Here is a 101,074-nt window from a genome sequence, read left to right as displayed (position 1 = left end):
GCGGGGGTCCGAACTAGGGGAGGTGGGGGGGTGGGGGCTCTGGGCGGGGAGGGGGGGGGGGCGGGGGAAAGGGTTCCCCCCCCCCCCCCCCCCCCCCCCCCCCCCACCCACCGGCGGCTGCGCGCTACTCCGCCTTGATGGCGGCCAGCATGTTCATCCTGGCCGCGCGGCGGGCCGGCCACAGCGCCGCCAGGACACCGATCAGCGCCGCCACCGCGAGGAACAGACCCATCCGTCCCCAGGGCAGCTCCATCTCGTATCCCTCTATCGTCTTGCCGATCAGCTGACCGCCGGCCCAGCCGAAGAAGACGCCCAGGCCGACCCCGAGCACCCCGCCGAAGAGCGAGATCACCAGCGACTCCAGCCGCACCATCCGCTTGATGCCGAGGCGGTCCAGTCCGATGGCCCGCAGCATCCCGATCTCCTGCGCGCGTTCGAAGACCGACATCGCCAGGGTGTTGATGACACCGAGCACCGCGACGATTACGGCCATGGCGAGCAGCCCGTACAGCACGTTCAGCATCATGGTGATCTGGCCGGCGATCTCGTCGGAGACCTGCTGCCGGTCGGCGACGGAGATCGCCGGGTTCTTGCCGAGCGCGGTGACCAGCGCCTCCTTGGTGGCGGCGGAGGCGTCGTCCCGGGTCTTCACCAGCACCCGGGTGTCGGTGGCCTGCTTCTGGTGCGCGTCGACGGTGGCGTGGTCCACCACCACGCCCATGAGGATGTCGCTGGGCTCGTAGACACCCGAGACGGTGAGGGCGCTCTTGGTTCCGTCGTTGAAGGTCACCGGGATACGGGAGCCCGGGTGCAGTTTGCCCCGCTCGGCGGTCCGCTCGTCGACCACCACCCGGTCGCCCTGGAGCCGGCCCAACGAGCCCTGGGTGAAGTCGAGTCGGGTGAGCCGGTCGAACGTGCCGCCGTCGACGGAGGTCAGCATCGTGGGGTCGGCGCCGCCCGTGACGGACTGGCGCAAGGGGCTGACGGCGGTGACCTCGTCCAGGGCACCGAGCTTCTTCGCCACCTCGGGGGAGAGCGGCTGGTTGCCCGCCATGGAGACCACGTAGTCGGCCTTGAGGGAGGCGACGGCCTGCTTCTCGATGCCGGTCTGCACACTGGTCGCGACCACCGTCAGACCGGTGATCAGGGTCAGCCCGATCATCAGCGCGGAGGCGGTGGCGGCCGTACGGCGCGGATTGCGGACCGCGTTGAGCCGGGCGAGGGTGCCGGCGACCCCGAAGGACCGCAGGACGGGTGCGGCCAGCGCGATCAGCGGGCGGGACAGCAGCGGGGTCAGGATGAACACGCCGGTCATCGCCGCCGCCGCACTCAGGCTCATCACCTTGGCGCCGGCGTCGTCGTCGGAGAGGTGGGTGGCGGCCAGCACTCCGGCCGTTCCGGCGCCCGCGACCAGTGCGCCGAGGGTGTTGCGCACCACCAGCGACTTGGTGGTGGGGGCGGCGTGCACGCTGTTCATCGCGGCGACCGGCGGGACCTTCGCGGCGCGCCGGCCCGGCAGCCAGGCGGCCAGGACGGTGATGAGGACTCCGACGAGCAGGGAGGCCACCACGGCCGAGAAGGGGACCACCAGGGGGCCGTCGGGCGTGGTGGCGCTCATGCTGCTCGTCAGGGAGCGCAGTCCGGCGCCGATGCCGATGCCGGCGACCAGGCCGACCACGGAGGCGATCACGCCCACCACGAACGCCTCCAGCAGCACCGAGCGGGTGACCTGACGGCGGCTGGCGCCGACCGCGCGCAGCAGCGCCAGTTCCCGGGTGCGCTGGGCGACCAGCATGGTGAAGGTGTTGGCGATGAGGAAGATGCCGACGAAGAGTGAGATGCCGGCGAAGACCAGCAGGGCCCGCTCCATGTCTTCGCTTTTGCTCTTGATCATCTCGGCCAGGTCGGCGGAGAGCTGCTTGCCGGTGCTGGCCTCGGCCTGACCCTTGGGCAGCACGGACTCGACCGCGGCCTTCAGGGCCGTCTGGGAGGTGCCCGGGTCGGCCTTGAGCTGGATCTCGTGGAAGCTGCCGGGGGCGCCCAGCAGCTTCTGGGCGGTCGGGGTGTCGAACAGGGCGAGGCTGCTGCCGGGCGGGACCCGGTGGGCGTCGGCGGTGAAGATGCCGGTCAGCCGCTGCTCGTGGACCGGGCCGTTGGTGGATATCCGTACGGTGTCGCCGACCTGGTAGCCGGCCTTGTCCGCGGTGGGGGCGTCCAACGCGAACTCGTGCGGGCCGTGCGGGGGTGCGCCGTTGCGCATCGGGTAGCGGGGGTCCTTGCCGCCGGTACCGGGGGCGTAGTTGCCGCCCTCGCTGTGGGAGGCGTCGCCGATCAGCTCGCCCTTCTTGTCAGCGATGGCGGTGAAGCCGTGGACGACGCCGGTGGCGGAGGCGGCGCCGGGCACCCGGGCCGCCTTGTCGAGAAGCTTCTGGTCGAGGAGGGGCGGTGCGCCGGTGGCCTCGTCGTACTGCGGCTGGATGGCCACGTCGACGTCGCGGAAGCTCTGCTGCATCGCGCCCTGGGACGCCTGGGAGATGGTCGAGGTGAAGACCAGGGTGCCGGCGACGAAGGCCACGCCGAGCATCACGGCGAGCACGGTCATCAGCAGCCGGGCCTTGTGCGCAAGCACGTTGCGCACGGCGGTTTTGAACATGAGGGGGTCCTGGAGGTGAGGTCCGGTGGTACGGGTGGCGGCTGCCGCTGATCAGGTCGTGCGGGCCCGGGCGTCGGGGCCGGGGGTCCGGGGGGCCGCCCCGGAAAGGTTGCGCATCCGCTCCAGCACGGTGTCGGAGGTCGGGCGGGCCATGTCGTCGACGATCCGGCCGTCGGCGAGGAAGACCACGCGGTCCGCGTAGGAGGCGGCGACCGGGTCATGGGTCACCATCACCACGGTCTGGCCCAGTTCGCGTACGGAGTTGCGCAGAAAGCCGAGGACCTCGGCGCCGGAGCGCGAGTCGAGGTTGCCGGTGGGCTCGTCGGCGAAGATGATCTCGGGCCGGGAGGCGAGCGCGCGGGCGACCGCGACGCGCTGCTGCTGGCCGCCGGAGAGCTGGCTGGGGCGGTGCTTGAGGCGGTCGCTGAGGCCGACGGTCGCCACGACGCGGTCCAGCCAGGCACGGTCCGGCTTACGGCCCGCGATGTCCATGGGCAGGGTGATGTTCTCCAGGGCGGTCAGGGTCGGCAGCAGGTTGAACGCCTGGAAGACGAAGCCGATCTTGTCGCGCCGGAGCTGGGTGAGCTTCTTGTCCTTGAGCCCGGTCAGTTCGGTGTCGCCGATCCGGGCGGAGCCGCCGGAGATCGAGTCCAGCCCGGCCATGCAGTGCATCAGCGTCGACTTGCCGGACCCCGAGGGGCCCATGATCGCGGTGAACTCGGCCGGTCGGAAGTCGACGGAGACCGCGTCCAGGGCGACCACCTGGGTCTCGCCCTGTCCGTAGACCTTGGTGAGGTCCGTGGCGCGGGCGGCCGCCGTCGTGGAGCCGGGGGCGGTGGCGACGCCGGAGTGGTGGGTGGTCACGGGGGGTGCTCCTGTCGTACGAGGGGCCATCAGGTCCGCGACGGCCCCGGGGACTCGGGTGGCGGACGGAATGCGGACGTTCTCCATCGTGGGCCCGGGGGCGGGGCGGGGGCGTCAACCCCTGTGGTCGCTTTCGACCACCCCCGGGACGTATGGGGGGTTCGCCCGTCATCCCTGCGGAGGAGGCGACTCCAGATGCTGTTGCCTTGCTCACGGCCGCGGGAGGGGCGGCCGGGCGGGGGTGACGGTCACGCCGTCGAGGCATCGAGTTTCCGTCAATTCGGGCATGAAAATGCGCCGGGGGGCTTCCCATCGAAGGTGGGCTTCAGGCATGTGCCGAAGGCCTGTACCGGTCGCTGATGCTCACTCAGTTGCCAATAAAATAAGACAACCTCGGGAAGAGCGGCCGATCTGCGTCGTGCACTGCGGGCTACGCTCGTGCTGCCCTCTTTGAGGTGGCATGGGGGATCCCAGCCCGGATGGTGGAATGCAGACACGGCGAGCTTAAACCTCGCTGGCCTACGGCCGTGCCGGTTCAAGTCCGGCTCCGGGCACTCCGCGCGCAGCGGAGCTTAACTGAATTTTCAACGAGAAGGGGCCGCCGGGGAAAGCCGGCGGCCCCTTCTCGCATTGTGAGTTGTCGGCTCAGCGCTCCACGAGCGCGAACAAGCTCTCCCAGCGGCCGACAATCTCCTCCGTGGAGAACCGCTGGATGTTCTCCCGGGCGGCTTCGCCCATCGTGTCCCGGAGCTCCTTGTCGGACATCAGGGCGTCGAGATGCCGGGCGAATTCGGTGATATTGCCCGGCGGGGCGAGGAAACCGTCCACGCCGTCCGTGATGATCTCGTGGACGCCGGGCGCCACATCGAACGCCACACACGGCACGGCCGTCGCCATCGCCTCCATGGGCGCCAGCGGGAAGCCCTCACCCCGCGAACTGAGCGCGAAGACCGCGCTCTCCCGCAGCGCACCGGGCACATCGCCGGTCCGCCCCATCCACTCGACGGTGGCGGCGATCCCCAGCTCCGCGGCCTGCTTGCGCAGCGCCTCCTCTTCCTCCCCGGAGCCGTAGACCCGCAGCGTCCAGTCGGGATGCTGCGGGGCGACCTTGGCCCAGGCCTCCAACAGGAGGTCCACGCCCTTCTCTTCGTGCAGCCGGCCGATGCTGACCACGCACTTGGCGGAGCGGTCCGAGGGCACCTCGGGGAAGAAGGGCAGCGGGTTCGGCATGAAGCCGACGTTGTCCATCCGCTGCCGGATCCAGCGGTCCGCGTCCTCCCGGGTGAGCGTCAGCATTCGGTCGACATCCTGGTAAAACCGCTTGACCCGGGCGAAGCGGGAGGACTTGCGGCAGGTGTCGAAGGACTCATGGCTCATTCCGAACACCGTCAGCTCCGCGGTGTCGGCCAGCGCGACCCATTCCATGGCCCACACCTGAGTGACGATCACCACCCCGCCCGGCTTCGCCGCCCGGAACAGCGCGCTCAACTTGGCCGCCTGCTCCCGCATTCCGGCTTCCCGGGCCGCCCGGCGGCGCTGCTCGACGAGGTTGAGCTTGTCCTTGAGGCCGCGTACCGGGGTCACCGAGGGCGGGTGCTCGGCGTACAGCGTGGTGGTTCGGAACGGCACGTCGGGGGCCAGCTCCTGGACCCGGCCCTCGGGGGCCGGCACCACGCCGACCAGGTGCACCCGGTGGCCGCGCTCGCTGAACAGCCGCGCCATCTGGTGCGACCAACTGGTGATGCCCCCCAGCTCGTTGACGCTGTTGGACACGAAGAAGATGTCCCGCGGCTCGGCTGCGTTCGACTTGGTCATCAACGGCTCCACTGCGCAAAAAACTGATCGACGATGCTCCGGGCGGCGTCGCCCCGGTCGTATTCGCCGAACTTGGCGACGAATTCCCTGCGGCTCTTCGCGTATTCCAGTGCCTGCGACTCGAACGACTTGATCGTCTCGTGGAAATCGTCCTCGGTGCGGACCACCGGACCCGGCGCGTGCTCCAGCAGATCGAAGTAGGTGCCGCGGCCCTCGTGCACATACTCGTCGTAGTCGTAGGTGAAGAACACCAGGGGACGGTCGAGCAGCGCATAGTCGAACATCACTGACGAATAGTCGGTGATCAGCCCGTCGGCCAGCTCCAGCAGGGGCGTCACATCGTGGCGCGCCGATACGTCGATGACCCGGCCCTGCACGGTCGGTGGCAGGACCACATGATTGAGGTAGTGCGAACGCACCAGGAGGACATAGCGGTCGCCGAACTGATCGGCGAAACGCTCCACGTCGAAGGGCAATTCGAAGCGCCCGTGCCGGCCGCCCGCCTTGCGGAACGTCGGCGCGTAAAGGAGTACGGTCCGGTCCTCGGGAATGCCCAACTCCGCGGCCAGCGGCCCGCGTTCGCGCACCCCGCGCTCGGCCTCCCGCTGCCGGGCGTGCACCAGTGCGTCATTGCGCGGGTATCCCACCCGCAGCAGCGTCTTCTCCTGGAGCCGGAAAGCCTTGGCCAGGGTGCGTACATCGTGCTCGGAGCGGACCAGGAAACGGTCGAAGCGGTCCAGCGAACGCTGCTGCTCCTCCTGCTGCCGGCGGGTCTGTGCCTTCAGCGCCGGCTGGTCGAAGCCCATGTTCTTCAGCGCCGAGCCGTGCCAGGTCTGGAGGTAGGTGGTCTCCGGGCGCTTGGTGAGCTTGAGCGGATAGCTCTGGTTGTCCACCCAGAACTCGGCCTGCGCCAGCGCCTTGAGGTAGGGCAGCGACCAGCGCCGTACGAGCGTGACGCCCTTGGGGAAGTCCTTCGGGGACCCGGCGTACGACCAGATCGCCTCGAACTCCAGGCCCTGCCGGCGCATCTCCTCGTAGAGGGCGCGCGGGCTGTCGCTGTACTGCTTGCCGAGGTGGCTCTCGAAGACCACCGTGCGCTTCTTGACCGGCAGCCGGCAGAACACCTCGTGGTAGGCGCGGAGTTTGTTGTCGCCGGAGGTGACCTTCTGGCGCAGCGCCTTCGCCTTGCGGTAGCCGGTCTTGGCCAGCGTCCCCGGCTTGCCGCGCACCCCGCGGTTGATCAGCTCCTGGACGCGCTCGGCGTTGCGGCCCTCGCTGACCAGGCGGAACGCCAGATGTCCCTTGGCCGAGACATGCGGTTCGAGGTGGTCGGCGACCATCCGCGTCAGCCGCGGCCGCACCGGCAGCGGCTCGGACAGCGCGGTGTCGGCGACGGTGAGCCGGGTCGTGGTGCCCACCCCGTCCACGTCCAGGCGCAGCCGTACGTCCCAGATGGTGTCGACGATGCCGAGCGGGCGCAGCTTCGCGGTGAGGTCCGCGGCGGCCTCCCAGTGGACGGTGTCGCCCTCGTGACGCAGTTCCCGCACCGGGAAGTGGAAGGACTGGAGGCTGCGCCGCCGGGCGCTGAACTCCAGCCGGCCCGTGAGGCGGGCGCCGGGCGGGATGACGCCGAGCGGATTGGTGATCCGGCCGGCCAGCGAGACCGACTTCCCGGACGCGCTGAAGCGGGTGAGCTGGTTGCGCAGGAAGAGCTGGTTGACCGGCTTCTCGTGGTAGCCGATGTCGGTCACGTCCAGGATCTCGCGCCCGAACGCATCGTCGAAGTGGCCGCCGCACCAGTAGATCCGGCCGTCGTGCTCGCTGAGCGGAGAGGAGAGCTTGTCGCGGTTGATGAGGGTGTCGACCGCCGGGATCAGGTGGTCCCAGTCACCCTGCTGGAGCAGGTAGGCGCAGATGGCCTGGATCGGCTGGACGCGCTCGTACGCCTCGGGGGCGATGCTCGCGAGGTATTCCCGGGAGAGCTCGGAGAATTCCTGGCGATAGGCATCGTCGCGGAACGGCAGATCCCGCAGATGCAGCACCAGATCGTGCTTGAGGAATTTCACGTCCTTGGCGAGCTTCAACTCATCCAGTCCGCGTTCCGCCAGCAATGCGTCGATGCGCCGGTGGATCTCCAGCCGGTGTGTGTAGTTGGTCATTTCGTGACGCCGGTTCGTCACCGACTTCACGGCGGCCCGTTCGTATACGTGCCAGAAATAGACCTGATTGGGGATCAGGGTGATGCGGCGCGCCGCCAGATATGCATCGGCGATAAACATCAGGTCCTCGTAGAACATCCCCTTGGGGAATCGGAGATTGTTCTCGATGAGGAAATCGCGGCGATAGCACTTGTTGGTGGAAAGGGTGTCCCAGACGAACAGGTCCGGCAATTCCGTGACGGATTCCAGAGTGCGGGTCGTGGAGTACAGCCAGGCGTACCACTCGTCGCGCTTCTGATTGCGGGTGTCCTTGTGCAGCCGGACGCACAGACCGGAAACAATATCCGAGCCGGATTCCTCGGCGGCCTCCAGCATATTGCGGCACGCATTGATTTCCAGGACGTCGTCGCTGTCCAGGAACATGACGTAGCGGCCCTCGGTGTGCTCGATGCCGACGTTCCGCGGCTCGCCTCCGGCACCGCTGTTCTCCGGCAGCTGGAAGGCTCTGACCCGTCCGGGGTGATCGGCCGCGAGCCGCTGCGCCACTTCGAAAGAACGGTCGGTGCTGCAATCGTCGACGATCACCACCTCGACGTCCCGGAGCGTTTGGTCCAGCACGGACTGAACCGCGGTCGGCAACCGGTCGGCGTCGTTGTAGACGATGACGACTACTGAGACGTCAGGCACAGGCACCTCAACCCTCTTTCGCTGCTGTTTCCCGCCAGAATAGCCCTATCTGTACCCTCGGATTACAACCGATCGCGCCCATAGCGCTACGGACAGTGAGGCGCGGGTGCGTCGAGAAGGGGCACTCCGGGGTCGGATCTTGACCATGCGTCAGCCCTGCGGAACCACCCACCAGGGCAAGCTCCGGCCGGCAGGGAAGACGGCCCCTCCCGGGAATCGGTTGCCTGCCGGGTCCGGTACGTCCGTTGCGATCAGACATTTATCGGATTCCGTTCGGCGGCAGCGGGAAGAAGCCCCGGGCGGAGCAGAAGGAAAAACCCAGTTCGAGCCCGTCGCCAGCGGACGACGGCAACGGGCGGCGACAAGAGGACGAGAGAAGACGACAAGAAGACGGCAAGGTGATGGCCGGAGATCGAATACCCGGAATGCCCGGGACCGGGAGGTGTGACGGTGCGACAGCGGTCCGTCGCGGCGACGCGGCGCGGTCCGCATCCTGCTCCGGGCACGTCTGTGGTCTCCCACACGTCCTCCTCATGGCGGATGTGCCGTCGCGGGTTCAGGGAAAGATCCTGCTCAAGAACTAGCGACGCGCCTTTGCCAAGCCATTACGCTTGCCGTCAAGGCCGCGCAGGGCGGCCATGGAGGAGTGAGATGAGGAGCAGCAACCCGGTCTTCTCGCGACGGGGGTTCAGCCGCGACACCGGCTACGCGGGCTTCAACGCACCGCCGCAGGCCGGGGCCGCCGCGAACCCGTACGCCGGAGCGAACCCCTACGCGCAGGGCGGTAACCCCTACGCGGACCCGACCAACCCGTACGCCCAGGGGCAGCCCGCCACCCAGGCGCCGCCGCAGTACACGCCGCAGACCCGCCCGATGACGATGGACGATGTCGTCGCGCGGACGGGCATGACGCTCGGCACGGTCATCGCGGGCGCCACCGTCGGCTGGCTGTTCCTGACCCAGAGCCTCGGCTTCGCCATCGGGGCCGGTCTGGTCGCGATGGTGCTGGCGCTGGTGCAGTCCTTCAAGCGGAAGCCGTCGCCCGCGCTGATCCTGGGCTACGCGGCGCTGGAGGGCCTGTTCCTCGGCGCGCTGAGCGGCTTCCTCAACGGCCTGCCGAACATGAACGGCGCCCCCATGCAGGCGGTGCTGGGCACCATGGCGGTGTTCGTCGCCATGCTGGTCGCCTACAAGACGCGGATCGTGCGGGTCACCGCCCGCTTCACCCGCTTCGTGATGATCGCGGCGATGGGCTTCATCCTGCTGTCGCTGGTCAACGTGCTGTTCATGGCGTTCGGCGGCGGTGAGGGCCTCGGCTTCCGCAGCGGCGGCCTGGGCATCGTCTTCGGCATCGTCGGCGTGGTCCTCGGCGCGCTCTTCCTGGCGCTGGACTTCAAGCAGGTCGAGGACGGCATCGCCTACGGCGCTCCGCGCGAGGAGTCCTGGCTGGCGGCGTTCGGCCTGACGCTGACCCTGGTGTGGATCTACATGGAGATGCTGCGGCTGATCTCGATCCTCCGGGGCGACTGACGCCCCGCGACGCCGGTGCCCCGTGCGCCGGCGCAAACCGTCGAAGGGCCCGTGGGCGAATCGCCCGCGGGCCCTTCGACGTGCGGAGTGCCGGATGAGGTGAAGGTTCTGAGCCGGACCGGCACGGAGCCCGGCAGCGTGGATCAGAACTTGCGCGCGGCGCGCCTGAGATCGTATTCGTGGACGATTGCCTTGGCGTGGCCGTAGGCGAGGTTGTGCTCGCCGCGGAGCCAGCTGACCTTCTCATCGAAGCGGAAGAGGGCGGGGCCCTCGTCAACGGTACGGAGCCAGTCGGAGATTTCCCGGCCGGTGCAGTGCGGGATACGGGAGAGCATGTTCCGGTGGGTCTCTTCGGAGAAGAGCTGAGACATCGGCGCCTCCGGACGCGGTCGATGCTGGTTCTTCAGGCCACCGTGCCTGAGCGTTCGGGCGTTGGCAACCACCCGGGAGTGGCGCATAGGCTCACGACGTGCTTGACGTGACCCCCTTGCAGACCGCCGTGGACGCCCTCGCCGACCGCCTCCGATCGCTGCCCCAGAGCAGGCTCGACCGGGGCGCCGCGGCCGAAGCGCTCGCACTGGCCCGGCAGTTGGCGACCCGGGCGCAGCTGATCGAGCGGCCGGGGGAGCCGCCGTACGAGCTGCCGGACGCGGGGATGTTCGCGGCGGGTGACCAACTGGCGGTGGCCGGGCACGATCTTGTCGAGGCGCTGCGGGCCGCGGCGGCGCACCCGGCCGACGGGACGGCGAACTCTGACGCGAAAGTGGCCCCCGCCGACGAACTGGCGGAGGCCGTGCGATGCGTGCGGGCGGTGGCGGACCGCTGCTAGGGCCGGTGGTCCAAGACCTCGTCGGCCGGGCCCGCCGGGCGGGGTCAGAGCGAGGCGATGACGCGGTCCGCGAGGATGTAGACGCTCTCCTCGCGGGTCTCGCCCCAGGAGAAGGTCAGCGCGTAAGCGCCGGAGATACCGGAGCCGCCCAGCAGTACGGGGGTGCGCCCCGCGTGCAGGGCGTCGGCCACGCGCTCCGCGGTCTCGCGCTGCCCGGGGGTCAGACAGAGCGTGGTGCCGTCGGCGAAGACATAGACGTCCAGGGTGCCCAGCGGGCCGGGGCGGACGTCCGCGAGCGGGGTGGCGTCCTGCGCCAGTTCCTCCAGGCGCGCCACCGTGCGCTCATGATCACTGATCACCGGGGACGGGGAGAAGTCCGGGTGCGAGGGGTGGCGCCGGCGGGCGGCGGCCAGCTCGGCGGACTCGGTCTCCTCGACCGGCTCCAACTCCGGCGCGTCCAGGGCTTCCAGCGCCTCCATGGACTCCAGGTGATCCATCGCCTCCAGGGCGTCCGGGCCCAGCAGCGGCTCCAGACCGGCCAGATCCGCCTGGCGGGGCAGGAACGGCTGGATGTCGAGCCGGTCGGACTCCGGGCGCTCGGACGGCTCGCGCTGATCCGCGCGGGGGTCCAGCAGTCCCTCGTCGCCGAGGCCGACGAGTCCGCCGAGCAGGGACGGGGCGTCGGCCGCGTCCCGGGCCTCCTGCGCGGCCCAGAAGGCGCGGGCCTCGGCCAGTTCGCGCTCCCGCTCCTCGGCCAGCGCGTCCGCGACGGCGGCACGTATGTCCGCGAGCGGGGTCTCGGCGGCCGGGACGGTACGGGCGGCCGGGATGGCCGCGGTGGCCGGATGCGCCTCTGCGGCGGCCGCGGTGTCCTGACGAGTGGCGAGGAGCTCGGCGCGCAGCTCGGCGATCTGGCGGCGCAGGCCGCGGGCGGTGTGCAGGGCGGCGGCGCCCAGCGCCACGGCGGCGGCCGCGGCCACCAGCACGACGAGGGTGTGGACGCTCATGCCGAAACCTCGCTTCGCTCGGCCCCGCATTCGCGAGGCGCGCCCCCTTCATTGGTTCGCTCGCAGGGCTCGCTCATGCCGAAACCTCGCTTCGCTCGGCCTCGCATTCGCGAGGCGCGCCCCCTTCATTGGTTCGCTCGCAGAGCTCGCTCACGCCGAAACCTCTCTCCGTTCGGTCCCGCATGGGCGAGACGCGCACCTCTTGACCCGCTCGGGGGCGCTCGCTCATGCGTCCTCCCCACTTCGCTCGGCGGCCCTGTTCCCAGGGGCCGCGCACCGGTACTCGGACTTCCCCCGGCCATCGGACCGGGCGACCCCCTTGATGCGCTCGCTCGGGATCACGCCTGGTAGCGGCTCGGTCACCGGCGTACTCCCGTTAGCAGATTGTTCTCCGACTTCCTACATCAGCCTGCCGGTGGTCGGCGACCGCACCTTGTGCCCTATGTCCCGAAATGGAGGGGAGTCAGGGCGTCGTATGCGTCGGCGCACCCCTGCTGACCTGCAAGAACACCGCTCCCCCAGGGCGTTGGTCACAATCCTGGGGGAGATTGGGTCGCGATCTCGTTAACGAGTGGCGCAGGTCACGCCGTGTCGCCGCCCGTGTTCATGCGAGCGCGAAGGGTGTGCGCGGGGCGGAAGTTGGTCCGTTTTCCCGCGCACACCCCGTGAAGCGCTGACGTCGCGGCTCGGATCGGCCGCTCGTGCCCGTGGTCCCGCTCAGCTCAGCCGCTCGATGACCATCGCCATGCCCTGGCCGCCACCCACGCACATCGTCTCCAGGCCGAACTGCTTGTCGTGCCACTGGAGGGAGTTGATCAGGGTGGTGGTGATGCGGGCGCCGGTCATGCCGAAGGGGTGGCCGACGGCGATCGCGCCGCCGTTGACGTTCAGCCGGTCCAGGTCGATGCCCAAGTCCCGGTAGGACGGGATGACCTGGGCGGCGAACGCCTCGTTGATCTCGACCAGGTCGATGTCGGAGACCGAGAGGCCGGCGCGGCGCAGCGCCTGCTTGCTGGCCTCGACCGGGCCGTAGCCCATGATCTCGGGGGAGAGGCCGGAGACGCCGGTGGAGACGATCCGGGCCAGCGGGGTCAGGCCCAGCTCGCGCGCCTTGGTGTCCGACATGATCACCAGCGCCGCGGCGCCGTCGTTCAGCGGGCAGCAGTTGCCGGCGGTCACCAGGCCGTCGGGGCGGAAGACCGGCTTGAGGCCGGAGACGCCCTCGACGGTGACGCCCGCGCGGGGGCCGTCGTCCTTGGAGACGACCGTGCCGTCGGGGAGCGTGACCGGGGTGATCTCCCGCTCCCAGAACCCGTCGTTGATCGCCTTCTCGGCGAGGTTCTGGGACCGGACGCCGAACTCGTCCATGTCCTGGCGGGTGATGCCCTTGAGGCGGGCGAGGTTCTCCGCGGTCTGGCCCATCGCGATGTACGCGTCCGGGACCAGGCCGTCCTCGCGCGGGTCGTGCCAGTCGGCGCCCTCCTGCTCGGCGCGCGCCGCGGTGCGGGCCTCGGCGTCGGCGAAGAGCGGGTTGTGGGTGTCCGGCAGGCCGTCGGAGCTTCCCTTGATGCTGCGCGAGACGGTCTCGACGCCGGCCGAGATGAAGACATCGCCCTCACCGGCCTTGATGGCGTGCAGCGCCATACGGGTCGTCTGGAGCGAGGAGGAGCAGTAGCGGGTGATGGTGCACCCCGGGAGGTGGTCCATCCCCATCTGGACGGCCACGATGCGGCCGAGGTTGTGGCCCTGCTCGCCGCCGGGGAGGCCGCAGCCGAGCATCAGGTCGTCGATGTCCCTGGGGTCCAGCTCGGGGACCTTGGCGAGCGCGGTCTCGATGATCTTCGCGGTCAGGTCGTCCGGCCGCAGATCCTTCAGCGAGCCCTTGAAGGCGCGGCCGATCGGGGAGCGGGCGGCTGAGACGATCACGGCTTCGGGCATCACACGGCTCCAGGTGCGCGGGAAAAGGGCGGACTGTGAGGGAAGTTACCTGCACGTACTGCTGAGGTCACGCGGTCCGTGCTGTGATGCGGGCCTCTTTTCTAAGCGGGCGCTTATGAAAACGGGGCGGGGCCGCCGGGTATTCCCGTACGGCCCCGCCCCGTTCCTCCGCGCCCCGCTCACCGCCGCTTGGACGCCCGCTCCCTCACGGGATGACGGACGACGGCCCGGCCGGCTCCGCCGTGGGCAGCTGACGGCGCCTGCGGTGCTTGAGCAGCGCCCAGGGGGCGCGGGAGGCGGTGACCTCGGTGCCGCCCTCGGAAGCCGCCTCGGCGGCCGCCTGCTCGACCGGCAGCAGGCCCTCGCCACGGGCGGGCTCGGGGCGCTCCTCCTCCGGCCACAGGCCGAGCGAGGCGCACAGCGTCGGCAGCACGGCCATCGCGGCGGTGGCATAGCCCTCGGCCGACGGGTGGTAATTGTCCGGCCCGAACAGCTCCCGCGGCCGCGCCTCGAACTCGGGGCCGAGCAGATCGCCGAGGGAGACCGTACGGCCGCCGCTCTCGATCACGCCGATGGTCTGGGCGGCGGCCAGCTGCCGGGAGAGCCGCCGGGCCACCCAGCGCAGCGGCTGGTAGACCGGCTCGACGCTGCCCAGATCAGGGCAGGTGCCGACGACCACCTCACAGCCCGCCGCGCGCAGCCGGCGCACCGCCTCGGCGAGATGGCGCACGGACTGGGCGGGCGGCATCCGGTGGGTGACGTCATTGGCGCCGATCATGATGACGCAGACGTCCGGGACCTCGGTGCCGGCCGCCAGCATCAGCTCGACCTGGCGCTCCAGGTCGTCGGACTGCGCGCCGGGCAGCGCCACATTGCGGAAGTCGACCGGCAGCTCGGAGAGCGCGGCCAGGCCGGAGGCGAGCAGGGCGCCCGGTGTCTGGGAGGCGCGGTGCACCCCCTGGCCGGCGGCGGTGGAGTCGCCGAGGAAGCCCAGGCGCAGCGGCGGGCGGTCGGTGCGGTGGCCGAAGGCGGCGCCGTAGCGGCCGTCGGCGCAGGGCGGGATGTCGCTGGAGCCGCCGACCGTCCGGCGGGCCAGCCGCACCTCGGTCAGCAGCACTCCGACGGCGGCGACGCCGAGCAGCCCGACCCCGCCGCCGCCGAACGCGGCAGCGGTGGCGATCCGCCGGGCCACTCTCGCCCTGGACATCGTCATCGGCATGGGCCGGGCACCTCCCCGTACAGTGCGGGCGCGCCGCGGCCCGGGGCCGGACGCGCTCTTGAAACGGCAAGAACTCCTACAACAGGGTGTTGCCCGTTCCTGCACGGAACGCAACTCGTCCTTCCTCTAACGGACCCGGGCAATAGGCTGGCCGCACCGGCGCAGGAGAGCGTGCCCCCGACCGCGGAGACCACCGTGCAGTTTTACGATTCGATGATTGAGCTCGTCGGCAACACCCCGCTCGTGCGGCTCAACAACGTCACCCGAGGAATCCAGGCCACCGTCCTGGCGAAGGTCGAGTACTTCAACCCCGGCGGGTCGGTCAAGGACCGGATCGCCGTGCGGATGATCGAGGCCGCCGAGCAGTCGGGTGAGCTGAAGCCCGGCGGCACCATCGTCGAGCCCACCTCCGGCAACACCGGTGTGGGTCTGGCGATCGTCGCCCAGCAGAAGGGCTACAAGTGCATCTTCGTCTGCCCGGACAAGGTGTCCACGGACAAGATCAATGTGCTGCGCGCCTACGGTGCCGAGGTGGTGGTCTGCCCGACCGCCGTGGACCCCGAGCACCCGGACTCGTACTACAACGTCTCGGACCGGCTGGTCCGTGAGACGCCCGGAGCCTGGAAGCCCGACCAGTACAGCAACCCGAACAATCCGCGCTCCCACTACGAGACCACCGGTCCCGAGCTGTGGGCGCAGACCGAGGGGCGGATCACCCACTTCGTGGCGGGTGTCGGCACCGGCGGCACGATCAGCGGCACCGGCCGCTATCTCAAGGACGCCAGCGAGGGCCGGGTCAAGGTCATCGGCGCCGACCCGGAGGGCTCGGTCTACAGCGGCGGCTCCGGGCGCCCGTACCTGATCGAGGGTGTCGGCGAGGACTTCTGGCCGACCGCCTACGACCGCACGGTCGCCGACGAGATCGTCGCGGTCTCGGACAAGGACGCCTTCCAGATGACCCGGCGGCTGGCCAAGGAGGAGGGCCTGCTGGTCGGCGGCTCCTGCGGGATGGCCGTGGTGGGCGCGCTGGAGGTCGCCGCGAAGCTCGGCCCGGACGATGTGGTCGTCGTGCTGCTGCCGGACAGCGGCCGCGGCTACCTTTCCAAGATCTTCAACGATGAGTGGATGGCCGACTACGGCTTCCTGGAGGAGGGCGGCGCCGCCGCCCGCGTCGGTGAGGTGCTCCAGCACAAGGAGGGCGCGCTGCCCTCGCTGGTGCACATGCACCCGGAGGAGACCGTCGGCGAGGCGATCGAGGTGCTGCGCGAGTACGGCGTCTCGCAGATGCCGATCGTGAAGCCGGGCGCCGGGCACCCCGATGTGATGGCCGCCGAGGTCGTCGGCTCGGTCGTCGAGCGCGAGCTGCTGGACGCGCTGTTCACCCAGCGTGCCTCGCTGACCGATCCGCTGGAGAAGCACATGTGCCCGCCGCTGCCGCAGGTCGGCTCGGGCGAGCCGGTCGCCGATCTGATGGCGGTGCTGGAGACGGCGGACGCCGCGATCGTCCTCGTCGAGGGCAAGCCGAAGGGCGTGGTGAGCCGGCAGGACCTGCTGGCCTACCTGGCGCGCGAGGCCGGCAAGTAGCAGGAGGTCCCGGCGGCCGTCCCCCGTGGCGGCCGCCGGGTCCGCCGGCCGCGGCTCGTCGCACCCTCGGGTGGCCCCGGCCGCGGACGGTCCCGGGTACCCGTCACGGCGTCAAGTGGCCGTCAGGAAACGGGCCGCCGCCGCAAAGTGAACGTATGCGTCATGTGCCGGCAGCACGCACTTAACACGCGTCGGGCAGATTGAAGGTGCACGGCGATACGGACCTCCGGAGCGGCTCCCGGACCTCCACTCTCGCCGCCCGGACGCGACGGCCGGCCCTGACCCGGACGCGCGTCCCCTGCGGGGACCGCCGTCGTCCCGCCCCCGGCCCCGGCCGGGGTGCGGCGGTCCCCGCAGCATCTCCCCGGCCCGCTCCCCGGAGCCTCAGTCCCCCGCGCCGTCGCGACGGTCCCTACGCGCCCGCGACGCAGGCCACCGGACCATGCCGTGCACGGCGTTGACGCCGACGATGCCGGCCCAGGTCACCAGCAGGCCCGGCAGTCCGGTGTGCACCGCGGCGACCGTGGACAGCGGGATCGCCAGCACCAGCGAGAAGGCGGCGACCCCGAACCGTTCCCAGAACTCCCGGCCGCGGCCGGCTCCGCGGGGCGGCAGGGTGCCGCGCGCCACCTGGATCTGCTGCTCGGCGAGCTGCCGCCGCACCCGCCGGTCGACGTTCGCGTCCAGCTTCTCCAGGAAGGACTCCAGCAGCTCCGACTCGTACTCCGGGCCCAGCTCCTTGCGCGTCTGGAGGGTCGCGTCGAGTTCTTTCCGCAGATCGGGGTCGTGTGTCGCCATGCTGCGAGATTACGGGCCGCGGGCGGGCGGCACCCTGGGGTTAACCCCCCGATCCGGCGGGGGAGGGCTCCTCCTGGCGCGGGCCGGGCGCCACCGTGCGCGCGGTGTCGCGGCGGGCGGCGAGCCAGTACAGCACGGCCGGTACGGCGAGTCCGACGAGCCAGGAGATGTCAGCGCCGCCGAGCGATGCCACCAGCGGGCCGGTGTAGAAGTGCGTGGCCAGGAATGGGAGTTGGGCGAGCACCCCGAGGACATAGACCGTCAGGGCCGGTCCGTTCCAGGCGCCGTAGCGGCCGGCCGGGTCGCTGAGCGCCGGGATGTCGTAGCGCTCCTTGGAGATCAGGTAGTAGTCGACGAGGTTGATCGCCGACCAGGGCGTGAAGAACGTCAGCAGGAAGAGCAGGAAGTCCTTGAAGGACGTCAGGAAGGAGTCCTTGCCCAGGAGCGCGACGGCGGTGCCGGCCACCATGATCCCGGCGATGTAGGCCGAGCGGCCGCGGGGCGAGAGGGTGCGCTGGCCGCGGAAGCCGCTGACGCTGGTGACCAGCGACATGAAGCCGCCGTAGGTGTTGAGGATGTTGATGGTGAGCTTGCCGAGGGCGATGACGAAGTAGAGGAACGAGGCGATCAGTCCGGCGCCGCCCAGTCCGACGAGGTAGCTGACCTCGTGGCCCACGAACGCGGCCGGCGCCGCGGCGGCCGCCAGCGCGCCGAACGTCATCGACCACTGCGAGCCGAGCACCGAGCCGGACAGCGTCCACCAGAAGGTGGCGCGCGCCGAGGTGTGCCGCGGGAGGTAGCGCGAGTAGTCGGCGACGTACGGGCCGAACGCCAGCTGCCAGGAGGCCGAGAGGGAGACGGCGAGCAGGAAGACCGGCAGCCCGAAGCGGTGGTCGGCGAGGAGTGCGCCGAGGTCGGCGCGCTGTACCAGCCGGATGCCGAGGTAGACGAAGGCCAGCGCGCAGACCAGGCCGGCGATCTTGCCGAGGGTGTGGATGAGGCGGTAGCCGACGGCCGCGGCGACGGCGGTGACCGCGGCGAAGAGCACGATCCCCGGGGTCTCGCCGAGGTGGGTCAGCTCGCCGACCGCCTGCCCGGCCAGCACGCTGCCGCTGGCGAAGAAGCCGATGTACATCACGATGACCAGCGCCAGCGGGACCACCGCCCCGCGCACCCCGAACTGCGCCCGGGAGGTGATCATCTGCGGCAGCCCGAGCCGCGGCCCCTGCGCCGAGTGCAGGGCCATCACCGCCCCGCCCAGGAGGTTGCCGAGCAGCAGCCCGATCAGTGACCAGAAGGCGTTCGCCCCGAAGACGACGGCCAGGGCGCCGGTGATGACGGCGGTGATCTGGAGGTTGGCGCCCAGCCAGAGGGTGAACTGGCTGACCGCGCTGCCGTGCCGTTCGTCGTCGGGGACGACGTCGATGGAGCGCCGTTCGACCACACCTGCCATGAGTCCGCCTCGGGTCGTGCCTGTATGGATCCATGCAGGATCGACGCCGATGAATGGAAGGTCAATAGGCGGGATCGAATGCCGCGGTTAATTACTGGTAACGGCGGACCCGGCCGGCCGGGGCTCAGGCCGCCGTCGTGTCCATCGGCCGCAGCTCATCGGCGTACGAGACCGACACCCGCCGCATCAGCCCGTCCTCGGTGATGTCGTACTGGCCCAGGCGCCACAGCGGCGGCGAGTAGGCGTGCACCGACACCGCGTCGTCGGTCGCGCCGGTGAGGCGGTGGATGTGGTCCGGCCCGAAGCAGAACGAGGAGCCCGCGCCGACCGCGGCGGCCGCATGCTCGCCGCCGATCCGCGGGTTGGACTCGGTCAGGACGCCCTGGACGACATGCACCGCCCCCGAGGAGAGGTCGTGGTCGTGCCAGCCGGTGTCGTTCTGCCGGGTCCAGCACAGCAGCCAGACGTCCACGAACTCGTCGCGGTACAGCGAGGCGTAGTGCCGCTCGGTGTCGGAGAAGGCGACCTCCTCGCGCCACAGCTCCGGGCGCGCGGCCAGCTCGTCGACCAGGGCCTGGAGCTCGCGTTTGTCGAGGTTGCGCTCGGGCAGTGCGGTGAACGGCTGCTCGCCGTCGGGGACCTCACGGGCGGTGTCGGCCTGGGAGGTGGTGTCCGTCATGGGCGGGCTCCTTTCGTCGGGCCCAGCAGGCGGGCCGGGTTGGCATGGCGCAGGGCGTGGACGGCGGCGTCCGCGCCCAGGTCGGGGAGGGTGGGGGCGGCATAGGGGCGGTCGCTGCCGCTGACCACCGCATCGATGCCGACGGCCCGTACGAGGGCGTCCACCGCGCGGGTTCCGTACGAGGAGGTCTCGTAGAAGGCGCGGCAGTCGACCCGGCCGCGGTCCCGGCCGCCGCCGCGGGCGACCAGCCGCTCCCCGTGCAGCGGCGCCAGGCCGGCCAGCGCGGCGAAGCAGACCCGCAGATCCGGGTGGCGCGGCCGGCCGAAGGCGCGGAAGGCGAACCAGGAGGCGTGCAGCTGCTGGACGTACGGGACCAGGGCGGGCCACCAGACGGGCGCGGTGGGCTCGGCAGTGGAAAGGGGCCGCGCAGCGTCGGCTTGGGGCGGTGGCGGGCGACGGGCGGGCGCGGCGCCGGGGTGCACGAACAGTGGTTTGTCCTGCTCGGCGATGACGTCCAGCAGCGGTGCGCAGCGGTCCCAGCCCGCGGCGTCGAGGAGCGCGGTGGCGGGGAGCTGGAGGCCCACGCAGCCGCGCGCCAGCTCGCGCCGCAGCGCCGCGGTGTCCGGCTCGGGTGCGGAGAGGCAGGCCGAGGCCCAGACGCCGAAGGGGGCGGGCAGGTCCAGCGCGCCGTCGTGGAACGCGCTGAGTAGCGGGGCGGCCTCCGTGGGCGGCAGATATTCGATGCCGAGCGGACTGGAGAGCGAGACCAGGGCGAGGTCCAGGCCGTCGGAGCGGGCGAGCCGGGCGCGGGCCGCGATGTCGTGGTCGGCGGGGTCGACGGCGTACGGCGGCTCACCGGGCAGCTGCAGCGTCCAGCCGTCGAGCCGGGGTGGCGCGGTGCGGGACCGCAGCAGGGCGAGGAACTCGGGCGGCCAGATGTGCTGGTGGACGTCGGTGGCCACGGGCCTCCCTCCGGGACGGCGCGGTCGGACGGACCGGCGGGCGGTTGGTCGGCCGGTTGGTCGGCCGGTTGGTCGGTCGGCCGGGCGGGCGGCGCACGCAGGACGGTCGGCCCGTCGGCCCACCCCTGAAACGCTTCACTTAACCGATTAACTTACGCGCTTAAGTGAAACGGTTAACAGCTTCCGCTGTCAAGGCCGTGCCCGTGCCGCCGGCCCGAGCCCCCCACCGGGAAGACCGCATCGAGGCCGGGTGCGGCGCCCTGCTTCGGTAGGCTTCCGGACATGGCCAGGCCGAATAAGCGCACCACCCTCCGTGAGGTGGCCGAGGCCACCGGACTCTCCACCGCCGCCGTCTCCTACGCACTGCGCGGCAAGCATGTCTCCAAGGAGACCGAGGAGCGGGTGCGCAGGGCCGCCGCCGAGCTCGGCTACGAGGCCGACCCGATCGCCCGCGCGCTCGCCAGCGGCCGGACCAGCACCGTCGGGGTACTCGCCGGTGACCTTCAGGACCTGTGGCAGCAGCAGCTGATGGCGGCCATAGGGCGCGAACTGCTGGCCGGTGACCGCTATGCGCTGATCCTCGACGCGGGCGGCGACCCCGAGCGTGAGCTGGCCCTCGCCAAGCAGCTGCGCGACCAGCGGGTGGACGGTCTGCTGGTCTCGCCCGTCGATCCCTCCGCCGAGGGCTGGTCGAAGATCGCCGACGCGGTGCCGGTGGTCTCCATCGGTGACGCGCTGAGCCGGGCCCGTACGGCGGGCGAGGTCCTCTTCGACAACCGGGCGGGCATCGACGCCGTCCTCGACTACCTCCGGGGGCTGGGCCACCGCCGGGTCACCGTGCTGACCCCCACTGGCCCCTCCACCCCCGACCGCCCCGCCGATGTCTATGTCCGCGAGGCCGCCGACCGGCTCGGTATCGAGGCCGAAGTGCTGCCCTGCCCCCAGGAGTTGGACGCGGCGACCGCGATGGCCCGCCGCGTCCTGGCCAACAGCCCGGACGGCCGCCGCCCGGCCGGTGCGCTCGCCCCGCCCACCGCGGTCTTCTGCTTCTCCGACTCCATCGCCTACGGCGTCTACGCGGCCGCCGCCGAGGCCGCCCTCACCATCGGCCGGGACCTCTCCGTCGTCGGCTTCGACGACCACCCCGTCTCCCGGGTCCTCACCCCGCCCCTGACCACCGTCGACTGGGGCCTGGCCGAGATCGCCAAGGAGGCCGCCCGCCTCGCCGTCGCCGCCATCGAGGGCCGCCGCGTCCGGCGCAAGCGCATCCTGTGCGCTCCCCGCCTCTCGGAACGGGGCTCGGCGGCGGAGCTCCGCCGGGAGTGATGCCGCGGGGCCGATGACCGGATCGCGCACTGCCGGTGACGCGGACAGTGCGCTGCATTCCGCGAAGCCGGCGAGCGCGGCGAAAGGATTCAAGCGCGCGCCCGGTCTCCGGCTGCACGGTGCCCGGCCGGGGCGCAGACTGGTGCCGGGCGCTCCGGTACGGTCGGGGCGTGTGTACCGGTGGTCGGCCGACGGGCGGATGGGCGGGTCCTCGATGAAGCGGTCCTCGACGGGTGGAGCCGCGGCGGTGAGTGAAGCCGCGGCGGGCGACGGTGCCGCGGCGGCGGAGGGCCGGGGCGCGCCGCAGGGGGAGCCGGTGGACCGGCTGGAGGCGCACCGTACCGAACTGACCGGCTACTGCTACCGGATGCTGGGATCGGCGTTCGAGGCCGAGGATGCCGTGCAGGAGACGATGGTGCGGGCCTGGCGGAGCTACGACCGGTTCGAGGGGCGGGCCTCGCTGCGGTCCTGGCTCTACCGGATCGCCACGAATGTCTGCCTGGACCTGCTCAAGGGCAGCCGGCGCCGGGCCCGGCCGATGGATCTCGCCTCCCCGTCGAGCGTGGACAGCCCGATCGGCACCGGGCTGCCCGAGACGACCTGGATCGGGCCCGTCCCGGACCAGCGGGTGCTGGCGTCCGCCGGGGACCCGGCGGAGACCGCCGTCGCCCGGGAGTCGATCCGGCTCGCCTTCATCTCCGCGCTCCAGCGGCTGGCGCCCCGGCAGCGGGCGGTGCTGATCCTGCGGGAGGTGCTCAGCTGGTCGGCGAGCGAGGTCGCGGAGCTGCTGGGCAGCTCGGTCGCCTCGGTCAACAGCGCGCTGCAGCGGGCCCGGGCCACCCTCGCCGCGTCCGGGGACGGCGCCGCCGACACCGCCCCGCCGCCGTTGGACGACGCCCAGCAGGCGCTGCTGCGGCGCTATGTGGACGCCTTCGAGCGGTTCGACATGGACGCGCTCACCGCCGTGCTGCACGAGGACTCCACGCTGTCCATGCCGCCGTACGCCCTGTGGCTGCGCGGCCGTGCCGACATCCTGGAGTGGCTGCGCGGGCCGGGCGAGGGCTGCGAGGGGTCGCATCTGGTACCGGTCCGGGCGAACGGCCGGCCGGCGTTCGGGCAGTACCGCGCGGACGGCCTGCCCTGGGCGATCCAGGTGATCGAGACGGCGGGCGGCCGGGTCACCGCGCTCCAGTCCTTCCTGGACACCGAGCGGCTGTTCCCGCTGTTCGGCCTGCCGCTCCGCTACGGCGGCGACGGGGTCAGCTCAGCTTCCGCTTCTTGAGCCACTCCTCGGCCACCCGGTCCGGGTCCTGCTTCTCCTTGTCGACGAGGCGGTTGAGCTCGGTGAGGTCGGCGGTGGTGAGCGTGTTGCCCAGCCGGGCCAGCGCCTTGCGGACCTTCGAGTCGGCCTTACGGGCGGCGATCAGCGGGACGATGTGCTGGGCCGGAATGAGGTGCTTGGGGTCCTGGAGCAGCACCCAGCCGTTCTCCGCGGTGTCGACATCGGTGGTGAAGACATTGGCGATATCGATGTCGCCCTTCTTCAGGGCGCCCTTGACCAGCGGACCGGACGAGTCCAGCGCCTTGAACTCCTTGAATTCCACGCCGTACTGCTCCTTGAGGCCGACGAGCCCGACGACCCGCTTCTTCATCTCGGCGGCGGCGCCGAAGACCAGCTTGCCGTTGACCTTGCGCAGATCGGCGAGCGTCTTCAGTCCGTAGTGGTCGGCGGTCTCCCGGGTGACGGCGAAGCTGTCGCGGTCCTCGGCGGCGGCGTACGGGAGGACTTCGAGGCCGTTCGGCAACACGGTGGCCAGCGCGTTCTGCATCGCGCCGGCCTCGGTCTCGGTGGCCTTCTTGTCGAGGTAGAGCAGCAGACTGCCCTGGTATTCGGGGAGCAGATCGATATCGCCGGAGCGCAGTGCGGGGACCACGATCTCGCGGGAGCCGAGGTTGGGCTTGACGGTGGTCTTGACCCCGGCGGCGTTCAGCACGCCCGCGTAGAGGTAGCCGAGGATCTGGTTCTCGGTGAAGTTGGCGGTGCCGATGGTCAGTCCGCCGCTGCTGCTGCCGCTGTCGCCGCCGACGCCGTCCCCCTTGAGGGAGGTGATGCCGGAGGAGCAGGCGGCCAGCAGCGGGGCCGAGGCGCCGGCGAGGAGCGTGGTCAGGACGGTACGACGGTTCATGGGCGGGACTCCTCGGGACGTACGGAGGGGGCGGGGACGGCGGATGCTCAGCGGGCGGCGGCCGGGCGGCCGCGGAACAGCAGCCGCGTCAGGCCGCCCAGCGCCAGGTCGGCGACGACGGCGAGCACGGCCACCAGGACCGCACCCCCGAGGACCTGCACCAGGTCGCGCTGCGCCAGGCCGTCGAAGACATAGCGGCCCAGCCCGCCGAAGCTGACATAGGCGGCGATGGTGGCGGTGGCGACGACCTGCACGGTCGCCAGCCGTACGCCGGTCATGATCAGGGGGAGCGCCAGCGGGAGTTCGACCTGCCAGAGGACCTGGTGGCCGCGCAGTCCCACGCCCTTGGCGGCGTCCTTGACCTCGGGGTCGACGGCGGCCATGCCCGCGTACGTATTGGTGATGATCACGGGCACGGCGAGCGCGACCAGCGACACATACACCGGCCAGACACTCAGCCCGCCCGCCAGGAACACCAGGGTGACCAGGCCGACGGTGGGCAGCGCCCGGCCGAAGGAGGAGAGGTTGACGGCGAGGAAGGCGCCACGGCCGGTGTGCCCGATGAGCAGACCGACCGGCAGCGCGAGCACGGCCGCGGCGAGGGTGGCCAGGAGCGAGTACTCCAGGTGCTCCAGGACGCGGGTGGCGATGCCCTCGGGGCCGGACCACTGGGACGGGCTGGTCAGCCAGGCGGCGAGGTTCTTCAGGAGTTCGAGCATCGGCGCGTCACGCTGCCTTCCGCCACAGAGAGGTGCGCTGCCGGGAGGTGGTGCCGCGCCGCCAGGGGGTGCACAGCCACTGGACGGTCACCAGCAGCGCGTCGGCGACCAGGGCGAGCAGCAGGGTCAGCGCCACACCGGCGATGACCGGGGTGGGGTAGTTGCGCTGGAAGCCGTCGGTGAAGAGCTGGCCGAGGCCGCCGTAGCCGATGTAACTGGCCACGCTGACCAGGGAGATGGACATGACGGTGGCGACCCGTATGCCCGCCATGATCACCGGGAGGGCGAGCGGCAGCTCGACGGTGAGCAGGGTGCGCAGCGGCCGGGTCCCCATGGCCTCGGATGCCTCGCGGGCCCTGGCCGGGACCGCGTCCAGGCCCTCGACGGTGTTCCGCACCAGCACGACCAGGGTGTACGCGGTCAGACCGACGATCGCGGTGGTGCGGGTCAGGCCGGTGACCGGCAGCAGCAGGACGAAGAAGGCCAGGGACGGGATGGTGTAGAGGATGTTGGACGCGCCGAGGACGAAGCCGCGCAGCGGCCGTACCCGGTGCGCGAGGACCGCCAGCGGCAGCGCGATCAGCAGTCCGAGGAGGACCGCGGGGACGGCGGTGGCGAGGTGGTCCGCGGTGAGCTCGGCCATCTCGTCGGCGTGGTCGGGGAACCAGCCCCACTCGATGGTCATGCGGAGGGCTCCGGGGCGGACGGCTCGGGGGCGGAGGGCTCCGGAGCGGCGGCGGTCTTGCGGGGCGCGGCGGCCTCGCGGTCTTCGGCGTCCCCGGAGGCGCGCGGCTCCGCGGCGGCCGCCGCCCGGCCCGCCTCCGCGTGGCTGCGGCCGGCCCGTTCGTGGATGGCGTCGCGGGAGGTGAGGCCGGTCAGCACCCCGTCGGCGGTGACCCGGGCGACCGCGGCGGCCGGGGAGGAGACGGCCTCGTTGAGCGCGGAGAGGAGGGAGTCGCTGTCGCGCAGCGGCCGTACGGCCTCCAGGGGGGCCTCGCCGGCCGTGCCGGCGGCGGGCAGCGCGTCGGTGTCCAGCCAGCCCAGCGGTTCGCCGCGCGGGGAGGTCACCAGGCGCCAGCGGTCGCCGTCGCGGGATATCCGGCCGACCGGCTCGTCGGCGCGTATCGCCCCGCCGGGCGCGTACGGCACGTCCGCGAGGTCGGTGAGCGAGAGCAGTTTGAGACCGCGCTCGGCGCCCAGGAAGTCGGCGACGAAGTCATCGGCCGGACGGGCCAGCAGCTCGGCGGGTGCGGCGCACTGGACGAGCCGGCCGCCGGTGCGGAAGACCGCGATCCGGTCGCCCAGCCGGACCGCCTCGTCGATGTCGTGGGTGACGAAGACGACGGTCTTGCGCAGCTCCTCCTGGAGCCGCAGCAGTTCGTTCTGGAGCTGGGTGCGGACGACCGGGTCGACCGCGCCGAACGGCTCGTCCATCAACAGGACGGGCGGGTCGGCGGCGAGCGCACGGGCCACGCCGACGCGCTGCTGCTGGCCGCCGGAGAGCTGGTGCGGATAGCGCTTGCCGGCGTCGGCGGGCAGGCCGACCAGCTCCAGCAGCTCGGCGGCGCGGGCGCGGGCCTTGCGCCTGCCCCAGCCCAGCAGCAGCGGAACGGTCGCGATGTTGTCCAGGATCGTACGGTGAGGGAAGAGACCGGACTGCTGGATGACGTAGCCGATGCCGCGGCGCAGCTCGGCGGCGTCCGCCTCCAGGATGTCGCGGCCGCCGACGCTGATCGTGCCGGATGTCGGTTCGACCATGCGGTTGACCATCCGCAGGGTGGTCGTCTTGCCGCATCCCGACGAGCCGACGAGGACGGTGACGCCGCCCTCGGGCAGGTCCAGGGACAGCGCGTCCACGGCGGTGGTGCCATTCGGGTATCGCTTGCTGACTGCGTCGAACCTGATCATCCGCTGCCCCTTGCCCGGCCTGCATAGCATCATGCAGAGTCTTAGGCACGTGAATAGAAGTCAATAGGCGGGAACGCATCGCCTGTTACCCCGCCTTTTACTTCGGCTCACCGTACGGAACGAGGTGTCGGACTTCCGTTCATAAAGCGCGTTAAAAGAGGGAGTTGAGCCCCTTGGTTTCCCACATGCTGGACAACGGCCGACGCATCACGCTCGACGGAAGCACGCTGCGCACCACCGACATCGCCGCCCTCGCCGAGCGCACCGCACACCCCACGGCACCCGACCCCAAGGCATTCGCCCGCGCCGCGGAATCCTGGGAAACCGCCCGCCGCCTCGCCGCCACCGGCCGGGTCTACGGGCGCAGCACCGGCGTCGGCGCCAACCGCACCCAGGACGTCGGAGCCGCCGACGCCGACCACGGACTGCGGCTGCTGCGCAGCCACGCCGGTGCGATCGGCGACCCGCTGCCCGCCCGCGAGGTCCGGGCCATGCTCGCGGTACGCGCCAACCAGCTGCTGGCGGGCGGCGCGGGCCTGAACCCCGCCGTCATCACCTCCCTGCTCGACGCCCTGGACACCGGCACCCACCCCGTCGTCAACGAACACGGCGCCGTCGGCACCGGCGACCTGGCCGCGCTCGCCCAGACCGGCCTGGCCCTGGCCGGCGAACACCCCTGGCAGTGCGCGCCCGGCGGCCGGGCCCCCGCCCCCATCGCCCTCGACAACAACGACGCCCTCGCCCTGATCAGCAGCAACGCCCTCACCCTCGGCCAGTCCGCGCTCGCCCTCGACGAACTGCGCCGGGTGCTGGCCGCCTCGCTCCCGATCGCCGCGCTCTCCCTCCTCGCGGTCGGCGGCTCCTACGAACCCTTCGCCGAGCCGGTCATGCTCGCCCGCCCGCACCCCGGCTCCACGGCCGCCGCCGCCCGGCTGCGCACCCTCTCCGGCATCCCGACCCGCCCCACCGCGCCCCTCGGCCGCATCCAGGACCCGTACGGCTTCCGCTGCCTGCCGCAGATCCACGGCCCGGCGCTGGACGCCGCCGACACCCTGGACGCGGTGCTGACCGTCGAGGTGAACGCCGCCGCCGAGAACCCCCTGATCAGCATCGAGGACCAGGCCGCCTACCACCACGGCAACTTCTACGCCGCGCATGCCGCGCTCGCCCTGGACACCTTCCGGCTGGCCGTGCTCCAGACCGCCCGGCTGTCCACCGCCCGGCTCGCCGCGCTCTCCGAACCCGACCTCACCCGGCTGCGGCCCTTCCTGGGGGACGCGGCGCCCGCCAGCTCCGGCGTGATGATCCTCGAATACGCGGCCGGCGCGGCGCTCGGCGAGATGCGCGCGGTCTCCCACCCGGCCTCGCTCGGCCACGCCGTCCTCTCCCGCGGCGTCGAGGAACAGGCCAGTTTCGCCTCCCTCGGCGCCAGCCAGGCCCTGCGCGCCTGCACCTACTACCGCCAGATCCTCGCCTGCGAACTGGTCGCCGCCATCCGCGCCTTGCGCATGCGCTCCCTGGAACCCGACCCGGACCTGCCCCTCGCCACCGCCTTCGCGCTCGCCGCTGAGGCCCTCGACCCACGGATGGAGGACCGTCCGCTGACTGATGACGTGGCGACGGCGATGGGGTTGCTGGACGGGTTGGCGGGGGTGTGAGGGGCGTGGGCGGCGGGGCCGTGCGGCGGCGGGGCTGTGTGGGGCGGTGGGCGGCGGCGCCCGGGGCGGCCCCGTACGGCCGGATCGCGTGGCGTCCCCCGGACCGGAGCGGGCCAGGAATTCCGTACAGTCGGTCGACACAGGACAAGGCCCCCGACCGGGCCGGGAAGAAGAGGCGATGAGCGGGGACGGGGACAACGGCACCGGCACCGGCGGCACCGGCGGCACCGGCGGCACCGGCGGCACCGGCGGCACCGGCGGCGCAGGCGGCGTGGCCGGCGACGGGCCGCGGGACCGGGCCGGGACGACGCAGGGGGCGCGGGGCGCTGCGGGTGCGGGCACCGGGCGGGAGGCCGGTGCGGGCTCGGGCGCCGGGAGGAATGTGGGTGCGGACGTCGGCGCGGATACCGGGCGGGGTGCCGGCGAAGGCGCCGGACGGGGTGCCGGTGCGGGCGCCGGGCGGGACACCGATGCGGCCGCTGGCGTGCATGCCGGTGCGGATACCGGTATGGACACCGGCACCGCCGCCCGGCTCCAGAAGCTCTTCGAGGGCCACCGGCTGACCCCCACCCAGCGCCGGATCGCCCACTGCATGGTGCGCCGGGCCGCCGACGCGCCCTTCCTCTCCAGCGTCGAACTGGCCGAACTGGCCGGTGTCAGCCAGCCGTCCGTCACCCGCTTCGCCGTCGCCCTGGGCTTCGACGGCTACCCGGCGCTCCGCCGCCATCTGCGCGAGGTCGCCCCCACGGACAAGCCCGACGACACCGGCTCCTACAACGAGTACCAGCAGGCCGTGCAGGCCGAGATCGACAACCTCCGCCATCTCGCCGCCGCCCTCGCCGACCCGTCGCCGGTGATCGAGGCCGGCCGCCTCTTCGCCGCCTCCCGTCCGCTCCCCGTCCTCGGCCTGCGCGCCGCCACCGCCCAGGCCGCCGGCTTCAGCTACTTCGCCCGCAAGGTCCACCCCGATGTCCGGCTGCTCGACGAGGGCGGCACCATGCTCACCGACCGCATCGACGCCGCCGTACGCGCCGGGGCGAGCGCCCTGCTCTGCTTCGCCCTGCCCCGCCACCCCCGTGAGGTCGTCGACGCGCTGGAGTACGCCCGCACGGCCGGTCTGACCGTCGTCACCGTCGCCGACAGCGCCTTCGCCCCCGTCGCCCACCACACCGACCTACTCCTCCCGGCCCCCGTCGGCACCGGCCTGGCCTTCGACACGGCCTGCGCCCCCATGCTCCTGGGCCGCGTCCTCCTGGAAGCGATGTGCGACGCCCTGCCCGACGCCCAGGCCCGCCTGGAACAGTTCGACGCCAGGGCAGCGGCCCGGGGGTTGTTCGTGGAGTGAGGCGCGGGGGAGGGGGCGGACCTCACCCGTTCCGGTGGCGTCCCGCGGGAGGTGAGTGCTGTCCCCGCGCCTGGAAGCCGCCGGGCGCGTCGCTTCCGGACGCTGCTGGGTACGTCGCTCCCGGGCCGTGACTCCCAGCCCTCCCCGCCACCGGCCGGCGGCTCGGTTACGGCCGGCCGAGGTCGCGGAGGGCCGCCGCGTGGGCCGAGCCGCTCTCCGCGGTGAGTTCCTCCAGGGTCTGCGGGGTGCGGATGGTCGCGAAGCGGATGGCGCCGTCGGAGTCCGGGGCATAGCCGTAAATCCCGGGGCGCGGGAGGGAGTTGTAGGCGAAGTGGGTGGAGAAGTAGTACGCGCCGGTGTCCAGGAGCGCGGCGTGGTCACCGGCTTCCAGGAGGGGGAGCGGCCGGTTCTCGGCGACCAGGTCACCCGCGAAGCAGCACGGCCCCGCGATGTCCTGGCCGACCGGAGCGCCCGTCTTGGGGCGCCCTTCGGTGTCGTAGCCGGCGACCCGGATCGGCCAGGCCTCGGGAACGAAGACCGTACGGGTGGCGACCTGGGCGCCGGCGTGGGTGACCGCGATCGGCCGGCCGCCGGCCGACTTCGCGTACTCGACGCGGGCGAGGACCGTGCCGTGCTTGGCCAGCAGTGAGCGGCCGAACTCGGTGACGAGGCCGTAGCGTCCGGACAGCAGGCCGGGCACGGCCGCGTGGAGCAGCGCGGCGTACTCGCGGTAGGTCGGGGTCTGGACGTCCGAGGAGAAATTCACCGGCAGCCCGCCGCCGATGTCGAGGGTGTCGATCTGGCGCCGGCCGGCCTTCTCGTTGATCTCCTCGGCCAGCAGGAACAGGGCCCGTACGCCCGCGGCCATCAGCTCCAGCGCCATGCCCTGGGAGCCCACATGGGCGTGCAGCCGGGTCAGCCACGGTCGGGCGAGGAAGGCGTTGACGACCCACTCGCGGGCGCCCTCGTCGCGCAGCGCGACACCGAACTTGGAGGTGTCGGTGGCGGTGCTCATCGCACCGATGGTGCCGCCGCCGATCTGCGGATTGACCCGCACACCGATGGGCGCGGAGCTCGGCGCGGAGGCCATCAGCGCGTCGATCCGCGCCAGTTCCTCGGGGTTGTCGGCATTGACGGCGATCCCGAGGGCCAGCGCCTCACGCAGCTCGGCGAGGGTCTTCGCGGGCGAGTCCAGGACGGTCCGCGCGACCGGCACCCCGGCGGCGCGGGCCAGCGCCAGCTCACCGGGACTGGCCACCTCGCAGCCCAGCCCCTCCTGCGCGAGCAGCTTCAGTACGGGCACGAGCGAGGCGGCCTTCACCGCGAAGGCGTGCAGGACCGGGGTGCCCGGAGCGGTGAACTCCTCGAACGCCGCGCGGAGTTCACCCGCCGAACGCCGGATCCCGGCGATATCCAGCAGCCCGACCACGGGCTCCCCGGCTCCCACCAGCCCCCGCGCAACGGCGGCCTCTACGGCTCGGTCTCGGTCCGTGAACGTCATGACACAACTCCATCATTGGCTGGGGGTACGACGCCAACGCACACCGGGGCATGGCACGGGCGGGGGAGAAGACGCTGGTCAGGGCACTTCCGGGGCTCAGTCATGGGGCTACTCCGACGCCGACTTCGAGCTTGGCCTGTCTCGCTGGTGTGGCTCCGGGTCCGCTTGGACTTCGGCTTGTCTCGCCGGGGCGGCTGCGGTCGCCCCCCGCCTTCAGGCTGCCCGGTCTCGGGCCCGCCCCGGTCTCGGGCCCGCCCCGGTGGCGGGGGCCGTCCCGGGGCGGCTTGGTCCTGCGCCGTCCGCCCCCCGCTCGGCCGGCCAAGCCGCCGCTGAGATCGTCTGCCCCCCCCGCGCAGACGGTCCCGGCGCCGGGGCGGGCCGCCCGGCCAGGCACCCTTGCCCCAATGGCCGGCCCAGCCGTCGCTGAGACCGTCTGTCCCCTGCGCAGACGGTCCCCGCGCCGCCCGGACCGCCCGGTCAGGCGCCCTTGCTCCGCCCCATCCTCAGGCCCTCCGTCCTCAGGCCCCCCGTCCCCCGCTCAGTGACGCCTTGCGGTGGCGTTCGGCGAGGCGGGAGCCGGATTCGCGGCGGGCGGCGCGGCGGAGGAGGGGGATGGCGAGGAGGAAGCCGAGGATGGCCCAGGCGGTGAGTATCAGGGCCACGGTCGGGAGTTCCCAGGAGCCGGCTGGTTCCGCGGCGCGGGCGGCGTCCGGCAGGAGGGCCGAGCGCAGGCCCTGCGCCATCCACTTGAGCGGGAAGACGGAGGCGATCTTCTGCACCATCTCGGGCAGCGAGCTGAGCGGGAACATCGCGCCGGAGGTGATCAGCAGCGCCATGACGGGCAGCATGATCAGGGCAAGCGCCTCACGCGGGTTCGGGAGGACGGCGCCGATGGCCGCTCCCAGCGGCACGACGGCGAGCAGGCCGAGCGCACTGACCCACAGCAGCGTCAGCCAGCCTCCCGGCCCGTGCGGCAGTGGCCCGTCCACCAGCAGCGCGGCCGTTCCCAGCAGCAGGATCAGCGTGCCGAACGCCATCGCCACCACCAGCAGCGACTTGGCGACGAGATAGGCCGGTATGCCGCCGGGGGTGGCACGCAGCCGCAGCAGCGCGCCCTCCTCGCGCTCGGTCACCAGGATCTGCGGGAGGTTGACCAGCCCGATCTGGAGCAGCAGATAGGCGGCGAAGCCCGAGAGCGTCAGATGGGCCATCGGGATCTGGGTGCCGGGCACCTTGTCGCTGATGTAGCCGGCGAGCACCAGGGCCACGACGACGTTGATCAGATGGCCGCTCAACTCCTTGGGGTTGCGCAGGAGATGGCGCAGCTCGATGCCGCCGCGCAGGAAGCCGGCGCGCCAGTAGCGGCGGCGGGGGTGTGGGGCGGCGGCCTCCCGGGGCGCCGCCGCGGTCGTGCGGACCGGGGCCATGGTGCCCACCGCGGGCGTGCCCACCGTGGGCGTGCCCGCCGGGGGCGTGGTCCGCGTGGTGCCGGCCCCCTCGGTCGTGTCCGTCGTCGCTGTCGTTTCCGTCCCGGCGCTCACGTCGGTCCCCCTCATGCGGCTCGCTTCTCCCCGTCCGAGGCTCCGGCCTCGCTCGCGTCCGTGGTCCCGGTGCCGGCGCCGTCCCCGGCGTCCCGGTGGACCATGTGCAGATAGGTGTCCTCCAGCGTCGGCCGCCGGACCTCCAGGTCGGCGACCGGTCCCCCCGTCTCCCGGTGGAGTTCCCAGACCAGCTGGGAAGGGTCCTCGGTACGTTCGCGCCGGGCCGAACCGTCGGGGGCCGTCCAGCGGACCTCGGCCTGGGCGGCGGCCCTGCGGGCCAGTTCCGACGGGGTGCCGTAGGCCCGGATCCGGCCGTTGACCAGCATCGCTATCCGGTCGGCCAGTCGCTCGGCCTCGGCCAGATCGTGGGTGGTGAGCAGGATCGTGACGCCCTCGTCGCGGGCGAGCCGTTCGACCAGATCGTGGAAGTCGCGCCGGGCCTCGGGGTCGAAGCCGGTCGTCGGCTCGTCCAGGAAGAGGAGTTCGGGGCGGCCGACGATGGCGAGTGCGACGTCCAGACGGCGGCGCTGGCCGCCGGAGAGCCGGTCGACCTGCTGGCGGGCCTGCTCGGTGAGGCCCACCAGGGCGAGGAGTTCGGCCGGGTCGCGCGGCCGCGGGTAGTACGTGGCGAAGTGCGTCAGCAGCTCGGCGACCTGCCAGCGGCGGTGGTCGCGCCAGGACTGGAGGACCAGGCCGATCCGCGCGCGCCAGGCGTCGTCGCCGCGCGCCGGGTCCGTGCCCAGAACGGCGACTTCGCCGGCGGAGCGCTGCCGGAAGCCCTCCAGGATCTCGACGGTGGTGGTCTTCCCGGCGCCGTTGGGGCCGAGCAGTGCGAAGATCTCGCCGCGGTGGATGTCCAGGTCGATGCCGTGCAGGACATGCGCGCTGCCGTACGACATCCGCAGGTCGCGTACCCGGATGACGGGTTGGCCGGCGGGGGAGCCCGTGGGTGCCGGAGCCGTCACGGCCTGGCCTGCGGGCTGGTGGTCGGTCGTCGTCATCGGCCCGCCTTCGCGTGGTGTTGCCGTTGCTGGGTGACTGAAGCGGTCGCGTCGGCGGCATCCGGCGCCGGCCCGGCCGCCGCGGCGGGCCCCGCGCCCTCGACGATGGCCCGGAGCGCGGCCACATGCCCCTCGAAGGCGGTCCGGCCGCGGCTCGTCAGCCGTACCTTGGTGCGGCGTTTGCGGCCGCCGCCTTCCTTGCGGATCTCCAGATATCCGGCCTCTTCCAGGGTGTGCAGCTGCTTGGAGAGCGCGGAGTCGCTGAGCGAGAGGCTGTCGCGGATGAAGGGAAAGTCGGCCCATTCCGTGGCGGCGAGCAGCGCCACCACGGACAGCCGGGTGGAAGGGTGGATCAGTTCGTCGAAGCCGCTCGGGGTGCTCATCGGACCGCCCTCTCGTGGGTGGCTCTGCCGGCCCGGTCGCGGAGCGTGCTGACCGCCCAGCGGTTCGCCGGGCCGACGAAGAGCAGGAAGGTGGCCGCCGAGAGCGTGGCCTGGATCAGGCTGCCGAACGGCAGCGCCAGCCACTCGACCAGACGGCCGGAGAGCAGGATGGCCACGAGGGTCACCACCATGCCCGCGAAGAAGGTCGCGAACGAGCGCCAGCTGTGGCGCGAGCGGTGCAGCCGGATCCGGGTGCGGCGGTTGTAAACCACCGCCAGGGTGCCCAGCACGGCGATATAGGCGGTCAGTGTCAGCCAGAACGCCCACCTGGGCAGGTCCAGGCCGGAGACGGCGAGGAACATCCACATGATGGCGGCGGTGGTGTACGTCGCCCCGGTGTCGCCCTGGGCGGTTCTCTCGATCTCGTCGTACACCCGCTCCTGCGGCACCCGGATCCGCTGCAGATCCTGCCAGGCCTGTTCGGCATCCACGGTCGTGGTCATGGCCATCGCCTCCCCAAGGCGGTCGAGCTTTCCCCGTTGACTTGCTCACTAGGAAAGTTAGCGCAGACTTTCCCGGTGGACAAGTCAAAAATTCCGGAGGGGTTGGCCGGTTCGTGCGGCTCGTCACGCGTGGCTCACCGTGCCCTGTTGACTAGCACTATTCATAAACCCCAATATGTGAATAGCTCAATCCATTCGACGTCAGGGAGGCAGGGCCCATGTCGGGACCGCGACCCGTGCGGGCACCGCGCGGTACGGAGCTGAGTGCTCGGGGATGGCAGCAGGAAGCCGCGCTGCGCATGCTGCAGAACAACCTCGATCCGGAGGTGGCCGAACACCCGGACCAGCTCGTCGTCTACGGCGGCACCGGCAAGGCCGCACGGGACTGGCGCTCCTTCGACGCGATGGTGCGCACGCTCACCACCCTCAAGCAGGACGAGACGATGCTCGTCCAGTCCGGCCGGCCGGTCGGCGTGATGCAGACGCACGAATGGGCCCCGCGGGTGCTCATCGCCAACTCCAACCTCGTCGGCGACTGGGCCAACTGGGAGGAGTTCCGCCGCCTGGAGGCCCTCGGCCTGACCATGTACGGGCAGATGACCGCCGGTTCGTGGATCTACATCGGCACCCAGGGCATCCTCCAGGGCACCTACGAGACCTTCGCCGCCGTCGCCGCCAAGAAGTTCCACGGCACGCTGGCCGGGACCATCACCCTCACCGCCGGCCTCGGCGGCATGGGCGGCGCCCAGCCGCTCGCCGTCACCATGAACGACGGCGTCGCGATCTGCATCGACGTCGACCCGCGCGCGATCGAGCGCCGGATCGAGCACCGCTACCTGGACGTGAAGGCGGACAGCCTCAAGCACGCCCTCGAACTCGCCGTCGAGGCCCGTGACCAGCGCAAGCCGCTCTCCATCGGTCTGCTCGGCAACGCCGCCGAACTGCTGCCGCAGATGCTCGCCGAGGGCGCCCCGATCGACATCGTCACCGACCAGACCAGCGCCCACGACCCGCTGGCCTACCTTCCGGTCGGCATCGACTTCGACGACATGGCCGCCTACGCGGCGGAGAAGCCCGCCGACTTCACCCAGCGGGCGCGCGAGTCGATGGCCCGGCACGTCGAGGCCATGGTCGGCTTCATGGACGCCGGCGCCGAGGTCTTCGACTACGGCAACTCGATCCGCGGCGAGGCCCAACTCGCCGGATACGAGCGGGCCTTCGCCTTCCCCGGCTTCGTCCCCGCCTACATCCGGCCACTGTTCGCCGAGGGCAAGGGCCCGTTCCGCTGGGCCGCGCTGTCCGGCGACGCCCGCGACATCGCCGCCACCGACAAGGCGATCCTGGACCTCTTCCCGGAGAACGAGTCGCTGGCCCGCTGGATCAAGATGGCCGGTGAGCGGGTCCACTTCCAGGGCCTGCCCGCACGGATCTGCTGGCTCGGCTACGGCGAGCGCGACAAGGCCGGTGAGCGCTTCAACGAGATGGTCGCCGACGGCACCCTGCGCGCCCCGCTGGCCATCGGCCGCGATCACCTCGACTGCGGCTCCGTCGCCTCGCCCTACCGCGAGACCGAGGCCATGAAGGACGGCTCGGACGCGATCGCCGACTGGCCGCTGCTCAACGCCATGGTCAACGTCGCCTCCGGCGCCTCCTGGGTCTCGCTGCACCACGGCGGCGGCGTCGGCATGGGCCGCTCGATCCACGCCGGACAGGTCACCGTCGCCGACGGCACCCCGCTGGCCGGCGAGAAGATCCGCCGGGTGCTCACCAACGACCCCGGCATGGGCGTCATCCGGCATGTCGACGCGGGCTACGAGCGCGCCGACGAGGTGGCCGCCGAGCGCGGCGTCCGCATCCCGATGCGCGAGGGCGAAGGCGAGGGCGCGTGACCTCCTCGTTCCACGAGATGTGGGAGGAGCTGCGGCCCCTGGGCCGCGACTCCTCCTCCGGGGGCTACCGCCGCTACGCCTGGACCGGCGCCGACGCCGACTGCCGCGCGTGGTTCCGGGCCCAGGCCGAGGCCCGTGGCCTCAGCTACGAACTGGACCGCAACGGCAACCAGTGGGCCTGGCTCGGCGCCACCGGCTACCAGGACGTGGCCCCCGGCGACGCCGTCGTCACCGGCTCCCACCTGGACTCCGTACCGGACGGCGGTGCCTACGACGGCCCGCTGGGTGTCGTCTCCTCCTTCGCCGCGCTGGACGAACTGCGCCGGAGGGGAACGGAGTTCGACAAGCCGCTGGCGATCGTCAACTTCGGCGACGAGGAAGGCGCCCGCTTCGGCCTGGCCTGCGTCGGCTCCCGGCTCGCCGCCGGGGCGCTGACCACCGAGGCCGCACACCAACTGCGCGACGGCGACGGCATCACCCTCCCGCAGGCCATGGAGCGCGCCGGATACGACCCCGAGGCCATCGGCCCGGACCCCGAACGGCTCGCCCGGATCGGCGCGTTCGTCGAACTCCACGTCGAGCAGGGCCGCGCCCTGGACCTCAGCGGCGACGCCGTCGGCATCGCCTCCGCCATCTGGCCGCACGGCCGCTGGCGGTTCGACTTCCACGGCGAGGCCAACCACGCCGGCACCACCCGTCTCGACGACCGCCGCGACCCGATGCTCAGCTACGCCGCGACCGTGCTCGCCGCCCGCGAACAGGCCCGGCTGGCCGGGGCCCTGGCCACCTTCGGGAAGATCAGCGTGGAGCCGAACGGCGTCAACGCCATCCCCTCGCTGGTCCGCGGCTGGCTGGACTCCCGCGCCGCCGACCAGGAGACCCTCGACACCGTGATCACCGGGATCGAGCGGGCCGCCGCCGAGCGCGCCGCCCGCGACGGGGTGGACCTGACCGTCGTCCGGGAATCCTTCACCCCCGTCGTGGAGTTCCAGCACGCCCTGCGGGACGAGCTGAGCGCGATCCTCGGCAAGACGGGGGAGCGGGCCGTGCCCGTCCTGGGCACCGGCGCCGGGCACGACGCCGGTATTTTGTCCGGAACCGTCCCCACCGCGATGCTCTTCGTCCGCAACCCCACCGGGGTCTCGCACTCGCCCGCCGAGGCGGCCGACGAGGACGACTGCGTCGCCGGGGTCACCGCACTCGCCGACGTACTGGAGGGGCTGGCGTGCCACTGACGCCGCAGACCACACCGACGACGTACTGGCTCGAACACGCCTGGCTCGGCACCCATGTCGAGCCGGGCGTGGCCGTGGACACCGCGGACGGGCGGATCACCGCGGTCCGTACCGGGGCGGACACCCCGCCGCCCGGCGCCACCGCGCTGCGCGGCCTGACCCTCCCCGGTCTCGCCAACGCCCACTCGCACGCCTTCCACCGCGCCCTGCGCGGCACCGTCCAGGTCGGCACCGGCACCTTCTGGACCTGGCGCGAGGTCATGTACAGCGTCGCCGACCGGCTGACCCCCGACACCTATTTCGCCCTCGCCCGCGCCGCTTACGCCGAGATGGCGCTGGCCGGCATCACTTGCGTCGGCGAATTCCACTACCTGCACCACGCGCCCGGCGGCACCCGCTACGGCGACCCCAACGCCATGGGCGAGGCGCTGCTCGCCGCCGCCGCCGAGGCCGGTATCCGCATCACCCTCCTCGACACCGCCTATCTCTCGGCCGGCTTCGGCGCCGCGCCCAACCACCACCAGTTGCGCTTCTCCGACGGCACCGCCGACCGCTGGGCCCAGCGCGCCGACGCCCTCAAGGAGCGCCCACACGCCCGCATCGGCGCCGCCATCCACTCCGTACGCGCCGTCCCCGCCGGGCAGCTCGGCACCGTCGCGGACTGGGCCCGCGAACGGCAGGCCCCCCTGCACGTCCACCTCTCGGAACAGACCGCCGAGAACGACGCCTGCCGCGACGCCCACGGCGTCACCCCCACCCGACTGCTGGCCGACCACGGCGCGCTGGGCCCCCGCACCACCGCGGTGCACGCCACCCACCTCACCGATGAGGACATCGCGCTCCTCGGCGGTTCCCACACGGGCGTGTGCATGTGTCCCACCACCGAACGCGACCTCGCCGACGGCATCGGCCCGGCCGCCCGGCTCCAGGGCCGCGGCAGCCCGCTCTCCCTCGGCAGCGACAGCCACGCCGTCATCGACCTGCTCGAAGAGGCCCGCGCCATGGAGCTCGACGAACGGCTGCGCACCCGCACCCGCGGGCACTGGACGGCCGCCGCCCTGCTGCGCGCCGCGACCGCCGACGGCCACGCCGCCCTGGGCTGGGACGACGCCGGAACCCTCGAAGCCGGCTCGCTCGCCGACCTCACCACGATCGCACTGGACTCCGTACGCACCGCCGGACCACTGCCCCGGCTGGCCGCCGAAACGGCCGTATTCGCCGCCTCCGCGGCGGACGTACGACACACCATCGTCGGCGGGCGGCAGATCGTCCGGGACGGTGTGCACACTCTTGTCCCCGACGTACCCACCGCCCTCGCAGCATCCATCGCCGCCGTACGCGGCTGAAGGAGAACACCCCCGCGATGACGACGACCTCCGCGCCCACCACCGCCATCACCCACATCGCCCAGCTCGTCACCAACGACCCCTCCCTCGGCGAAGGCCCCCTCGGTCTGATCCAGGACGCGGCGGTCGTCATCGACGGCGACCGCATCGCCTGGGTCGGTACCTCCAGCAAAGCACCCGCCACTGACAACGCCGTCGACGCCGGCGGCCGGGCGGCTATCCCCGGCTTTGTCGACTCCCACTCCCACCTGGTCTTCGCCGGTGACCGTACCGCGGAGTTCAACGCCCGGATGTCCGGCCGCCCTTACTCCGCCGGCGGCATCCGCACCACCGTCGCCGCCACCCGCGCCGCCACCGACGAGGCCCTGCACGCGAACATCGCCCGCTACCTCGCCGAGGCGCTCCGCCAGGGCACCACCACCCAGGAGACCAAGTCCGGCTACGGGCTCACCGTCGACGACGAGGCCCGCGCGCTGCGCATCGCCGCCGAGCACACCGACGAGGTCACCTTCCTCGGCGCGCACATCGTCTCGCCCGACTACGCCGACGACCCGGCCGGCTATGTCGACCTGGTCACCGGCCCGATGCTGGACGCCTGCGCCCCGCACGCCCGCTGGGTCGACGTCTTCTGCGAGAAGGGCGCCTTCGACGGCGACCAGGCCCGCGCCGTCCTCACCGCGGGCCGGGCCAAGGGTCTGGTGCCGCGGGTGCACGCCAACCAGCTCGGCCACGGCCCCGGCGTCCAGCTCGCCGTCGAGCTCGGCGCCGCCTCCGCCGACCACTGCACCCACCTCAGCGCGGCCGACATCGACGCCCTCGCGCAGTCCGACACCGTCGCCACCCTGCTGCCGGGCGCCGAGTTCTCCACCCGCGCCCAGTGGCCCGACGCCCGTCCGCTCCTGGAAGCCGGCGCCACCGTCGCCCTTTCCACGGACTGCAACCCCGGCTCGTCCTTCACGAGTTCGATGCCGTTCTGCATCGCGCTGGCCGTCCGCGACATGGGAATGACCCCCGACGAGGCGGTCTGGTCGGCGACCGCGGGCGGCGCCCGCGCACTGCGCCGCACGGACGTCGGCCGGATCACCCCCGGCGCCCGCGCCGACCTCGCCCTCCTGGACGCGCCCTCGCACGTCCACCTCGCCTACCGGCCGGGCGTCCCGCTCGTATCGGCCGTGTGGCACAAGGGAGTTCGCGTCTGACAGCGGTCAGCCGGACGGTCCGCGCGCGCCGCTCATACGCCGCGCGGACCGTCGCGCCGAGCCGCCCGTACACAGCGAAGGAGGGCCCGTCCCGAGTACCCCGGGGCAGGCCCTCCTTCGCGCGGGCGGCTGCCGGCCGTGGTGGCCGGCAGGGACCGCGGGTCCCTCACTCGTCGATCATCAGCCCCTTGCGGAGCCGGACGAGGGTGCGGGAGAGCAGACGGGAGACGTGCATCTGGGAGATGCCCAGCTCCTCGCCGATCTCGGACTGCGTCATGTTGGCGACGAAGCGCAGCGAGAGGATCTTGCGGTCGCGCGAGGGGAGTTCGGCGATCAGCGGCTTGAGGGACTCCACGTACTCGATGCCTTCGAGCCCGTGGTCCTCGTAGCCGATGCGGTCCGCCAGCGCGCCTTCGCTGTCGTCCTCCTCGGGCTGGGCGTCCAGCGAGCTCGCGGTGTACGCGTTGCTCGCGGCCATCCCCTCGACGACCTCGTCACGGCTGATGTCGAGGCGCGCGGCGAGTTCGTGCACCGTGGGGGCGCGGTCCAGCTTCTGCGCGAGTTCATCGCCGGCCTTGGCGAGGTCCAGACGCAGTTCCTGAAGCCGCCTCGGTACCCGCACCGACCAGCTGGTGTCGCGGAAGAAGCGCTTGATCTCGCCGACGATGGTCGGCATCGCGAACGTCGGGAACTCGACGCCACGGCTGAGTTCGAAGCGGTCGATCGCCTTGATCAGGCCGATCGTGCCGACCTGGACGATGTCCTCCATGGGCTCACTGCGGGAGCGGAACCGGGAGGCCGCGAACTTCACCAGCGCGAGGTTGAGCTCGACCAGGGTGTTGCGGACGTACGCGAATTCGTGGGTGCCTTCCTCAAGCGTTTCGAGTCGCTCGAAGAGGGTCTTGGACAGAGCCCTCGCGTCCACCGGGCCCACCTCGTCGAACGGCGGGATCTCGGGCAGATCGTCGACCTCAGTCATCTCTGCCAGATCTGATTCGACAGGCAGTGACTGGGCAGGGATCTGTCCGGTCGGGTCGGACGGGGGTGTCGACGATGCGGGCTGCCGGGTGTCGTCGGTGCGCAATTCGTCGAGCCGGGGTGACATGGTCTCCTCCATCGTTCTCGGCATATGGCTGCCGATGCCTCTACGCGAAGCTGCGGTGTGCGGCGCCTCCAAAGCCGGCCGTTTCGAATGTGTGCTTCTACGCCTACCTGGCTTTGACTGAAGATGGCAAGTGCGTGTTGTCCGTATATTGAGCAATATGCGGATTGTTCGGCTACCGAGAGGCGTCAGGAAGGCGTAGGGTTCGACGAGCGCAGTCGGTAAGCAAACAGTCGTCTAGACAGCAAGAGGGGTGCGCGCGCATGGACCGCGGGACGGTCGGCAGTGCAAGCCGGGGCCGGCTTCACGTCGAGATCCGCCATCACGGCGCCAGCGCGGTGGTGACGGTCTCCGGTGAGCTGGATCACCATACGGCGGATCTGTTGCGTGAGTCACTGGAAGGCTGCGTCGACGACGGCTACGCACGCCTGGTGGTGGACTGCTCACCCCTTGAGTTCATGGACTCCACCGGTCTCAATGTGCTGCTCGGCGCGCGCCTGAAGGCGGAGGCCGAGGGGGGCGGGGTGCATTTGGCGGGGATGCAGCCGGTGGTGGCCCGGGTCTTCGAGATCACGGGCGCGGAGGCGGTCTTCACGGTGCACGACTCGCTCGACGCGGCGCTGGCCGACTGACGTGACAGCGGAGTCCGGAACGTTGCATTCCGGGCACGTAGTACGTGTCACAACTTCCGTACCCAAGAAGTGGGTGTTCTCACCGTCCGGTCGGGCAGGAGACATCTGAATCCTTGAATCAGTCAGTATCTGTTTTCCGTGAACAGGCGAATCGGTGAGGTGAAGCGCTGATGAGCACCACCCGGCCGTACCCGCCGGGCGATCTCGGCCCGGAGCCGGGCGGCGCCGGCGCTTCCGCCGCCCCGGCAGCCGCCCTCCCGGCGGGTCAGATCCGTCGGCTGCGCCTGGCGGGCGCCCGAGGGGCCGTGGCGCGCGGCCGTGACTTCGCCCGGGAGGCCCTGCACGACTGGGGCTGGCTGCCGGCGGCCGGCGCGGACCGGCGGGCCGCGGCGGAGGATGTGCTGCTCGTCGTCTCGGAGCTGGTCACCAACGCCTGTCTGCATGCCGAGGGGCCCGAGGAGCTGCGGCTGCGCTGCACCGGCAAAGTGCTGCGCCTGGAGGTCAGCGACCTCGGCACGGGCCAGCCGGCGCCGCGCAGCCCCCACCGTCCGGGCCGTCCCGGCGGCCACGGCATGTTCATCGTGCAGCGGCTGTGTCTGGACTGGGGCGTGGTGCGCCACCCCGACGGGGCGGGCAAGACCGTATGGGCGGAGCTCGCCGCGCCGTCCTGAAGGGGCGGCTTCGCCGGGAAGAGTTGAGCGCGGGCCTGTGGCCCCCCGCTTCGTCGTGTGCGGAATCTTCCGTTCAGCACCTCCGGGCCGCCGTGCTCCAGGCCGGATTTCCCCGCTGCCCCGGGCCCGGGCCGATCGGGGCTGCGCATTGCCTTCCCTCGGCAAGGTCCCCGGCGTACCTTGAGCGGCCAATCTGATGTGCCGTCAGTAAAATCCGGCGGTGCGCTCACGGGAGAAGGGGAACCGAGGTGGCCCGCTTCTACGAACAGCACGGCAGGCGCCCGGGCCGGGCGGCCGGCCTCGCCGCGGCCGTGGCGATGGCGGCGGGGTCCGCGGTGATGCTCACCGCACCGGCCGCCCATGCCCAGGTCGTCGACGTCAACTACCAGTGCAAAACGCCGATCGGCAACAAGGGCGCGGTCTCGCCCATCGACATCAAGAGCACCCCCAGCGGCGGCGCGTACAAGCTCGTCATGTCCTTCCAGAAGGGCGTCTCCTCCAGCCCGGTCGAGCTGGGCAAGGGCGCCATGAAGCCGACCGCGCTGATCCAGCTGGGCGGCGCGGAGAGCGGTACGGTGCCGGTCGCCGGGCCGCCGAACGACCAGGCCATTCCGGCCAACACCCCCATCAAGATCAGTGACTTGAGCGGCACCTACACGCCCAAGGGCAGCGGCAAGGTCACCTTCACGGCGTCCACCCTCACCATCAAGGCGCTGGGCACCACCACGACCTGTACGCCCAGCAACCATCCGAAGCCCGCGCTGACCCTGGACGTGAAGGGGGCCGGCGGCGGCTCGGGGAGCACCGGCGGTTCCGCCACGGGCGGCGCCTCCGCCGGCGGGCAGCTGCCGCAGACCGGACCCGCGGACTCCGCCGTCGCGCTGGGCACCCTCGGCGGCACGGTGCTGCTGGCCGGTGCGGCCGGTGCGCTCTGGCTGACCCGCCGTCACCAGCGGGTGTGACCCGCCGCGCGGGAGGCCAGGACCCGCGCGGTGCCCCGCCGTTCCCGTACGCCCCGCTTCCCCGGCCGGCACGGGGAGGCACCCCCTCGCACCAGGAGCCGCCGATGCCGTTCCGTCCCCGCACAGCGGTCCGCGGTGCGATCCTCGCGACCGCCGCCGTGCTGCTGTGCCCCGCCGCGGCCGCGGCCGCGGCCCGGCCGGCCGCCGCACCGGGCGGGCCGCCGGGCTGGTCCGCCGCGCCCGCGCCCGCCGACGGCGCCGCACCGAGCGACCAGGACCGCCCGTACTTCTACCTGGCGGGCGCGCCGGGCACCGTCATGAACGACCGGCTGTCCCTGCGCAACCCCGCCGGCCGGCCCGTCACGGTACGGCTGCGCGGCTCCGGCGGATGGCTCGCGTTCGCCGCCAGGGAGGTGACGGTCCCGCCGCGGACCCGGGCGACCGTCCCGTTCACGGTGACCGTGCCGCCGGACGCGGCCCCCGGTGACCACTCCGCCGTGCTGGTCGCGACCGCGGGCGGCACGGGGCGCGGCGCGGCCGAGCGGGACACCGTACCGGTGCATCTGCGGGTGACCGGGCCGGTGCTGGCCGCGCTGACCGTGGAGAACGTGTCGGTACGCGGCCGGGGCGGGGCGGCGGTCATCCGGTACACGCTGGTCAACCGCGGCAACACGGTGCTGAGCCCGCGGCTGGCGGTGCGCGCCGACGGGCTCTTCGGCCCGGTGCTGCGGCGGGCCGCCCGCACCCTGCCGGACCGGCTGGCCCCCGGGCAGAGTGCCGACCTGGCGGAGACCTGGGACGGTCCGCCCGAGCTGGACGCGGTGACGGTGCGGCTCACGGTGACCGCGGACGGCGGTGCGCACGGGTCCGCCACCGCCTCGTACACCGCGCTCCCCTGGGGCGTCGTCGCCGGGCCGGTGTTCCTGCTGGCGGGCGCGGGCGGCCTGGTGGTCGTCCGGCGCCGGCGCCGTGCCAAGGGGGCGGGCGGCGGACGGGGCGGCGGACCCGTGCGGAGCGCGGGCGGCGCGGCGCGGCCGCCCGAAGGGGAAGCGGCGGGTCCGGCAGCGGAGTTGGCGAGCAGCGGATCAGGAGCGCGCACGTGAACGGCGAGACGGGTACGGGCAGGTCGGTGGGCAGGTCGACGGGCATCGGCGGGGTCCGTTCCGGGGTGCTCCGGGCGGCGGAGCGTGCTCTATGGCCGGGGCGACGGCGGGCCGCGGCCGCGCTCGTACTGGGGCTGGCCCTCGCCCCCGCCCCCGGCCTGCTGCCGGCCGCGGCCGCGCAGGCCGCTCCGTACGCCGCCGCCCGTGCCGCGCAGGCCGCCGCCCCGTACGCCACCGCCGCCGACCGCAAACCCGCCGTCCGGCTCTCCGCCAAGGAGGCGGGCAAGGGCGGCACCCTCACCGTCACCGGCCGCGGCTGGCGGCCCAAGGCGCTGCTCACGCTGCTGATCTGCGGGCAGAACATGATCGGCGGCACCAACGCCTGCGCCAACGGCGACGGTCGGGCCGTCACCACCGATGCGCACGGCGCGTTCCGCCGGAAGCTGCCGGTCGCCGAGCCGCCCAAGCCCTGCCCCTGTGTGGTGCATGTGGCGACCGTGACCGGTGCGGCGGCCGACGCGGAGGCGCCGTTCACCGTGGCGGGCCACCCGGTGGCGCCGCTGCCCAAGGAGCGCCCCGGCGGCCGGCTGGCGGTCGTCGCCCAGCCCCGGCTGACGGGCAGCAGCAACCTGCTGACCTGGTTCGGCGCCCCGGCGCAGCGCGAGTTGCGGGTCACCGTCGGCAATCTCGGTCCGGCGCCGGCCAAGGATCCGGTCTTCCAGGTCGGCACCTCCCACGGCGTCTTCGCGCCCCAATGGGCGGAGCAGCAATGGCGCGGGACCGTCCCCGCCGGGAAGAAGGCTGAGGTCAGGCTGCCGGTCGAGCTGCCGGCCGGCGCGCACGGGGACTATCTGGTCTCCCTCAAATACGGCGGCAAGGTCCTGGTCGAGCAGCCCTGGGGGGTCGGCAGGCCCTGGGGCGTGACGCTCTTCTGGGTGCTGCTCTGCGTGGTGGTCCCGACGGCGGTGTTCCGCATCGGGATGGCCTTCGTGGACCGGATCCGTCCGCACCTGCCGGGCCGGGACCGCGGGCGCTCCGCGGGCCGCCCGCGGCCGGCCGGACGCAGCCACGCCGCCGGCCGGCCGCCGGGCGCGGCCGGCACCGGAAAACGCATCAGGAACCGAATCGCGCGCTCGCGCGCCGGAGACGGCACCGGTACGCCGGACGACTCCGCCGCGCTGCCGTGGTTCACCCCGGACACCGCACCGTCCACCACCACATCAACCGAACGACCGACGTCGAAAGGTTCTGCGTGATGAGGCAACGGAGGAGAGCCGCGGTGGCCGCGACGGCCGCGCTGGTGCTCGCGGGTGCGGGCATCATGACCGCGGCCGGCACCGCCCAGGCCGCGGAGGTGTCGTACAAGACGGAGTGTCTGCCGCCGCCGATATCCGGGCTGCCGCCGATCCAGGGCACCACGAAGGTGGCGGTCAGCGCGCCGGCGACGGCGAAGGTCGGCGAGGAGATCGAGGTGGTCTGGAAGACCGTCGAGGGGGCCTCCAAGAACCCCGACATCCTCGATCTGGCGGAGAACACCGTCCAGCCGACCGGCACGATCAAGGTGGCCGGGGCCCAGACCGGCGATCTGGCGATGCAGGGGCCGCGGGAGAATCCGCCGATCCCCAAGGGCGGTGCGATGAAGCTGTCCGACATGAAGGGCAAGCTCAAGCTGGCGAAGCCGGGTGAGGTCACGCTGACGCCGGGCTTCTACAACATCAACGTCAACCAGCCGATCTCGACGGACACCAAGTGCTCGCCCAAGGAGACGGTGCAGCCCGCGGTCACCATCAAGGTGACCGACGGCGGGGGCGGTACCGGCGGTACGACCGGCGGCAGCACGTCCGGGACCACGTCCGGGACCACATCGGGCACCACCACCGGCACCACCACGTCGGGGACGACGGGCGGCACCACCACGGGCGGCGGTTCGGCCGGTACGTCCTCCGGGGGCGGCACCGACGGCGGTACGTCCGCCGGCTCGTCCGGCGGTTCGGCCTCCGGAGGCTCCGGCGGCTCCGGCGGCGACCCCGACGGCACCGCGTACCAGGGCAAGGAGGTCGAGGTCCCCTACGCCTGCAAGACGCCGATCGGGGACAAGAAGGCGACCTCACCGGTCCGGATCAACGCCGTGAAGAAGGGCGGCGGTTACGACCTGACGGTCAAGTTCGGCAAGTCCGTCATGGACAGCCCGGCGGACATCCCCAAGGGCTCGGTCAAGCCGTCGATGGCCGTCAAGGTCGGCGGCGCGGACAAGGGGTCGGTGAAGGTCGAGGGGCCGACGAACGCCGGGCCCATCAAGTCGGGCCAGCCGATCGAGATCCCTGACCTGAAGGGCACCTACAAGCCGGGGGCCACCGGCAAGGCCACGCTCACCCCGGGCGTGCTCACCGTCAACGCCCTCGGGACCACGACCACCTGCACCCCGGAGAAGGACCCGGGCGTCTCGCTCGCCCTGGACACCTCGGCGCAGCCGGGCGGTACGTCCGGCGGTTCGGCGGGCGGCGCGGGCGGTGCGGCGGCCTCCGGCGGCAGCGCCGGACCGGCCAGTGTCTCGGGCGGTAGCGGCGGCGGCCTCGCCGAGACCGGTGCGAGCGACCACGGCGCGCTCACCGCGCTCGGCCTCGTCGCCGGCACCGTCATCCTGCTGGGCGGCGCGGTGTTCACGTTCCTGCCGCGGCGCCGGGCACAGATCCGCTGACGCGGTACGTCCACGGCACGCACGAAGGGGGCGTCGTACCGGCGGTGCGACGCCCCCTTCCGTTGTACGGGGCCGGCAGGCGTCAGTTGACGCTGCCCATCATCTGCTTGACCCGCTTGCGGGACGTCCAGATGCCGAAGCCGGCGACGACCGCGAGGCAGGCCTCGACGGCGACCGAGAACGAGGTGTTCAGGTCGACGTTCAACTGCGGCGAGGTCAGCAGACCCGCCACCGAGTCGCCCGCGGTGACCGCGAGGAACCAGACACCCATCATCTGGGAGCCGTACTTGGCGGGCGCCATCTTCGTGGTGACCGACAGGCCGACCGGGGAGAGGCACAGCTCACCGATGGTCTGGATGAAGTAGATCGCCACCAGCCACATCGGGCTGACCTTGCCGCCGTTGGCGGCGGTGTCGATCAGTGGGATGAGGAAGACGCCGAACGAGATGCCGATCAGCCCGAGGCTGGACGCGAACTTGACGGCGGTGCTCGGCTCCTTGCCGCGCTTGTTCAGCCACAGCCACGCCGAGGCGACCAGCGGGGCCAGCGCCATGATGAAGATCGGGTTCAGCGACTGGTACCAGGACGTCGGGAAGTGGAAGCCCAGCAGGTCGTTCGTCGTGGAACGCTCACCGAAGATCGACAGCGTCGAGCCGTTCTGGTCGTAGATCATCCAGAAGATGGCGGCGATCACGAAGAACCAGATGTAGCCCGAGAGCTTGGACTGTTCGAGGTCCGTGAGCTCCTTGTCGCGCTTCATACGGGCCAGCACCGCGATCGGGATGACCAGACCGGCGATGGTGATCGGCATCAGCGCCCAGTCGGCGAAGTTCCCGGTCAGCGCGAGCGCGGTGTAGAACACCGCCGCGACGATCAGCCAGATCAGGCCCTTGCGCAGTACGGACGCCCGCTCCTGGGGCGTCGCGGGCTGGGCGACGACGCTGCTCTCCGCGCTGAGATGGCGGGTGCCGAGCAGGAACTGGGCGAGGCCGAGCGCCATGCCGACCGCGGCAAGCGTGAAGCCGAAGTGCCAGTTGACGTTCTCGCCGACGGTGCCGATGCTCAGCGGGGCGAGGAAGGCACCGACGTTGATGCCGATGTAGAAGAGCGTGAAGCCACCGTCACGGCGCGGGTCCTCCGGGCCGTCATAGAGGTGGCCGACCATCGCGGAGATGTTCGCCTTCAGCAGGCCGGAGCCCAGCGCGACCAGCACGAGACCGGCGAAGAAGCTCACCGAGGTGGGCAGGGCCAGCGTGATGTGGCCCGCGATGACCACTCCGGCGCCGATGGCGACCGTCTTGCGCGGTCCCCAGAAGCGGTCGGCGATCCAACCGCCCGGCATGGCGAGCAGATAGACCATCGCCAGGTACACGGAGTAGATCGCGGTGGCCGTGGTGGCCGGCATATTCATGCCGCCGGGCGCGATCAGGTACAGCGGGAGGAGTGCCTTCATGCCGTAGAAGCTGAAGCGCTCCCACATCTCGGTCATGAAGAGAGTGGCCAGTCCGCGGGGGTGGCCGAAGAAGGTTTTGCCGCCGTTGGCAGGGTTCCCCTGCTGGGCAGCGTCCTTCGTCAGGCTGGACGCCATGGATGCTTCCTTGCTGCTACGGGACGCGTTCGCAGCCGATACGCGCCCGGGTGGGGGTGCCCGGCACCGGGTAGTCCCGCCCGCCTCCACGTCCGGGAGGTTCGGCACCGTTGAAGGGCCGGCAGGACGGTCGTACCCCGGATTCCATGCCCCCCGTGGGGCACGCGCGCCGGACCCGGTCGGCAGGTCGATCACTGTGTGACGGGGCCGTTGGTGGCGGTCCCGGACACAACGAGGGACCGATGACGTCAGTTGAGAGTCAAAGGTCCCGGAAGTGGTGCGACGGACGTTCATCCACCTTACGACTCGTTCTGTCAGCGAGGGCCTGCGTGAGACAACGGTCACACCGCCACGGGGAACCATCGGCGCCCGCCGTTCGCTTCCGCGCTCCCGCGCGCGCCCGAGGCTTGTGCAGCTCAGGGCGCTATCGGTGCAGGAACGGTCCGTCGTCGGCCATCCGCGCTGGTCCGCCCCTCGGCGCCGGTACATCGGACTACCATCGGGCCATGACCCGTGTACTGCTCGCCGAGGATGACGCGTCCATCTCGGAGCCGCTCGCCCGCGCACTGCGCCGCGAGGGTTACGAAGTCGAGGTGCGCGAGGACGGCCCGACCGCGCTCGACGCCGGTCTCCAGGGGAACATCGACCTCGTCGTCCTGGACCTGGGGCTGCCCGGAATGGACGGCTTGGAGGTCGCCCGCCGGCTGCGCAACGAAGGCCACTCCTTCCCCATCCTGGTGCTGACCGCCCGCGCCGACGAGGTGGACACCGTGGTGGGCCTGGACGCCGGTGCCGACGACTACGTCACCAAGCCCTTCCGGCTCGCCGAACTCCTCGCCCGCGTACGGGCCCTGCTGCGCCGCGGCTCCACCGCCGAGCCCCAGCAGCCGCCGGCCACCCACGGGGTGCGGATCGATGTCGAGTCGCACCGTGCCTGGATGGGTGAGGAGGAACTCCAGCTCACGGCGAAGGAGTTCGATCTGCTGCGGGTCCTGGTGCGGGACGCCGGCCGGGTCGTCACCCGCGACCAGCTGATGCGCGAGGTCTGGGACACCACCTGGTGGTCCTCCACCAAGACGCTCGACATGCACATCTCCTGGCTGCGCAAGAAGCTCGGGGACGATGCCGCCAACCCCCGCTACATCGCCACCGTCCGCGGTGTCGGCTTCCGCTTCGAAAAAAGCTGAAAAGAGCCACTGACCCGTGCGCCGCCGCCTGATCAACTCCACGCTCGCCGTGGTGCTCGTCGTGATCGCCGTCTTCGGTGTCTCGCTCGTCATCGTCGAGACCCGCACCATCGAGGCCGGTGCGCAGGAGAGCGTGGCGTCCGAGGCGATCCGGCTCGTCGGGATAGTGGAGAGCCGGCTGGGCAGCGGCGAGAAGATCACCCCGGACGTCCTCTCCGAACAGATCACCGCCAAGAGGTACGCGCGGATCTCGGTGCCCGGCAAGACGCCGATCGAGATCGGGAAGCGGCCCTCGGGCGATGTCATCGAGTCCCGGGTGCACGGTGACCGCGGTGAGTCCGTCACGGTCCAGGAGTCGCGCTCCAGCGTCAGCGCGGAGATCGGCCGGACGCTGCTGGTCATCCTCGCCGTGGCGCTGCTGGCGATCATCGCGGCGGTGATCCTGGCCGTCCGGCAGGGCCGCCGGCTGACCGCGCCGCTCACCGACCTCGCGGAGACCGCCGAGCGGCTGGGCTCCGGCGACCCCCGTCCGCGCCACCGCCGCTACGGCGTCCAGGAACTGGACCGGGTCGCCGATGTGCTGGACGCCAGCGCGGAGCGGATCGCCCGGATGCTGACCGCCGAGCGGCGGCTGGCCGCGGACGCCTCCCACCAGCTGCGGACGCCGCTGACCGCGCTGTCCATGCGGCTGGAGGAGATCACCCTCACCGACGATCCGGACACCGTGAAGGAAGAGGCCACCATCGCGCTGGCACAGGTGGAGCGGCTGACGGATGTCGTCCAGCGGCTGCTGACCAACTCCCGGGACCCGCGCAGCGGCTCCGCGGTCGCCTTCGACCTGGACGAGGTGGTCAAGCAGCAGATCGAGGAGTGGCGGCCGGCCTACCGCAGCGCGGGACGCGCCATCGTGCGCTCCGGCAAGAAGGGGCTGCGGGCGGTCGGCACCCCCGGCGCGGTCGCCCAGGTGCTGGCCACCCTGATCGAGAACTCCCTGATGCACGGCGACGGAACGGTCGCGCTGCGCACCCGGGTCACCGGCAACCAGGCGGTCGTCGAGGTCACCGACGCCGGGCCCGGGGTGCCGACGGACCTCGGCTCGCGGGTCTTCGAGCGGACCGTGTCCGGCCGCAATTCCACCGGTCTGGGGCTGGCCGTCGCCCGAGACCTGGCGGAGGCGGACGGCGGCCGGCTGGAGCTGCTCCAGCAGCAGCCGCCGGTCTTCGCGCTGTTCCTGGCCCGGGAGGCGGAGCCCGCCGAGGAGTGAGCGGCGGGCGTGCGCGGCCGGGCCGGAGCGCGCCGGGCTACTTGCGGGAGGGGCTGCGCGGGCGCCGGGGGCCGTCGGCGAGGAAGGACTCGGCCGTCTCTATGGCCTCGCGCGCGGGCAGCGTACGGAAGACCCAGGTGCGGTAGGACCAGAAGCGGAAGAGCGTGGCGAGGCCGATGCCGAGGAACTTGAAGAGGTTGTTCTGGAGCGGGCTGTCCCAGTGGAAGCCGTAGGTCGCGACATAGAGCAGGCCGTTCTCGATCACCAGGCCGATCGCGCTGAACAGCAGGAAGAGCGTCAGCTCCTTGGTGCGGCCCCGCTTGTCGCGGTCGCGGTAGGTGAAGTAGCGGTAGCCGAGGTAGTTGGTGCCGGTCGCCACCACCGTCGCGATGATGCTGGCCCGGACGACGGGCACCTCGGTCAGCTGCCGTACGAGGTTGAACACCGCGAAGTTGACCACGACCCCCGCGCCGCCGACCGCGCCGAACTTCACCACTTCACGAGCGAGCGCCTCCAGCCGCGACCGCAGTGCGCTCCGTTCACTCATGGTGATCGTTCAGCTCCCCGTCTTGTGCGGTCTCCGCGGGCCGCCAACCCTGGTCCGCTCCCTCATGCTAACCACGCCCCGAGACGGGTGCCTGCCACACGACGGGGCTGTGGACAACCCCCGAGGGCCGTCCGGGTCAGCCGACGGTGACGCGGAAATTGAGGCTCCGGGCGCCCGCTTCGTCGGCCGCGCCGGGGCCGCAGCGCCGGCAGCGCAGCAGCCGTAAGTCCGTACGGCCCGTGCGGAGGGCCTCGAAGGCGAGGTAGCGGGCGGGCCCGGCCGGCGGCGGACCGCCGGTGGCCAGGTGCCCGCCGGTGGCCTTGAGGACGGCCGGGTCGGGGCGCGGCTCGGCGATGATCCAGCGGTAGCCGCCCGCGGGGTCGTCGGTGACCCGCACGCTGAAGCGGTCACCGGGGGAGACCACGATCTCGGTGTCGTCCGCGTCATAGACCTCCGGCGCGGACAACTGGCTGAAAACGGAGTGCAGGGCGACCAGCAGCGCGGTGATCGCGACGACGATCACCAGCGTCCTGGTGCCCCTCGGTATGCCGCTGTGCTCCATCCGGCCTCCCCTTGCGCCGGGCCCGCTCCGGGCGCCGGTCCCGTACCCCGGCCGGGCGCCGGGGCCGGTGTCGATCTTTCATCGACGCACTTCGAACGCGCGAACTCAGAGGATCATCCAAGCCGGTATCGGGGCAGCGGAGCCGGGCGGATACCCTGGGGGGCGTGACGTTCCCGGTAGTCGGCATGGTCGGTGGCGGTCAGCTCGCCCGTATGACCCACGAGGCGGGTATCCCCCTCGGCATCAAATTCAAGCTCCTCAGCGACACTCCGCAGGATTCCGCGGCTCAGGTGGTCGGTGATGTCGTCATTGGCGACTACCGCGATCTGGACACGCTGCGCGCCTTCGCCCGTGGCTGCGATGTGATCACTTTCGATCACGAGCACGTTCCCACCGAGCACTTGCGGGCACTGGAGGCCGACGGCATCCCCGTCCGTCCTGGTCCCGACGCGCTCGTGCACGCCCAGGACAAGGGGGTGATGCGGGCGAAGCTGGACGCGATCGACGTGCCCTGCCCACGGCACCGCATCGTCTCCGATCCCGAGGATGTGGAGCGCTTCGCGGCCGAGGGCGGCGGCTTTCCCGTGATCCTCAAGACGGTCCGCGGCGGCTATGACGGCAAGGGCGTCTGGGTCGTACGATCCTCCAAGGACGCCGCCGAGCCGTTCCGCGCCGGGGTGCCCGTCCTCGCGGAGGAAAAGGTCGATTTCACCCGCGAGCTGGCGGCCAACATCGTCCGCTCCCCGCACGGCCAGGCCGTCGCCTACCCGGTCGTGGAGTCCATCCAGGTCGACGGCGTCTGCGACACCGTGATCGCGCCCGCCCCCGGCCTCGACTCCGAGCTGGCCGGCCAGGCCCAGGAGCTGGCGCTGCGCATCGCCCAGGAGCTGGGGGTCGTCGGCCATCTGGCCGTCGAGCTCTTCGAGACCGCCGACGGCCGGATCCTCGTCAACGAGCTCGCCATGCGCCCGCACAACTCCGGCCACTGGACCCAGGACGGCGCGATCACCTCGCAGTTCGCCAACCACGTCCGGGCCGTGCTCGACCTCCCGCTCGGCGATCCCCGCCCGCGCGCCCGCTGGACGGTCATGGCCAACGTCCTCGGCGGCGACTACCCCGACATGTATTACGCGTACCTCCATTGCATGGCGCGGGACCCGCAGTTGAAGATCCACATGTACGGCAAGGACGTGAAGCCCGGCCGCAAGGTCGGACACGTCAACACCTACGGCGACGACCTGGCCGACGTGCGCGAGCGCGCCGCTCATGCCGCCGGATACCTGCGAGGAACGATCACCGAATGACGTCCAGTGTGCCGCCCGAGAACCGCCCCTCCGACCCGTCCCCCGTGGTCGGCATCGTCATGGGCTCCGACTCCGACTGGCCCGTCATGGAGGCCGCCGCCCAGGCCCTCGCCGAGTTCGAGATCCCCTACGAGGTCGATGTCGTCTCGGCGCACCGCATGCCGCGCGAGATGATCACGTACGGCGAGCAGGCCGCGGAGCGCGGGCTGAAGGTGATCATCGCCGGTGCCGGAGGCGCGGCCCACCTCCCCGGGATGCTCGCCTCGGTCACCCCGCTGCCGGTCATCGGCGTCCCCGTCCCGCTGAAGTACCTGGACGGCATGGACTCCCTGCTGTCCATCGTGCAGATGCCGGCCGGTGTGCCGGTGGCCACCGTCTCGGTCGGCGGGGCCCGTAACGCCGGGCTGCTGGCCGCCCGGATCCTCGCCACCCAGGACGCCGAACTCATGGGCCGGATGCAGGAGTTCCAGCAGGAGCTGAACGACCAGGCCACCGAGAAGGGCAAGCGGCTGCGCACCAAGGTCGCCACCCCGAACGGCTTCGGCTTCGGCGGGGCCAAGTGAGCCCCTCCCAGGAGGCGGCACGGGACCTGCTCGCCCGCTGGCCCGTCGTCGACGGTCACAACGACCTGCCCTGGGCGCTGCGCGAGCAGGTCGGCTACGACCTCGACCAACGCGACATCGCCGCCGACCAGTCCGCGCATCTGCACACCGATCTGCCGCGGCTGCGGGCCGGCGGCGTCGGCGCACAGTTCTGGTCGGTCTACGTCCGCTCCGACTACGCGGGCGACAAGGCCGTCACCGCCACCCTCGAACAGATCGACGTGGTCCGGCAGCTGGCCGCCCGCTACCCCGACGTGCTGCGGCTGGCCCGCACCGCCGACGACATGGAGGCGGCCCGCGCGCAGGGCCGGATCGCGTCCCTCATGGGCGCCGAGGGCGGCCACTCCATCAACAACTCGCTGGGCACCCTGCGCGCGCTCTACGAGCTGGGCGTGCGCTACATGACGCTCACCCACAACGACACCATCGACTGGGCGGACTCCGCGACCGACGAGCCGCGCCACCACGGACTCTCGGCCTTCGGCGAAGAGGTCGTCCGGGAGATGAACCGCTGCGGGATGCTGGTCGACCTCTCGCACGTCTCGGCCGACACCATGCGGGACGCGCTGCGCGTCAGCAGCGCGCCGGTGATCTTCTCGCACTCCTCGGCCCGTGCCGTCTGCGACCACCCGCGCAACATCCCCGACGACGTGCTCGCCCAGCTGCCCGCCAACGGCGGGGTCGCGATGGCCACCTTCGTGCCGAAGTTCGTGCTGCCCGCCGCCGTCGAGTGGACGCTGCGCGCCGACGAGAACATGCGCGCCCACGGTCTGCACCACCTCGACACCACCGAGGCGGGCATGGCCGTCCAGCGGGCCTTCGAGGCGGCCAACCCGCGCCCGAAGGCCACCGTGGCGACCGTCGCCGACCACCTCGACCACATGCGGGAGGTCGCCGGTGTCGACCACCTCGGCATCGGCGGCGACTTCGACGGCACCGCGTTCACGCCTGACGGCCTGGCGGATGTCGCGGGCTACCCGAATCTGATCGCCGAGCTGATGGATCGCCGGTGGTCGGAGGGGGATCTGGCGAAGCTGACGTGGCAGAACGCCGTGCGCGCTTTGCGCGCGGCGGAGTCGGTAGCGGGCGGCTGATCCCGCGTTTTCGGCTGGCCCGCCGTGGGGGTTGCTCGCCGTTGCTCCCCCACTGCCTGAAGGGCGTGGGAGGTACCCCCACGCGGCGGGCTGGGTTGTTGTTGGGTGCGGTGACGGACCTCCGGGGCCGGGGGGGGGGGGGGGTTTGTTTTTCCTCCCCCCCACCCCCCCCCCCCCCCCCCCCCCCCCCCTGGGGGGGGGGGGGGAGGGACCTCGGGGACTGTGGTGTGGGACTGCTTCGCTTTACCCCCCACACACCGCCCCTCCGGCCCGTCCCCTCCCGTTGGGGGAGTGAGTGCAGGTGGGTGGGGGCCGGACACCCCTGTCCGTGGCCGGGGGGCCTACTTGAGGCAAAGGCAAAACGGGTGGCCCGCCGGGTCCAGGTAGACGCGCCAGTCGCGTCCCTCCGCGTCGCCCTGGACTCGCTTCGCGCCCAGGGCGAGAACCTTGCGCTCGGCCTCGTCGATGTCCGCGCGGTGGACGTCGAAGTCGAGATGCAGTTGCTGAGGCATCTCCTGGCCGGGCCACTGCGGCGGGTGGTAGTCCGTCACCTGCTGGAAGGCGAGGGTGCGGCCGGTGGGGCCGGCGATTTCGATCCACTCGTCGTCGCCTCCCGTCACCTGCCAGTCGAGCACCTGGGCGTAGAAGTTGGCGAGTGCCCGGGGGTCGGGGCAGTCCAGTGCGACGACGCCCAGCTTGATCAAACCCATGGCGTTACCTCCTCATCCACTCAACCGGTAACCTCGTTACCGCATGATGGCCGAGTATCGGTAACGTGACAAGGGTGGCATCCCGAACGGCTCCGGAATCCCTGCGGTGGGTGCAGGATCTGGTGAACACCCTCGACATCGAGACCGGCGCGGACGCGCTGAGCGCCGACGGCGGCCCCGGTGCGTTTCTGCGTGCGCACGGGGTGGCCGCACCCGGGGCGGGGGAGCGGGAGTTGGCGGCGCTCCAGGAGCTGCGCGAGGCGCTCCGGGAGGTGTGTCTGGCGCATACCGCCGGCACCGGCGTACCGGAGCGGACGGCCCGGACGCTGGAGCGGCTGTTCGCCGCCGCGCCCCTCGTGCTGGCGGTGGCTCCGGACGGCGGTGCCGCGCTGCGTCCGGCTCCGGGGCTCGGCGGCGCCGCGCAGTTCACCGCGCGGATCGCGGCGGGCATCGCGACCGCGGTCGCGGAGGGCACCTGGACCCGGCTCAAGGCCTGCGAGGCCCATGACTGCCGCTGGGTCTTCTACGACAGGAGCCCGGCCGGCCGCAGCCGCTGGTGCACCATGGCGGTCTGCGGCAGCCGGGCGAAGATGCGGAGCTACCGCGCCCGTCGCGCGGAGTCCGAATAAGGGGGCGCTTACGCCTGGGGGCGGCCCAGTGCGCGGTACGTCCAGCCGGCCTTGCGCCACAGCGCCGGGTCCAGCGCGTTCCGGCCGTCCAGGATGCGGCGCTCGGCGACCACCTCGCCCAGGGCCGCCGGGTCCAGCTCACGGAACTCGCGCCACTCCGTCAGATGCAGCACCACATCCGCGCCGCGCACCGCCTCCAGCGCGGTGTCCGCGTACGCCAGCGTCGGGAAGAGCCGCCGGGCGTTCTCCATGCCCTTGGGGTCGTAGACGGTGACCTGGCCGCCCTGGAGGTGGATCTGGCCGGCGACGTTGAGGGCGGGGGAGTCGCGTACGTCGTCCGAGTCGGGCTTGAAGGTCGCACCGAGGACGGCGACCCGCTTGCCGAGGAAGCCGCCGCCGACCGCGTCCCGGGTCAGCTCGACCATGTGGCCGCGGCGCCGCATGTTGATGGAGTCGATCTCGCGGAGGAAGGTCAGTGCCTGGTCGGCGCCCAGCTCACCGGCGCGGGCCATGAACGCCCGCAGGTCCTTGGGGAGGCAGCCACCGCCGAAGCCGATGCCGGCCCGGAGGAACTTCTTGCCGATCCGGTCGTCGTGCCCGATGGCCTCGGCCAGCTTCACCACGTCGCCGTCGGCCGCCTCGCAGACCTCCGCCATCGCGTTGATGAAGGAGATCTTGGTCGCCAGGAAGGAGTTGGCGGAGGTCTTCACCAGCTCGGACGTCGGGTAGTCCATGACGATGAACGGCGAGCCCTCGGCGATCGGGGTGGCGTACACCTCGCGCAGCAGCTCCTCGGCCCGCGCGCTCGTCACACCGGCGACGATCCGGTCCGGGTGCAGGGTGTCCTTGACGGCGAAGCCCTCGCGCAGGAACTCCGGGTTCCAGGCCAGCTCGGCGGCCTCGCCCGCGGGGGCGGCCGCGGCCAGCCGCGCGGCGAGCCGGGCCGCGCTGCCCACCGGCACCGTGGACTTGCCGACCACCAGCGTGGGCCGGGTCAGATGCGGAGCCAGCGCGTCGAAGGCGCTGTCCACGTAACTCATGTCGCAGGCGTACTCACCGTGCTTCTGCGGGGTGTTCACGCAGACGAAGTGCACATCGCCGAAGGCCCCGGCCTCCTCGTAGGAGGTGGTGAAGCGCAGCCGGCCGGAGGACCCCTCGATCCCGGCGACATGGCGGCGCAGCAGATCCTCCAGACCGGGCTCGTACATCGGGACCTCGCCCCGCTGAAGCATCTCGATCTTCTCGGGGACCACATCGAGCCCCAGCACCTCGAAGCCCAGCTCGGCCATGGCCGCGGCGTGGGTGGCGCCGAGGTAGCCGGTGCCGATCACGGTGATCTTGAGGGGCATGGATGCTCCAAACAGGCGGGTGCGGCGCGAAGCGCCGGCGTTGAGGGGCGGTGGTCGGGGGCTGGGGAAAACGGCGCTGACCGAGCATAGTCGGGAGAGGAATGGCCTACTCCAGCCGCTTCCGGGCTGCGTGGGTAACTGTCGGCAACCTCACGTATCCGCAGCCGGGGATCGGCGCCTAGAATCCGGAGAGGTATACGGGTTACTTAACGGTAGTTAGCACTTGCAGTCAGCTCACAGGGGAGTGAGAAACCTTGGCGGGAACCGCTGATTTCGATCTGTACCGGACGTCTGAGGAGCACGACATGCTCCGGGAGTCGGTGCGTGCGCTCGCCGAGGCGAAGATCGCTCCGTTCGCCGCCGCGGTGGACGAGGAGGCCCGCTTCCCGCAGGAGGCGCTCGACGCGCTGGTCGCCAACGACCTGCACGCCGTCCACGTACCGGAGACCTACGGCGGGGCCGGCGCCGACGCGCTGGCGACCGTCATCGTCATCGAGGAGGTCGCCCGCGTCTGTGCGTCGTCCTCCCTCATCCCGGCGGTCAACAAGCTCGGCTCGCTGCCGGTGATCCTCTCCGGATCCGAGGAGCTGAAGGCGAAGTACCTGGGCCCGCTGGCCAAGGGTGACGCGATGTTCTCGTACTGCCTGAGCGAGCCGGACGCCGGTTCGGACGCGGCCGGCATGAAGACCAAGGCCGTCCGCGACGGCGACCACTACATCCTCAACGGCGTCAAGCGCTGGATCACCAACGCCGGCGTCAGCGAGTACTACACGGTGATGGCCGTCACCGACCCCGAGAAGCGCTCGAAGGGCATCTCGGCCTTCGTCGTGGAGAAGGGCGATGAGGGCGTCTCCTTCGGCGCCCCGGAGAAGAAGCTCGGCATCAAGGGCTCCCCGACCCGCGAGGTCTACCTGGACAACGTCCGGATCCCCGCCGACCGCATGATCGGCGCGGAGGGCACCGGCTTCGCCACCGCCATGAAGACCCTGGACCACACCCGCATCACCATCGCGGCCCAGGCGCTCGGTATCGCCCAGGGCGCCCTGGACTACGCCAAGGGCTACGTCCAGGAGCGCAAGCAGTTCGGCAAGCCGATCGGTGACTTCCAGGGCGTGCAGTTCATGCTCGCCGACATGGCCATGAAGGTGGAGGCGGCCCGTCAGCTGACCTACGCAGCGGCCGCCCGCTCCGAGCGGATATCGGCCGGCGGCAAGGGCGAGGACCTGACGTTCTTCGGCGCGGCGGCCAAGTGCTACGCCTCCGACGCGGCCATGGAGATCACCACGGACGCCGTCCAGCTGCTCGGCGGCTACGGCTACACCCGTGACTACCCGGTCGAGCGGATGATGCGGGACGCCAAGATCACGCAGATCTACGAGGGCACCAACCAGGTCCAGCGGATCGTGATGGCGCGCAACCTGCCGCAGTAGGCACCCGGCACGCAGAGGGCCCCGGACCCCAGTGGCGGTCCGGGGCCTCTTCGTCTCCGCTGTCCCCGCGGTCAGTTGCCGCTGACGGTGACCTTCTCGTCGTTGTTGAGCTGCTGCACCAGCTGGCGGAGCTTGGCCTTGTCCCAGACCAGGTTGCCGCCGTTGCTGCCGGAGACCGGCATGTTCATGGACTTGCCCTCGCCGCCGGTGACGCCCTTCATCGCGAAGAACATCTCACCCAGGCTCCACAGGCTCATGTCCTTGTCGACGACGAGCGTGTCCAGGCCGGCGCCCATCGTCGGGTAGAGCTTGAAGGGGTTGAGGACCGTGGCGGGGGTGGCGGTCTGGCTCGCCAGCGTCGCCAGGAACTTCTGCTGGTTCTTCGTACGGTCCAGGTCCTGCTGGGCGAAGGCGTGCCGGGTGCGGACGTAGGCGAGCGCCTGCTGGCCGTTGAGGGTCTGCTTGCCGGCCGGGAAGTCGGCGCCGGAGTCCTTGTCCTTGATCGCCTTGGGGAGATCCATCTCGACCCCGCCGATGGCGTCCACGATGTTGGCGAAGCCGGCGAAGCCGATCTCGACGTAGTGGTCGATGTGCAGCTTGGTGTTGTACTCGACGGTGCGCACCAGCAGCTCCGGGCCGTCCTCGGCGTAGGCCGCGTTGAGCTTGGTGTGCCGCCCGGTGCCCGGGTACTTCTTGCCGGAGTCCGAGCCGACGAAGGTGGGTATCTCCACGTCCGAGTCACGCGGCAGGGATATCAGCGTCGGGCCGTTGCTGCCGTCGTGCAGGATCATCATCGAGTCGGTGCGCTTGCCCTCGGCCGAGCCGGTGTGCAGCTTGCGCTTCTGCTCGGCGGTCATGCCCTCGCGGCTGTCCGAGCCGACGATCAGGTAGTTCGTGCCGTCGCCGGTCTCCGGCCGGTCGATGACCTTGCTCAGGTCGACCTTGCGGCGGAGCTTGCCGTCGGCCCAGAAGTAGGTGGCGACCGAGGTGACCGCCAGCACCGCGACCAGGGTGATGACCGTCCACTTGATGCGCTTGCCCCAGCGGGGGCGCGGCCGGCCGCGGCCGGCCGGGCCGTAGCCGTCGTCATAGCCGCCACCGCCGCCGCGGCCCCCGCCGTAGACCTGGCCGGTGTTGTAGCCGTCGTCGTATGAATCGTCGTAGCCCTGGGACTGCTGCGGCGGTACCGTCGCGCCGCTGCGCGGGGACATCGACGCCGGCATCGGCGGCTCGTGCCGCTGATAGCCGGGGCCTGCGCCACGCCGCACCTGGGGCATGGCGCGCGCACCCTCCGGCTCGGCGCTGCCGCTGCCGTATCCGTACCGGTTGCCGTTCTGGTCGCCGGACCACCCGTTGGGCCACTCATTCATACGGGGAAGTGTGCACGCCGCGGCGGGGTGCTCCATAGAGCGGGTGCGGGATCGGGCCAGTGCTGTTGCAGAGCTGATGCAAAGCCACGGCGCCCTTCCGCCGCATACCGCAAGCGGACATGACCATTCCGACCTGCACGAATGGAAGCAACCATTCCGGATGGATTCCGGCGGGAGCGGTGAGAGCTGGGTCACGGACCTGCGCAAACGGCGAGACCAGTCTCACGATCCGCGCGGCACGGGTGCCCCACGGGCGCGGCTTAGGCTGGACGTCATGACCGAACTCGTCACCGACACCCCCGAGGGCGAGGCGGTGGGCAAGCCCACTTCCGTGTCCCGCATCACGCTCAGCCACATCATGACGGCCGGCGACACGAACCTCCTGGGAACGGTGCACGGCGGCGTGATCATGAAGCTCGTCGACGACGCGGCGGGCGCGGTGGCCGGCCGCCACTCCGGCGGGCCGGCCGTGACCGCCTCCATGGACGAGATGGCCTTCCTCGAACCGGTCCGGATCGGCGACCTCGTGCATGTCCGCGCCCAGGTCAACTGGACCGGCCGCTCCTCGATGGAGGTCGGCGTACGGGTCCTGGCCGAGCGCTGGAACGAATCCAGCCCGGCCCAGCAGGTCGGCTCCGCCTACCTCGTCTTCGCCGCCGTCGACGAACAGGGCAAGCCGCGCCGGGTGCCGCCGGTGCTCCCCGAGACCGAGCGTGACAAGCGCCGCTACCAGGAGGCACAGATCCGCCGGACGCACCGCCTCGCCCGCCGGCGCGCGATCATGGAGCTGCGCGAACGGCGCGCCGCGGAAGGCCTCGACGACGCATAGCGGCGACCCCGAGCTGCGCGGTCAGCGCCAGCCCCGTACCGATGACGGTGCCGGCCGCCGCGCAGATCACATCGTCGATATCGGCGATCCGCCCGGCCCGCATCAGCAGCTGCGCCGTCTCGATGACCAGGCACAGCCCCACGCCCAGCAGGAAGGCCCCGGCGGCCGGCGTGCGCGGCGCGGCGAACCGCAGCAGCAGTGGTGCGGGCACGAACAGCGCGGCATTGGCGATCTGCCGCCGCACCAGCATCGCCAGCTCCCCGGGCTCCAACTGGGCGCCCAGATCGAACAGCCCCTCACCGGGCCGCCACCACACCGTCGCGTCCCCGGAGCCGATCGGCTGGCTCGGCGCGAGCGTCGCCAGCAGGAACAGCAGCAGCCAGCCGGCCAGCAGCGCACGGGCCGTGGTGCGCGGTGCGCCGCTGTCGGGGGCGAGCGCCGTCCACAGGGCGAGCGCCAGCGCGGCCGCCAGCGCCAGGACCAGGAAGAGCGCCACCGTGGTGGGGGTGATGCCCAGCACAACCTGCCACACAGTGCGCCCCTTTCAGGAGATCCCGTACTTCCCGTACTTTCCATGCATCCCGCGCAGCCCGTGCATCTCACGCATCACGGGCATCAATCGCAGGTCCATTTTGTGACGTAGAGCGTCTCCCCCCGCTCCATGACGCCCCGGATGCACTCCTCCGCGAGCATCTCCACCCGGCCGCTCAGCCCGACCGCGCCGCCCTGGGTGCGCCGGGTGCCGAACCAGCCCGGGAAGGCGGTGATCCGGTCGTTCTTGCGCTGGTAGCCGAGCCGCACGACGATCTCGTCGAGACCGGCCGCCGAACCGTTCCGCCGGTAGGTCGCGGTGTACATCCCGTCGGCCCCCACCGGCCCCCGGAGACACAGCTGGCCGCGCACCAGCTCCCCGCAACCGGTCGGCGCGGGGGGCGCCGGCGGCGCCGCGGCGGCGGTGGCCGCGACCAGACACAGCGCGGCGGTGGCCACGGTGACCCGGCGGGCGCGGCAGCGGGCGTCCGGGCGGCGCACGGGCGGCCGGGGCGCGGTGCGACGGGGCGCGGGGACACTCATGCCGAACCCTCGCTTCGCCCGGCCCCGCATGCGCGGGGCACGCACCCTCTGATCCACCGGCCTCCGGCCGCGGGGACCTGCACGCTCCGCTCCCTCATGGGCACACTGCCTCGTCCCCGGTGATCGCCGAGATCCGGCCCGGCTTCTGCGGCGGCTCCTCGGCCCGTACCCGCTGCACCGCCCCCTGCCCCTGGCCCACCGTCACCTGCATCACCGGGCCCCGCCCGGCCGCCGGCCGCAGCTCCGCGCCCGGCAGCGCGGCGGCCAGCGAGCGGGCCGAGCGGTCCCAGCGCGGGTCGTAGACGATGGCCGTCCGGGGCTCCTTGCCGTGGGCGGAATTGCCGGGGACGCCGGTGGTGGCGAAGCCGCTGGCGTGCAGCTCCTTCGCCACCGTGGCGGCGAGCCCGGTCCGGTCGCTGCCGTTGTCGACCCGCACCTGGACCTGGCCCGGCGGGATGTCCACGACCCTGGCCCGCGGCTCGTCCCGGTCCCGGGGCACCGTGATCGGCTGGTCCTCGCGGATCGCCCGGAACAGCTTCGGCGCCTGCACCGGGTCCCAGCGCACGGTCGAGCCGACCCCCGGCACCGGCCGGGCCACCTCGCCCAGCGGCACGGACGTGAACTCCGAGGACGACGGGGTGAAGCCGCGCATCGCCTGCCCGAGGTCCACCAGGTCGCCGGCCCCGAAGCCCGAATCGGCCCGTACGGACCGCAGCATCGTGTCGGCGACGTCCCTGAAGCGGATGGGGTTCATCAGCACTCCGGAGGAGGTGATCTTGTGGATGAGAGCGGCGAGGAAGCGCTGCTGGCGCTGCATCCGGCCGAGGTCGGCGGAGCCGTCGAGATGCCGTGAGCGCACGTACTGAAGCGCCTGGCCACCGTTGAGCCGTGACTTGCCGACCGGCAGATCCAGCCCCGTGAAGCTGTCGCGCAGCGGCCGTACGGTGCAGATCTCCACCCCGCCGACCGCGTCCACGCTGCGCATGAAGCTGGTGAAGTCGACCTCCAGATAGTGGTCGATATGCACCCCCGTCATGTGCTCGACGGTCCGCACGGTGAGGCTGGGGCCGCCCTCGGCGTAGGCCGCGTTCAGCTTGATGGGGTGCTTGGCGTGCCGGCGGCCGGTTGCGGCGTCCGTGTGCGCGGGGACCTCGGCGTAGGAGTCGCGGGGCAGGCTGATCACGCTGGCGCGGTCCCGGTCGGCGGAGAGATGCACCAGCATCAGGGTGTCGGTGCAGTGACAGGGCGCCCCGCCCAGGTGGTACTTCTGCTTCTCCGCGGCGGTGAGCCGGTCGCGCCCGTCCGTGCCGACGACCAGGAAGTTCAGCCCGTCGCCGCCCCCGGGCCGGTTGCTCATGCCCTGGAAGGCGTCCACCCGGCCGATGCCGCTCTCCACCCCGGTGACCACGGCGTGCCCGACGCCGCTCGCGGCCAGCAGCAGCACGGACACGACGGCGCCGATCCGCAGCCCCCAGCGCGGGCCCGGCGGGCACCGGCGCGTACCGGGCCGGGCGGCCCGGCGCCGGGCCGGACGGGGGGAGCGGAACGGCGCGGTCACGGGGGACACCTCCGCGGCTGGACGGCGTGAGCGGGGCCCGGCGGGGAGCGGGGCCGCACGGGAACGGGGCAGCAGGGGAGCGGGGCAAGCCGGGATCAATCGGACGAGGACACCGTAGGTCCATATGATCGGCTGCAAAGCACCACACGCCGGGCATCCGGCATCCGGCCACCCGGCTGCGTCCGAGGGCGTCCCCCATTCGCGGTAACGTGGGCGCGATTCTGCAGTCTCCCGGCGGGCGCTGCCGTCGCTGGCGGCTCCGCCACGGGCCGTACCCCCGAGGAACCATGCCGCAGCAGCAGCCCCCGGCCGTCTCCGTGATCATGCCGGTGCTCAATGAGGAACGTCACCTGCGCAATTCGGTCCGGCACATCCTGGAGCAGGAGTACGCCGGTGAGATGGAGGTGGTGATCGCCCTCGGCCCGTCCACGGACCGTACGGACGAGATCGCCGCCGAGCTCGTCGCCGAGGACGCCCGGGTGCACACGGTGCCCAACCCCACCGGCCGCACCCCCGCCGCGCTGAACGCCGCGATCAAGGCGTCCCGGCACCCGATCGTGGTGCGCGTCGACGGCCACGGCATGCTCTCGCCGAATTACATCGCCACCGCCGTGCGCCTCCTGGAGGAGACCGGCGCCGCGAACGTCGGCGGCATCATGCACGCCGAGGGCGAGAACGCCTGGGAGGATGCGGTCGCCGCGGCGATGACCTCCAAGATCGGTGTGGGCAATGCCGCCTTCCACACGGGCGGGCAGGCCGGTCCCGCCGAGACCGTCTACCTCGGCGTCTTCCGCCGCGAGGCGCTGGAGCAGCAGGGCGGCTACAACGAGGAGTTCATCCGCGCCCAGGACTGGGAGCTGAACTTCCGCATCCGGGAGGCCGGCGGCGCGATCTGGTTCTCGCCCGAACTGAAGGTCCAGTACCGCCCGCGGCCGAGCGTCAAGGCGCTGGCCAAGCAGTACAAGGACTACGGCAAGTGGCGCCATGTCGTCGCCCGCTACCACGCCGGTTCGATCAATCTGCGCTATCTCGCGCCGCCGACCGCGGTGTGCGCCATCGCGGCGGGCCTGGTGATCGGTGCGGCCGTCACCCCCTGGGGCCTGGTCGTCCCGGCCGGCTATCTCGCCGCCATCACCGCGGGCTCGGTGCCGGCCGGCAAGGGGCTGTCGCTCAAGGCCCGCGTCCAGATCCCGGTCGCCCTGGCGACCATGCACATGGCCTGGGGCGCGGGCTTCCTGACCAGCCCCCGCTCACTCGCCAGGAAGGTCATCGCCAGCCGCCGCCCGGCGGTCATGACACCGGCGGCGGACGCCGAGTAGACAGGGCGCCGCCTGCTCCTTCGCGGGCTTGCGCGCGGGACCCTGCCCTTTACACCCGCCCACCCCCCGAAGGGGGGTGGGCGGCGGGGAAAAAACAACCGGGCCGCAGCGCAACGCCGGCCGGGCAGAGCGGGCCCCGGCCTGGAGGCGGCAACTCCGGCCTCCCCGCCGAGAAGCGGCACCCCCCCGCCTAGAAGCTGTACGACGGATTCACCTTCATACAGGCCTTGGTGTCCTCGCCGTTGAGCGCGTCGGCGCTGTCCGGCGCCTTGTCCGCGCCCTTCTCGTCGTCCGACTGCTCCGGGTACGCCGTACCGGTACGCCAGTCGTTGCCGACGACCAGCCGCATCCCGGTGGCCGAACTCGACTCCCGGACCGCGTCCTTGGGGAGCCCGAGCGCCTTCGCCAGCGCCAGGGCGTCGCCCCGCTGGGCCTTGTCCCGGTACGTGAGGGTGGTGTCGGCCTGGGTGGTGAGCGCGGAGTCGGTGCCGGCCGAGGTGTAGCCCAGCCCCGCCAGCTGCTGCTGGACGGCCGACGCGCGGCCGGAGACCGGGCCGTTGACTGTGCTGTTGGTGCCGTTCTGCACGACAACCTTCAGCTGGTCCTTGGGAGTTGACGGCTTGGGGGCCGGGGTGGCCTTTTTCTTCTTGTCCTTGCCGTCCAGCGCGGTGTCGTTGCGCAGCAGCCCGAAGGTCGCCTCCGCGTCGCCCGGCTTGGGCATGACATACGACTCGCCGGGGCCGTACTGCCAGGGCATGGTGACCATCGTGATGCGCTTGGTCGGCACCCGGCTGAGATCGCCGCCGAGGTCGTAGAGCTTCTTGACGGTGTCGAGCCCGTCGTCGACGGTCAGCGCGTTGGTCGCCGCCTCCGCCAGATCGCGCAGCTCCCCGGGGTTGCTGAGCTTGGCGTCCTTCTTCAGCTGACGGACCATCGAGTTCATGTACATGTGCTGGGCCTTGGCCCGGCCGATGTCGGTGTTGTCCTCGAAGCCGTAACGGGTGCGCAGCCACTGGAGGGCCTGGACGCCCTTGACGGAGTGGGTGCCCTTGGTGAGCTTCAGCCCGCTGCCGTGGCCCTTGCTGTCGTGCGAGTAGACGTTCCCGTCGACGCAGACCGGGACGCCGCCGATGGCGTCCGCCATGTCCACCACGCCGGCGAAGTCGACCATCATGAAGTGGTCGATGTAGATGCCGGTCAGCTCCTGCCAGGTGGCCAGGGTGCAGCCCGGACCGCCGTGCTGGAGCGACTGGTTGATGGCCGCGGAGGTCTGCGGAAAGACCTCATGCGTCTTCGGGTCGGTGCACCGCGGGATCGTCACCCGGGTGTCCCGCGGGATGGAGATCACCGACATGTTGCTGCGGTCCGCCGAGACATGCAGCAGCATCTGCACATCGGCGAGCGGCTTGCGGTCCGCGTCCTGGCGGGCGCCGCCGAGCTCGATGTTCTTGGCGTTGTTCCGGCCGTCGGAGCCCAGCAGCAGGATGTTCAGCGGGCTCTGTCCGAAGGCGTTGGGGTCCGGCTTCTTCAGGCCGTCCCCGCCCAGGGACCTCGGCGCCTTGCGGAGGTTGGCGTTGAGGTGCTCGTAGTACCAGTAGCCGGCACCCGCGCCGCCCACTATCAGGACGGCGAGGGTGAGGGCGGTCCACCGCAGCACCTTGCGGCCCTTGCGGCGCGGCTGCTCCCCTCGGCGGTGCCCGCCGCCGTCGGCGGGCACGTCCCCGTCCCCGTCCGCGGCGGCCACGGCACCGCCTTCGGGCGGCGTCCAGCCGGGTGCGTCCGGGGGCAGCCCCTGGTCCTCGTAGACGCCGTCGTCCCGGACCGGCTCCGCTGCTTCCGGCCGGCGTCTCCGACGCGACCGGTCCCCACGCACACTGCTCAGCCCCATTCGGCCCTCTCCCCGTTGTCAGTCGTGTGCTCGGCGCCTCGGCGGGGCGGCCGGATCCCGCTCAATTCACTTTGCGCAGATGTTCTTGTCATCCGCATTGACGTTCTGCACCCCGTCCGGGGTTTCGGTCGGCGCCTCGATCGGTGAACCCGGCGCCTTGAAGTCCTTGCCGAGGACCAGCTTCATCGGCTGGCGGTCACCGGCGTTCTGCCCGGACTTCTTCAGCGCGCTCTTGGGCAGCCCCATCCAGTCGGCCAGAGTGGCGGCCTGGTCGGCCTGGTTGGGCGCGTATTCGAGGCGGGTGGCGGCCAGCTTCGCCGGCGCGTTGCCGGCGTTGGTGGAGAGCTTGGCGGCCTTGTTGTTCTGGAGCCAGTCCACGGTCTCCTGGGCCGAGCCGATCGGTCCGCCGCCGTTGGTGACATCGACGCGTACCGCCTCGGGCGGGGCCTTCTTGACCTTGGCGGCCTTCTTGCCCTTGCCCTTCTTGCCCTTGGCCAGGGTGTGGTCAGCGCGCACCATCGCGAACAGCGGGTCCGCCGCCGTCTTGTTCAGAATGACGGTGGCCGGGTCCTTGGGGTTGTCCAGCACCGGCACCGTGGCGAAGGTGATCTTGTCGATGTCGACCTTCTTGAGGTCGTTACCGAAGTCCAGCAGCTTCCCCGCCGTGCCGATACCGGTGTCGACGGTGAGCGCCTTGGTCGCCGCCTGGCTGACGTCGTAGAGCTTGCCCGGGCTGCTGAACGCGCTGGACTTCAGCTTGCGGATCAGCGAGCTGAGGAACTGCTGCTGCATCTTGATCCGGTCCAGGTCGCTGCCGAATCCGATGGCGTGCCGGGTACGGACGAACGCCAGCGCCTGCTCACCCTTGACGGTGTGCCGGCCGGCCTTCAGCTTCAGGTGCGACTTGGGGTCGTTGAGGTCCTTGGCCGCGCACACCTCGACGCCGTCCACCGCAGTGGACAGCTCCTTGACGGCGTTGAAGTCGGCCATCATGAAGTGGTTGATCTTCAGCCCGGTCATCTGCTCGACGGTGCGCCAGGTGCAGCCGGGGTCCCGGCCCTCCTGGCCCAGGCTGGTGTTGAAGCGCACCTGGTTCTCGCCCGGGACGGTCTTCGTCGAGCCGTCCTTCTGCTTCGTGGGGCAGCTGGGGATGTCGGTGATCATGTCGCGCGGGATGCTCAGCGCGGTGGCGTTCGTCCGGTCCTTGGAGATGTGCATCAGGATCGTGGTGTCCGCGTGCCCCACGCTGCCGACGTCGCCGTAGCCGTTGTTGCCCTTCCCGGAGCGGGAGTCGGTGCCGATGATCAGGAGGTTCACCGGGCCTTCGGACACCGCGTCGTTCTCCACGCCGACATCGACCTTGGAGATGTTGCCGTCCAGCTCTTGGTAGATGTAGTACGCGGCGCCGCAGCCGGCGACGAGGACGAAGCCCACCACACCGGCGGTCCAGTGCAGCGCCCGCTTCTTCCCCGACTTCTTCGGCTTGCGCTTGCGGCGGCCCGCAGGGCCCGCCTCCGCCGCCGTCGCGGTCGCCGTGCGGGCGGCGGCGGCACGGCGTGCCGCCCGGCCGCCGGCCGGGCGCTCGCCGTCCGCGTCCGCGGCGCCCTCGTCCCGCCGGCCGCGCTGGGTCGGCAGCGGCCGGGTGTCGGTGTCGCCGACCTCCGCGTCCCGCTTACGGGCGGCGCGTCTGCCGGCCGCAGTGCGGTCGGAGGGCCGAGCGGCGGCTTGACCAGGGTCAAGCCGCAGTTCGTAGTTGCCGGTGTCCGGATCGAACACCCACTGATCGGCGGGATCGACGTTGTTGTCGCCCGCCCGCCCACGGCCTTGCGCGTCCACGGTGCCTTGAGTCCTCCGTCGGTGCCACGCGGCGCCATCCCCTCAAGGCGCTCGGTAGGTCGATCGAGATTGCTGGTTCATCGGTCGGCTTGGTCGAGCGACCGGATCGCTCACACTATCCGCCCAGTTCAGCGCCCCGCGACGCTCGTGACAAATTCCACTTACCTACAACTGGGCAATCCGCCCAATCCATTCGAGTCGTCGGCTTGTTTTGCGGCCTCTTTATTCACAGACCCCGTGTTCCGCCGTCGTTCCGGGAAACGCCGGACCCGAACTCGGCGCGGGCGCGGACGGGGTGTCCGGCCGGTCGTCCGAAGATCCGTTTCCGGTGCGGACCGGTTCCTCCCCGGCGTCCTGCGGGGGCGTCACGGTCACCGCAAGATCCCTGTGCAGCCGCGCGAACAGCCGCCCGGCGTCCGGCTGCCGCAGCTCATCACGATTGGGGTCCAGGTGGTACTCCTGCCGCGGCACGGTCATGAACTGAACCCGCTCGGTAGGAATGCGGCGGGTGCTGCGCACCAATTCGTACAGCCCCCTCAGGGAAGCGAGCCCGCTGTCCGTGGTCAGTGAACTCGTCGCGGCATCCAGCACCGGATACAGCCGCGTCGGATTGAGCAGGACACCATTGCTCTGCACTTTCTTCACGAGTGCGCCAAGAAATCGTTGTTGCCTCTCCATGCGCTGGGTATCGCTGCCGTTGCCCAGACTCTTTCGTGCCCGTACGTAACCGAGCGCGTCCTCACCGTGCAGGGTCTGCCGGCCGGCGGGCAGGGCGAGACGCGCCTCGGGATCACGCACCGGCTGCGGCAGACAGACCTCGACGCCGTCCACCGCGTCCACCATCTTCGTGAAGCCGACGAAGTCGATGATCAAGTAGTGGTCGATACGGATCCCGGTCAGCTTCTCGACCGTGCGGATCGTGCAGGCCGGGCCGCCCGCCGCGAATGCCTCGTTGAACGGGGCCGGCCGCGGGGCGGTCTCCGTGCCGTCCGGGCGCTTGCAGTGCGGCAGCTCGACCACCAGATCGCGCGGGATGCTCACCGTGGTGGCGCTCTGCCGGTCCGCCGCGAGATGCAGCAGCATCGTGGTGTCCGAGCGCTGGCCGCGGCTGTGGCCGTACCGGACATTGCCGCCGGTACGGCTGTCGGAGCCGATCAGCAGCACGTTCCCGGCGTTCGGCGGGCCCGCCGGCGGCCGCTCGGACTCCCACTTCCGCAGCTCCCGCTCGGTGGCGCTGTCGGTGTGGATATTGCCGTTGAGCTTGGCGTACACCGCCCAGCCGGTACCGGCCCCGGCCAGCACGAAACCGGCGATCCCGAGCGCGACCCAGCGGCGCCAGTGCCGCCGGTACGGCGGGATGCGCGGCGGCCCCGGCCCGTCCGCTCCCCGGCCCCCGGCCGGGCGCGCTGCCCAGCCGGCGAACCTGGGGGGCTCGGGGGTCTCGGTCACGTGTGCGTCCATCCCTCACGGAGTCGGCGTCGCGCCCGCACGCAGGCTCGGACGGAACAAGAGACGGACAAAACCCGCGCATGGTTGTACGTACTCAAGATCCTGGCCTGAAACGGACGTACCGGCCCGCCCGGGGCGCGTCCGGTCCGCCGGACGGGGGAGCTCCGCTTCCTCAGTGCGGCAGCGGCGCCCGGAACGTGATCTTCTCGCTGTTCTCCCGGTCGGCCGTGCCCTCGGCGCCCAGCCGGTCCAGGTGGCGGCACAGCACCACGGAGCCGCCGACCGCCAGCGGCGCGTACAGCCCGTACGACAGGCCCTGCCAGCTGTCGTAGCCCAGCCCCGACAGCACCCGGGGCGCCTCCGGCAGCCCGGCCGCCTCCGCGTCCGCCAGCGCACGTGCCACGGTCCCGGCCCCGGTCAGCTCCTCGCCGCCGACGACCAGCGCCGCGGCACCCGCGTCCACCGGCGCGAACGGCGCGAACCGGTCACCCTGGCCCGGCACCTCGACGGCGTAGTCCGCGAAGCCCGCCGGCGGCTGCGGGAAGCGGCCGCCCAGCGGACGCAGCGCCAGCGCCACCCGCTCCCCGGAGCAGGCGAGCGCCGCCTCCAGCCGGTCCGGCCCGGCCACCACGAGATCGGCGGCGGCCGGATCGCCGTCCACCTCCGCCACCACGCCCACGGACGAACAGGCCAGCAGCCAGACGGCGGTCTGCCAGTGCGCGGGCAGCAGCAGCGCGAGCCGGTCACCGGGCTCGGCGGCCAGATCGCCCTGGAGGTAGTTGGCGGTCTTGGCCACCCAATTGGCGAAGGTCGCGACGGACAGTTCCACGCGTTCGCCGGTGGCGTCGTCGTAGAAGGTCACCAGCGGGCGGGCCGGGTCCGCGGCGAGCGCGGAACTCAGCAGGTCGGCGGGGGTGCGATCGGTGGCGTTCATCGCGGCCAGGGTACGCGCGGCACCGGTTGGCGGCGGGCCGGGCCCGGCGGGACCGCGCCACCGGATCGGCCGATGCCCCGTCAGATCACCGTTGGCGCGTTCGCCCCGGACATGTCCAGGATTTTGACCATGCGCCCCTTCCTTGCGACCTGTCTCGGAGCCGTGTGCACCGCCGCCCTCGCCCTGCCCCTCGTGCCGGTGGCCGGCGCGAACGCCGCCCCCGCCGCCGCGCCGCACCCCCACCGCTCCGGTGAGCTGCCGGGCAGCACCCAGTCCCTGCCGGTGGCGGCGCTCGGCGCACCCGCCCCGCGCCCCGACGCCCGGGACGCCACCCCGGCGCCCACACCCCAGTCGCTCGGCCTGCCGGCCCGCACCGTACGGCCGTTCTCGCTCCTCGGGGTCGTCTGGGACGACGCCGCCGCCGAGCTGCACGGCCGGGTCCAGGTCCGCACCCGCGCCACCGGCAGCGGCGACTGGTCCGGCTGGCAGGACGTCCAGGTCCACAACGACGACGCCCCCGACCTCGGTTCCGCCGAGCGGCGCGACAGCGAGGTACGCGGCAGCACCGCACCGCTGTGGGTCGGCGACTCCGACGCCGTCCAACTGCGCATCACCCCCGAGGCCCGCCACCGCGCCCGGGCCACCCTCCCCGGCGGACTGCGGCTGGAACTCGTCGACCCCGGCAGCCCCCGGCGCGCCGTCCGCGGCGCACACGCCGACCCCCCGGCCCCGCTCACCCCCGAGGCCACCGCCGCCTCCGCCGCCAACACCAAGCTCGCCCCGCTCGGCGCCACCGAGATCCCGGCCCTCGACCAGGCCGCCTCCCAGGCCGATATCGCCGCGGTGGACGGGGCGCCGCCGGCCCACACCCACATCGGGCCACGCCCCCGGATCGTCACCCGGGCCGGCTGGGGCGCCGACGAGCAGCTGCGCGAAAAGGCCTTCACCTACACCCGTACCGTCCGCGCCGCCTTCGTCCACCACAGCGGCTCGGGCAACAACTACGACTGCGCCGAGGCCCCTTCACTGATCCGCGCCATGTACCGCTTCCACGTCAAGAGCAACCACTGGCGCGACATCGGCTACAACTTCCTCATCGACAGGTGCGGAACGGTCTACGAGGGCCGCGCGGGCGGCGTCGCCAAACCCGTCATGGGCGCGCACACCCTCGGCTTCAACACCGACAGCACCGGAATCGCCGTCCTCGGCACCTTCACCGACGACGAGCCGCCCCAGCCCGCCGTCGAGGCCGTCGCCCGTCTGACGGCCTGGAAGCTCGGCCTCTACGGCGTCGATCCGCGCGCCACCACCAAGCTGCTGTCCGGCGGCGGAAACCGCTTCCCCAAGGGCACCAAGGTCCCGCTGCACGTCATTTCCGGCCACCGGGACGGCTTCACCACCGACTGCCCCGGCGTCCACCTCTACGACAAGCTCGCCGCCACCCGCCTCGCCGCGGCCAACCTCCAGGGCCGCTGAGCCGCTTCCCGGCCGGGCACGACGGCATCTTCGGCACCTTCGGCATCTTCCGGGTTTGCGCGGGTCTGTCACGGTGCAGGCTGCGGGGACCACTCAGCCGTTCCCGCGGCGGGTCAACCGTTCCCGCGGCGGGCTCGTCCTAGCTGCCACGACGTCCGCCCTCCTCCCGTGGCCTGAACGGCACGGGAGCGCCCCACCAGCGGGGCCGTCCGGGGGCCCGTCTGCCTACACTGGTCCGCCGATCGGCCGACCCCAGCAGGAAGCAGAGAAGACAAGGTGACTGAAGCGATCCTCCTGGTCGGCGGCAAGGGCACCCGGCTGCGCCCGCTGACGGTGCATACGCCCAAGCCCATGGTCCCGGCGGCGGGCGTGCCGTTCCTCACCCACCAACTGGCCCGCGCCCGGGCGGCCGGCGTCGAGCACATCGTCCTCGCCACCTCCTACCTCGCCGAGGTCTTCGAGCCGTATTTCGGCGACGGATCGGCACTCGGCCTGCACCTGGAGTACGTCACCGAAGAGGAGCCGCTGGGCACCGGCGGCGCCATCCGCAATGTCGCCTCGCGGCTGCACTCCGCCCCCGACGACCCGGTGCTGATCTTCAACGGCGACATCCTCACCGGCCTGGACATCGCCGCCCTCGTCGGCACCCACCGCACCTCCGGCGCCGATGTCTCCCTGCACCTCACCCGGGTCGAGGACCCGCGCGCCTTCGGCCTGGTGCCCACCGACGACACCGGCCGGGTCACCGCCTTCCTGGAGAAGCCGCAGACCCCCGAGGAGATCGTCACCGACCAGATCAACGCCGGCGCCTATGTCTTCAACCGGTCGGTCATCGACACCATCCCGGCCGGCCGCCCGGTCTCCGTGGAACGCGAGACCTTTCCCGGCCTGCTCGCCGACGGCGCCCACCTCCAGGGCATGGTCGACTCCACGTACTGGCTCGACCTCGGCACCCCGCAGGCCTTCGTCCGCGGCTCCGCCGACCTGGTCCTCGGCCGCGCCCCCTCCCCGGCCGTGCCCGGCCGCTGCGGTGACCGCCTGATCCTGGAGACCGCCGAGGTCGCCACCGACGCCAAGCTCACCGGCGGCACCGTCGTCGGCCCGCGCACCGTCATCGGCGCCGGCGCCGAGATCGACGGCAGCGCCGTCCTCGACGGCGCGGTCATCGAACCGGGCGCCCACATCCGTGACTCGCTGATCGGCGCCGGCGCGCACATCGGGGCCCGTACGGTCCTGGACGGCGCGGTCATCGGCGACGGCGCCCGAATCGGCGCCGACAACGAACTGCGCGCCGGCCTCCGCGTCTGGTGCGACGCCGCCATCCCGGCCGGCGCGGTGCGCTTCTCGTCCGACCAGTAGGGGGGCGTCGGACGGGCTCCGGACGCGAGGTGACGCGTGGCGCCACCTCCTACGGCCCGCCCCACGCCCCACCCCCCTGTCACCCCCATCGCCTAACCTGGCCGCATGCCCGCCCGTACCTGGGTTCCGCCCGGCCCGCTCGACCTGCACCGCACGCTCGGGGTGCTCCAGCGCGGCCCCGGCGACCCCGCGTTCGGGGTACGTGACGGCGAGTTGTGGCGCGCCTGCCGTACGCCCGAGGGGCCCGGCACGCTCCGTATCGCGGCCCGCCCGGCCGCCGGCCAGATCGAGGCCGAGGGCTGGGGACCGGGCGCCGGCTGGCTGCTCGACCGCCTCCCCGAGCTGCTGGGGGAGTCCGACGACCCGGCGCGGCTGACCGCCCGCCACCGCATCGTCCATGAGGCCCGCCGCCGCCACCCCGGCGTCCGGCTGGCGCGCACCGGCCTGGTCCTGGAGTCGCTGATCCCTTCGATCCTGGAGCAGAAGGTCACCAGCGACGAGGCCTACCGCGCCTGGCGCCTGCTGCTCCAGCGGCACGGCGAGCCCGCCCCCGGCCCCTGGGAGCGGATGCGGGTGATGCCGGAGCCGCGCGGCTGGGCGCTGATCCCCTCCTGGGAGTGGCACCGCGCGGGCGTCGACGCCAAGCGCTCCTCCGCGATCCTGCGCGCCGTACGGGCCGCCCGCCGGATGGAGGAGGCCGCGCGGATGGACCTCGCGGACGCCACCCGGCGGCTCATGGCGCTGCCCGGCATCGGCCCCTGGACCGCAGCGGAGACGCTTCAGCGCACCCTCGGCGCCCCGGACGCGATCACGGTCGGCGATCTGCATCTGCCGAAGATCATCGGTTACGCCCTCACCGGCCGCCGCGGCACCACCGACGAGGAGATGCTCGAACTCCTCGCGCCCTACGAGGGCCAGCGGCACCGCGCCGCCCGGCTGATCCTGCTGTCCGGCCGCGTCCCGCCGCGCCGCGCCCCGCGCTTCCCCGTGGGGGACATAGCCCGGCTGTGACCGGCACGCGGGGCCGCGCGCGCTTCAGCGCACGACGACGAAGCGGGTCAGCGCACCACGACGAAGCAGGTCAGCGCACCACCACGAAGTCGTCCGCGTCCCGTGCCGGGCGCGCCGGCGGTGCGGTCGCCGCCCGCCCGATGGCCACCGCCCCCATCGGTTCCCAGTCCGCCGGCAGCCCGAGCACGTCCCGGACCACCTCCCGGCAGAACATCGTCGACGACACCCAGGCGGAGCCGAGCCGTTCGCCGGCCAGCGCGACCAAGAAGTTCTGAATCCCCGCGCCGTGGGCCACCAGGAACATCTCGCGTTCCGCCGTGCTCCGCCGCGCGTCGGGGTAGGGGTGCGCGCCGTCCGTCACCATGCACGGCACCGCCAGATACGGCGCGGCCCGCAGTACGTCGCCGCGCCGGATCCGCTTGGCGATGGACTCCTCCGACTTGCCGTCCTGGCGCAGATCCGCGATCCAGGCGTCCCGCATCGCGTCCAGCAGCCGCGCCCGCGCCCGCGGTGTCTCCAGGAGCACGAACCGCCAGGGCGTGGTGTGGTGTGGTGCCGGGGCGGTGACCGCCGCCGCCACCGCGCGCCGGACCGCCCCCGGATCGACCGGATCGTCGGTGAAGGCGCGCACCGTACGCCGCCCCGTCACCGCTTCCCGTACGGCCTCCGAGGTGCCCAGCCGGAACATGTCGTCCTCGGGGCTGCGCACCATGACGCGCGCCCCGGCGCTCTCGCCGGTCTCCCCGACGAGATGGCCGAGCCCCCGCACCACCGCGACCGGCAGCCCGGCGGCCTTGCCCTTCACCAGGTCGCCCGCGGCGGCCAGTTCGTCGGCGGTGGCCACCACCGTCGCGCTGAGCGGATTGCCGTACGCGTCCGTGCCGCCGCGCAGATCGTCCAGCACCCGCACCCCGGCCGCGCCGATGGCGACATCGGTGAGCCCGTTGCGCCAGGGCCGGCCGAAGGTGTCGCTGATGACGACACCGACGTCGACGCCGAGCGTGGCGCGCAGGCCCGCACGCAGGGCCCGCGCCGAGGCGTCCGGGTCCTCCGGCAGCAACAGCACCGTCCCCGAGGGGGTGTTGGAGGCATCGACACCGGCCGCGGCCATCACCAGCCCCTGCCGGTTCTGCACGATCCGCAGCGTGCCGCGGCGCGCCACCACCCGCACCGTCTCCTGATCGATCGCCGCCTCGCGGTCGACGGCCTCGACCACCCGGCCCTCGGCCTTGCTGACGATCTTCGACGTCACCAACAGCACGTCGCCGTCGACGAGTCGGGGCACTCCGTCGGCGGTCGACGCGGCCACGATCAGCTTGACGAGGTCGTCGCCGGGCCGCACCTCGGGCACCCCCGGCAGCGCCCACACCCGGTAGGCGGGCACTCCCTCGGCGTCGTTCACGCCCGGACCTCCGCGGCCAGCTCCAGCGCCTCGCGCACCATCGCGGCCGTGGCGTCCAGGTCCGTCATCATCAGCGGCACGGCCCGGCAGCGGATCCCGGCCGCCTCGACCTCGGCCACCGCATCCGCGTCGACGGAGTCGACCAGCCAGCCGTCCAGCAGCCCGGACCCGTAGTGGCGGGCCACGGCCGCGGCGGTCGCCTCCACCCCTACGGCCGCCAGCACCTTGTCGGCCATACCGCGGACCGGGGCGTCGCCGACGATCGGCGAGAGGCCGACCACCGGCACCCCGGCCTCCGCGATGGCCTCCCGGATTCCCGGCACCGCCAGGATCGTGCCGATACTGACCACCGGATTGGACGGCGGGAACAGCACCACATCCGCCGCGGCGATGGCTTCCAGCACGCCCGGCGCCGGCTTGGCCTGATCGGCGCCTACCGGGACCACGGCATGGGCGGGCACCGAGGCCCGCAGCCGCACCCAGTACTCCTGGAAGTGGATCGCCTTGCGCTCGCCCTCGTCGTCGACGGCCACATGGGTCTCGACCCGGTCGTCGGACATCGGCAGCAGCCGCACCCCGGGCTTCCAGCGCGCGCACAGCGCCTCGGTGACGGCGCTGAGCGGATACCCGGCGCCGATCATCTGGGTCCGCACGATGTGGGTGGCGAAGTCCCGGTCACCGAGCCCGAACCACTCGGGGCCGACGCCGTAGGCGGCCAACTCCTCCTTCACCCGGAAGGTTTCGTCGGTACGGCCCCAGCCCTGCTCCTCGTTGATGCCGCCGCCGAGCGTGTACATCACGGTGTCGAGGTCGGGACACACCTTGAGCCCGAACAGATGGATGTCGTCACCGGTGTTCCCGATGACGGTGATGTCCGCGTCCGGAGCCGCTGCCTTCAGTCCCCGCAGAAAGCGGGCGCCGCCGATACCGCCGGCCAGAACCACGATTCGCATGACGACAGTCTGTCAGCCGGAGGCTGAGTCCATGAGGGGCGGTGGCCGGGCGACGGGTGGGCAGTGTGTCAGCCGGAGGCTGAGTCGATGAGGGGCGGTGTCAGGGCGCCAGTATCCCCGGCGGCGCGGTGGCGGCCCCGGCGTCCGTGGCCTGGCTGGGGTGCATCGGCATATTGGTCAGCCCCGGGAAGTACACATGCAGGCTGACGGCCGGCGTCAGGGCGTCGTTGACGACCTCGTGGACGTAGCCGGGGGCGAACACCCGCTGGGCGCCGGCCGTGAGCGTACGGGGCCCGTCCTCGACGTGTTCGGTCAACTCGCCTTCCAGGACGGTCAGCACACCGGAGGACGCCCCGTGGTCGTGCCGGCCGCTGCCCTGCCCGGGCACCCAGCTGAGCAGCCACACCTCGTAGCCGGGCCCGGTACGCAGCCGGTGGTACCAGCGGGTGGTGGCGTCGTAGCGGACCAGCGGGGCCCAGGCGGCGCGGTCGGCGGCGATCGAGCGGGCCAGCCCCGCGAAGCCGGCGACGGTGGCCGGGTGGGCGGGGACGGGCGGCAGCAGGTGGGGGATGGCGAGCGGGTCGCCGGCGATCTGGACGTCGCTGTTCATGGCGTTTCGGGTTCCTCGGCAAAAGTGCTGGGGTGACGCGGGGGCTGCGGCGCGGCGCGGGCTCTCCCTGTGGGGGGCGTGGCGCGGCGGCGCGGAGCAGAAGGCGCTGCGGGGTGGTGCGAGCGAAAAGCTGGAGCTCGGTGGCTTCAACAGCTGGAACAGCGACAGCAACAGAGAGCCTGCGCAGCGCAGAGCGACCCGTGGCTACGGGTCGGTCGGGGCGCGAGGGTCGCTGGCATGGGGTCAAGGAGACCGGGTTCGCGCCGCGATGTCAACCGGATGTCTGGTTTGACGTAAATCTTTCACCTCATCCGGTTACTCCGCCCGGCGAAAGGTTTGTGCAGCTTCCGACGCGGAGACATCGACCGGCAACCGCGCTTTCAAACGCCGATGCGGTCCCGTGATCCGTCTGTGATCTCCCCCGCTTCGGCGGCGCGGGGTGCAACGTGAACGCCGCCTGGTCGCGTCTTGGTGAGTGAAGAGGACGTGCCGGGTGGCACGCCCGGGAAAGTGTCCTGGTTTTTACTGATTTGAACACTTTCCGCATCCGCTTGGTTCCGCCGAGTGAATAAGAGGCTCAATAGCAGATCTCGGCTTGACTGGCCCGGATCACCACACTTGTAATTTCACTCGTGTCGTTCAGCCGAAATCGATCACGGCTTGATCACGGGGACGTAAAGACAGACGAGGGGCGCACATGACCGAGCTGTTCCAGGAATTGCTGGTCGAGGAGGCGGATGAGGAGCTCGGCTGGCAGGAGCGCGCACTGTGCGCCCAGACCGACCCCGAGTCCTTCTTCCCGGAGAAGGGTGGCTCCACCCGCGAGGCCAAGAAGGTCTGTCTCGCCTGCGAAGTCCGGTCCGAATGCCTTGAGTACGCGCTCGCCAATGACGAGCGCTTCGGTATTTGGGGCGGTCTGTCCGAGCGCGAGCGGCGCCGGCTGAAGAAGGCCGCCGTCTGACGATGACAGCGCAGCCGGCCGGACCGACGGCGGGCGGCCCCGTGGACCACGCCGCCGCACCCCCTCAACTCCCCATATCCCCCTATAGCGAACACTCCGCCTCCAGCGACCCGGTCGCCGGAGGCGGACTGCTGTGTATGGACCCGGTCGGGGCACCGGCGCGAACCATTAGTGTGGGGCCCCGTCCGAGATGCGCCGCCGCCCCGCAGGCCGCGCGCGTCGCCTCGTAGTCCGTCGCAGTGTCTTCCGGGGGCGGGGGCCCAGCGCGACTTCGCCGCGGGCCTTCGAACTCCCGGGTCCGGAGGGCCCGTACCTCGATGTCCGTGCACAGCCAGTCGGCGGCCCAGACCGCCTCATACGCAGCCGCAACCCCAGAGTTCCCACGGCATGTCGTCACCGCCGTGATCGTCTCCCATGACGGTGCCCGCTGGCTGCCCGACGCGCTCTCCGGCCTGCTCGGCCAGGAGCGCCCGGTGCAGAACGTCATCGGCGCCGACACCGGCAGCGCGGACCACTCCGCCCAGCTGCTCGCCGAGGCCATCGGGGACCAGCGGGTGCTGCACCTCGCCCGCCGCTCCGGATTCGGCACCGCCGTCGACGAAGCGGTCCGCACGGCTCCCGTGCTCACCCCCGACGACCTGCCGTATCTGCGCCGGCCCAGCGGCTGGGACCCGGTCACCCGCACCTGGCGCGACGAGGCGTACGAGATGCCGGAGTTGCCGCACGGCGAACCGGTCCAGTGGCTGTGGCTGCTGCACGACGACTGCGCACCCGAGCCGGACGCGCTCGCCGAGCTGCTGCGGGTCGCCGACGCCAGCCCTTCCACCGTCATCGTCGGCGCCAAGCTGCGCAGCTGGTACGACCGCCGGCAGCTCCTCGAAGCCGGGGTCAGCATCGCGCGCAGCGGCCGCCGTTGGACCGGCCTGGACCGCCGCGAACAGGACCAGGGCCAGCACGACCAGGTGCGCTCGGTGCTGTCCGTCTCCACCGCCGGCATGCTCATCCGCCGTGACGTCTACGAGGAGTTGGGCGGCTTTGACCGCCGGCTGCCCCTGATGCGGGACGACGTCGACCTGTGCTGGCGGGCCCAGGCCGCCGGCCATCAGGTCCTGATCGCGCCGGAGGCCATCCTGCGGCACGCCGAGGCCTCCGCCCGCGAACGCCGCCCCATCGACTGCGTCGGCCGCTCGGTCGCCAACCCGCACCGCGTCGACAAGGCCGGCGCGGTCTACACGCTGCTCGCCAACACCCGCGGCGCGACCCTCCCGTACGTTCTCCTGCGGCTGCTGATCGGCACCTTCCTGCGGGTGCTCGCCTACCTCGTCGGCAAGGTCCCGGGCCAGGCGCTGGACGAACTCGCCGGACTCTTCGGCACGCTGCTGCGGCCCGGCAAGATCCTCGCCGCACGCAAACGGAGAGGCCGGCCCGCCGTCGACGCGAGCGAGCTGCGGCCGCTCTTCCCGCCACCCGGCGCCACCGTCCGGGCCACCGTCGAACAGGTCGCCGGCAACATCGCCGGGCGGGCCGCACCGGATGTGGCCTCGGCCGGCCGGCACGGCGCGGTCGAGTCCGGGCCCGGCGGCGATGACGCCGACTTCCTGGAGATCGAGCAGTTCGCCCGGCTCAAGCGGATCGCCCGCAAACCGGCCCCGCTGCTCTTCCTCCTGCTGCTGGTGGTCTCGCTGGTCGCCTGCCGCGGACTGCTCGGCTCCGGCGCGCTGACCGGCGGCGCGATGCTGCCGGCACCCGGCAGCGTGTCCGACCTGTGGTCGGCGTATCTCGACAGCTGGCATGCGGTCGGCGTCGGCGGCAGTGCCTCCGCGCCGCCCTACCTGGCGATCGTCGCCCTGGTGTCGAGCATCTTCTTCGGCTCCACCGGGTTCGCCGTCACCCTGCTGCTGGTCTGCTCCGTCCCGCTGGCCGGACTCACCGCCTACTTCGCCTCCCGCCCGCTGGTCGCCTCCCGGCTGCTGCGGGCCTGGGGCAGCATCGCCTACGCCTTCCTGCCCGCGGCCGCCGGCGCGCTGGCGGGCGGCCGGCTGGGCACCGCGGTGCTCGCCGTCCTGCTGCCCCTGATGGCGCGGGCCGCGCTCGCCGCGAGCGGACTGCGGCTGCCCGTGGGCACCCGGCCCAGCTGGCGCGCCACCTGGGCGTACACCCTGCTGATCACCTTCACCATGGCCTTCACCCCGGTCGTCTGGCCGATCGCGGTACTGCTCGGCATCGGTCTGCTGGTGCTGCGCTTCCTGGACGGCAGCCGTGATCAGATGCTCGCCTACGGGCTGCGCTTCCTGGTCGTGGCCGTGGTGCCGTTCGTGGTGCTCGCGCCCTGGTCGCTGTCGTTGCTGAGCCGGCCGTCCGCCTTCTTCCAGGAGGCCGGGCTCGACTACGGCGCCGGTTCGGCCTCCGTGCTCGACCTCATCGGGCTCAGCCCCGGCGGTCCCAAGGCCGCCGGCGGCGTGCTGTTCCTCGGCATCGTCCTGGCCGCGCTCGCCGCGACGCTGCGCGACGAGCGGCAGCGCGCGATCCGTACCGCCTGGGCGGTGGCGCTGACCGGGCTGCTGCTCGCGGCGCTGGGCAACGGCTCCGGCTGGACCGGGCCCGCGATGCTGGTCTACGGGCTGGCGCTGCTGTGCGCCGCGGCGATCGGCGCGGAGGGCATCCGGACCCGGATGGCCAGCCTCGGCTTCGGCTGGAAGCAGCCGGTCGCCGTGCTGATCGCGCTGGCGTCCGTGCTCGCCCCGCTCTACGCCGCGGTCAGCTGGATGATCACCGGCGCTTCCGGTCCGCTGGAGCGGCGCACCCCGGAGCAGGTCCCGGCGTTCGTCGCCGAGGAGTCCGGCACCGCCGACCGGGCCCGCACCCTGGTCCTCGACGGCTCGCCCGGTCATGTCGACTACACCCTCGTCCGCGGCTCCGGGGCCCGGCTCGGCGATGCCGATCTGGCCGCCGCGGCGGGCGAGGACAAGCGGCTCGGCGGCATCGTCGCCCACCTCGTGGCCGGCTCCGGCGCCGACCAGACCAACCAGCTCGGCGGCTATGCGGTCCGCTACGTCCTGGTCAGGGACGGGGCGCCGCGCGAAATGGGCCGGGTGCTGGACGCGACGCCGGGCCTGACCCGGCTCAGCCAGGACGACGGCAGCGCCCTGTGGCGCGTCGACCGGCGGGTCTCGCGGGTCTCGATCGTCCCGGGCGAGGCCAAGGACGGCACCAGCGCGGGCGAGACCACCGCGCCCCTCGCCGTACCCGCCGGCCCCGTCGAGGCGCACACCAAGGTGCCCGGCGGAGACAGCGGCCGGGTACTGCGCCTCGCGGACGCCGCCGACGAGGGCTGGCAGGCCACCGTCGACGGCACCCCGCTCAAGCCGGTGACCGTCGACGGCTGGGCCCAGGGCTTCGCGCTCCCCGCGGGCGGCGGCACCCTCGACCTCACCCACGAGAACCCCATCGGCCACACCCTCTGGCTGTGGGCCCAGGGCCTGCTCGCCGTCGTCCTGGTGGTGCTGGCGCTGCCGGGCCGCCGCCGGGAGATCGACGACGACCTGCCGGAGGACGCGGCCGCCGCGCAGGCCGCCGCGGTGTCCGGCGACGGCCGCCGGGCGCGGCGCCTGCGGGCCCAGGCCGAGGCGGCCGGCGCCCCCGAGGCGGCCGGGTCCGGCGTCCCCGCCGCGCGCACCGGCGAGCAGCCGCCCGCCCCGGCCGACGGCCCGGCGGCCGCACCGGCCCCCGGCCAGGACGCGGTCCAGGCCGCCGCCCCCACCGCTCCCGGCGACCCGTATGCGGCGGTGCCGCAGCAGCCGTCCTACGAGGAGTGGCAGGCCGCCCAGCGGGCCGCCCAGCAGGGCGTGCCGGGCGCCACCGTGCCCCCGGGCGACCCCGGCGGACAGCAGCCCTACGCTCCCGCCGACCCGTTCCAGGCCGGGCAGTACGGCGGGCCGTACCCGCCGGCCGATCCCTACCAGGCCCCCGACCCGTACGCGGACCCCTACCAGGCGGGCGCCTACGACCCGTACGGCTACGGGCAGCAGCAGTACGGCGACGGCGGGCCGCAGCACCAGCAGCCCTACGACGACGGCACCGAGTACCCGGGGTACTCCGGCTCCTACCCCGAGCCGCGCCGTGACGGGAGCGACCAGCAGTGAAGCGCACCATGATGTCCCTGATCGGCGTGGCCGTCGCGCTGGCCGCGGTCACCGGCGTCGCCGCCGTGGCCGCCCCGGACGGCGACGGCCGGGACGCCCCGCGCGGCGGCAGTCGGCTGCCCGTCCAGCGCTCCGCGCTGCTCTGCCCGGCCCCGACCTCCTCCGAGGTCGGCGAGACCGCCTACACCGCCTTCGCCCCCAAGGGCGCCGCGGCCGGTGCGGACGGCAAGAAGGGCACCGCCGAGCTGCTGCCCGCCGGGACCGTGCGGGACGCCGGCGACGGGGTCGGCGGCAAGGGCGGGAAGAAGGGCAAGGACAAGGGCAAGGGCGCCGCGGACGACGCGGCCGGGCAGACCGTCGCCCCCCGCGACACCAAGCCCGTCGTGCCCCTCCAGGAGGCCGGCAAGCCGGTCATCGCGACCACCGACAAGCCCGACGCCCCCGCCCTCGTGGGCTCCGCGGACGGCATGCTCGCGCCCGGCTGGACCGTGCAGCAGACCACCTCCGTCGCCGCCGGCGCGGGCCGCGGCCTCCTCGGGCTGAGCTGCACCACCCCCGACACCACGTTCTGGTTCCCCGGGGTCAGCACCGCCACCGGCCGCCAGGACTACGTCCACCTCACCAACCCCGACGCGGTCCCGGCCGTCGTCGACCTCGAACTCCACGGCAAGGACGGGTCGTTGGCGGGCTCGGCGGGGGAGGACATCTCCGTACCGCCGCACACCACGGTCCCGGTGCTGCTCTCCACGCTGACCGCCACGCCCACCACCAACGCCTCGCTGCATGTCGTCGCGCGCGAGGGCCGGGTCGGTGCCGCGGTCCAGGCGAGCGACGGCAAGCTCGGCAGCGACTGGCTGCCGCCCGCCGCCGACCCGGCGCCGGGCATGGTGCTGCCCGGCATCCCGAAGGACGCCACCTCCGTGCGGCTGGTCGCCCTCGCGCCCGGTGAGTCCGACGCCGATCTGAAGGTCCAACTGGCCACCCCGACCGGGCTGATCACGCCCGCCGGGCTGGAGAACCTGCACCTCAAGAGCGGGATGACCACCGCCGTGGACCTCAAGGACCTCACCAAGGGCGAGGCCGGTTCGCTGGTGCTCACGCCCTCCGACAGTGACTCCAAGGCCCCGGTCACGGCCGCGCTGCGGGTCACCCGCGGCAAGGGCGCCAAGCAGGAGATGGCGTTCATCCCCGCGACCCGGCCGGTCGAGAAGCGCGCCACCGCCGCCGACAACCGCGACCGCGGCAGCACCCTGTCGCTGGTCGCGCCGGAGAAGGGCAAGGACGCCAAGGTGAAGGTCACCGCCTCGGCGGGCAGCGGCGGCGGCACCCCGGTCACCAAGACCTACACGGTCAAGGGCGGCACCAGTCTCGATGTCGAGCCGCCCCGCCCGCAGGGGCTGAAGGGGACCTACGCCCTGACGGTGGAGCCGGAGGCCGGCAGCGGTCCCGTCTACGCGGCCCGGATGCTCGCCCGCCCCCAGGGCGGCGTACCCGCGTTCACCGTCCAGCCGCTGCCCGACGACCGCGGCTCGGTCCTCGTCCCGGCCGCGGGCCAGGACCTGTCGGTCCTCACCAACTGAACCGCCCGCCCCCGGACCCGCGCGGCGGCCTCACTCCTGGCCGTAGCGCGGGTCCACCGACTCCGGGGCCAGCCCCAGGAGTTCGGCGACCTGCTCGACCACGACCTCATGGACGAGCAGCGCCCGCTCGTCGCGGCCCTTCGTACGGATCTCCACCGGCCTCCGGTAGATCACGATCCGGTCGCGATGTCCGCCCGCGGCCGGCAGCATCCGCCCCAGGGGCACGGTCTCCGTGTCGGCGGTCGCATCCGGCCCGTCGTCCGGGCCGAAACCGGGCACCTCCAGGACCAGGAAGTCGACCTGGGAGAGCTGTGGCCAGCGGCGCTCCAGCCGGTCCCGGGAGTCATAGACAAGATCCACGAAGGCCTCGGCACGGGTCACCGACAGCGGCACCTGGGGCGGCGCGATCGGGCCGCGCATGCCGCGGCCGTGGCGGTCGCGGCGCCGGAGCCGCGGCTCCGGCGGTCGGGGAGGTACAGGGCTGTCCATCAGCATCGAGCGTAGCCGTCAAGGACCCCCGGACACCGGGGAGCGCGGCAAGACGTGGCATGTCGTCGGCTGACCGGTCCTGTCCGCGATGTGTTCGTTTGCATCCCTGCATGAGATCGCAGATCGACGCCGGAATGGCAGGAAATGCATCGAGTCGTGACGGGTTTCCGCGCCGCAGGCGGTCCGTCCCGGCCCGGCCGGTCCAGGTCAGGTCGAGCGGGTGCAGGTCAGACGCATCGGACGAAGCGGGACGACACGGTTGGGTGAGCCGGGGGAGAGTCGTCGCGGCCCGCTCAAGAGTGCGGTACCGTCCAACGTCGTGAGCCCTGTACGTCGCTGTTCGCGCACTGCGTGCGGCCGCCCCGCCGTCGCAACGCTGACGTACGTCTATGCGGATTCGACCGCCGTGCTCGGACCGCTCGCCACCTACGCCGAACCGCACTGCTACGACCTGTGCGCCGAGCACTCCGAGCGGCTGACCGCGCCCCGCGGCTGGGAGGTCGTCCGCCTCGCCCTCGACTCCGGCCCGGCCCGCCCCAGCGGCGACGATCTCGAAGCCCTGGCGAACGCCGTGCGGGAAGCCGCCCGCCCCCAGGAACGCGCCGCCGGCGGCACCCACGCCCCCGGTGACCGCGACACCCACCCCATGGAGGTCGCCCGCCGCGGCCACCTCCGGGTGCTGCGCTCCCCGGATTCCTGAACCCGCCCCGGCGGCCCGGCCCGCCCGCCCGCCGCATCCGGCCAACTACGGCGCCGCGGCGGCAGGCACACGGGGACGGCAGGCCACCGCACAGGGCCGCCCGGTAGGTTGGGAGGACATAGAGACTCTCCAGGAGGGCTGGCTGTGACTGATCTGTCGCAGATCGTGAAGGCGTACGACGTACGCGGCGTCGTCCCCGCCCAGTGGGACGAACCCCTGGCCGAGCTGTTCGGGGCGGCCTTCGTCGAGGTCACCGCCGCGGACGCGATCGTGATCGGCCACGACATGCGGCCCTCCTCGCCCGGCCTGTCGGGCGCCTTCGCGCGCGGTGCGGCGGCCCGCGGCGCGGACGTCACCCAGATCGGTCTCTGCTCGACCGACGAGCTGTACTTCGCCAGCGGCTCCCTCGGCCTGCCCGGCGCCATGTTCACCGCCTCGCACAACCCGGCCCAGTACAACGGCATCAAGATGTGCCGGGCCGGCGCGGCCCCCGTCGGCCAGGACACCGGCCTCGCCGACATCCGCGCACTGGCCGAGCGGTGGTCGGACGAGGGCGCCCCGGAACCGGTCGCCGAGCCCGGCACCGTCACCCGCCGCGACGTCCTGGGCGACTACGCCGCCCATCTGCGCGGCCTGGTGGACCTCAGCGGCATCCGCCCGCTGAAGGTCGTGGTCGACGCGGGCAACGGCATGGGCGGCCACACCGTCCCGACCGTCTTCGCGGGGCTGCCGCTCGAACTCGACGCGATGTACTTCGAGTTGGACGGCTCGTTCCCCAACCACGAGGCCAACCCGCTGGATCCCAAGAACATCGTCGACCTCCAGGCCCGGGTCCGCGAGACCGGCGCCGACCTCGGCCTCGCCTTCGACGGCGACGCCGACCGCTGCTTCGTCGTCGACGAGAACGGCGACCCGGTCTCCCCGTCAGCGATCACCGCCCTGGTCGCCGCCCGCGAGCTGGCCAAGCACCCCGGCGGTACGGTCATCCACAACCTGATCACCTCCTGGTCGGTGCCGGAGGTCGTCAGGGAGAGCGGCGGCGAGCCCGTCCGGACCCGCGTCGGGCACTCCTTCATCAAGGAGGAGATGGCCACCACCGGCGCCATCTTCGGCGGCGAACACTCCGCGCACTACTACTTCCGCGACTTCTGGAACGCCGACACCGGCATGCTCGCCGCGATGCACGTCCTCGCGGCCCTCGGCGGCCAGCAGGGCCCGCTGTCGCAGCTGGTCGCGCAGTACGACCGGTACGCGGCCTCCGGCGAGATCAACAGCACCGTCGACGACCAGACCGGCCGGCTCGCCGCGATCAAGACCGCCTACCAGGGCCGCGACGGCGTCACCCTCGACGAGCTGGACGGGCTGACCGTCACCGCCGACGACTGGTGGTTCAACGTCCGCGCCTCCAACACCGAGCCGCTGCTCCGGCTGAACGTCGAGGCCCGCGACACCGCCACCGCCGACCGGATCCGCGACGAGGCCCTGGCGATCATCCGCGGCTGAGCCTCCGCGGTCCGCCGCACGAGCCCGGCGGCGGGCCGTCGGAGCACGTCGCCGAGGGGGCGGGCGGCAGCGGTGTCCCCGCCGCCCGCACCCCCGTGCACCACCCGGAATCCCCGCCGAGCACGCCTCCCGCCCCCGCCCGGCGGTACGCTGGCCAAGCCGCAACCGCCCCGAAGGAGCAGCCTCCATGCCGGTCGAAGCCAGCTTGATCCAGATCCTTGCCTGCCCGGCATGCCACGCCCCACTCCAGGACCGGACCGCGGACTCCGCGTCCGACCCCGAGCTGATCTGCACCTCCGGCGACTGCGGCCTCGCCTACCCCGTCCGGGACGGCATCCCCGTACTCCTCGTCGACGAAGCCCTCCCCCATGGCCCTCAAGGCGTGGGCGGTGCCCCCAGCCCCGCCTGACCGGCCGCCGCCGGGCCCGCCCCGGCGCCACCCGGCATACCCCCGCCCGATCCGGCGATTCGGAGGCCGCGCCCACCATGCTCGATGAGTCACTCCTCGACACCCCTGACGCGCTGGCCGGAGCCGACCGCTTCGGTCTGCTGCGCGGCGTCGCCGAATCCGGCGCCCGGGTCCGCACCGCCGCCCGCAGCGCCGCCGAATCCGGCATCCCCGAGCTGACCCCCGACGGGCGGCCGCGCGCCGTCCTCGTCGCCGGCCCCGGCCCCGCCGCGGCCGGTGTGGCGGACCTCCTCAGGGCGCTCGGTGGCGGCAACTGCCCGGTCACCCTCATCCAGCCCACCGGCGTCGCCCCGCTGCCCGGAGCGCTGCGCTGGGCGCTGCCCGGCTGGGCCGGACCCCTGGACCTGCTGCTGCTCCCCGGCCCCGATGCCGCCGACCCCGGTCTCGCCGAGCTGGTCGAGCAGGCCTCCCGCCGCGGCTGCGCCGTCGTCGCCGTCACCCCCGCCGGCGGCCCGCTCGCCGACGCCGTCACCCAGGCCCGCGGCCTCGCCGTCCCCCTGGCGACCACCCCCTACGACGCCGAATTCGACGTCGAGGGCGCCCCGCCGGCCGCCCCCGGCACCCTCTGGTCGGTGCTCATCCCGCTGCTCTCGCTCGCCGACCGGATCGGCCTGCTCAGCGCCCCGCCGGAGGCCCTGGGCAAGCTCGCCGACCGCCTCGACCAGCTCGCCGAACGCTGCGGCCCGGCCATCCCCACGTACACCAACCCCGGCAAGACCCTGGCCGCCGACCTCGCCGACGCGCTCCCGCTGATCTGGACCGAAGGCACCATCGCCGGCGCCGTCGGCCGGCACTTCGCCACCGAACTGGCCGGGCTGGCCGGCCGCCCCGCGCTCGCCGCCGAACTGCCCGAGGCGCTCGCCACCCACCGCACCCTGCTGGCCGGCGCCCTGGCCGCCGGCGCCGACCCGGACGACTTCTTCCGCGACCGGGTCGAGCAGCCCGCCGCGATGCACGCCAGGGTCGTGCTGCTGCGCGAGACCGAGCCGGGCCCGCTGTCCGCCACCCGCGCCGCCCAGGCGCTCGCCGAGGAGCGCGACACCGCCGTCAGCGAGCTGGAGGCCGATACCGGCAGCGACCTGGAGAAGGCCGCTGAGCTACTGGCCATCGTGGATTTCGCCGCCGTTTACCTGGCGCTCGCCGGGACCGAGTGATCTTTGACGGTCGGCCCGCATCCGCAGGCCCATAGCGCACCCCGCAGCACGTACCACTGTCAGGAAGCAGCCGCCCCATGGACCGCCTCGCCAATACCGTGCGCCCCTACGCCTGGGGCTCCACCACCGCCCTCCCGGAGCTCCTGGGCACCGCGCCGACCGGCGAACCCCAGGCCGAGATGTGGCTGGGCGCCCACCCCGGCGCCCCCTCCCGTATCGACCGCGGTGCCGGCCCGGTCTCCCTGGCCGAGGTGATCGACGCCGCCCCCGAGGCCGAACTGGGCGCCGACACCGTCCGCGCCTTCGGCCCCCGGCTGCCCTTCCTGCTCAAGCTGCTCGCGGCCGGGTCCCCGCTCTCCCTCCAGGTCCACCCCGACCGGGCGCAGGCCGCCGAAGGCTTCGCCGACGAGGAGCGGCGCGGCATCCCGATCGACGCCGGCCACCGCAACTACAAGGACACCAATCACAAGCCCGAGTTGATCGTCGCGCTCACCCCGTTCGACGGTCTGTGCGGCTTCCGGCACCCTGCGCAGGCCGCGGACCTGCTGGAGGGCCTGGGCGTCGACGACCTCAAGCCGTACGTGGACATCCTGCGCGCCAGCCCCGAGGAGGACGCACTGCGCGAGGTGCTCACCGCCGTACTCGGCGCCGAACACCACGCGATCGCCGGCACCGTCGAACGCGCCTCCGTCGCCGCCGGCCGGCTGGCCGCCGAGGGCGGACCACACGCCGACGCCTACGCCGCCTACGCCGTCCTCGCCCACCACTACCCGGGCGACCCCGGCGTCCTCGCCGCCATGCTGCTCAACCACGTCCAACTCCAGCCCGGCGAGGCGCTGTTCCTCGGCGCCGGCATCCCACACGCCTACCTCGGCGGGCTCGGTGTCGAGCTGATGGCCAACTCCGACAACGTGCTGCGCTGCGGACTGACCCCCAAGCACGTGGACGTCCCGGAACTGCTGCGGGTGGTCCGCTTCGAGGCCGGTGACGCGGGCGTGCTGCGCCCCGAGGACGTCAACGGCGAGGAGGTCTACGAGACCCCCATCGACGAGTTCCGCCTCTCCCGCTTCGTGGCGGCCCCCGGCGCCGCACCGCACGCGCTCCCCTCCCGGACGCCGCAGATCCTGCTGTGCACGGCGGGCACCGTACGACTGCGGGAGGCCGACGCGGAGACGGGGGAGGGGGCGGGGGCCGGCGACGGTGACGGTGCCGGGCTGGCCCTGGCGCCTGGCGAGTCCGTGTTCGTACCGGCCGGCGAGCGGATCACACTCTCCGGAGACGGCACGCTGTTCCGCGCGACGGTGGTGGCGTAGAGGTGGCGTAGTGGTGGCGTGGCGGTCTCGGCACCATCCCGTCCGGCTCGCATCCGGCCCCGGTCCGGCCTCGGTCCGGTTCGCGTCGCTCGGCGTGACCCGGCCGCCGACCAGGGCGCGGCTGCTGTGGCAGCGCCACCGGCAGCCTCGTCCGGGCGGCCGGAAACCGTCCGCCAGGTGGCCTCCTGGTCGCCGCCCCGGGCCGGGCTGCAACAATGACCGCCGCACAGCATTAAAGGGGCGGTAAAGCCCGGACGACGGAAGGGGTATGCGGCACCTATGAGCGCATCAGGCGGGACAAAGGCGATCGTTGCGGCGCTGGGCGCCAACCTGGCGATCGCCGCAGCGAAGTTCGTGGCCTTCGCCTTCAGCGGCTCGTCCTCGATGCTGGCGGAGGGCGTGCACTCCATCGCGGACTCCGGCAACCAGGGCCTGCTGCTGCTCGGCGGCAAGAAGGCGAAGCGCGCGGCAACCGCCGAGCACCCCTTCGGCTACGGCCGCGAGCGCTACATCTACGGCTTCCTGGTCTCCATCGTCCTGTTCACCATCGGAGGCGTCTTCGCCCTCTACGAGGGCTACGAGAAGATCCACGACCCGCACGCGCTGGACAACTGGTACTGGCCGGTCGGCGTCCTGGTCTTCGCGATCATCGCCGAGAGCTTCTCCTTCCGTACGGCCATCAAGGAGTCCAACGAGCTGCGCGGCAAGCAGACCTGGGCCCAGTTCGTCCGCCGCGCCAAGGCCCCCGAACTGCCGGTCGTGCTGCTGGAGGACTTCGGCGCCCTGGTCGGTCTGGTCCTGGCGCTGGGCGGCGTCGGCCTGACCCTCGCCACCGGCGACGGCATCTGGGACGGCATCGGCACCATGTGCATCGGCGCGCTGCTGGTGCTGATCGCCCTGGTCCTGGCCGCGGAGACCAAGTCGCTGCTGCTGGGCGAGGCGGCCGGCCCCGAGCAGGTCGCCAAGATCCGCGCCGCGGTCGTCGACGGCACGGTCGTCACCCGCGTCATCCACATGCGCACGCTTCACCTCGGCCCCGACGAACTGCTGGTCGCCGCCAAGATCGCGGTCCAGCACGACGACACCGCCACCGAGATCGCCAACGCCATCAACGCCGCCGAGGCCCGCATCCGTGAGGCCGTCCCGATCGCCCGCGTCATCTACCTGGAACCGGACATCTACAACGAGGCCACAGCGGCCGCGGGCTCGGACCCGTCGAAGACCCCCGGCGGACAGTGAGCCGTTCGGACCGGGGGCGCGGGCCGGGTGGCCCGGTGGCTGGGGGACTGCTGGACGGCTGGTGCTGGTCGGCTGGGTGCCGACGACGGTTGACTGAGGTCCGGGGGCTAGGTCCGTCGGGCCTGCGGGGCCGCTGAGCCCCAGCCTTACGGGACCGCGGGGCCTCCAAGCCCACGAGACCGTTAAACCAGCCGCACGGGGCTGCTGGGCCTCCAGCCCATCGGACCGCTTACGCGCCGCAGGCCCAACTCCCCCCCCCACCGCCGCAGAACGCGGCAAGGCCCCCCGCACTCCCCATGAGCGCGGGGGCCTTCGCTGTCTCCCACGAGTACGGAGGCACGATCACGCTGCGAGCCTGGGGGGACTGGGCGCCACGGGAATGGCAGTACGGGAATACCGCCCCCGGCCCACCACGTTGTGGGCCCCGAGGGGGCCCACACCACCCCTACGGGATGTGTTCGCCCCCGCCCTACTGGATCTCCCTGCAAACCACTGGATTCCCGGCCATCACTGGTTTCCCGTCCACTACTGGATCTCCCCGAGAACGCGCAGAATCCCGGCCTCGTCCTCCGCGCCCTGAAGCCGGGCCCGGAAGTCCGCATCCATCAGCTTCCGCGACAGCAGCGCAAGGATGCGCAGATGCTCGTCCCCGGCCGCCGCCTCCGGCACCGCGATCAGGAAGACCAGCCTGGCGCGTGTGCCGTCGAGCGAACCCCACTCGATACCGTCCGCCGACCGTGCGAAGCCGACGACCGGAACGGTCACGGCGTCCGTCTTGGCGTGCGGGATGGCGATTTCCTCACCGAGCCCGGTCGTGCCCTGCGCCTCACGGGCCAGCGCCACCCGGACCAACTCGTCGACGTCCGCCACCTTGCCGGTAGTCGCCACCAGCTCGGCCATCTCTCGAACCGCCGCCTCCTTCTCGTCCGCGACGAGCTGCGTCTTGACGGTCTGACCGGTGATGTAGCCGGAGAGCACCTCGGGACCGCGGGCCTCGCCGCCACCATCACCCTCGTCGCTGACATCGTTGCCATCGGCGCTAACGGGGCCATCAGTGCCAACGCCACCATCAGCACCAACGTCGCCATCGCCCCCGACGGTCTCCCCGCCCGTGCCGCCCGCGTCCTCCCCCGGGCCGCCAGCAGGCGCAGGAACGGAACCCGCCGCCGCGACCGCCCGCGACGCCACCCCGGCACCGCCACCACCGCCGGCATCGCCACCACCCCCGGCACCGCCACCACCGCTGGCTCCACCACCCATGCCGCCCCCGGCCTCGACCGGCTCCGCTCCACCCTTCCGCCGCTCCGCGACATCCACCAGCATCACCGTCGTCAGCGCCGTGACCACCGAGCCCGCCACTACGGCGAGGAAGAACGCCGGCACTCCGCCGACCGCGCCCAGCACCGCCACGATCGGTCCGCCGTGCGGCACCGCGTCCGTCACCCCGATCGTCCCCGCGAGGGCACCGGCCACCGCACCGCCGAGCATGTTCGCCGGTATGACCTGCGCGGGCCGTGCCGCGGCGAACGGAATCGCGCCCTCCGAGATCCCGAAGAGCCCCATGAACAGCGCCGCCATACCCGTCTCGCGCTCCTGCTCGGAGTACAGGCGGCGGCGGACCAGCGTGGCCAGCCCCTGGCCGAGCGGCATCACCGGGATCGCCGCGGCACACATGCCCATCACGGCCTGGTGGCCGGACGCGATCAGCCCCGCACCGAACAGGAACGCGGTCTTGTTGACCGGACCGCCCATATCGAACGCGATCATGAGGCCGAGGAGCGCGCCGAGCAGAATCGCGCTGGACCCGGTCATCCCGCCGAGCCAGTCGGTGAGATGCGTGAAGACCCAGGAGATGGGCTTGCCGATCACGTAGATGAAGAACAGCCCGAGCACCGTCGTCGCCACGATCGGGATCACGATGATCGGCATGATCGGCCGGGCGAACTTGGGGACCTCCACCTTCTTGATCCACTGCACCAGATAGCCGGCCAGGAAGCCGGTGACGATCGCGCCGATGAAGCCCGCGCCCGCCTTGGAGTCGTACAGCGAGCCGGTGTTGGCGATCCAGCCGCCGATCATGCCCGGCACCAGCGCGGGCCGGTCGCCGATCGCGTAGGCGATATAGCCGGACAGGACCGGCACCATCAGCGTGAAGCCGATGACGCCGATGTCGTTGACGTGCTTCCAGAACGAACCGTCGGGGATGACCAGACCGCCGTCCGCCTGCGGATGCCCACCCAGCGCCAGCGAGATCGCGATCAGCAGACCGCCGACCACCACGAACGGGATCATGTAACTGACGCCGTTCATCAGCGCCTTGTACGCGACGCTGCGTTCCTTGCCGCTACCAGGCCCCCCGGGAGCCGGCGCGCCCTGGGAACCCGCACCGGCCCCGTCGCCCTCCGCGCGCCCGTACACCGGCGCGCTCCGCACCCGCTCCATCAGCTCCTCGGGATGGCGAATGCCCTCGGCGACCCCGACCGCCAGGACCCGCTTGCCGACGAACCGGCTGCGGTCGACGTCCTTGTCGGCGGCGATGATGATGGCGTCCGCCTCTCTGACATCGTTGTCAGAGAGAAGATTCTCAGCCCCGATGGAGCCCTGCGTCTCCACCTTGATCTCGTGCCCGAGGGACCGGGCCGCCTGGGTCAGCTTCTCCGCGGCCATGTACGTGTGGGCGATACCGGTCGGGCAGGCGGTCACTGCGAGCAGCTTCAGCCCCTGCCCGCTCGTCCCCGCGCTCTTGAGGGGCTCAGCTGGACTGGTGGTCACGTGGCTCTCCTTACGAACGTGCGCGCGGTCGTGCCAGTGGTCCGCGCTCCAGGCATCCTGCATGACGGCACGGCGCCCGCACACCCCTCCGACGCCGCCCTCCGCGCCGGCCGGGACACCGGCCCTCGGCCCACCGGACCCCAGGAATCACCGGCCGTCCCCGCGCCCCTCCTTGGCTGGGACAGCACTGGACCGGCCCCTCCGGGCTGTGGTTCACGCGGTCGATCGGTGTAGATTCGTGACCAGTGCCAGACGTCGCTGCTGATGGCGGTCGGGCGGCCCGCACCGCGGACCGGCCGAGGGAGAGAGGGCCTCCGACGGACTGCGCTGTGGCCAGGGGGAGAGGTGCGTCCGCTTCCGCGTACGCTCGAACTCCCCCAATGATTGCTGGGGGACCCCAGCCCGCGCCGCAGACTGCCCGCCCATCCACCTCGACGCTCGAGGAGCAGCCCGCATGACGACAGCAGCCACCGGCCAGGACTTCAAGGTCGCCGACCTGTCCCTCGCCGCTTTCGGCCGCAAGGAGATCACCCTCGCCGAGCATGAGATGCCCGGTCTGATGGCGATCCGCAAGGAGTACGCCGCCGCCCAGCCGCTGGCCGGTGCCCGCATCACCGGTTCCCTGCACATGACCGTGCAGACCGCGGTCCTGATCGAGACCCTGGCCGCGCTGGGCGCCGAGGTCCGCTGGGCCTCCTGCAACATCTTCTCCACCCAGGACCACGCCGCCGCGGCCATCGCGGTGGGCCCGAACGGCACGCCCGAGGCGCCCCAGGGCATCCCGGTCTTCGCCTGGAAGGGCGAGACCCTGGAGGAGTACTGGTGGTGCACGGAGCAGGCGCTGACCTGGCCCAACTCGCCCACCGGCGGCCCGAACATGATCCTCGACGACGGTGGCGACGCCACCCTCCTGGTCCACAAGGGCGTTGAGTACGAGAAGGCCGGCAAGGTCCCCGCGATCGAGACCGCGGAGAGCGACGAGCACCGCGCGATCCTGGAGCTGCTGACCCGCACGCTGGCGGAGTCCCCCCAGAAGTGGACGAACCTGTCCTCCGAGATCCGCGGTGTCACCGAGGAGACCACCACCGGCGTGCACCGTCTCTACGAGATGCACCGCGACGGCGACCTGCTCTTCCCGGCGATCAACGTGAACGACGCCGTGACGAAGTCGAAGTTCGACAACAAGTACGGCTGCCGCCACTCCCTGATCGACGGCATCAACCGCGCCACCGACGTCCTCATCGGCGGCAAGACCGCCGTGGTCTGCGGCTACGGCGACGTCGGCAAGGGCTGCGCGGAGTCGCTGCGCGGCCAAGGCGCCCGCGTCATCATCACCGAGATCGACCCGATCTGCGCCCTTCAGGCGGCGATGGACGGCTACCAGGTCACCACCCTGGAAGACGTGGTCGAGACCGCCGACATCTTCATCACCACCACGGGCAACAAGGACATCATCATGGCGTCCGACATGGCCCGGATGAAGCACCAGGCGATCGTCGGCAACATCGGTCACTTCGACAACGAGATCGACATGGCCGGTCTGGCGCAGCTCGAGGGCATCGTCAAGGACGAGGTCAAGCCGCAGGTGCACACCTGGACCCACCCGGACGGCAAGGTCCTGATCGTGCTGTCCGAGGGCCGCCTGCTCAACCTGGGCAACGCCACCGGTCACCCCTCCTTCGTGATGTCCAACTCGTTCGCGGACCAGACGCTGGCCCAGATCGAGCTCTTCACCAAGCCCGCGGAGTACCCGACCGACGTCTACGTGCTGCCCAAGCACCTCGACGAGAAGGTCGCCCGGCTCCACCTCGACGCGCTCGGCGTCAAGCTCACCGAACTGCGCCCCGAGCAGGCCGCCTACATCGGCGTCCAGGTCGAGGGCCCGTACAAGCCCGACCACTACCGCTACTGACCCAGCGGCGATCACCGGCCGGTCAGCTCCCCTGACCAGCTGGTGCTCACCCACAGCAGCCGGTGACACCAGGCCCTCGCCCTCCACGGCGGGGGCCTGGCCCATAAGGTCTCCATACAGACCCGCCATCCCCAACGCACCGGCCCGTCGCCGGCCGAAGGACTGCCCCCGATGCCCCGCGGCCACTACTCCCTCCACGACCCGCACGATCACACCCCCCTGGGTGAAGAGCACTTCCACTGCGCCACCGGCCCCTCCGGCTGGCGCTATGTCTCCCAGATCGTCAACCCCTCCGGCGACCACACCGGCTCCGTCGATCTCACCCTCGACGAACTCGGCCGCCCCATCCGCCTCGAACTGCACGCCTCCGCCTGGCAGGTCCGCGGTGCGGCGCTGGACGGCGTCACCTGGGTACGCACCGACCCGACCGGTGAGCACGCCACCGAAGGCAACGTCCCCGCCCACGCCTTCACCGGCGCGTCCCCCGCGTTCCTCATCGCCACCGCCCGCTTGCTGCGCCCCGCCCTCGGCGCCGGCGCCGTCCGCACCCGCCTCGTCGCCTTCACACCCCCCGTCCTCGCCCCCCGCACTCTCGACCAGTCCTGGGCCCTGCTGAAAAGCACACCACACGCCACTGACAACGCCCCGCTCATCGCCGACGAATACCAGGTCAACGACCTGGAAACCGGCGAACAGCACACCGTCCACATCGCCGGCGACGTGGTCCTGTCCGCCCCCGGCATCGAACTCGAATCCCTCGAGTCCCCACCGTCGACCTTCTCCTGACCCGCCCGCTCCGCTCCATCGGCCGCACCTTCCCGCGCGCGGCGTCACGCAGGCGGGGCCAACGCCCACATCTCGGAGGCGCAGAGCCTGAGTGCCGGGGCGGCGTCCCCAGCCCCGCGCGCAAGGCCTCCGGTACCGGCTGCGGGCACACGGCACCCTCACGCCACGGCCACCTGGCGATCGGCTCACCCTGCACCGGCCGCGCGACCTCTGATCCCCGACGTGCCACGTGATCCCCGACGTGTCACACCGCCTGACCTCGACGCCTCGCCCGCTGCTCGGCCCCCCGTCGCCGTACGCAGCCACGGCCCGCCGCACATGGGACGGACAGCGCGACGGAGGCCCGCTCTCGGCGCCTCACCGCCACCACGGGCTACGCGGTGCCCTACAACCGCCGTGGCCTCGGCGCCCGCCCCGTCCCACGCATCCGCTGCAGCACCCACACCTCGTGGCTTCCTCGCCACGCCAGGGCCAGGCACACCGTGCCGTATCCGCTCACCACCGGCACGCACGCGAAAGCCGGACGGACCCATCACCGCAACCCGAGCCCAACACACCCCGCCACGCCCCCGGCCGCCTCACACCGGCGGCGCAAACCCCGTACGTGGCGGCCGCCCTCCGCCACCATCCCCCGCATCACCCGCACGCCCCCGCGACGGCGCCCCCACTGACCCGGCACCGTCACCAAGCGTCCTCCCGGCGCCGACACCGGCACCGGCCCCGGTCTCAGCAGCCCCGGCCCCACCCCCAGGCGAAGCCCAAGCCCCGCCCGCCGGCGGCGCCCCATCCCCGCCCCCGGAGGTCACGACATCCGCCGGCGTCCCCGTAGGCCCGCCAGACGGCCACGGCCCACCGGCCCAGGTCCCGTCACCACCGGCGCCAGGTTGCCCACCGGGAGCAGCCTCTCCCCACCCCACAGGCCCAGCCCCGACAGCTCCCGTCGGCCCGGCCACCGCCGCCGACGCCGACGTCCCGAACGCCCGCCGAGACTCCCGCGCCTGCCGTTCCCCGGCCACCGCCGCGAGATACGCCGCCGGATGCACCCCCTCAGGCGCCGGCACCCCGGTGAACCCGCGCAAGTCCTCCGCCAGCCGCCCGGCCATCGCCCCGCCGACCTGCGGATCCAGCTGTCCCATCCGCGCCAGGTACTGCCGCACGGTCAGCCACCACCCGTCGGGCACTCGCGAAAGGTCCAGCGCCCCGAGCTCCGCCACCAGCCACGGAGGCGGTGGCGGCAGTGCCGTTCCGGCCTCCGCCACGGGCATCCGTTCCCGTATGACCAGCGTCCCGGCGAACACATCACCCAGCCGACGCCCACGCGCCGACACCAAGGACGCAATGGCCGCCACGACCCCCATCGTCATCACGATCTCGATGGCCCCCATTGCCCCGCGCACCAACGCGTGCCGGAACCGGATCGGGCCGCCGTCCTCCCGTACGACCCGCAGTCCGCAGATCAGCTTTCCCAGCGACCGGCCCTGACTCAGCGTCTCGATGACGATCGGGATCCCGACCTGCACCAGCACGAACGCCGCCACCGATATGGCCGCCACCGCCGCACTGTCCATGGACGAGGTCGCGCTCACCAGGATCAGCGAGATGCCGATGTAGGTCACCCATGCCACGGCCACATCGACCGCCACCGCCAGCCCCCGGCTCGGCAGCCTGGCCGGCCGCAGGCCGAGCACCACCGCTTCACCCGTGACGAGTTCACTCACGCCGCGCCCCACTCCCTCTCGATCCCCGAAATCCCGCCCACCCCACGCCGGGCACGGCCAGTCTGCCAAGCTGACCCGGCACTCACCCACGGCGCTGCGAGGAGCGACACCCTATGGACCTCGATGTCTTCATCACGGCCCACAGCGCCGAATGGGACCGTCTCGAAACACTGCTGGGCCGCAAACGCCGCCTCACAGGAGCCGAGGCCGACGAACTGGTCGCCCTCTACCAACGCACCACCACACACCTCTCCCTGCTCCTCTCCAGCGCCCCCGACCCTGCGCTGACCAGCCGCCTCACGTCCCTCGTGGCCCGCGCCCGCAGTACAGTCACCGGTGCCCGCAAGGCCTCCTGGCGCGACACCGCCCGCTTCTTCACCACGGCCTTCCCGGCAGCCGTCTACCGCCTCCGCCACTGGTGGATCCCCACCGCGATCCTCTCCACGGTGGTCGCCGCCCTCATGGGCTGGTGGATAGCCGCACACCCCGAGGTCCAGGCAGCCATCGGCGCCCCGGAGGACCTCCGTGACATGACCCGCCCCGGGGGCCAGTACGAGACCTACTACTCCAGCCACCCCGCCGCGTCCTTCGCCGCCCAGGTATGGACGAACAACGCCCAGGCCGTTGCCCTGTGCCTCGTCCTCGGCGCCTTCGCGGGCCTCCCCGTCCTGTGGATCCTCTTCCAGAACATGCTCAACCTCGGCGTCGGCATCGGCCTGATGTCCTCCGCGGGCCGCCTCGACACCTTCCTCGGCTTGATCCTCCCGCACGGCCTCCTCGAACTGACCGCCGTCTTCGTCGCAGCCGGCATCGGCCTCCGCCTGGGCTGGACCCTCATCGACCCCGGCCCGCGCACCCGCCGTACGGCCCTCGCTGAGGAAGGCCGCTCCGCCCTAGGCGTCGCCATCGGACTCGCCGCCGTCCTCTTCATATCCGGCGCCCTCGAAGGATTCGTCACCCCTTCCGGCCTCCCCACCTGGGCCCGCATCGGCATCGGCATCGCCGCTGAACTGGCCTTCCTCCTGTACGTCTACGTCCTGGGCGGCCGCGCCGTCCGCGCCGGAGCAACCGGCGACGTCGACCCCGCCGACCGCGAAGCCGCCCTGCCGACCGCCGCGTGATGTGCATCGAGCCCCGCTGACCTGCTAATCTCCTCTTCGCCCCCAAAGCCCGTTGACACAGGCAGCAGGGGGAGGTAGATTCGAACGGTTGCAACGAACTGGACAAGTTCATCCGCGACGGTTAGTCTCTTCTCCGCTTCGGCCGGAATTTCAATTCGGCGAAGCGCAACCGACCACTTACCGGAAGCCCCGGCCGTTAATTCGGCCGAACGCCTTCTGATAAAGTCGGAAAAGCCAAAAGGCAAACCCCTTCCGACGGGGATTCGGAAGCCAATTCGGACTGGCAACAGGCCGGAACGGATCTGATAGAGTCGGAAAGGCCGAAAAGCGAAAGCCAAACGGCCGAGCCCGCTCCAGCAGGGCGCCAGAGACGGAAACGGATCTGGTAAGGTTGGAAACGCGAAGAAGCCGAAAGGCGGAAACGCACCGGCGAAAATCGGGCCCGCAAGGATCTGATAGAGTCGGAAACGCAAGACCGAAGGGAAGCGCCCGGAGAGCCTGGTGAGACAGGCACAAAGGAAGCGTCCGTTCCTTGAGAACTCAACAGCGTGCCAAAAGTCAACGCCAGATATGTTGATACCCCGTCCACCGGAAACACTCCGGAGGATGAGGTTCCTTTGAAAAGCCCACCACGGCCCATGCGGTCGGGGTGGCACACACAGCGAGGACGCTGTGAACGACCGGACCTATTCCGTCTGGTTGTTCCGCTCTCGTGTGTGTTTCACCGGATTACCGGTAAACATTCACGGAGAGTTTGATCCTGGCTCAGGACGAACGCTGGCGGCGTGCTTAACAC

General features: G+C 72.0%; 82 protein-coding genes and 1 tRNA gene. 42 read left to right on the top strand and 41 right to left on the bottom strand.

Annotated elements, in window-relative coordinates; translation table 11 throughout:
- Positions 1–124: 124 nt before the first annotated feature.
- Both ACZ4XD_RS25250 and ACZ4XD_RS25245 read right to left on the bottom strand, forming a co-directional pair.
- Entirely contained in the window at positions 125–2,653 is a 2,529-nt protein-coding gene (locus ACZ4XD_RS25250) for an ABC transporter permease (protein WP_468045600.1), read from the bottom strand.
- A gap of 51 nt (positions 2,654–2,704) precedes the next feature.
- Positions 2,705–3,517, bottom strand: coding sequence for an ABC transporter ATP-binding protein (locus tag ACZ4XD_RS25245; RefSeq protein ID WP_468045598.1), 813 nt, complete (start codon positions 3,515–3,517; stop codon positions 2,705–2,707).
- A gap of 473 nt (positions 3,518–3,990) precedes the next feature.
- Here ACZ4XD_RS25245 and ACZ4XD_RS25240 point away from each other — a divergent pair.
- Positions 3,991–4,071: transfer RNA gene (locus ACZ4XD_RS25240), tRNA-Leu, on the top strand.
- A 91-nt stretch (positions 4,072–4,162) separates the two neighbouring features.
- Here ACZ4XD_RS25240 and ACZ4XD_RS25235 read toward each other — a convergent pair.
- Positions 4,163–5,332 carry a glycosyltransferase gene (locus tag ACZ4XD_RS25235; protein WP_468045596.1) on the bottom strand — a complete coding sequence of 390 codons (1,170 nt, stop codon included), beginning with the start codon at positions 5,330–5,332 and terminating at the stop codon, positions 4,163–4,165.
- The gene (locus ACZ4XD_RS25230) at positions 5,332–8,178 is read right to left on the bottom strand and encodes a bifunctional glycosyltransferase/CDP-glycerol:glycerophosphate glycerophosphotransferase (RefSeq protein WP_468045611.1); all 2,847 of its coding nucleotides are present in this window, start codon (positions 8,176–8,178) and stop codon (positions 5,332–5,334) included. Before ACZ4XD_RS25230 ends, ACZ4XD_RS25235 begins: the two co-directional genes overlap by 1 nt.
- A gap of 651 nt (positions 8,179–8,829) precedes the next feature.
- On the opposite strand from ACZ4XD_RS25230, the gene ACZ4XD_RS25225 reads away from it, so the two are divergent.
- Positions 8,830–9,708 (top strand): Bax inhibitor-1/YccA family protein, encoded by an 879-nt coding sequence (locus tag ACZ4XD_RS25225; RefSeq protein ID WP_468045594.1) that lies wholly within the window; start codon positions 8,830–8,832, stop codon positions 9,706–9,708.
- A gap of 143 nt (positions 9,709–9,851) precedes the next feature.
- Here ACZ4XD_RS25225 and ACZ4XD_RS25220 read toward each other — a convergent pair whose 3' ends face one another.
- A complete protein-coding gene (locus ACZ4XD_RS25220) occupies positions 9,852–10,079 on the bottom strand; it encodes a DUF4287 domain-containing protein (protein ID WP_042156435.1) in 228 nt (75 codons plus the stop codon).
- Positions 10,080–10,177: 98 nt separating this feature from the next.
- On the opposite strand from ACZ4XD_RS25220, the gene ACZ4XD_RS25215 reads away from it, so the two are divergent.
- Positions 10,178–10,537: a hypothetical protein gene (locus ACZ4XD_RS25215; RefSeq protein ID WP_468045592.1), complete on the top strand. Its 360-nt coding sequence runs from the start codon at positions 10,178–10,180 to the stop codon at positions 10,535–10,537.
- A 44-nt stretch (positions 10,538–10,581) separates the two neighbouring features.
- On the opposite strand, the gene ACZ4XD_RS25210 is transcribed toward ACZ4XD_RS25215, so the two are convergent.
- From ACZ4XD_RS25210 to ACZ4XD_RS25200, 3 genes are all read right to left on the bottom strand, one after another.
- Entirely contained in the window at positions 10,582–11,544 is a 963-nt protein-coding gene (locus ACZ4XD_RS25210) for a hypothetical protein (RefSeq protein WP_468045590.1), read from the bottom strand.
- Between the two features lie 717 nt (positions 11,545–12,261).
- The gene (locus tag ACZ4XD_RS25205) at positions 12,262–13,482 is read right to left on the bottom strand and encodes an acetyl-CoA C-acetyltransferase (protein ID WP_468045588.1); all 1,221 of its coding nucleotides are present in this window, start codon (positions 13,480–13,482) and stop codon (positions 12,262–12,264) included.
- Positions 13,483–13,687: 205 nt separating this feature from the next.
- Complete coding sequence (locus ACZ4XD_RS25200) at positions 13,688–14,701, bottom strand: SGNH/GDSL hydrolase family protein (protein ID WP_468045586.1); 1,014 nt, start codon at positions 14,699–14,701, stop codon at positions 13,688–13,690.
- Between the two features lie 195 nt (positions 14,702–14,896).
- On the opposite strand from ACZ4XD_RS25200, the gene ACZ4XD_RS25195 reads away from it, so the two are divergent.
- Complete coding sequence (locus ACZ4XD_RS25195; RefSeq protein WP_468045584.1) at positions 14,897–16,285, top strand: cystathionine beta-synthase; 1,389 nt, start codon at positions 14,897–14,899, stop codon at positions 16,283–16,285.
- 384 nt (positions 16,286–16,669) lie between these two features.
- Here ACZ4XD_RS25195 and ACZ4XD_RS25190 read toward each other — a convergent pair whose 3' ends face one another.
- The 4 genes from ACZ4XD_RS25190 to ACZ4XD_RS25175 all read right to left on the bottom strand — a co-directional run bounded on the left by ACZ4XD_RS25190 (position 16,670) and on the right by ACZ4XD_RS25175 (position 20,177).
- Positions 16,670–17,083, bottom strand: coding sequence for a hypothetical protein (locus ACZ4XD_RS25190; RefSeq protein WP_468045582.1), 414 nt, complete (start codon positions 17,081–17,083; stop codon positions 16,670–16,672).
- Between the two features lie 40 nt (positions 17,084–17,123).
- Positions 17,124–18,536 carry a purine-cytosine permease family protein gene (locus ACZ4XD_RS25185; RefSeq protein WP_468045580.1) on the bottom strand — a complete coding sequence of 471 codons (1,413 nt, stop codon included), beginning with the start codon at positions 18,534–18,536 and terminating at the stop codon, positions 17,124–17,126.
- Positions 18,537–18,660: 124 nt separating this feature from the next.
- On the bottom strand, positions 18,661–19,215 hold the full coding sequence (locus ACZ4XD_RS25180) for a cysteine dioxygenase (protein WP_468045578.1): 555 nt from the start codon (positions 19,213–19,215) through the stop codon (positions 18,661–18,663).
- Positions 19,212–20,177 (bottom strand): amidohydrolase family protein, encoded by a 966-nt coding sequence (locus ACZ4XD_RS25175; protein WP_468045576.1) that lies wholly within the window; start codon positions 20,175–20,177, stop codon positions 19,212–19,214. The genes ACZ4XD_RS25180 and ACZ4XD_RS25175 overlap by 4 nt, the downstream gene beginning before the upstream one ends.
- A gap of 282 nt (positions 20,178–20,459) precedes the next feature.
- On the opposite strand from ACZ4XD_RS25175, the gene ACZ4XD_RS25170 reads away from it, so the two are divergent.
- Together ACZ4XD_RS25170 and ACZ4XD_RS25165 are read left to right on the top strand one after the other, a co-directional pair.
- Positions 20,460–21,503: a LacI family DNA-binding transcriptional regulator gene (locus ACZ4XD_RS25170; protein WP_468045574.1), complete on the top strand. Its 1,044-nt coding sequence runs from the start codon at positions 20,460–20,462 to the stop codon at positions 21,501–21,503.
- Positions 21,504–21,750: 247 nt separating this feature from the next.
- Positions 21,751–22,785, top strand: a complete 1,035-nt coding sequence (locus tag ACZ4XD_RS25165) for a sigma-70 family RNA polymerase sigma factor (protein ID WP_468045572.1) — start codon at positions 21,751–21,753, stop codon at positions 22,783–22,785.
- Here ACZ4XD_RS25165 and ACZ4XD_RS25160 read toward each other — a convergent pair.
- From ACZ4XD_RS25160 to ACZ4XD_RS25145, 4 genes are read right to left on the bottom strand one after another with little or no spacing between them, the layout of a single operon-like run.
- Entirely contained in the window at positions 22,763–23,689 is a 927-nt protein-coding gene (locus ACZ4XD_RS25160; RefSeq protein WP_468045570.1) for an ABC transporter substrate-binding protein, read from the bottom strand. The two genes, ACZ4XD_RS25165 and ACZ4XD_RS25160, sit on opposite strands and share 23 nt — an antisense overlap.
- Positions 23,690–23,736: 47 nt before the next feature.
- On the bottom strand, positions 23,737–24,408 hold the full coding sequence (locus ACZ4XD_RS25155) for an ABC transporter permease (protein ID WP_468045568.1): 672 nt from the start codon (positions 24,406–24,408) through the stop codon (positions 23,737–23,739).
- A gap of 7 nt (positions 24,409–24,415) precedes the next feature.
- Positions 24,416–25,093 carry an ABC transporter permease gene (locus tag ACZ4XD_RS25150; RefSeq protein WP_468045566.1) on the bottom strand — a complete coding sequence of 226 codons (678 nt, stop codon included), beginning with the start codon at positions 25,091–25,093 and terminating at the stop codon, positions 24,416–24,418.
- The gene (locus ACZ4XD_RS25145) at positions 25,090–26,316 is read right to left on the bottom strand and encodes an ABC transporter ATP-binding protein (protein ID WP_468045564.1); all 1,227 of its coding nucleotides are present in this window, start codon (positions 26,314–26,316) and stop codon (positions 25,090–25,092) included. The genes ACZ4XD_RS25150 and ACZ4XD_RS25145 overlap by 4 nt, the downstream gene beginning before the upstream one ends.
- 185 nt (positions 26,317–26,501) lie before the next feature.
- Between ACZ4XD_RS25145 and ACZ4XD_RS25140 the strand changes: the two genes are divergently transcribed.
- The gene (locus ACZ4XD_RS25140) at positions 26,502–27,974 is read left to right on the top strand and encodes an aromatic amino acid ammonia-lyase (RefSeq protein WP_468045609.1); all 1,473 of its coding nucleotides are present in this window, start codon (positions 26,502–26,504) and stop codon (positions 27,972–27,974) included.
- A 508-nt stretch (positions 27,975–28,482) separates the two neighbouring features.
- Positions 28,483–29,319: a MurR/RpiR family transcriptional regulator gene (locus ACZ4XD_RS25135; RefSeq protein ID WP_063770811.1), complete on the top strand. Its 837-nt coding sequence runs from the start codon at positions 28,483–28,485 to the stop codon at positions 29,317–29,319.
- A 166-nt stretch (positions 29,320–29,485) separates the two neighbouring features.
- On the opposite strand, the gene ACZ4XD_RS25130 is transcribed toward ACZ4XD_RS25135, so the two are convergent.
- The 5 genes from ACZ4XD_RS25130 to ACZ4XD_RS25110 all read right to left on the bottom strand — a co-directional run bounded on the left by ACZ4XD_RS25130 (position 29,486) and on the right by ACZ4XD_RS25110 (position 34,248).
- The gene (locus ACZ4XD_RS25130; RefSeq protein WP_468045562.1) at positions 29,486–30,820 is read right to left on the bottom strand and encodes a type III PLP-dependent enzyme domain-containing protein; all 1,335 of its coding nucleotides are present in this window, start codon (positions 30,818–30,820) and stop codon (positions 29,486–29,488) included.
- 518 nt (positions 30,821–31,338) lie between these two features.
- Positions 31,339–32,376: an ABC transporter permease gene (locus ACZ4XD_RS25125; RefSeq protein WP_468045560.1), complete on the bottom strand. Its 1,038-nt coding sequence runs from the start codon at positions 32,374–32,376 to the stop codon at positions 31,339–31,341.
- The gene (locus ACZ4XD_RS25120; protein WP_468045558.1) at positions 32,373–33,362 is read right to left on the bottom strand and encodes an ABC transporter ATP-binding protein; all 990 of its coding nucleotides are present in this window, start codon (positions 33,360–33,362) and stop codon (positions 32,373–32,375) included. The genes ACZ4XD_RS25125 and ACZ4XD_RS25120 overlap by 4 nt, the downstream gene beginning before the upstream one ends.
- Positions 33,359–33,745 (bottom strand): transcriptional regulator, encoded by a 387-nt coding sequence (locus ACZ4XD_RS25115; RefSeq protein ID WP_468045556.1) that lies wholly within the window; start codon positions 33,743–33,745, stop codon positions 33,359–33,361. Before ACZ4XD_RS25115 ends, ACZ4XD_RS25120 begins: the two co-directional genes overlap by 4 nt.
- Positions 33,742–34,248: a hypothetical protein gene (locus tag ACZ4XD_RS25110; protein ID WP_468045554.1), complete on the bottom strand. Its 507-nt coding sequence runs from the start codon at positions 34,246–34,248 to the stop codon at positions 33,742–33,744. The genes ACZ4XD_RS25115 and ACZ4XD_RS25110 overlap by 4 nt, the downstream gene beginning before the upstream one ends.
- Before the next feature lie 218 nt (positions 34,249–34,466).
- On the opposite strand from ACZ4XD_RS25110, the gene hutU reads away from it, so the two are divergent.
- Genes hutU through hutI form a run of 4 tightly spaced genes read left to right on the top strand, consistent with a single transcriptional unit; the run spans position 34,467 to position 39,917 of the window.
- Entirely contained in the window at positions 34,467–36,137 is a 1,671-nt protein-coding gene (hutU, locus tag ACZ4XD_RS25105) for a urocanate hydratase (protein ID WP_468045552.1), read from the top strand.
- Between the two features lie 17 nt (positions 36,138–36,154).
- Positions 36,155–37,372, top strand: coding sequence for an allantoate amidohydrolase (locus ACZ4XD_RS25100; protein ID WP_468045607.1), 1,218 nt, complete (start codon positions 36,155–36,157; stop codon positions 37,370–37,372).
- Positions 37,363–38,718, top strand: a complete 1,356-nt coding sequence (locus ACZ4XD_RS25095; protein WP_468045550.1) for a formimidoylglutamate deiminase — start codon at positions 37,363–37,365, stop codon at positions 38,716–38,718. Before ACZ4XD_RS25100 ends, ACZ4XD_RS25095 begins: the two co-directional genes overlap by 10 nt.
- A gap of 17 nt (positions 38,719–38,735) precedes the next feature.
- On the top strand, positions 38,736–39,917 hold the full coding sequence (gene hutI / locus ACZ4XD_RS25090) for an imidazolonepropionase (RefSeq protein ID WP_468045548.1): 1,182 nt from the start codon (positions 38,736–38,738) through the stop codon (positions 39,915–39,917).
- Between the two features lie 166 nt (positions 39,918–40,083).
- Here hutI and ACZ4XD_RS25085 read toward each other — a convergent pair whose 3' ends face one another.
- On the bottom strand, positions 40,084–40,896 hold the full coding sequence (locus tag ACZ4XD_RS25085) for an RNA polymerase sigma factor SigF (protein WP_468045605.1): 813 nt from the start codon (positions 40,894–40,896) through the stop codon (positions 40,084–40,086).
- A gap of 386 nt (positions 40,897–41,282) precedes the next feature.
- Here ACZ4XD_RS25085 and ACZ4XD_RS25080 point away from each other — a divergent pair, with 386 nt between their 5' ends.
- The 6 genes from ACZ4XD_RS25080 (at position 41,283) to ACZ4XD_RS25055 (ending at position 47,085) form a co-directional block, all read left to right on the top strand.
- A complete protein-coding gene (locus ACZ4XD_RS25080; protein WP_018093152.1) occupies positions 41,283–41,651 on the top strand; it encodes an STAS domain-containing protein in 369 nt (122 codons plus the stop codon).
- A gap of 170 nt (positions 41,652–41,821) precedes the next feature.
- Positions 41,822–42,322, top strand: coding sequence for an ATP-binding protein (locus ACZ4XD_RS25075; protein WP_468045545.1), 501 nt, complete (start codon positions 41,822–41,824; stop codon positions 42,320–42,322).
- Between the two features lie 248 nt (positions 42,323–42,570).
- Positions 42,571–43,284, top strand: coding sequence for an LPXTG cell wall anchor domain-containing protein (locus ACZ4XD_RS25070; RefSeq protein ID WP_468045543.1), 714 nt, complete (start codon positions 42,571–42,573; stop codon positions 43,282–43,284).
- A 104-nt stretch (positions 43,285–43,388) separates the two neighbouring features.
- On the top strand, positions 43,389–44,387 hold the full coding sequence (locus tag ACZ4XD_RS25065; RefSeq protein ID WP_468045541.1) for a COG1470 family protein: 999 nt from the start codon (positions 43,389–43,391) through the stop codon (positions 44,385–44,387).
- The gene (locus ACZ4XD_RS25060; RefSeq protein ID WP_468045539.1) at positions 44,384–45,643 is read left to right on the top strand and encodes a hypothetical protein; all 1,260 of its coding nucleotides are present in this window, start codon (positions 44,384–44,386) and stop codon (positions 45,641–45,643) included. Before ACZ4XD_RS25065 ends, ACZ4XD_RS25060 begins: the two co-directional genes overlap by 4 nt.
- Complete coding sequence (locus tag ACZ4XD_RS25055) at positions 45,643–47,085, top strand: hypothetical protein (protein WP_468045537.1); 1,443 nt, start codon at positions 45,643–45,645, stop codon at positions 47,083–47,085. The genes ACZ4XD_RS25060 and ACZ4XD_RS25055 overlap by 1 nt, the downstream gene beginning before the upstream one ends.
- A gap of 82 nt (positions 47,086–47,167) precedes the next feature.
- On the opposite strand, the gene ACZ4XD_RS25050 is transcribed toward ACZ4XD_RS25055, so the two are convergent.
- Positions 47,168–48,673: a peptide MFS transporter gene (locus tag ACZ4XD_RS25050; protein WP_468045535.1), complete on the bottom strand. Its 1,506-nt coding sequence runs from the start codon at positions 48,671–48,673 to the stop codon at positions 47,168–47,170.
- A gap of 506 nt (positions 48,674–49,179) precedes the next feature.
- Here ACZ4XD_RS25050 and ACZ4XD_RS25045 point away from each other — a divergent pair.
- Both ACZ4XD_RS25045 and ACZ4XD_RS25040 read left to right on the top strand, forming a co-directional pair.
- Entirely contained in the window at positions 49,180–49,860 is a 681-nt protein-coding gene (locus ACZ4XD_RS25045) for a response regulator transcription factor (RefSeq protein ID WP_033266590.1), read from the top strand.
- Positions 49,861–49,876: 16 nt separating this feature from the next.
- Entirely contained in the window at positions 49,877–51,124 is a 1,248-nt protein-coding gene (locus ACZ4XD_RS25040) for an ATP-binding protein (RefSeq protein ID WP_468045533.1), read from the top strand.
- Between the two features lie 37 nt (positions 51,125–51,161).
- Here the strand turns inward: ACZ4XD_RS25040 and ACZ4XD_RS25035 are convergent, their stop codons facing one another.
- Positions 51,162–51,671: a GtrA family protein gene (locus tag ACZ4XD_RS25035; protein ID WP_468045531.1), complete on the bottom strand. Its 510-nt coding sequence runs from the start codon at positions 51,669–51,671 to the stop codon at positions 51,162–51,164.
- Positions 51,672–51,807: 136 nt separating this feature from the next.
- Positions 51,808–52,233 carry a protease inhibitor I42 family protein gene (locus tag ACZ4XD_RS25030; protein ID WP_468045529.1) on the bottom strand — a complete coding sequence of 142 codons (426 nt, stop codon included), beginning with the start codon at positions 52,231–52,233 and terminating at the stop codon, positions 51,808–51,810.
- 185 nt (positions 52,234–52,418) lie between these two features.
- On the opposite strand from ACZ4XD_RS25030, the gene ACZ4XD_RS25025 reads away from it, so the two are divergent.
- Genes ACZ4XD_RS25025 through ACZ4XD_RS25015 form a run of 3 tightly spaced genes read left to right on the top strand, consistent with a single transcriptional unit; the run spans position 52,419 to position 55,233 of the window.
- A complete protein-coding gene (locus ACZ4XD_RS25025; RefSeq protein ID WP_468045603.1) occupies positions 52,419–53,537 on the top strand; it encodes a 5-(carboxyamino)imidazole ribonucleotide synthase in 1,119 nt (372 codons plus the stop codon).
- Positions 53,534–54,100: a 5-(carboxyamino)imidazole ribonucleotide mutase gene (gene purE / locus ACZ4XD_RS25020; RefSeq protein WP_468045527.1), complete on the top strand. Its 567-nt coding sequence runs from the start codon at positions 53,534–53,536 to the stop codon at positions 54,098–54,100. Before ACZ4XD_RS25025 ends, purE begins: the two co-directional genes overlap by 4 nt.
- Positions 54,097–55,233, top strand: coding sequence for a dipeptidase (locus ACZ4XD_RS25015; RefSeq protein WP_468045525.1), 1,137 nt, complete (start codon positions 54,097–54,099; stop codon positions 55,231–55,233). The genes purE and ACZ4XD_RS25015 overlap by 4 nt, the downstream gene beginning before the upstream one ends.
- Before the next feature lie 341 nt (positions 55,234–55,574).
- Here the strand turns inward: ACZ4XD_RS25015 and ACZ4XD_RS25010 are convergent, their stop codons facing one another.
- Positions 55,575–55,943, bottom strand: a complete 369-nt coding sequence (locus ACZ4XD_RS25010) for a VOC family protein (RefSeq protein ID WP_468045523.1) — start codon at positions 55,941–55,943, stop codon at positions 55,575–55,577.
- 74 nt (positions 55,944–56,017) lie between these two features.
- Between ACZ4XD_RS25010 and ACZ4XD_RS25005 the strand changes: the two genes are divergently transcribed.
- Complete coding sequence (locus ACZ4XD_RS25005) at positions 56,018–56,572, top strand: CGNR zinc finger domain-containing protein (protein WP_468045521.1); 555 nt, start codon at positions 56,018–56,020, stop codon at positions 56,570–56,572.
- A gap of 8 nt (positions 56,573–56,580) precedes the next feature.
- On the opposite strand, the gene ACZ4XD_RS25000 is transcribed toward ACZ4XD_RS25005, so the two are convergent.
- Positions 56,581–57,921, bottom strand: coding sequence for a UDP-glucose dehydrogenase family protein (locus tag ACZ4XD_RS25000; protein WP_468045519.1), 1,341 nt, complete (start codon positions 57,919–57,921; stop codon positions 56,581–56,583).
- 254 nt (positions 57,922–58,175) lie between these two features.
- On the opposite strand from ACZ4XD_RS25000, the gene ACZ4XD_RS24995 reads away from it, so the two are divergent.
- Positions 58,176–59,351, top strand: a complete 1,176-nt coding sequence (locus tag ACZ4XD_RS24995; RefSeq protein WP_468045517.1) for an acyl-CoA dehydrogenase family protein — start codon at positions 58,176–58,178, stop codon at positions 59,349–59,351.
- A gap of 71 nt (positions 59,352–59,422) precedes the next feature.
- Here ACZ4XD_RS24995 and ACZ4XD_RS24990 read toward each other — a convergent pair whose 3' ends face one another.
- The gene (locus ACZ4XD_RS24990; protein WP_468045515.1) at positions 59,423–60,721 is read right to left on the bottom strand and encodes an LCP family protein; all 1,299 of its coding nucleotides are present in this window, start codon (positions 60,719–60,721) and stop codon (positions 59,423–59,425) included.
- A gap of 274 nt (positions 60,722–60,995) precedes the next feature.
- Here ACZ4XD_RS24990 and ACZ4XD_RS24985 point away from each other — a divergent pair, with 274 nt between their 5' ends.
- Positions 60,996–61,550 (top strand): acyl-CoA thioesterase, encoded by a 555-nt coding sequence (locus ACZ4XD_RS24985; RefSeq protein WP_042156514.1) that lies wholly within the window; start codon positions 60,996–60,998, stop codon positions 61,548–61,550.
- Here the strand turns inward: ACZ4XD_RS24985 and ACZ4XD_RS24980 are convergent.
- The 3 genes from ACZ4XD_RS24980 to ACZ4XD_RS24970 form a co-directional block, all read right to left on the bottom strand.
- Positions 61,501–62,082 carry a VanZ family protein gene (locus ACZ4XD_RS24980; RefSeq protein WP_468045513.1) on the bottom strand — a complete coding sequence of 194 codons (582 nt, stop codon included), beginning with the start codon at positions 62,080–62,082 and terminating at the stop codon, positions 61,501–61,503. The two genes, ACZ4XD_RS24985 and ACZ4XD_RS24980, sit on opposite strands and share 50 nt — an antisense overlap.
- Before the next feature lie 83 nt (positions 62,083–62,165).
- Positions 62,166–62,624, bottom strand: coding sequence for a hypothetical protein (locus ACZ4XD_RS24975; protein ID WP_042156519.1), 459 nt, complete (start codon positions 62,622–62,624; stop codon positions 62,166–62,168).
- A gap of 94 nt (positions 62,625–62,718) precedes the next feature.
- A complete protein-coding gene (locus ACZ4XD_RS24970; RefSeq protein WP_468045511.1) occupies positions 62,719–64,182 on the bottom strand; it encodes an LCP family protein in 1,464 nt (487 codons plus the stop codon).
- Positions 64,183–64,469: 287 nt separating this feature from the next.
- Between ACZ4XD_RS24970 and ACZ4XD_RS24965 the strand changes: the two genes are divergently transcribed.
- Positions 64,470–65,501 carry a glycosyltransferase family 2 protein gene (locus ACZ4XD_RS24965; RefSeq protein ID WP_468045509.1) on the top strand — a complete coding sequence of 344 codons (1,032 nt, stop codon included), beginning with the start codon at positions 64,470–64,472 and terminating at the stop codon, positions 65,499–65,501.
- A 190-nt stretch (positions 65,502–65,691) separates the two neighbouring features.
- On the opposite strand, the gene ACZ4XD_RS24960 is transcribed toward ACZ4XD_RS24965, so the two are convergent.
- The 4 genes from ACZ4XD_RS24960 to ACZ4XD_RS24945 form a co-directional block, all read right to left on the bottom strand.
- Positions 65,692–67,389, bottom strand: a complete 1,698-nt coding sequence (locus ACZ4XD_RS24960) for an LCP family protein (protein ID WP_468045507.1) — start codon at positions 67,387–67,389, stop codon at positions 65,692–65,694.
- Positions 67,390–67,455: 66 nt separating this feature from the next.
- The gene (locus ACZ4XD_RS24955; RefSeq protein WP_468045505.1) at positions 67,456–69,225 is read right to left on the bottom strand and encodes an LCP family protein; all 1,770 of its coding nucleotides are present in this window, start codon (positions 69,223–69,225) and stop codon (positions 67,456–67,458) included.
- Positions 69,226–69,447: 222 nt separating this feature from the next.
- Positions 69,448–70,686: an LCP family protein gene (locus ACZ4XD_RS24950; protein ID WP_468045503.1), complete on the bottom strand. Its 1,239-nt coding sequence runs from the start codon at positions 70,684–70,686 to the stop codon at positions 69,448–69,450.
- 160 nt (positions 70,687–70,846) lie between these two features.
- Positions 70,847–71,608 carry a TIGR03089 family protein gene (locus tag ACZ4XD_RS24945; protein WP_468045501.1) on the bottom strand — a complete coding sequence of 254 codons (762 nt, stop codon included), beginning with the start codon at positions 71,606–71,608 and terminating at the stop codon, positions 70,847–70,849.
- Positions 71,609–71,737: 129 nt separating this feature from the next.
- Here ACZ4XD_RS24945 and ACZ4XD_RS24940 point away from each other — a divergent pair, with 129 nt between their 5' ends.
- The 3 genes from ACZ4XD_RS24940 to ACZ4XD_RS24930 all read left to right on the top strand — a co-directional run bounded on the left by ACZ4XD_RS24940 (position 71,738) and on the right by ACZ4XD_RS24930 (position 75,454).
- Positions 71,738–73,084, top strand: coding sequence for a peptidoglycan recognition protein family protein (locus tag ACZ4XD_RS24940; RefSeq protein ID WP_468045499.1), 1,347 nt, complete (start codon positions 71,738–71,740; stop codon positions 73,082–73,084).
- Between the two features lie 276 nt (positions 73,085–73,360).
- Positions 73,361–74,443, top strand: a complete 1,083-nt coding sequence (gene manB, locus ACZ4XD_RS24935) for a mannose-1-phosphate guanylyltransferase (RefSeq protein ID WP_468045497.1) — start codon at positions 73,361–73,363, stop codon at positions 74,441–74,443.
- Between the two features lie 105 nt (positions 74,444–74,548).
- Complete coding sequence (locus ACZ4XD_RS24930; RefSeq protein WP_468045495.1) at positions 74,549–75,454, top strand: DNA-3-methyladenine glycosylase family protein; 906 nt, start codon at positions 74,549–74,551, stop codon at positions 75,452–75,454.
- A gap of 70 nt (positions 75,455–75,524) precedes the next feature.
- Here the strand turns inward: ACZ4XD_RS24930 and ACZ4XD_RS24925 are convergent, their stop codons facing one another.
- The 3 genes from ACZ4XD_RS24925 to ACZ4XD_RS24915 form a co-directional block, all read right to left on the bottom strand.
- Positions 75,525–76,856 carry a coenzyme F420-0:L-glutamate ligase gene (locus ACZ4XD_RS24925; RefSeq protein ID WP_468045493.1) on the bottom strand — a complete coding sequence of 444 codons (1,332 nt, stop codon included), beginning with the start codon at positions 76,854–76,856 and terminating at the stop codon, positions 75,525–75,527.
- Positions 76,853–77,809, bottom strand: coding sequence for a 2-phospho-L-lactate transferase (cofD, locus tag ACZ4XD_RS24920; RefSeq protein ID WP_467122057.1), 957 nt, complete (start codon positions 77,807–77,809; stop codon positions 76,853–76,855). Before cofD ends, ACZ4XD_RS24925 begins: the two co-directional genes overlap by 4 nt.
- A 100-nt stretch (positions 77,810–77,909) precedes the next feature.
- Positions 77,910–78,419, bottom strand: coding sequence for a cysteine dioxygenase (locus ACZ4XD_RS24915; protein ID WP_468045491.1), 510 nt, complete (start codon positions 78,417–78,419; stop codon positions 77,910–77,912).
- Between the two features lie 697 nt (positions 78,420–79,116).
- Here ACZ4XD_RS24915 and ACZ4XD_RS24910 point away from each other — a divergent pair.
- The 3 genes from ACZ4XD_RS24910 (at position 79,117) to ACZ4XD_RS24900 (ending at position 85,102) form a co-directional block, all read left to right on the top strand.
- Positions 79,117–79,380, top strand: a complete 264-nt coding sequence (locus ACZ4XD_RS24910) for a WhiB family transcriptional regulator (protein ID WP_003983763.1) — start codon at positions 79,117–79,119, stop codon at positions 79,378–79,380.
- A gap of 317 nt (positions 79,381–79,697) precedes the next feature.
- Positions 79,698–83,522: a glycosyltransferase family 2 protein gene (locus ACZ4XD_RS24905; protein WP_468045489.1), complete on the top strand. Its 3,825-nt coding sequence runs from the start codon at positions 79,698–79,700 to the stop codon at positions 83,520–83,522.
- Positions 83,519–85,102, top strand: a complete 1,584-nt coding sequence (locus ACZ4XD_RS24900) for a DUF5719 family protein (protein ID WP_468045487.1) — start codon at positions 83,519–83,521, stop codon at positions 85,100–85,102. The genes ACZ4XD_RS24905 and ACZ4XD_RS24900 overlap by 4 nt, the downstream gene beginning before the upstream one ends.
- Positions 85,103–85,132: 30 nt before the next feature.
- On the opposite strand, the gene ACZ4XD_RS24895 is transcribed toward ACZ4XD_RS24900, so the two are convergent.
- A complete protein-coding gene (locus ACZ4XD_RS24895; protein ID WP_468045485.1) occupies positions 85,133–85,591 on the bottom strand; it encodes a metallopeptidase family protein in 459 nt (152 codons plus the stop codon).
- 259 nt (positions 85,592–85,850) lie between these two features.
- Here ACZ4XD_RS24895 and ACZ4XD_RS24890 point away from each other — a divergent pair, with 259 nt between their 5' ends.
- The 6 genes from ACZ4XD_RS24890 to ACZ4XD_RS24865 all read left to right on the top strand — a co-directional run bounded on the left by ACZ4XD_RS24890 (position 85,851) and on the right by ACZ4XD_RS24865 (position 91,969).
- Entirely contained in the window at positions 85,851–86,291 is a 441-nt protein-coding gene (locus ACZ4XD_RS24890) for a DUF3499 domain-containing protein (protein WP_078885876.1), read from the top strand.
- A 144-nt stretch (positions 86,292–86,435) separates the two neighbouring features.
- Positions 86,436–87,794: a phosphomannomutase/phosphoglucomutase gene (locus tag ACZ4XD_RS24885; protein ID WP_468045483.1), complete on the top strand. Its 1,359-nt coding sequence runs from the start codon at positions 86,436–86,438 to the stop codon at positions 87,792–87,794.
- 187 nt (positions 87,795–87,981) lie between these two features.
- Positions 87,982–88,203: a Trm112 family protein gene (locus ACZ4XD_RS24880; protein ID WP_468045481.1), complete on the top strand. Its 222-nt coding sequence runs from the start codon at positions 87,982–87,984 to the stop codon at positions 88,201–88,203.
- Between the two features lie 77 nt (positions 88,204–88,280).
- Positions 88,281–89,417 (top strand): SIS domain-containing protein, encoded by a 1,137-nt coding sequence (locus tag ACZ4XD_RS24875; protein ID WP_468045479.1) that lies wholly within the window; start codon positions 88,281–88,283, stop codon positions 89,415–89,417.
- 77 nt (positions 89,418–89,494) lie between these two features.
- The gene (gene manA / locus ACZ4XD_RS24870) at positions 89,495–90,730 is read left to right on the top strand and encodes a mannose-6-phosphate isomerase, class I (RefSeq protein WP_468045477.1); all 1,236 of its coding nucleotides are present in this window, start codon (positions 89,495–89,497) and stop codon (positions 90,728–90,730) included.
- A 279-nt stretch (positions 90,731–91,009) separates the two neighbouring features.
- Positions 91,010–91,969 (top strand): cation diffusion facilitator family transporter, encoded by a 960-nt coding sequence (locus ACZ4XD_RS24865; RefSeq protein ID WP_468045475.1) that lies wholly within the window; start codon positions 91,010–91,012, stop codon positions 91,967–91,969.
- A 525-nt stretch (positions 91,970–92,494) separates the two neighbouring features.
- Here ACZ4XD_RS24865 and ACZ4XD_RS24860 read toward each other — a convergent pair.
- Entirely contained in the window at positions 92,495–94,672 is a 2,178-nt protein-coding gene (locus tag ACZ4XD_RS24860) for a fructose-specific PTS transporter subunit EIIC (protein ID WP_468045602.1), read from the bottom strand.
- A 523-nt stretch (positions 94,673–95,195) separates the two neighbouring features.
- Between ACZ4XD_RS24860 and ahcY the strand changes: the two genes are divergently transcribed.
- On the top strand, positions 95,196–96,653 hold the full coding sequence (ahcY, locus tag ACZ4XD_RS24855; protein WP_468045473.1) for an adenosylhomocysteinase: 1,458 nt from the start codon (positions 95,196–95,198) through the stop codon (positions 96,651–96,653).
- 171 nt (positions 96,654–96,824) lie between these two features.
- A complete protein-coding gene (locus tag ACZ4XD_RS24850) occupies positions 96,825–97,439 on the top strand; it encodes a hypothetical protein (RefSeq protein WP_042156566.1) in 615 nt (204 codons plus the stop codon).
- A gap of 578 nt (positions 97,440–98,017) precedes the next feature.
- On the opposite strand, the gene ACZ4XD_RS24845 is transcribed toward ACZ4XD_RS24850, so the two are convergent.
- On the bottom strand, positions 98,018–99,157 hold the full coding sequence (locus tag ACZ4XD_RS24845; RefSeq protein WP_468045471.1) for an RDD family protein: 1,140 nt from the start codon (positions 99,155–99,157) through the stop codon (positions 98,018–98,020).
- A 113-nt stretch (positions 99,158–99,270) separates the two neighbouring features.
- On the opposite strand from ACZ4XD_RS24845, the gene ACZ4XD_RS24840 reads away from it, so the two are divergent.
- Positions 99,271–100,278 (top strand): stage II sporulation protein M, encoded by a 1,008-nt coding sequence (locus ACZ4XD_RS24840; RefSeq protein ID WP_468045469.1) that lies wholly within the window; start codon positions 99,271–99,273, stop codon positions 100,276–100,278.
- Positions 100,279–101,074: the final 796 nt, after the last annotated feature.

The sequence above is a fragment of the Streptomyces sp. NPDC029466 genome, assembly GCF_055574515.1.
The sequence above is the reverse complement of the archived record's forward strand: the minus strand, read 5'-3'. Positions and strand labels throughout refer to the sequence as shown.

What these genes read in the sequence shown, in the direction of transcription:
- ACZ4XD_RS25180 (WP_468045578.1), bottom strand. Translation starts at nt 19,215, where the DNA reads ATGACGGACACCACCTCCCAGGCCGACACCGCCCGTGAGGTCCCCGAC.
- ACZ4XD_RS25210 (WP_468045590.1), bottom strand. Translation starts at nt 11,544, where the DNA reads ATGAGCGTCCACACCCTCGTCGTGCTGGTGGCCGCGGCCGCCGCCGTG.
- ACZ4XD_RS24950 (WP_468045503.1), bottom strand. Translation starts at nt 70,686, where the DNA reads ATGGACGCACACGTGACCGAGACCCCCGAGCCCCCCAGGTTCGCCGGC.
- ACZ4XD_RS24930 (WP_468045495.1), top strand. Translation starts at nt 74,549, where the DNA reads ATGCCCGCCCGTACCTGGGTTCCGCCCGGCCCGCTCGACCTGCACCGC.
- ACZ4XD_RS24850 (WP_042156566.1), top strand. Translation starts at nt 96,825, where the DNA reads ATGCCCCGCGGCCACTACTCCCTCCACGACCCGCACGATCACACCCCC.
- ACZ4XD_RS24910 (WP_003983763.1), top strand. Translation starts at nt 79,117, where the DNA reads ATGACCGAGCTGTTCCAGGAATTGCTGGTCGAGGAGGCGGATGAGGAG.
- ACZ4XD_RS25170 (WP_468045574.1), top strand. Translation starts at nt 20,460, where the DNA reads ATGGCCAGGCCGAATAAGCGCACCACCCTCCGTGAGGTGGCCGAGGCC.
- ACZ4XD_RS24895 (WP_468045485.1), bottom strand. Translation starts at nt 85,591, where the DNA reads ATGGACAGCCCTGTACCTCCCCGACCGCCGGAGCCGCGGCTCCGGCGC.
- ACZ4XD_RS25250 (WP_468045600.1), bottom strand. Translation starts at nt 2,653, where the DNA reads ATGTTCAAAACCGCCGTGCGCAACGTGCTTGCGCACAAGGCCCGGCTG.
- ACZ4XD_RS25000 (WP_468045519.1), bottom strand. Translation starts at nt 57,921, where the DNA reads ATGCCCCTCAAGATCACCGTGATCGGCACCGGCTACCTCGGCGCCACC.
- ACZ4XD_RS24965 (WP_468045509.1), top strand. Translation starts at nt 64,470, where the DNA reads ATGCCGCAGCAGCAGCCCCCGGCCGTCTCCGTGATCATGCCGGTGCTC.
- hutU (WP_468045552.1), top strand. Translation starts at nt 34,467, where the DNA reads ATGTCGGGACCGCGACCCGTGCGGGCACCGCGCGGTACGGAGCTGAGT.
- ACZ4XD_RS24940 (WP_468045499.1), top strand. Translation starts at nt 71,738, where the DNA reads ATGCGCCCCTTCCTTGCGACCTGTCTCGGAGCCGTGTGCACCGCCGCC.
- ACZ4XD_RS24945 (WP_468045501.1), bottom strand. Translation starts at nt 71,608, where the DNA reads ATGAACGCCACCGATCGCACCCCCGCCGACCTGCTGAGTTCCGCGCTC.
- ACZ4XD_RS25035 (WP_468045531.1), bottom strand. Translation starts at nt 51,671, where the DNA reads ATGAGTGAACGGAGCGCACTGCGGTCGCGGCTGGAGGCGCTCGCTCGT.
- manA (WP_468045477.1), top strand. Translation starts at nt 89,495, where the DNA reads ATGGACCGCCTCGCCAATACCGTGCGCCCCTACGCCTGGGGCTCCACC.
- ACZ4XD_RS25045 (WP_033266590.1), top strand. Translation starts at nt 49,180, where the DNA reads ATGACCCGTGTACTGCTCGCCGAGGATGACGCGTCCATCTCGGAGCCG.
- ACZ4XD_RS25065 (WP_468045541.1), top strand. Translation starts at nt 43,389, where the DNA reads ATGCCGTTCCGTCCCCGCACAGCGGTCCGCGGTGCGATCCTCGCGACC.
- ACZ4XD_RS25085 (WP_468045605.1), bottom strand. Translation starts at nt 40,896, where the DNA reads ATGACTGAGGTCGACGATCTGCCCGAGATCCCGCCGTTCGACGAGGTG.
- ACZ4XD_RS24915 (WP_468045491.1), bottom strand. Translation starts at nt 78,419, where the DNA reads ATGAACAGCGACGTCCAGATCGCCGGCGACCCGCTCGCCATCCCCCAC.
- ACZ4XD_RS25025 (WP_468045603.1), top strand. Translation starts at nt 52,419, where the DNA reads ATGGTCGGTGGCGGTCAGCTCGCCCGTATGACCCACGAGGCGGGTATC.
- ACZ4XD_RS25050 (WP_468045535.1), bottom strand. Translation starts at nt 48,673, where the DNA reads ATGGCGTCCAGCCTGACGAAGGACGCTGCCCAGCAGGGGAACCCTGCC.
- hutI (WP_468045548.1), top strand. Translation starts at nt 38,736, where the DNA reads ATGACGACGACCTCCGCGCCCACCACCGCCATCACCCACATCGCCCAG.
- ACZ4XD_RS24975 (WP_042156519.1), bottom strand. Translation starts at nt 62,624, where the DNA reads ATGAGTGTCCCCGCGCCCCGTCGCACCGCGCCCCGGCCGCCCGTGCGC.
- ACZ4XD_RS25225 (WP_468045594.1), top strand. Translation starts at nt 8,830, where the DNA reads ATGAGGAGCAGCAACCCGGTCTTCTCGCGACGGGGGTTCAGCCGCGAC.
- ACZ4XD_RS25125 (WP_468045560.1), bottom strand. Translation starts at nt 32,376, where the DNA reads ATGAGGGGGACCGACGTGAGCGCCGGGACGGAAACGACAGCGACGACG.
- ACZ4XD_RS25155 (WP_468045568.1), bottom strand. Translation starts at nt 24,408, where the DNA reads ATGCTCGAACTCCTGAAGAACCTCGCCGCCTGGCTGACCAGCCCGTCC.
- ACZ4XD_RS24875 (WP_468045479.1), top strand. Translation starts at nt 88,281, where the DNA reads ATGCTCGATGAGTCACTCCTCGACACCCCTGACGCGCTGGCCGGAGCC.
- ACZ4XD_RS25200 (WP_468045586.1), bottom strand. Translation starts at nt 14,701, where the DNA reads ATGCCGATGACGATGTCCAGGGCGAGAGTGGCCCGGCGGATCGCCACC.
- ACZ4XD_RS25055 (WP_468045537.1), top strand. Translation starts at nt 45,643, where the DNA reads ATGAGGCAACGGAGGAGAGCCGCGGTGGCCGCGACGGCCGCGCTGGTG.
- ACZ4XD_RS25160 (WP_468045570.1), bottom strand. Translation starts at nt 23,689, where the DNA reads ATGAACCGTCGTACCGTCCTGACCACGCTCCTCGCCGGCGCCTCGGCC.
- ACZ4XD_RS25030 (WP_468045529.1), bottom strand. Translation starts at nt 52,233, where the DNA reads ATGGAGCACAGCGGCATACCGAGGGGCACCAGGACGCTGGTGATCGTC.
- ACZ4XD_RS25140 (WP_468045609.1), top strand. Translation starts at nt 26,502, where the DNA reads ATGCTGGACAACGGCCGACGCATCACGCTCGACGGAAGCACGCTGCGC.
- ACZ4XD_RS25010 (WP_468045523.1), bottom strand. Translation starts at nt 55,943, where the DNA reads ATGGGTTTGATCAAGCTGGGCGTCGTCGCACTGGACTGCCCCGACCCC.
- ACZ4XD_RS25075 (WP_468045545.1), top strand. Translation starts at nt 41,822, where the DNA reads ATGAGCACCACCCGGCCGTACCCGCCGGGCGATCTCGGCCCGGAGCCG.
- ACZ4XD_RS24840 (WP_468045469.1), top strand. Translation starts at nt 99,271, where the DNA reads ATGGACCTCGATGTCTTCATCACGGCCCACAGCGCCGAATGGGACCGT.
- ACZ4XD_RS25185 (WP_468045580.1), bottom strand. Translation starts at nt 18,536, where the DNA reads ATGGCAGGTGTGGTCGAACGGCGCTCCATCGACGTCGTCCCCGACGAC.
- ACZ4XD_RS24990 (WP_468045515.1), bottom strand. Translation starts at nt 60,721, where the DNA reads ATGAATGAGTGGCCCAACGGGTGGTCCGGCGACCAGAACGGCAACCGG.
- ACZ4XD_RS25130 (WP_468045562.1), bottom strand. Translation starts at nt 30,820, where the DNA reads ATGACGTTCACGGACCGAGACCGAGCCGTAGAGGCCGCCGTTGCGCGG.
- ahcY (WP_468045473.1), top strand. Translation starts at nt 95,196, where the DNA reads ATGACGACAGCAGCCACCGGCCAGGACTTCAAGGTCGCCGACCTGTCC.
- ACZ4XD_RS25115 (WP_468045556.1), bottom strand. Translation starts at nt 33,745, where the DNA reads ATGAGCACCCCGAGCGGCTTCGACGAACTGATCCACCCTTCCACCCGG.
- ACZ4XD_RS25120 (WP_468045558.1), bottom strand. Translation starts at nt 33,362, where the DNA reads ATGACGACGACCGACCACCAGCCCGCAGGCCAGGCCGTGACGGCTCCG.
- ACZ4XD_RS24960 (WP_468045507.1), bottom strand. Translation starts at nt 67,389, where the DNA reads ATGGGGCTGAGCAGTGTGCGTGGGGACCGGTCGCGTCGGAGACGCCGG.
- ACZ4XD_RS24880 (WP_468045481.1), top strand. Translation starts at nt 87,982, where the DNA reads ATGCCGGTCGAAGCCAGCTTGATCCAGATCCTTGCCTGCCCGGCATGC.
- ACZ4XD_RS25100 (WP_468045607.1), top strand. Translation starts at nt 36,155, where the DNA reads ATGTGGGAGGAGCTGCGGCCCCTGGGCCGCGACTCCTCCTCCGGGGGC.
- ACZ4XD_RS25110 (WP_468045554.1), bottom strand. Translation starts at nt 34,248, where the DNA reads ATGACCACGACCGTGGATGCCGAACAGGCCTGGCAGGATCTGCAGCGG.
- ACZ4XD_RS25135 (WP_063770811.1), top strand. Translation starts at nt 28,483, where the DNA reads ATGGACACCGGCACCGCCGCCCGGCTCCAGAAGCTCTTCGAGGGCCAC.
- ACZ4XD_RS25080 (WP_018093152.1), top strand. Translation starts at nt 41,283, where the DNA reads ATGGACCGCGGGACGGTCGGCAGTGCAAGCCGGGGCCGGCTTCACGTC.
- ACZ4XD_RS25205 (WP_468045588.1), bottom strand. Translation starts at nt 13,482, where the DNA reads ATGCCCGAAGCCGTGATCGTCTCAGCCGCCCGCTCCCCGATCGGCCGC.
- ACZ4XD_RS25235 (WP_468045596.1), bottom strand. Translation starts at nt 5,332, where the DNA reads ATGACCAAGTCGAACGCAGCCGAGCCGCGGGACATCTTCTTCGTGTCC.
- ACZ4XD_RS25220 (WP_042156435.1), bottom strand. Translation starts at nt 10,079, where the DNA reads ATGTCTCAGCTCTTCTCCGAAGAGACCCACCGGAACATGCTCTCCCGT.
- ACZ4XD_RS24985 (WP_042156514.1), top strand. Translation starts at nt 60,996, where the DNA reads ATGACCGAACTCGTCACCGACACCCCCGAGGGCGAGGCGGTGGGCAAG.
- purE (WP_468045527.1), top strand. Translation starts at nt 53,534, where the DNA reads ATGACGTCCAGTGTGCCGCCCGAGAACCGCCCCTCCGACCCGTCCCCC.
- ACZ4XD_RS25190 (WP_468045582.1), bottom strand. Translation starts at nt 17,083, where the DNA reads ATGGCGACACACGACCCCGATCTGCGGAAAGAACTCGACGCGACCCTC.
- ACZ4XD_RS25150 (WP_468045566.1), bottom strand. Translation starts at nt 25,093, where the DNA reads ATGACCATCGAGTGGGGCTGGTTCCCCGACCACGCCGACGAGATGGCC.
- ACZ4XD_RS25145 (WP_468045564.1), bottom strand. Translation starts at nt 26,316, where the DNA reads ATGATCAGGTTCGACGCAGTCAGCAAGCGATACCCGAATGGCACCACC.
- cofD (WP_467122057.1), bottom strand. Translation starts at nt 77,809, where the DNA reads ATGCGAATCGTGGTTCTGGCCGGCGGTATCGGCGGCGCCCGCTTTCTG.
- ACZ4XD_RS24905 (WP_468045489.1), top strand. Translation starts at nt 79,698, where the DNA reads ATGTCCGTGCACAGCCAGTCGGCGGCCCAGACCGCCTCATACGCAGCC.
- ACZ4XD_RS24865 (WP_468045475.1), top strand. Translation starts at nt 91,010, where the DNA reads ATGAGCGCATCAGGCGGGACAAAGGCGATCGTTGCGGCGCTGGGCGCC.